Origin of the sequence: Bacillus sp. FSL R9-9530 (assembly GCF_038008145.1) — a bacterium.
Classification (GTDB): Bacteria; Bacillota; Bacilli; order Bacillales; family Bacillaceae_G; genus Bacillus_A; species Bacillus_A mycoides.
The window spans coordinates 5,070,340-5,184,467 of sequence record NZ_JBBOYO010000001.1 but is presented as its reverse complement, the minus strand read 5'-3'; the positions used below and the strand labels follow the sequence as shown (position 1 = coordinate 5,184,467).

At 35.9% G+C, this 114,128-nt stretch carries 133 protein-coding genes, 1 tRNA gene, 3 pseudogenes and 2 riboswitches (2 of these 139 only partly in view); of the genes and pseudogenes, 32 read left to right on the top strand and 105 right to left on the bottom strand.

What is annotated here, in order from left to right; genetic code table 11:
• The 19 genes from MKX66_RS26380 to accB all read right to left on the bottom strand — a co-directional run.
• A protein-coding gene (locus MKX66_RS26380; RefSeq protein WP_002033951.1) for a YrhA family protein crosses the window boundary here: on the bottom strand, window positions 1-200 show its start. Its footprint begins 253 nt before the window's first position; 200 of the gene's 453 nt are visible here — the first part of the coding sequence; its start codon is at window positions 198-200; its stop codon lies beyond the left edge, outside the window.
• A gap of 205 nt (window positions 201-405) precedes the next feature.
• The gene (locus MKX66_RS26375) at window positions 406-864 is read right to left on the bottom strand and encodes an SMI1/KNR4 family protein (RefSeq protein WP_341087445.1); all 459 of its coding nucleotides are present in this window, start codon (window positions 862-864) and stop codon (window positions 406-408) included.
• A 21-nt stretch (window positions 865-885) separates the two neighbouring features.
• Window positions 886-2,109: a WXG100 family type VII secretion target gene (locus MKX66_RS26370; protein ID WP_341087443.1), complete on the bottom strand. Its 1,224-nt coding sequence runs from the start codon at window positions 2,107-2,109 to the stop codon at window positions 886-888.
• A gap of 164 nt (window positions 2,110-2,273) precedes the next feature.
• Window positions 2,274-2,951 carry a sigma-70 family RNA polymerase sigma factor gene (locus MKX66_RS26365; RefSeq protein ID WP_341087439.1) on the bottom strand — a complete coding sequence of 226 codons (678 nt, stop codon included), beginning with the start codon at window positions 2,949-2,951 and terminating at the stop codon, window positions 2,274-2,276.
• 293 nt (window positions 2,952-3,244) lie between these two features.
• Window positions 3,245-3,517: a site-specific integrase gene (locus tag MKX66_RS26360; RefSeq protein ID WP_227590929.1), complete on the bottom strand. Its 273-nt coding sequence runs from the start codon at window positions 3,515-3,517 to the stop codon at window positions 3,245-3,247.
• Window positions 3,518-3,703: 186 nt separating this feature from the next.
• Entirely contained in the window at window positions 3,704-4,498 is a 795-nt protein-coding gene (spo0A, locus tag MKX66_RS26355; RefSeq protein WP_002015081.1) for a sporulation transcription factor Spo0A, read from the bottom strand.
• A 286-nt stretch (window positions 4,499-4,784) separates the two neighbouring features.
• Window positions 4,785-6,077 carry a SpoIVB peptidase gene (gene spoIVB / locus MKX66_RS26350; RefSeq protein ID WP_002015079.1) on the bottom strand — a complete coding sequence of 431 codons (1,293 nt, stop codon included), beginning with the start codon at window positions 6,075-6,077 and terminating at the stop codon, window positions 4,785-4,787.
• A gap of 119 nt (window positions 6,078-6,196) precedes the next feature.
• The gene (gene recN, locus MKX66_RS26345) at window positions 6,197-7,936 is read right to left on the bottom strand and encodes a DNA repair protein RecN (RefSeq protein WP_002088564.1); all 1,740 of its coding nucleotides are present in this window, start codon (window positions 7,934-7,936) and stop codon (window positions 6,197-6,199) included.
• 270 nt (window positions 7,937-8,206) lie between these two features.
• Window positions 8,207-8,656: an arginine repressor ArgR gene (gene argR / locus MKX66_RS26340; RefSeq protein ID WP_002015076.1), complete on the bottom strand. Its 450-nt coding sequence runs from the start codon at window positions 8,654-8,656 to the stop codon at window positions 8,207-8,209.
• A gap of 142 nt (window positions 8,657-8,798) precedes the next feature.
• Window positions 8,799-9,638: a TlyA family RNA methyltransferase gene (locus MKX66_RS26335; RefSeq protein ID WP_002015074.1), complete on the bottom strand. Its 840-nt coding sequence runs from the start codon at window positions 9,636-9,638 to the stop codon at window positions 8,799-8,801.
• 3 nt (window positions 9,639-9,641) lie between these two features.
• Window positions 9,642-11,534 carry a 1-deoxy-D-xylulose-5-phosphate synthase gene (gene dxs / locus MKX66_RS26330; RefSeq protein WP_341087437.1) on the bottom strand — a complete coding sequence of 631 codons (1,893 nt, stop codon included), beginning with the start codon at window positions 11,532-11,534 and terminating at the stop codon, window positions 9,642-9,644.
• Window positions 11,535-11,841: 307 nt separating this feature from the next.
• Entirely contained in the window at window positions 11,842-12,735 is an 894-nt protein-coding gene (gene ispA / locus MKX66_RS26325; protein ID WP_002015072.1) for a (2E,6E)-farnesyl diphosphate synthase, read from the bottom strand.
• Entirely contained in the window at window positions 12,735-12,965 is a 231-nt protein-coding gene (xseB, locus tag MKX66_RS26320) for an exodeoxyribonuclease VII small subunit (protein ID WP_000428422.1), read from the bottom strand. The genes ispA and xseB overlap by 1 nt, the downstream gene beginning before the upstream one ends.
• Window positions 12,955-14,313 carry an exodeoxyribonuclease VII large subunit gene (gene xseA, locus MKX66_RS26315; RefSeq protein ID WP_341087435.1) on the bottom strand — a complete coding sequence of 453 codons (1,359 nt, stop codon included), beginning with the start codon at window positions 14,311-14,313 and terminating at the stop codon, window positions 12,955-12,957. The genes xseB and xseA overlap by 11 nt, the downstream gene beginning before the upstream one ends.
• A 26-nt stretch (window positions 14,314-14,339) precedes the next feature.
• The gene (gene folD / locus MKX66_RS26310) at window positions 14,340-15,200 is read right to left on the bottom strand and encodes a bifunctional methylenetetrahydrofolate dehydrogenase/methenyltetrahydrofolate cyclohydrolase FolD (RefSeq protein WP_002033943.1); all 861 of its coding nucleotides are present in this window, start codon (window positions 15,198-15,200) and stop codon (window positions 14,340-14,342) included.
• 23 nt (window positions 15,201-15,223) lie between these two features.
• Window positions 15,224-15,616, bottom strand: coding sequence for a N utilization substance protein NusB (nusB, locus tag MKX66_RS26305; protein WP_002067080.1), 393 nt, complete (start codon window positions 15,614-15,616; stop codon window positions 15,224-15,226).
• Between the two features lie 348 nt (window positions 15,617-15,964).
• Entirely contained in the window at window positions 15,965-16,357 is a 393-nt protein-coding gene (locus MKX66_RS26300) for an Asp23/Gls24 family envelope stress response protein (RefSeq protein WP_000807630.1), read from the bottom strand.
• Between the two features lie 22 nt (window positions 16,358-16,379).
• A complete protein-coding gene (gene accC / locus MKX66_RS26295) occupies window positions 16,380-17,732 on the bottom strand; it encodes an acetyl-CoA carboxylase biotin carboxylase subunit (RefSeq protein ID WP_341087432.1) in 1,353 nt (450 codons plus the stop codon).
• A gap of 16 nt (window positions 17,733-17,748) precedes the next feature.
• The gene (accB, locus tag MKX66_RS26290; protein ID WP_002033941.1) at window positions 17,749-18,237 is read right to left on the bottom strand and encodes an acetyl-CoA carboxylase biotin carboxyl carrier protein; all 489 of its coding nucleotides are present in this window, start codon (window positions 18,235-18,237) and stop codon (window positions 17,749-17,751) included.
• A gap of 471 nt (window positions 18,238-18,708) precedes the next feature.
• Here accB and MKX66_RS26285 point away from each other — a divergent pair, with 471 nt between their 5' ends.
• Window positions 18,709-18,906: a hypothetical protein gene (locus MKX66_RS26285; protein ID WP_012261697.1), complete on the top strand. Its 198-nt coding sequence runs from the start codon at window positions 18,709-18,711 to the stop codon at window positions 18,904-18,906.
• Between the two features lie 58 nt (window positions 18,907-18,964).
• On the opposite strand, the gene MKX66_RS26280 is transcribed toward MKX66_RS26285, so the two are convergent.
• The 9 genes from MKX66_RS26280 to MKX66_RS26240 are packed head-to-tail and all read right to left on the bottom strand — an operon-like array spanning window position 18,965 to window position 24,486.
• Window positions 18,965-19,621, bottom strand: coding sequence for a SpoIIIAH-like family protein (locus MKX66_RS26280; protein ID WP_002015062.1), 657 nt, complete (start codon window positions 19,619-19,621; stop codon window positions 18,965-18,967).
• A 15-nt stretch (window positions 19,622-19,636) separates the two neighbouring features.
• Window positions 19,637-20,299, bottom strand: a complete 663-nt coding sequence (gene spoIIIAG, locus MKX66_RS26275; protein WP_002088572.1) for a stage III sporulation protein AG — start codon at window positions 20,297-20,299, stop codon at window positions 19,637-19,639.
• Window positions 20,289-20,921 carry a stage III sporulation protein AF gene (gene spoIIIAF / locus MKX66_RS26270; RefSeq protein ID WP_002015059.1) on the bottom strand — a complete coding sequence of 211 codons (633 nt, stop codon included), beginning with the start codon at window positions 20,919-20,921 and terminating at the stop codon, window positions 20,289-20,291. Before spoIIIAF ends, spoIIIAG begins: the two co-directional genes overlap by 11 nt.
• Window positions 20,922-20,933: 12 nt before the next feature.
• On the bottom strand, window positions 20,934-22,106 hold the full coding sequence (spoIIIAE, locus tag MKX66_RS26265; RefSeq protein ID WP_002067101.1) for a stage III sporulation protein AE: 1,173 nt from the start codon (window positions 22,104-22,106) through the stop codon (window positions 20,934-20,936).
• A 10-nt stretch (window positions 22,107-22,116) separates the two neighbouring features.
• Window positions 22,117-22,500: a stage III sporulation protein AD gene (gene spoIIIAD, locus MKX66_RS26260; RefSeq protein WP_078172833.1), complete on the bottom strand. Its 384-nt coding sequence runs from the start codon at window positions 22,498-22,500 to the stop codon at window positions 22,117-22,119.
• Between the two features lie 23 nt (window positions 22,501-22,523).
• Complete coding sequence (gene spoIIIAC, locus MKX66_RS26255; RefSeq protein ID WP_000020914.1) at window positions 22,524-22,727, bottom strand: stage III sporulation protein AC; 204 nt, start codon at window positions 22,725-22,727, stop codon at window positions 22,524-22,526.
• Window positions 22,728-22,741: 14 nt separating this feature from the next.
• Entirely contained in the window at window positions 22,742-23,257 is a 516-nt protein-coding gene (gene spoIIIAB, locus MKX66_RS26250; protein ID WP_002088574.1) for a stage III sporulation protein SpoIIIAB, read from the bottom strand.
• Window positions 23,251-24,177, bottom strand: a complete 927-nt coding sequence (gene spoIIIAA, locus MKX66_RS26245) for a stage III sporulation protein AA (RefSeq protein ID WP_002143102.1) — start codon at window positions 24,175-24,177, stop codon at window positions 23,251-23,253. Before spoIIIAA ends, spoIIIAB begins: the two co-directional genes overlap by 7 nt.
• Window positions 24,178-24,204: 27 nt before the next feature.
• The gene (locus MKX66_RS26240; RefSeq protein ID WP_000816054.1) at window positions 24,205-24,486 is read right to left on the bottom strand and encodes a YqhV family protein; all 282 of its coding nucleotides are present in this window, start codon (window positions 24,484-24,486) and stop codon (window positions 24,205-24,207) included.
• A gap of 181 nt (window positions 24,487-24,667) precedes the next feature.
• On the opposite strand from MKX66_RS26240, the pseudogene MKX66_RS26235 reads away from it, so the two are divergent.
• Both MKX66_RS26235 and MKX66_RS26230 read left to right on the top strand, forming a co-directional pair.
• A pseudogene (locus MKX66_RS26235) lies at window positions 24,668-25,245 on the top strand (GNAT family N-acetyltransferase).
• Window positions 25,226-25,546 carry a hypothetical protein gene (locus MKX66_RS26230; RefSeq protein WP_016100630.1) on the top strand — a complete coding sequence of 107 codons (321 nt, stop codon included), beginning with the start codon at window positions 25,226-25,228 and terminating at the stop codon, window positions 25,544-25,546. The pseudogene MKX66_RS26235 and the gene MKX66_RS26230 overlap by 20 nt, the downstream one beginning before the upstream one ends.
• 35 nt (window positions 25,547-25,581) lie before the next feature.
• On the opposite strand, the gene efp is transcribed toward MKX66_RS26230, so the two are convergent.
• Genes efp through MKX66_RS26210 form a run of 4 tightly spaced genes read right to left on the bottom strand, consistent with a single transcriptional unit; the run spans window position 25,582 to window position 28,208 of the window.
• The gene (efp, locus tag MKX66_RS26225) at window positions 25,582-26,139 is read right to left on the bottom strand and encodes an elongation factor P (protein ID WP_002033989.1); all 558 of its coding nucleotides are present in this window, start codon (window positions 26,137-26,139) and stop codon (window positions 25,582-25,584) included.
• Between the two features lie 21 nt (window positions 26,140-26,160).
• Window positions 26,161-27,222: a Xaa-Pro dipeptidase gene (pepQ, locus tag MKX66_RS26220; RefSeq protein WP_002033991.1), complete on the bottom strand. Its 1,062-nt coding sequence runs from the start codon at window positions 27,220-27,222 to the stop codon at window positions 26,161-26,163.
• Between the two features lie 4 nt (window positions 27,223-27,226).
• Window positions 27,227-27,667: a type II 3-dehydroquinate dehydratase gene (aroQ, locus tag MKX66_RS26215; RefSeq protein ID WP_002015049.1), complete on the bottom strand. Its 441-nt coding sequence runs from the start codon at window positions 27,665-27,667 to the stop codon at window positions 27,227-27,229.
• A 55-nt stretch (window positions 27,668-27,722) separates the two neighbouring features.
• Window positions 27,723-28,208 (bottom strand): YqhR family membrane protein, encoded by a 486-nt coding sequence (locus tag MKX66_RS26210; RefSeq protein WP_002015048.1) that lies wholly within the window; start codon window positions 28,206-28,208, stop codon window positions 27,723-27,725.
• Between the two features lie 244 nt (window positions 28,209-28,452).
• Here MKX66_RS26210 and MKX66_RS26205 point away from each other — a divergent pair, with 244 nt between their 5' ends.
• Entirely contained in the window at window positions 28,453-29,373 is a 921-nt protein-coding gene (locus MKX66_RS26205; RefSeq protein ID WP_002015047.1) for a DUF1385 domain-containing protein, read from the top strand.
• Between the two features lie 79 nt (window positions 29,374-29,452).
• On the top strand, window positions 29,453-29,854 hold the full coding sequence (locus MKX66_RS26200; protein ID WP_002015046.1) for an SA1362 family protein: 402 nt from the start codon (window positions 29,453-29,455) through the stop codon (window positions 29,852-29,854).
• A gap of 80 nt (window positions 29,855-29,934) precedes the next feature.
• Here MKX66_RS26200 and MKX66_RS26195 read toward each other — a convergent pair whose 3' ends face one another.
• The 3 genes from MKX66_RS26195 to splB all read right to left on the bottom strand — a co-directional run bounded on the left by MKX66_RS26195 (window position 29,935) and on the right by splB (window position 32,223).
• On the bottom strand, window positions 29,935-30,582 hold the full coding sequence (locus MKX66_RS26195; protein WP_002111771.1) for an HAD family hydrolase: 648 nt from the start codon (window positions 30,580-30,582) through the stop codon (window positions 29,935-29,937).
• 53 nt (window positions 30,583-30,635) lie between these two features.
• Window positions 30,636-31,064, bottom strand: coding sequence for a transcriptional regulator MntR (gene mntR, locus MKX66_RS26190; RefSeq protein ID WP_002143106.1), 429 nt, complete (start codon window positions 31,062-31,064; stop codon window positions 30,636-30,638).
• Between the two features lie 133 nt (window positions 31,065-31,197).
• Window positions 31,198-32,223, bottom strand: coding sequence for a spore photoproduct lyase (gene splB, locus MKX66_RS26185; RefSeq protein WP_002015042.1), 1,026 nt, complete (start codon window positions 32,221-32,223; stop codon window positions 31,198-31,200).
• 156 nt (window positions 32,224-32,379) lie between these two features.
• Between splB and MKX66_RS26180 the strand changes: the two genes are divergently transcribed.
• The 3 genes from MKX66_RS26180 (at window position 32,380) to MKX66_RS26170 (ending at window position 34,414) form a co-directional block, all read left to right on the top strand.
• Window positions 32,380-32,697 (top strand): PadR family transcriptional regulator, encoded by a 318-nt coding sequence (locus MKX66_RS26180; protein ID WP_002143107.1) that lies wholly within the window; start codon window positions 32,380-32,382, stop codon window positions 32,695-32,697.
• A gap of 5 nt (window positions 32,698-32,702) precedes the next feature.
• Window positions 32,703-33,374, top strand: coding sequence for a DUF1129 family protein (locus MKX66_RS26175; RefSeq protein WP_002015041.1), 672 nt, complete (start codon window positions 32,703-32,705; stop codon window positions 33,372-33,374).
• Window positions 33,375-33,574: 200 nt separating this feature from the next.
• The gene (locus MKX66_RS26170) at window positions 33,575-34,414 is read left to right on the top strand and encodes a hypothetical protein (protein WP_061689629.1); all 840 of its coding nucleotides are present in this window, start codon (window positions 33,575-33,577) and stop codon (window positions 34,412-34,414) included.
• A 28-nt stretch (window positions 34,415-34,442) separates the two neighbouring features.
• Here the strand turns inward: MKX66_RS26170 and MKX66_RS26165 are convergent, their stop codons facing one another.
• A complete protein-coding gene (locus MKX66_RS26165) occupies window positions 34,443-35,279 on the bottom strand; it encodes a lipoate--protein ligase family protein (RefSeq protein ID WP_002033999.1) in 837 nt (278 codons plus the stop codon).
• Window positions 35,280-35,448: 169 nt separating this feature from the next.
• Between MKX66_RS26165 and MKX66_RS26160 the strand changes: the two genes are divergently transcribed.
• Window positions 35,449-35,832 (top strand): rhodanese-like domain-containing protein, encoded by a 384-nt coding sequence (locus MKX66_RS26160; protein WP_002034000.1) that lies wholly within the window; start codon window positions 35,449-35,451, stop codon window positions 35,830-35,832.
• 35 nt (window positions 35,833-35,867) lie between these two features.
• On the opposite strand, the gene MKX66_RS26155 is transcribed toward MKX66_RS26160, so the two are convergent.
• Entirely contained in the window at window positions 35,868-36,404 is a 537-nt protein-coding gene (locus MKX66_RS26155) for a hypothetical protein (RefSeq protein ID WP_016100627.1), read from the bottom strand.
• A gap of 317 nt (window positions 36,405-36,721) precedes the next feature.
• On the opposite strand from MKX66_RS26155, the gene MKX66_RS26150 reads away from it, so the two are divergent.
• The 5 genes from MKX66_RS26150 to MKX66_RS26130 all read left to right on the top strand — a co-directional run bounded on the left by MKX66_RS26150 (window position 36,722) and on the right by MKX66_RS26130 (window position 39,372).
• The gene (locus MKX66_RS26150) at window positions 36,722-37,699 is read left to right on the top strand and encodes a LacI family DNA-binding transcriptional regulator (protein WP_002034002.1); all 978 of its coding nucleotides are present in this window, start codon (window positions 36,722-36,724) and stop codon (window positions 37,697-37,699) included.
• A gap of 98 nt (window positions 37,700-37,797) precedes the next feature.
• Complete coding sequence (locus MKX66_RS26145; protein WP_002034003.1) at window positions 37,798-38,379, top strand: TetR/AcrR family transcriptional regulator; 582 nt, start codon at window positions 37,798-37,800, stop codon at window positions 38,377-38,379.
• Between the two features lie 71 nt (window positions 38,380-38,450).
• On the top strand, window positions 38,451-38,783 hold the full coding sequence (locus MKX66_RS26140) for a DMT family transporter (RefSeq protein ID WP_000312339.1): 333 nt from the start codon (window positions 38,451-38,453) through the stop codon (window positions 38,781-38,783).
• A gap of 1 nt (window position 38,784) precedes the next feature.
• Window positions 38,785-39,099 (top strand): DMT family transporter, encoded by a 315-nt coding sequence (locus MKX66_RS26135; protein WP_002015033.1) that lies wholly within the window; start codon window positions 38,785-38,787, stop codon window positions 39,097-39,099.
• 15 nt (window positions 39,100-39,114) lie between these two features.
• Window positions 39,115-39,372 carry a DUF3975 family protein gene (locus MKX66_RS26130; protein WP_215590177.1) on the top strand — a complete coding sequence of 86 codons (258 nt, stop codon included), beginning with the start codon at window positions 39,115-39,117 and terminating at the stop codon, window positions 39,370-39,372.
• A gap of 65 nt (window positions 39,373-39,437) precedes the next feature.
• Here the strand turns inward: MKX66_RS26130 and MKX66_RS26125 are convergent, their stop codons facing one another.
• From MKX66_RS26125 to gcvT, 11 genes are all read right to left on the bottom strand, one after another.
• Window positions 39,438-39,623: a hypothetical protein gene (locus MKX66_RS26125; protein ID WP_033709420.1), complete on the bottom strand. Its 186-nt coding sequence runs from the start codon at window positions 39,621-39,623 to the stop codon at window positions 39,438-39,440.
• A 247-nt stretch (window positions 39,624-39,870) separates the two neighbouring features.
• Window positions 39,871-40,467, bottom strand: coding sequence for an ABC-2 transporter permease (locus tag MKX66_RS26120; protein ID WP_002034005.1), 597 nt, complete (start codon window positions 40,465-40,467; stop codon window positions 39,871-39,873).
• A 33-nt stretch (window positions 40,468-40,500) separates the two neighbouring features.
• Complete coding sequence (locus tag MKX66_RS26115) at window positions 40,501-41,133, bottom strand: ABC-2 transporter permease (RefSeq protein WP_002034007.1); 633 nt, start codon at window positions 41,131-41,133, stop codon at window positions 40,501-40,503.
• Between the two features lie 14 nt (window positions 41,134-41,147).
• On the bottom strand, window positions 41,148-41,816 hold the full coding sequence (locus MKX66_RS26110; RefSeq protein WP_002143120.1) for an ABC-2 transporter permease: 669 nt from the start codon (window positions 41,814-41,816) through the stop codon (window positions 41,148-41,150).
• Entirely contained in the window at window positions 41,797-42,669 is an 873-nt protein-coding gene (locus MKX66_RS26105) for an ABC transporter ATP-binding protein (RefSeq protein ID WP_215590178.1), read from the bottom strand. The genes MKX66_RS26110 and MKX66_RS26105 overlap by 20 nt, the downstream gene beginning before the upstream one ends.
• 3 nt (window positions 42,670-42,672) lie before the next feature.
• Window positions 42,673-43,047, bottom strand: coding sequence for a GntR family transcriptional regulator (locus tag MKX66_RS26100; protein ID WP_002015024.1), 375 nt, complete (start codon window positions 43,045-43,047; stop codon window positions 42,673-42,675).
• A gap of 116 nt (window positions 43,048-43,163) precedes the next feature.
• A complete protein-coding gene (locus MKX66_RS26095) occupies window positions 43,164-43,355 on the bottom strand; it encodes a hypothetical protein (protein WP_002088608.1) in 192 nt (63 codons plus the stop codon).
• A 70-nt stretch (window positions 43,356-43,425) separates the two neighbouring features.
• Window positions 43,426-43,629 carry a DUF3929 family protein gene (locus tag MKX66_RS26090; protein ID WP_000262495.1) on the bottom strand — a complete coding sequence of 68 codons (204 nt, stop codon included), beginning with the start codon at window positions 43,627-43,629 and terminating at the stop codon, window positions 43,426-43,428.
• Between the two features lie 284 nt (window positions 43,630-43,913).
• Entirely contained in the window at window positions 43,914-45,389 is a 1,476-nt protein-coding gene (gene gcvPB, locus MKX66_RS26085; RefSeq protein ID WP_002122485.1) for an aminomethyl-transferring glycine dehydrogenase subunit 2, read from the bottom strand.
• The gene (gene gcvPA, locus MKX66_RS26080) at window positions 45,386-46,729 is read right to left on the bottom strand and encodes an aminomethyl-transferring glycine dehydrogenase subunit 1 (protein ID WP_002034012.1); all 1,344 of its coding nucleotides are present in this window, start codon (window positions 46,727-46,729) and stop codon (window positions 45,386-45,388) included. The genes gcvPB and gcvPA overlap by 4 nt, the downstream gene beginning before the upstream one ends.
• A 20-nt stretch (window positions 46,730-46,749) precedes the next feature.
• On the bottom strand, window positions 46,750-47,850 hold the full coding sequence (gene gcvT, locus MKX66_RS26075; protein WP_002034013.1) for a glycine cleavage system aminomethyltransferase GcvT: 1,101 nt from the start codon (window positions 47,848-47,850) through the stop codon (window positions 46,750-46,752).
• Window positions 47,851-48,241: 391 nt separating this feature from the next.
• Here gcvT and MKX66_RS26070 point away from each other — a divergent pair, with 391 nt between their 5' ends.
• Both MKX66_RS26070 and MKX66_RS26065 read left to right on the top strand, forming a co-directional pair.
• On the top strand, window positions 48,242-49,924 hold the full coding sequence (locus MKX66_RS26070; protein ID WP_002015016.1) for a DEAD/DEAH box helicase: 1,683 nt from the start codon (window positions 48,242-48,244) through the stop codon (window positions 49,922-49,924).
• Window positions 49,911-50,705: a YqhG family protein gene (locus tag MKX66_RS26065; protein WP_002138323.1), complete on the top strand. Its 795-nt coding sequence runs from the start codon at window positions 49,911-49,913 to the stop codon at window positions 50,703-50,705. Before MKX66_RS26070 ends, MKX66_RS26065 begins: the two co-directional genes overlap by 14 nt.
• 49 nt (window positions 50,706-50,754) lie before the next feature.
• Here MKX66_RS26065 and MKX66_RS26060 read toward each other — a convergent pair whose 3' ends face one another.
• Window positions 50,755-50,886, bottom strand: a complete 132-nt coding sequence (locus tag MKX66_RS26060; RefSeq protein WP_002088613.1) for a hypothetical protein — start codon at window positions 50,884-50,886, stop codon at window positions 50,755-50,757.
• A 98-nt stretch (window positions 50,887-50,984) separates the two neighbouring features.
• Window positions 50,985-51,212, bottom strand: coding sequence for a hypothetical protein (locus MKX66_RS26055; RefSeq protein ID WP_000032698.1), 228 nt, complete (start codon window positions 51,210-51,212; stop codon window positions 50,985-50,987).
• 71 nt (window positions 51,213-51,283) lie between these two features.
• Between MKX66_RS26055 and MKX66_RS26050 the strand changes: the two are divergent.
• A pseudogene (locus tag MKX66_RS26050) lies at window positions 51,284-51,401 on the top strand (GTP pyrophosphokinase).
• Between the two features lie 128 nt (window positions 51,402-51,529).
• On the top strand, window positions 51,530-52,165 hold the full coding sequence (locus tag MKX66_RS26045) for a VC0807 family protein (RefSeq protein ID WP_002015010.1): 636 nt from the start codon (window positions 51,530-51,532) through the stop codon (window positions 52,163-52,165).
• A gap of 66 nt (window positions 52,166-52,231) precedes the next feature.
• On the opposite strand, the gene MKX66_RS26040 is transcribed toward MKX66_RS26045, so the two are convergent.
• From MKX66_RS26040 to comGA, 10 genes are all read right to left on the bottom strand, one after another.
• Window positions 52,232-52,432 carry a YqzE family protein gene (locus MKX66_RS26040; protein ID WP_002015009.1) on the bottom strand — a complete coding sequence of 67 codons (201 nt, stop codon included), beginning with the start codon at window positions 52,430-52,432 and terminating at the stop codon, window positions 52,232-52,234.
• A 38-nt stretch (window positions 52,433-52,470) separates the two neighbouring features.
• Window positions 52,471-52,968 carry a shikimate kinase gene (locus MKX66_RS26035; protein ID WP_002129082.1) on the bottom strand — a complete coding sequence of 166 codons (498 nt, stop codon included), beginning with the start codon at window positions 52,966-52,968 and terminating at the stop codon, window positions 52,471-52,473.
• 151 nt (window positions 52,969-53,119) lie between these two features.
• Complete coding sequence (locus MKX66_RS26030; RefSeq protein WP_002138329.1) at window positions 53,120-53,770, bottom strand: 2OG-Fe(II) oxygenase; 651 nt, start codon at window positions 53,768-53,770, stop codon at window positions 53,120-53,122.
• A gap of 163 nt (window positions 53,771-53,933) precedes the next feature.
• Window positions 53,934-54,305: a competence type IV pilus minor pilin ComGG gene (gene comGG, locus MKX66_RS26025; RefSeq protein WP_002143127.1), complete on the bottom strand. Its 372-nt coding sequence runs from the start codon at window positions 54,303-54,305 to the stop codon at window positions 53,934-53,936.
• Entirely contained in the window at window positions 54,302-54,763 is a 462-nt protein-coding gene (gene comGF / locus MKX66_RS26020; protein WP_002165076.1) for a competence type IV pilus minor pilin ComGF, read from the bottom strand. The genes comGG and comGF overlap by 4 nt, the downstream gene beginning before the upstream one ends.
• A complete protein-coding gene (locus tag MKX66_RS26015; RefSeq protein WP_002190667.1) occupies window positions 54,747-55,043 on the bottom strand; it encodes a hypothetical protein in 297 nt (98 codons plus the stop codon). Before MKX66_RS26015 ends, comGF begins: the two co-directional genes overlap by 17 nt.
• Entirely contained in the window at window positions 55,036-55,491 is a 456-nt protein-coding gene (gene comGD, locus MKX66_RS26010) for a competence type IV pilus minor pilin ComGD (protein WP_002088622.1), read from the bottom strand. Before comGD ends, MKX66_RS26015 begins: the two co-directional genes overlap by 8 nt.
• Window positions 55,488-55,787, bottom strand: coding sequence for a competence type IV pilus major pilin ComGC (gene comGC / locus MKX66_RS26005; RefSeq protein ID WP_002088623.1), 300 nt, complete (start codon window positions 55,785-55,787; stop codon window positions 55,488-55,490). The genes comGD and comGC overlap by 4 nt, the downstream gene beginning before the upstream one ends.
• A gap of 11 nt (window positions 55,788-55,798) precedes the next feature.
• Window positions 55,799-56,836 (bottom strand): competence type IV pilus assembly protein ComGB, encoded by a 1,038-nt coding sequence (gene comGB / locus MKX66_RS26000; RefSeq protein WP_275900885.1) that lies wholly within the window; start codon window positions 56,834-56,836, stop codon window positions 55,799-55,801.
• The gene (comGA, locus tag MKX66_RS25995; RefSeq protein ID WP_341087420.1) at window positions 56,823-57,866 is read right to left on the bottom strand and encodes a competence type IV pilus ATPase ComGA; all 1,044 of its coding nucleotides are present in this window, start codon (window positions 57,864-57,866) and stop codon (window positions 56,823-56,825) included. The genes comGB and comGA overlap by 14 nt, the downstream gene beginning before the upstream one ends.
• A 205-nt stretch (window positions 57,867-58,071) precedes the next feature.
• Between comGA and MKX66_RS25990 the strand changes: the two genes are divergently transcribed.
• The 3 genes from MKX66_RS25990 (at window position 58,072) to MKX66_RS25980 (ending at window position 60,751) form a co-directional block, all read left to right on the top strand.
• Window positions 58,072-58,767, top strand: coding sequence for a helix-turn-helix transcriptional regulator (locus tag MKX66_RS25990; RefSeq protein ID WP_002014995.1), 696 nt, complete (start codon window positions 58,072-58,074; stop codon window positions 58,765-58,767).
• A gap of 239 nt (window positions 58,768-59,006) precedes the next feature.
• A complete protein-coding gene (locus tag MKX66_RS25985; protein WP_002015110.1) occupies window positions 59,007-59,249 on the top strand; it encodes a DUF2626 domain-containing protein in 243 nt (80 codons plus the stop codon).
• A 107-nt stretch (window positions 59,250-59,356) separates the two neighbouring features.
• Complete coding sequence (locus MKX66_RS25980; RefSeq protein WP_002138338.1) at window positions 59,357-60,751, top strand: L-cystine transporter; 1,395 nt, start codon at window positions 59,357-59,359, stop codon at window positions 60,749-60,751.
• A gap of 80 nt (window positions 60,752-60,831) precedes the next feature.
• On the opposite strand, the pseudogene MKX66_RS25975 reads toward MKX66_RS25980, so the two are convergent.
• A pseudogene (locus MKX66_RS25975) lies at window positions 60,832-61,224 on the bottom strand (hypothetical protein).
• An 87-nt stretch (window positions 61,225-61,311) separates the two neighbouring features.
• Window positions 61,312-61,527, bottom strand: coding sequence for a DUF3912 family protein (locus MKX66_RS25970; RefSeq protein ID WP_002034026.1), 216 nt, complete (start codon window positions 61,525-61,527; stop codon window positions 61,312-61,314).
• A gap of 252 nt (window positions 61,528-61,779) precedes the next feature.
• Here MKX66_RS25970 and MKX66_RS25965 point away from each other — a divergent pair, with 252 nt between their 5' ends.
• Window positions 61,780-62,091 carry a hypothetical protein gene (locus MKX66_RS25965; RefSeq protein ID WP_002165070.1) on the top strand — a complete coding sequence of 104 codons (312 nt, stop codon included), beginning with the start codon at window positions 61,780-61,782 and terminating at the stop codon, window positions 62,089-62,091.
• Between the two features lie 35 nt (window positions 62,092-62,126).
• On the opposite strand, the gene MKX66_RS25960 is transcribed toward MKX66_RS25965, so the two are convergent.
• From MKX66_RS25960 to MKX66_RS25935, 6 genes are all read right to left on the bottom strand, one after another.
• Window positions 62,127-62,615: a hypothetical protein gene (locus MKX66_RS25960; protein ID WP_002015119.1), complete on the bottom strand. Its 489-nt coding sequence runs from the start codon at window positions 62,613-62,615 to the stop codon at window positions 62,127-62,129.
• Between the two features lie 108 nt (window positions 62,616-62,723).
• Window positions 62,724-63,101 (bottom strand): nucleoside 2-deoxyribosyltransferase, encoded by a 378-nt coding sequence (locus MKX66_RS25955; RefSeq protein ID WP_002034029.1) that lies wholly within the window; start codon window positions 63,099-63,101, stop codon window positions 62,724-62,726.
• Window positions 63,102-63,198: 97 nt separating this feature from the next.
• Complete coding sequence (locus MKX66_RS25950) at window positions 63,199-63,441, bottom strand: DUF3966 domain-containing protein (protein ID WP_085960924.1); 243 nt, start codon at window positions 63,439-63,441, stop codon at window positions 63,199-63,201.
• Between the two features lie 242 nt (window positions 63,442-63,683).
• On the bottom strand, window positions 63,684-64,742 hold the full coding sequence (locus MKX66_RS25945) for an undecaprenyldiphospho-muramoylpentapeptide beta-N-acetylglucosaminyltransferase (RefSeq protein ID WP_002067149.1): 1,059 nt from the start codon (window positions 64,740-64,742) through the stop codon (window positions 63,684-63,686).
• A gap of 18 nt (window positions 64,743-64,760) precedes the next feature.
• Window positions 64,761-68,159 carry a methionine synthase gene (metH, locus tag MKX66_RS25940; protein ID WP_016100612.1) on the bottom strand — a complete coding sequence of 1,133 codons (3,399 nt, stop codon included), beginning with the start codon at window positions 68,157-68,159 and terminating at the stop codon, window positions 64,761-64,763.
• Window positions 68,159-69,991, bottom strand: a complete 1,833-nt coding sequence (locus MKX66_RS25935) for a bifunctional homocysteine S-methyltransferase/methylenetetrahydrofolate reductase (RefSeq protein ID WP_002034032.1) — start codon at window positions 69,989-69,991, stop codon at window positions 68,159-68,161. Before MKX66_RS25935 ends, metH begins: the two co-directional genes overlap by 1 nt.
• Before the next feature lie 70 nt (window positions 69,992-70,061).
• Window positions 70,062-70,171, bottom strand: a riboswitch (SAM riboswitch).
• Window positions 70,172-70,373: 202 nt separating this feature from the next.
• Window positions 70,374-70,487: riboswitch (SAM riboswitch) on the top strand.
• 89 nt (window positions 70,488-70,576) lie between these two features.
• Between MKX66_RS25935 and MKX66_RS25930 the strand changes: the two genes are divergently transcribed.
• From MKX66_RS25930 to MKX66_RS25920, 3 genes are all read left to right on the top strand, one after another.
• On the top strand, window positions 70,577-71,689 hold the full coding sequence (locus MKX66_RS25930; RefSeq protein ID WP_002015129.1) for a methionine biosynthesis PLP-dependent protein: 1,113 nt from the start codon (window positions 70,577-70,579) through the stop codon (window positions 71,687-71,689).
• Window positions 71,686-72,849 carry a cystathionine beta-lyase gene (gene metC / locus MKX66_RS25925; RefSeq protein ID WP_341087417.1) on the top strand — a complete coding sequence of 388 codons (1,164 nt, stop codon included), beginning with the start codon at window positions 71,686-71,688 and terminating at the stop codon, window positions 72,847-72,849. The genes MKX66_RS25930 and metC overlap by 4 nt, the downstream gene beginning before the upstream one ends.
• 510 nt (window positions 72,850-73,359) lie before the next feature.
• Entirely contained in the window at window positions 73,360-73,650 is a 291-nt protein-coding gene (locus MKX66_RS25920; RefSeq protein ID WP_000894375.1) for an ArsR/SmtB family transcription factor, read from the top strand.
• Between the two features lie 150 nt (window positions 73,651-73,800).
• Here the strand turns inward: MKX66_RS25920 and MKX66_RS25915 are convergent, their stop codons facing one another.
• Together MKX66_RS25915 and MKX66_RS25910 are read right to left on the bottom strand one after the other, a co-directional pair.
• On the bottom strand, window positions 73,801-74,913 hold the full coding sequence (locus MKX66_RS25915) for a class I SAM-dependent methyltransferase (protein WP_012261713.1): 1,113 nt from the start codon (window positions 74,911-74,913) through the stop codon (window positions 73,801-73,803).
• Between the two features lie 9 nt (window positions 74,914-74,922).
• Window positions 74,923-75,552: an MBL fold metallo-hydrolase gene (locus MKX66_RS25910; RefSeq protein WP_002034035.1), complete on the bottom strand. Its 630-nt coding sequence runs from the start codon at window positions 75,550-75,552 to the stop codon at window positions 74,923-74,925.
• 170 nt (window positions 75,553-75,722) lie between these two features.
• Here MKX66_RS25910 and MKX66_RS25905 point away from each other — a divergent pair, with 170 nt between their 5' ends.
• Window positions 75,723-75,893, top strand: a complete 171-nt coding sequence (locus MKX66_RS25905) for a DUF2759 domain-containing protein (protein ID WP_002034036.1) — start codon at window positions 75,723-75,725, stop codon at window positions 75,891-75,893.
• 80 nt (window positions 75,894-75,973) lie between these two features.
• On the opposite strand, the gene glcK is transcribed toward MKX66_RS25905, so the two are convergent.
• The 15 genes from glcK to MKX66_RS25830 form a co-directional block, all read right to left on the bottom strand.
• Window positions 75,974-76,957, bottom strand: coding sequence for a glucokinase (gene glcK, locus MKX66_RS25900; protein WP_002034037.1), 984 nt, complete (start codon window positions 76,955-76,957; stop codon window positions 75,974-75,976).
• Window positions 76,958-76,976: 19 nt separating this feature from the next.
• Entirely contained in the window at window positions 76,977-77,177 is a 201-nt protein-coding gene (locus MKX66_RS25895) for a YqgQ family protein (RefSeq protein ID WP_000253699.1), read from the bottom strand.
• A 103-nt stretch (window positions 77,178-77,280) separates the two neighbouring features.
• A complete protein-coding gene (locus MKX66_RS25890) occupies window positions 77,281-77,859 on the bottom strand; it encodes a 5-formyltetrahydrofolate cyclo-ligase (protein ID WP_002034038.1) in 579 nt (192 codons plus the stop codon).
• Between the two features lie 104 nt (window positions 77,860-77,963).
• Window positions 77,964-78,113: a 50S ribosomal protein L33 gene (rpmG, locus tag MKX66_RS25885; protein ID WP_001265616.1), complete on the bottom strand. Its 150-nt coding sequence runs from the start codon at window positions 78,111-78,113 to the stop codon at window positions 77,964-77,966.
• Window positions 78,114-78,182: 69 nt separating this feature from the next.
• A complete protein-coding gene (locus tag MKX66_RS25880; RefSeq protein ID WP_341087412.1) occupies window positions 78,183-80,537 on the bottom strand; it encodes a sugar phosphate nucleotidyltransferase in 2,355 nt (784 codons plus the stop codon).
• A gap of 345 nt (window positions 80,538-80,882) precedes the next feature.
• Window positions 80,883-81,539 (bottom strand): phosphate signaling complex protein PhoU, encoded by a 657-nt coding sequence (phoU, locus tag MKX66_RS25875; protein ID WP_033728155.1) that lies wholly within the window; start codon window positions 81,537-81,539, stop codon window positions 80,883-80,885.
• Between the two features lie 172 nt (window positions 81,540-81,711).
• Window positions 81,712-82,527 (bottom strand): phosphate ABC transporter ATP-binding protein, encoded by an 816-nt coding sequence (gene pstB / locus MKX66_RS25870; RefSeq protein WP_002088644.1) that lies wholly within the window; start codon window positions 82,525-82,527, stop codon window positions 81,712-81,714.
• Window positions 82,528-82,555: 28 nt separating this feature from the next.
• Complete coding sequence (pstA, locus tag MKX66_RS25865; RefSeq protein ID WP_002088645.1) at window positions 82,556-83,422, bottom strand: phosphate ABC transporter permease PstA; 867 nt, start codon at window positions 83,420-83,422, stop codon at window positions 82,556-82,558.
• Between the two features lies 1 nt (window position 83,423).
• Window positions 83,424-84,374: a phosphate ABC transporter permease subunit PstC gene (pstC, locus tag MKX66_RS25860; RefSeq protein WP_002088646.1), complete on the bottom strand. Its 951-nt coding sequence runs from the start codon at window positions 84,372-84,374 to the stop codon at window positions 83,424-83,426.
• A 27-nt stretch (window positions 84,375-84,401) separates the two neighbouring features.
• Complete coding sequence (locus MKX66_RS25855) at window positions 84,402-85,319, bottom strand: PstS family phosphate ABC transporter substrate-binding protein (RefSeq protein ID WP_002138359.1); 918 nt, start codon at window positions 85,317-85,319, stop codon at window positions 84,402-84,404.
• 522 nt (window positions 85,320-85,841) lie between these two features.
• Window positions 85,842-87,968, bottom strand: a complete 2,127-nt coding sequence (locus MKX66_RS25850; RefSeq protein ID WP_215590186.1) for a peptidoglycan D,D-transpeptidase FtsI family protein — start codon at window positions 87,966-87,968, stop codon at window positions 85,842-85,844.
• Between the two features lie 109 nt (window positions 87,969-88,077).
• Entirely contained in the window at window positions 88,078-89,355 is a 1,278-nt protein-coding gene (locus MKX66_RS25845) for an MFS transporter (protein WP_341087408.1), read from the bottom strand.
• A 122-nt stretch (window positions 89,356-89,477) separates the two neighbouring features.
• Window positions 89,478-90,089: a superoxide dismutase [Mn] gene (gene sodA, locus MKX66_RS25840; protein WP_001052029.1), complete on the bottom strand. Its 612-nt coding sequence runs from the start codon at window positions 90,087-90,089 to the stop codon at window positions 89,478-89,480.
• A gap of 220 nt (window positions 90,090-90,309) precedes the next feature.
• Window positions 90,310-90,383 (bottom strand) — tRNA-Ile (locus MKX66_RS25835).
• 28 nt (window positions 90,384-90,411) lie between these two features.
• Window positions 90,412-90,603 (bottom strand): hypothetical protein, encoded by a 192-nt coding sequence (locus MKX66_RS25830; RefSeq protein WP_033728250.1) that lies wholly within the window; start codon window positions 90,601-90,603, stop codon window positions 90,412-90,414.
• A gap of 19 nt (window positions 90,604-90,622) precedes the next feature.
• Here MKX66_RS25830 and yqgB point away from each other — a divergent pair, with 19 nt between their 5' ends.
• From yqgB to ispG, 3 genes are all read left to right on the top strand, one after another.
• Window positions 90,623-91,390, top strand: coding sequence for a protein YqgB (gene yqgB, locus MKX66_RS25825; RefSeq protein WP_002034056.1), 768 nt, complete (start codon window positions 90,623-90,625; stop codon window positions 91,388-91,390).
• A gap of 65 nt (window positions 91,391-91,455) precedes the next feature.
• Window positions 91,456-91,809, top strand: coding sequence for a hypothetical protein (locus MKX66_RS25820; protein WP_002145711.1), 354 nt, complete (start codon window positions 91,456-91,458; stop codon window positions 91,807-91,809).
• 165 nt (window positions 91,810-91,974) lie between these two features.
• Window positions 91,975-93,078 (top strand): flavodoxin-dependent (E)-4-hydroxy-3-methylbut-2-enyl-diphosphate synthase, encoded by a 1,104-nt coding sequence (gene ispG, locus MKX66_RS25815; protein WP_161793976.1) that lies wholly within the window; start codon window positions 91,975-91,977, stop codon window positions 93,076-93,078.
• Window positions 93,079-93,162: 84 nt separating this feature from the next.
• On the opposite strand, the gene MKX66_RS25810 is transcribed toward ispG, so the two are convergent.
• The 4 genes from MKX66_RS25810 to MKX66_RS25795 form a co-directional block, all read right to left on the bottom strand.
• Window positions 93,163-93,576, bottom strand: coding sequence for a Fur family transcriptional regulator (locus MKX66_RS25810; protein WP_002015164.1), 414 nt, complete (start codon window positions 93,574-93,576; stop codon window positions 93,163-93,165).
• Window positions 93,577-93,589: 13 nt separating this feature from the next.
• Window positions 93,590-94,423 carry a metal ABC transporter permease gene (locus tag MKX66_RS25805; RefSeq protein ID WP_002015165.1) on the bottom strand — a complete coding sequence of 278 codons (834 nt, stop codon included), beginning with the start codon at window positions 94,421-94,423 and terminating at the stop codon, window positions 93,590-93,592.
• Window positions 94,423-95,193, bottom strand: coding sequence for a metal ABC transporter ATP-binding protein (locus MKX66_RS25800; protein WP_002015167.1), 771 nt, complete (start codon window positions 95,191-95,193; stop codon window positions 94,423-94,425). Before MKX66_RS25800 ends, MKX66_RS25805 begins: the two co-directional genes overlap by 1 nt.
• A 180-nt stretch (window positions 95,194-95,373) precedes the next feature.
• On the bottom strand, window positions 95,374-96,252 hold the full coding sequence (locus MKX66_RS25795) for a YitT family protein (protein ID WP_002015168.1): 879 nt from the start codon (window positions 96,250-96,252) through the stop codon (window positions 95,374-95,376).
• A gap of 151 nt (window positions 96,253-96,403) precedes the next feature.
• On the opposite strand from MKX66_RS25795, the gene MKX66_RS25790 reads away from it, so the two are divergent.
• A complete protein-coding gene (locus MKX66_RS25790; protein WP_002088657.1) occupies window positions 96,404-96,658 on the top strand; it encodes a DUF2624 domain-containing protein in 255 nt (84 codons plus the stop codon).
• A 19-nt stretch (window positions 96,659-96,677) separates the two neighbouring features.
• Here the strand turns inward: MKX66_RS25790 and MKX66_RS25785 are convergent, their stop codons facing one another.
• Together MKX66_RS25785 and MKX66_RS25780 are read right to left on the bottom strand one after the other, a co-directional pair.
• Window positions 96,678-97,574 carry a deoxyribonuclease IV gene (locus MKX66_RS25785; protein ID WP_002088660.1) on the bottom strand — a complete coding sequence of 299 codons (897 nt, stop codon included), beginning with the start codon at window positions 97,572-97,574 and terminating at the stop codon, window positions 96,678-96,680.
• A 252-nt stretch (window positions 97,575-97,826) separates the two neighbouring features.
• Window positions 97,827-99,137, bottom strand: a complete 1,311-nt coding sequence (locus MKX66_RS25780) for a DEAD/DEAH box helicase (protein WP_002015172.1) — start codon at window positions 99,135-99,137, stop codon at window positions 97,827-97,829.
• Window positions 99,138-99,316: 179 nt separating this feature from the next.
• Here MKX66_RS25780 and vrrA point away from each other — a divergent pair, with 179 nt between their 5' ends.
• Window positions 99,317-100,030: a VrrA/YqfQ family protein gene (vrrA, locus tag MKX66_RS25775; RefSeq protein WP_002138368.1), complete on the top strand. Its 714-nt coding sequence runs from the start codon at window positions 99,317-99,319 to the stop codon at window positions 100,028-100,030.
• 89 nt (window positions 100,031-100,119) lie between these two features.
• Entirely contained in the window at window positions 100,120-101,070 is a 951-nt protein-coding gene (locus MKX66_RS25770) for a 4-hydroxy-3-methylbut-2-enyl diphosphate reductase (protein WP_002015175.1), read from the top strand.
• A 40-nt stretch (window positions 101,071-101,110) separates the two neighbouring features.
• Here the strand turns inward: MKX66_RS25770 and MKX66_RS25765 are convergent, their stop codons facing one another.
• From MKX66_RS25765 to MKX66_RS25700, 14 genes are all read right to left on the bottom strand, one after another.
• Window positions 101,111-102,232: a Nif3-like dinuclear metal center hexameric protein gene (locus MKX66_RS25765; RefSeq protein WP_033709430.1), complete on the bottom strand. Its 1,122-nt coding sequence runs from the start codon at window positions 102,230-102,232 to the stop codon at window positions 101,111-101,113.
• Window positions 102,229-102,936 carry a tRNA (adenine(22)-N(1))-methyltransferase gene (locus MKX66_RS25760; protein WP_002034049.1) on the bottom strand — a complete coding sequence of 236 codons (708 nt, stop codon included), beginning with the start codon at window positions 102,934-102,936 and terminating at the stop codon, window positions 102,229-102,231. The genes MKX66_RS25765 and MKX66_RS25760 overlap by 4 nt, the downstream gene beginning before the upstream one ends.
• A gap of 166 nt (window positions 102,937-103,102) precedes the next feature.
• Window positions 103,103-103,459 carry a cytochrome c550 gene (gene cccA / locus MKX66_RS25755; RefSeq protein ID WP_002015178.1) on the bottom strand — a complete coding sequence of 119 codons (357 nt, stop codon included), beginning with the start codon at window positions 103,457-103,459 and terminating at the stop codon, window positions 103,103-103,105.
• Window positions 103,460-103,844: 385 nt separating this feature from the next.
• Window positions 103,845-104,972, bottom strand: coding sequence for an RNA polymerase sigma factor RpoD (rpoD, locus tag MKX66_RS25750; RefSeq protein ID WP_000764062.1), 1,128 nt, complete (start codon window positions 104,970-104,972; stop codon window positions 103,845-103,847).
• A 59-nt stretch (window positions 104,973-105,031) separates the two neighbouring features.
• Window positions 105,032-106,834 carry a DNA primase gene (dnaG, locus tag MKX66_RS25745; RefSeq protein WP_002015179.1) on the bottom strand — a complete coding sequence of 601 codons (1,803 nt, stop codon included), beginning with the start codon at window positions 106,832-106,834 and terminating at the stop codon, window positions 105,032-105,034.
• A gap of 888 nt (window positions 106,835-107,722) precedes the next feature.
• On the bottom strand, window positions 107,723-108,535 hold the full coding sequence (locus tag MKX66_RS25740) for a pyruvate, water dikinase regulatory protein (RefSeq protein WP_070144890.1): 813 nt from the start codon (window positions 108,533-108,535) through the stop codon (window positions 107,723-107,725).
• A 29-nt stretch (window positions 108,536-108,564) separates the two neighbouring features.
• Window positions 108,565-109,197, bottom strand: a complete 633-nt coding sequence (locus tag MKX66_RS25735; protein ID WP_002015181.1) for a helix-turn-helix transcriptional regulator — start codon at window positions 109,195-109,197, stop codon at window positions 108,565-108,567.
• A gap of 106 nt (window positions 109,198-109,303) precedes the next feature.
• Window positions 109,304-110,050 carry a DNA repair protein RecO gene (gene recO, locus MKX66_RS25730; RefSeq protein ID WP_002129136.1) on the bottom strand — a complete coding sequence of 249 codons (747 nt, stop codon included), beginning with the start codon at window positions 110,048-110,050 and terminating at the stop codon, window positions 109,304-109,306.
• Between the two features lie 33 nt (window positions 110,051-110,083).
• Complete coding sequence (locus MKX66_RS25725) at window positions 110,084-110,227, bottom strand: YqzL family protein (protein WP_000883924.1); 144 nt, start codon at window positions 110,225-110,227, stop codon at window positions 110,084-110,086.
• Window positions 110,228-110,403: 176 nt separating this feature from the next.
• Window positions 110,404-111,309: a GTPase Era gene (gene era, locus MKX66_RS25720; RefSeq protein ID WP_002088672.1), complete on the bottom strand. Its 906-nt coding sequence runs from the start codon at window positions 111,307-111,309 to the stop codon at window positions 110,404-110,406.
• Complete coding sequence (locus MKX66_RS25715; RefSeq protein WP_002015184.1) at window positions 111,302-111,700, bottom strand: cytidine deaminase; 399 nt, start codon at window positions 111,698-111,700, stop codon at window positions 111,302-111,304. Before MKX66_RS25715 ends, era begins: the two co-directional genes overlap by 8 nt.
• Before the next feature lie 99 nt (window positions 111,701-111,799).
• Window positions 111,800-112,153, bottom strand: a complete 354-nt coding sequence (locus MKX66_RS25710; protein ID WP_002143170.1) for a diacylglycerol kinase family protein — start codon at window positions 112,151-112,153, stop codon at window positions 111,800-111,802.
• Window positions 112,150-112,620: an rRNA maturation RNase YbeY gene (gene ybeY, locus MKX66_RS25705; RefSeq protein ID WP_002088675.1), complete on the bottom strand. Its 471-nt coding sequence runs from the start codon at window positions 112,618-112,620 to the stop codon at window positions 112,150-112,152. The genes MKX66_RS25710 and ybeY overlap by 4 nt, the downstream gene beginning before the upstream one ends.
• Window positions 112,617-114,128, bottom strand: partial view of an HD family phosphohydrolase gene (locus tag MKX66_RS25700; protein ID WP_088040160.1) — the 3' portion only. It continues 633 nt past the right edge of the window; the window shows 1,512 of its 2,145 coding nt (coding positions 634-2,145); its start codon lies beyond the right edge, outside the window; the stop codon is at window positions 112,617-112,619. Before MKX66_RS25700 ends, ybeY begins: the two co-directional genes overlap by 4 nt.

Here is a 114,128-nt window from a genome sequence, read left to right as displayed (position 1 = left end):
CCATAAAGTACTAGCCCGCTAAAATCTAATCCATTTACAGTTTTAAGAAACTCCTCATATTCACTCGGTAAGTCAACATTAAAATTCTCTTTCACACGTTCTCTTAATTTACCAATTTCAGTATCCGTTGCGGGTGTATTCAGTTTATCATTAAAACTTCTCTCTACCTTTTCAATTTCTAAAATCAGATTTTTCCACATATAAAAACCTCTTTCTAAATTTATTTATTCTCCTTTAGGATAGATGTTGTATTTTGGTATAGGCCAGCTTATGTCTGCACTATCTCCATCTTGTAAGTGTCTAGTTCATGTACATTAAAAAAGCTTATGTAAGTTATACATAAGCTTTTTTATTCATGATTAGATATTTTTCAAATCCTACGCCTTAAAGCAAGTCTTAAAAAGATTAAATATAATAGTCAGGATTTTCATCCATTTTAATTAAAAATTCTTCTAAAGAACCAGCTATTTTCATTGAACCAGAATATATAGGGCATTGACCTAATTCATTTGCTTGCTTACATTTAATTGTTAAAAAGCTAAGTTCTGTCACTTCAAAAAACACTAATGATTCTTCATCGTCTACACCATCTATATTAGGGTTATATTCATAGATATCTTGTCTCAAACGAAAATCTACAACAGAAAAGGGGTCCATAAATCTGTTAAAAAAGAACTTACTTGATGCCTCTAAAAAACCATAACCAATTTCTTTATAAAAATTTTTCAATTCTTTAGGGAATTTCATTTTTAATAAATCTTCTGCTTCCTCTATCTCTTCACTTTTTAAAGGATAGAAAATAGGTGTTTGGTCAGATTTTATACTTTCATCAGCTACAACACACTTTTTCAAAAAATCAAACATAACTTTTACTACCTCCGTTAATTACTTTTTAAAAATTTCTCTTGAAATACTTTCCTTAGCATGTATACCACCTTGATGTTCATCAGGGTATTTAGCTGGGTGCATATTCCACCATTCATGTTCTCCACCATGTGCATTTTCAATAAGGTGATGTGCATCAAATGGCTTATCAATTCTCCGTGTTACTTTACCTCTTTTCGAAATAACTTCCTCAGCATATGTAGGCCATGTTTGGTTTGTTTCTTTTTCCCAATCAGCTATCAGCTTATTTTTTTCAGAACGGAACTCGTTCCTTCTTGTATCTACTTCTTCTTTGCTTAATCGTTCATAACCATTATTCTCCAAGTGTTCTTGTAGTAATTCCCTCTGGTTTTCAGGAATCTTTCTATTTGTTATTTCTTCTACTTGGCCAAGATATTCTTGGAATCTAGGTGTATTTAAATTACCAGTGTCAGCAAACATAAATGTATTACGTGCTTCTTCTAAAGAATTAAAAGAAGTTTTCGGAATATCTCTAAACTCACCAACGCCAGCATATGCAAAGCGGTCTCCCATTTGCAATTTATTTGTATAATGCGAGATACCTTCTGATACCTTTGCTAAATTCGTACCCTTTGCAAGTGTAGTGACTTTGCTTATTCCTTTATCACCAATAAGTCCTAAACCAACTTGAGTTAAAGCATAACTTCCCCATTTTGCACGACTTTCTGCGTCACCATTTATTACATCTTTAATAAATGAATCCGACAATACATTATACATGGTACTAAGTGTATCAATAGGATGCAAGGCTGCGTTCCCCATATTTTGCCACGTTTCCCATTTACCAAGTGCCTTAAATCCTTCTATAGTATCTTCAATGGCTTCCCCTGCACCTTCTACAATACCATCCCGAATTTTTTCGAAAGTAGATTTTTCAGGTAACTTACCACACATTGCCCCTTCTTCTATGTTTCCATCAACTAGATTACCATCATAACGTTCATCAGCATTACGAAACTTTTCAGCAGCGTGCATTAGTTCTTCTGCAATCTTATCAAATTCCCGAAACACATTAAACATTTGAGGTTTTGTTTCATTAAACATCTGATAAAACCTTTGACTCGTTGCACCATTCCACATTGAAGCTACGTATTCCGTTTGGTTATATAAATCTTTATGTATCTGTTCTAATCTATTTTTAGTTTCAAGAACTAGCTTTGCTGACTGTTCTAGCCGTTCTGGCGTAACCTTTATTTGCGTCATGCTACCCCTTCTCCATACAATATTTTACAAACGAATTATATCACGTGAAACTATTTTACTGTACTAAATATTCGGATTTTCTAGTAAAAAATTTAATCCATTCCTTTTAAAGAAGTTGAAATGAAGCTGTCTGCTATATAAAGCAAATAAATACGAGAACCCTATCAAAATATAAATTCACTTAACTTCCTCTTTGCTGAATCAAGTATCCGTCTCACTCTTTCAGGATGATTTATCCCATGTAAACACCCTAAGTCTCTATATGATAAATGGGGACTTTCTATATACGTTGTTATTAACTCCTCTTCAATATCATTACAATACTGTTCGATTAATAGTTTAATTTCTACATCGTCCTCAATTCGAAACGGCGAATCAATTTTTTCTAAGTCTTCAACAAGGTCAATGTTTTGATGATTTACTTTCCTTTTATCTGTCCTTAAATTTGATTTTACTAAGTTGTAGCCCGTACACTCCAACGATTTTCTGCCTTTTTCATATAAGTAATACTCATCGTTCCATGAATGTTCTCGACACACATGCCATAACTTCTCCCAAAATACACTTTCAAAATCATCTCGATAAATCCGCTTATTTTTCCATGCATTTTCAAATTTATTGAGAGTTGTTTGAATGAACCATCCTATTAAATAATCATTAAAAATGATATGGAAGGCATCCTCTCCTTCTTCCAATCGAAGTAAAGCATACTTATTCCATGTCTTTTCTACTGCAAGCACCTGCTTTACTTTTTTATCATCATAAATTTGCTTTATTCGTTCTAGCTTATCTTCCTGCTGTATTTGAATGTGTGTTTTCTTTTCTCTTTTGTATAATTTCATGTTGCCGTCCCTCACTGATTTTATAATTTTAAAAGTTTACTGTGACAAAATCATAAAAAATGTTGTATTTATGAATGTCTAAGAGGAGAAAGGAACTACCTCTTCCCTTTCTATTGGTCTCTACACACATAAAACGTGACACTAAACCTTAAAAAATCATTATTTATATGGACGGACGGCACTGAAATAAAAAAAGACAACGAACAATGTCCTCGTCTTTTTACCTTCCTCTATTCTGTTCTTCTAATTCTAACCAACATTTTATAAATTCTCTTAGCTTATTTGAAAATGCATCAATTGTTAGCAATCGTTGTATCGCTTAGTGGCTTTTTGTAATCCGTCCGATTATGCGGGCGATTAATATCATTAGCTATTGTTTTAGCAGCCACAGTGCACTTTCCACGTTCCTTTAAATACTTAATATACTGCCGAATGTGTACGGCCTTTACCTTCCCCGCTTCCTCCACTTGATACGTCTCTCTCATGTACAATAAAAATAAATTTAGCGTCTGGTCATAGCTTTTCAGCGTTTTAGTCGATAAGTTTTTACTTGAACAATACAACATAAAATTATCTAGCTGTAATTCAAATTCAGTCAAAACAAAAAACACCGCCTCTCATTAGTTTGATTTACAAACCAATAAAAGACGGTGTTTATTAAAATGCATTAACATTATTTGTTGGTACGAAAAGAAGTTTGTTGGTAACTTTACATTACCGCTAAACAATCAAAAACACTATTATATCAACATTTACGAAGCCTTATGTTCAAGTCTTAGCTTATCCGCAACCATTGCGATGAACTCGGAATTCGTAGGTTTTGCTTTTGACATGGATACAGTATAACCAAATAAGGACGAAATAGAATCAATATTCCCACGGCTCCAAGCTACTTCAATTGCGTGACGGATTGCGCGCTCGACACGGCTTGCTGTTGTATTATATTTCTTTGCAATATCTGGATATAATACTTTCGTAATAGATCCTAGTAATTCGATATCATTGTACACCATAGAGATTGCTTCTCGTAAGTACATGTACCCTTTAATATGAGCGGGTACACCAATTTCATGAATGATACTTGTAATACTCGCATCTAAGTTTTTCGGTTTTCCATCTATCGTTGTTGCTGATCGGAAAGATGGTAATGGACGTTTAATAGTAGCACTTTCCTTACCACTAACTTGACGAATATGACTTGTTAAATTCTCCATATCAAATGGTTTTAATATGAAATATGATGCCCCTAAATCAACCGCTTTTTTCGTCACATCTTCTTGTCCGAATGCTGTCAACATAATAACGCTAGGTTGTCTTAACCTTTCAATATGTCGCATTTTCTCTAGCACAGCTAGACCATCTAAATGTGGCATAATAATGTCTAAAACGAGTATATCAGGCTGCTTTTCTTTCAATAAGTTTAAACATTCTTGACCATTGTAAGCAATTCCGATAACTTCCATATCATCTTGGGCAGCAACATAACTCTCTAGCATCGATACCAATTCTTTATTATCATCCACAAGACATACTTTAATTTTCTCCACAGTTTTTCCTCCCTTACCGAATCGATTCTTCCGACATGTGTAAGCTTCTAGGCTACATGAATTGTTCGACAATTGTGTGAAAATTCCCTTTAAAGTTTCTTACTTTCCGATAAAATCACAAAAAAATATGTTTATCGTTCATTTTTTTACTTTCGCAACACATTCCATCATAGAATTACAGCGAAACGTTCAACCCTTTGCTTATATCTTACAACAAAAAACAGCTCTTGCGGAGCTTTTACAAAATTTCAACGAATTTTTCAAAAGAAAAGCGAGCTAATATGTATTAGCTCGCTTTTTTCTCTTGATCATAAATATTAATTCCAGCCTCATGTAACATCCATTCAATATGAACACCGTATCCTGACGTTGGATCATTTACAAATACATGTGTAACCGCACCAATTACTTTCCCATTTTGTACAATCGGACTTCCACTCATTCCTTGTACAATACCACCCGTTTTTGCTAGTAAACGTTTATCTGTCACTTTTATAACCATACCTTTTGTAGCCGGGAACTTTTGTGGTACCGTACTAACAACTTCAATATCAAACGCTTCCACCTTATCTTGATCAATAACTGTTAATATTTTCGCTGGCCCTTCTTTTACTTGATGGGATAATGCGATAGGCATTGCTTTATCCATTATGCCGTTTGTCATATCTGTGTTTAATTTCCCAAAAATACCATACGGGCTATTTATTGTAATATTACCAATCACTTCACGATCCGGTGAAAATCTTGCTAATTTTTCTCCCGGGTTCCCGTGACTTCCTCTTTCAATAGACGTTACTGTCGAACGCATAATTTGTCCATCTTCTACTTGAATTGGCTTTTTTGTATCATTATCGGAAATTACATGACCAAGCGCTCCATATTTCATAGAATCTGGATGTACAAATGTCATCGTTCCGATACCAGCTGCTGAATCACGAATATACAGTCCAATTCGGTAAGAGGATTCACCATTGTCTTTTTGTGGTGTTAGCTTAGCACGAATATATTTTCCATCTCTTAATAAAACAAGATTAAGCGGTTCACCTGTTTCTCCACTATTATGAATAAATGGTGCTACATCACTCATTCTTTCAATTGTTTTACCATTGATTTCAGTAATCATATCTCCAATCTGTACACCAGCTGTTTCACCAGGAGATACTTTACCCTTTTCAGTTTGAATTAAATGATGGCCTACAACAAGTACACCTTTTGTGTTCAATTTTACACCAATCGATTGTCCACCTGGAATAACTTTAAAATCTTTTAATACTTTCACATTTACTTTTTTCACTGGAAATCCAGCAAGTTGAAACACCATATCAGCTTCACCATTTTGGTGAGAATTTACCATAAGTTCTTGTTCATTTGAACTTACAGTAAACACATTACGATTTGTAGATGCAGCCTTAAAAACTGGTAATGATGCTATTTCTGATTGTTGTCCTTCAAAAACAACAAGTTGCTTCGGAGATGAAATAAACGTTCGAAGCGGTTTAAAACATCCAATAAAAACTAGAGAAACAAGGAGACAAAGACCTATTATTTTTCGAAATCTTTCTAATTTCAATTTGTTCACTCTCCTCGCTCCTACCCCACATTCAGCCTCTTGGCTTCACTTTTTAATCTCTCCTTGCAGCGCTTTATTTATAACCGGAAGAATTAAGAAATCGTCATTTGAGAAAAAAAAGCTATCCATTACTGGATAGCCTCTGCTGTCTGTTTGAAATGATGCGCTTGCGTAAGTAACTCTTTCGCATGCTCTGTCGTTAAATCTGTAATTTCAACACCAGAAATCATTCGAGCAATTTCTGTTACTTTTTCATCCGTACTTAACACAGTAACCGATGTAATCGTACGATCATTCGCCACTTGTTTTCTAATAAATAAATGAGAGTCCGCCATTGAAGCTACTTGAGGTAAGTGCGTAATACAAAGTACTTGCGAGTTTACTGATACACGATAAATTTTTTCCGCAATAGCCTGTGCAACCCGACCACTCACACCCGTATCCACTTCATCAAAAATAACAGATGCAACACCTTGATGCTTAGAAAAAATGCTTTTTAAAGCTAAAATAATACGAGATAACTCTCCGCCAGAAGCGACCTTTGAAAGTGGCTTTAACGGTTCACCCGGATTCGTTGAAATATAAAATTCCACATGATCGTAGCCATCCGCCGTAAGTTTTACCGGTGTTCCTTCCACGAGAGGTTCTTCTACATTTCCTACCCTCTTCATAATTCTCACTTCAAATTTCGTTTTTTCCATATATAGTTCTTTTAATTCTTGATGAATAGCGCTTGTAAGATGATCTGCAAGCTCATGACGCATAGTACTTAACAACGTTGCTTCTTTTACAATAACACCTTCTAATTTCGTTAACTGCTTTCTCGTCGTTTCAATATGTACGTCTTTATTTTCAATCGTAAAAATTTCTTGTTCAATTTTATCAGCATACGCTAAAATCTCTTCTACAGTATTTCCATACTTTCTCTTTAACATACGGATTTCATTCAAACGTGTTTCAATTTCATCTAGACGTTTCGGATCATATTCCATCATATCTAATTTTTCTCTAAGCTGGTATGCAACTTCTTCTAATAAGTAATAACTATTCGCAATAGAATCATGATTTTCTTGATACGCTTCATCTAAGTGCGTAATACTCTCCATTTGTCCCATTGCATTTCTTACGTGATCCAATCCCTGTCCGTCTCCACTTAACGAACGATACGCATCTCCTAATGCTTTATAAATCTTTTCAAAATTGGAGATTTTTAATCGTTCCTCAGTCAATTCATATTCTTCATCCATTTTTAAATCCGCCTTACGAATTTCTTCATGTTGGAATTGAATTAAATCTAGACGATGGGCCATTTGTTGTTCATTTTCACTTAAAGATTTCAGCTGTTTTTTTAACTTCTCATAGTCTGTATATACATTTTGATATATGCCCAATTGTTTAACAATGCGATTTCCATCAAAATGATCAAGCATAAACATATGACGCTCTTCATTCATTAAATCTTGTGTTTCATGCTGTCCATGAATATCAACTAGCGTTTTTCCAATCTCTTTTAATATGCTGAGTGTAACAAGTTTCCCATTTACACGACAGACACTTTTTCCGTTCGCAGCGATGTCACGCTTCAAAATAATCATGCCATCTTCTATTTCTATATCTAACTCTTCTGCCTTTGCGATACATGGATGCTTGTCATCTTCTACATAGAATAAGCCTTCTATCTCAGCCTTTTCTGTTCCATATCGAACAAATTCTGCTGAACCACGGCCACCAACAAGCAAACTAATTGCATCAATAATAATGGATTTTCCAGCTCCTGTTTCACCACTTAAAACGGTTAAACCTTTTTGAAAAGAAATATTTAATGCCTCAATAATAGCAAAGTTTCTGATCGATAATTCCGATAACAATGCCCCATTCACCTCGTTATAAACTAATCCCCTATTAAGGGCTTTTCTCAGTATTCTTCATTCAAATAGTTATACTATATGTTTGTATGTATAAATTACTCTTCTAACCCGCTCCATTGTACCAAACATTCGTTTTACGGGTCAATCCACCTATTTTCTAACTTCATTCAAAAAAAATAATGTATTGTATTTGAAAATCCGTATTTTTCGCCAATAAAAATATCTTGTTTACTTTCCACTTTACAGAGGAAAGTAAACAAGATTTTTCTGTTAAAGCATATTTAAGAAACGATCAGAGACAACACCTGTATCTTCAGGTGTACGGCAAATAATTAAGCAAGTATCATCACCACAAATGGTTCCGACGATCTCATCCCACTCTAAATGATCAATGAGTGCCCCAAGTGAATGAGCGTTACCAGGCAATGTTTTTAGCACAAGCATATGTCCTGCCGTGTCTAATTTTACAAATGAATCCACTAGATTTCGTTTTAATTTTTGCAACGGATTAAATCGTTGATCTGCTGGCAAGCTATATTTATAGCGGCCATCATGTAATGGCACCTTCACTAAGTGCAGTTCTTTAATATCGCGCGATACTGTTGCTTGCGTTACATTAAACCCCACATTACGTAAAATATCAACTAGTTCATCTTGTGTTTCAATTTCTTTGTTAGCAATAATTTCCCTGATTTTAATATGGCGCTGACCTTTATTCATACATTTGCACCTCACACTATCTCTTACCATAGTTTAAACATTGGTATACTTCATTTATTTATGTTACCGTATAATCCATTACTTGTACACAATTGTTTTTACAATCATTATACGATTACAACAAAAAGAGGAACAACATATGTTATTCCCCTTTCCCTTTTTGTTTTAAAACATCATGTGCTTCTGTAACAACTTGCTCAATAGAAACCGGAGAATGATTTTCGCCATTCTCACGCTCACCGTGCCACTTTAGATGAATTAAAAATTCAATATTTCCATCCCCGCCTGTAATTGGTGAGAATGTTAAACCTTCGATATTATAGCCTTCCTTAAGAGCAAAATCGACAATCATTTCCACGACAGCTTCATGTACTTTTCTATCACGAACAATGCCTTTTTTCCCGACTTGTTCTCGTCCAGCTTCAAACTGAGGTTTAATCAATGCAGCTACATCACCATTTGGCATAAGCATTGTTTTTAAAACCGGCAATATAAGCCTTAATGATATAAATGAAACATCAATACTTGCAAACTGCGGTAAACCACGCTCTAAATCTGCCGGTGTCACGTAACGGAAGTTCGTTCGTTCCATCACAACAACACGCTCATCTTGACGCAATTTCCACGCAAGTTGATTATATCCTACATCTAATGCGTAGGATAACTTCGCCCCATTTTGAAGCGCACAGTCTGTAAAACCACCAGTTGATGAACCAATATCTATCATAACCTTATCTTGTAAATCAAGTTGAAATGTTTCTAATGCCTTTTCAAGCTTATAACCACCACGGCTTACATACGGCATGACTTGCCCTTTCACCGTAATCTCCGTATCTTGTGAGATTTTCTCCCCTGGCTTATCGAGTCTCATTTCATTCGCATATACAAGACCTGCCATAACAGCACGTTTAGCCTTCTCACGCGTTTCTATAAGTCCTCGCTCTACTAATAGTACATCTACTCTTTCTTTTTTTACGCTCATTTGTTACGCCCTTTTTTGTTTTGATGGAATCATTGTATGAATACGGTCTACAACAGCATCTGTTGTTAAACCAATTTCTTCTAACAGTTTTTTTACACTACCATGCTCTATGAAGCGATCAGGAATACCCATTCGTTCAATTAAAGCACTATGGTATCCGTTCTCAGAAGCAAATTCAACTACTCCCGTTCCAAAGCCACCGATTAAACAAGCCTCTTCAATCGTTAAAATCGGTATATTTTTCCCTAAAAGATCATGTAAATATGCTTCGTCCATCGGCTTAATAAAGCGAGCATTCACTACTTTCACTGATACTCCAGCTTGTTCAAGACGCTCAGCTGCTTCCATTGCCATCGGGATTGTCGTACCAAACGTTAAAATTGCTGCTTGTGTGCCTTCTTTTAACGTTTCCCATGTACCGATTGGAATCGCCTTTAATTCTTCATCCATTTGAACGCCAAGTCCATTTCCGCGTGCATAACGTAAAGCAATCGGTCCATCTTCGTATTGCATCGCTGTATATACTAAATGTTGACCTTCATTTTCATCTTTCGGCATCATAAGCACCATATTCGGCAAGTGACGTAAAAACGCGATGTCAAATACACCTTGATGCGTTTCACCGTCTGCTCCTACTAATCCAGAGCGATCTATTCCAATGAAAACATTTAAATTTTGGCGACAAATATCATGAACAACTTGGTCGTATGCTCTTTGTAAAAATGTTGAATAAATTGCTAAGAACGGCTTCATCCCTTGTGTTGCCATACCAGCTGCCATTGTTGTAGCATGCTGCTCTGCAATACCTACATCAATCATGCGATCCGGAAATTCTTTTTGGAATTTCTCAAGTTTCGATCCAACAGGCATTGCAGGCGTAATTGCAACGATACGTTCATCCGTTCTCGCTAGCTTAAGCACTGTTTCACTAACAACAGCACTCCATGCTGGTGCAACTTCTTTCGGTTTAACGAAGTCACCTGACTCAATTTTATACGATCCTGTTCCATGCCAAGTTCCAATAACGTCACTTTCAGCTGGTTTATAACCTTTTCCTTTTTTCGTAATAACATGAACAAGTACTGGGCCTTTTGTTTTCTTTGCATATTGCAACGTTTCGAATAACTTTTCATAATCATGCCCATCGACCGGACCTAAATATGTAAAGCCTAATTCTTCAAAAAAGACGCCTGATACTAGTAAATATTTTAGACTATCTTTTATTTTCTCTGCTGTCGCAGCAACTTTCCCGCCGACTGCTGGGATTTTCTTCAATATATACTCTAGTTCATCTTTTACCCAATGGTACTTCCCTGCGGTACGTAAACGACCAAGTACATTATGAAGTGCACCGACGTTTGGTGCAATTGACATTTCATTGTCATTCAAAATAACAATCATGTCCGTTTTTTCATGCCCAATGTGGTTCAATGCCTCTAAAGCCATTCCGCCTGTTAATGCACCATCGCCAATGATTGGTATAACGTATTCTTCCGTTTTCTTTAAATCACGTGCTAGAGCCATTCCCATTGCAGCAGATAACGATGTCGAACTATGACCAGTTTCCCAAACATCATGCTCACTCTCGCAGCGTTTTGGAAAACCACATAGACCTTGGTATTGCCTTAATGTGCCGAATTCTTTCGCACGCCCTGTTAAAATTTTATGTACATAGGATTGATGTCCTACGTCCCATAAAAACTTATCTTTCGGACTATCAAATAATTTATGCAGAGCAATTGTGAGTTCTACTACACCTAAATTAGGTGCAATATGTCCACCTGTTTGAGAGAGCTCTTCAATTAAAAACTTACGAATATCCTCACTCAACCCCTCTAGTTCACTGATAGACATATCTTTCAAAAAACTAGGGTTTTGAATTTGCGTTAGATCCACATGGATCACTCACTTTCATTTCATAATCTGTCAACATGTCAAATATTATAAGAAACATTTACACAACACAAGAAATTATCTTTTCTATTCTTTTTATCTTGTCCTGCTTTCAGAAAACACTTCCATTTTTTCACTTATCATATTATACATCATATTTCTTTACGTGATGAAAAAAATAGCCGCTAACACGAAGTGATAACGGCAATGTAATCTACATATATTTTTGCCAATAACAAGAAAAGAAAAACCTTTCCTACATTTATATCATAAAATGATGAATGACTCAACAAATGGAAACGCTGTTATATTAGTTATTACGTTTTGCGATTAAATCACAAATAGATAGTAAATACTCATCTTGTAATTGTAAGGAGCTAATAGAATCTTTTGCTTTTGCAATTTTCTCCTCTAAAATAGATTTTGCTCTATCTACAGTAAATAACGTCGTATATGTGCTCTTCTCGTTGGAAGCATCACTACCAATCGGTTTTCCAATCTCTTCTTCTGTTCCTTCTACATCCAAAATATCATCTCTAATTTGGAAAGCTAGACCGATATATTTCGCAAATGCAAGTAACTTCTCTTCTTGCTCTTCTGTAGCATCAGAAAGTATCGCGCCTGCAAGTACAGCAAACTCAAGCAGTTTACCTGTCTTATGATTATGAATGTACTCTAATTCATTAATTGTAAGTCGTTTTCCTTCAGCTTCCATATCTGCCACTTGTCCAGCAACCATTCCTTCAGGTCCTGCTGCTTTCGCAAGCTCAAGTACAAGTCTTACTTTTTTTTCAGCAGAGATTTCTTTTTGCTCATATGCCATAATAACTTGAAAAGCATATGTCAACAAACCATCTCCCGCTAAAACTGCCATTGCTTCACCAAATACTTTATGATTTGTAGGCTTTCCTCGTCTTAGATCATCATCATCCATACAAGGTAAATCATCATGAATTAACGAATATGTATGAATCATTTCAAGGGCACAAGCTGCACCCACTCCAAGATTTCTTTCTTTCCCAAACGCTTGTAACGTTGCAAATAAAAGTAACGGGCGGAGACGTTTCCCACCCGCTTCCAAAGAATATGCCATCGCTTCACGAAGCACATTTGGACATTGTAATTCATTTGCATAGCTTACAAGCTTTTCTTCTACGAAAGTTTTACTCTCTTTCAAAAAAGCATCAAAAGCTATATGTGTCACTATGCTTCATCTCCTAAAGCAGTAAACGGTTTAAGCTCTCCATCTTCCCCAAGGATAACTGCCATTTGTTCTTGTACATCTTTCAATTTCTCATCACAAAGCTTAGATAATTCCATGCCTTCCTTAAAATAAGAAATTGCTTCCTCTAAAGGTACATCACCTTGTTCAAGCTTAGAAACGAGATGCTCAAGCTGCGAAATTGCTTCTTCAAAGCTTAACTTATTTTCCATTATTCAATTCACGCTCCTCTATGCTTGATACGCTACAATCTAGTATTCCATCTTGTAATTGAACCGAAACAGCATCTCCAAGGCTAACATCTTTCACGCTTTTTAATACTTGTTTCTCTTCATCGTATACAAGCCCATACCCTCTCATCATTACTTTAAGCGGGCTTAATACCTCAAGCTTTTGAGCCGCTCTCACAAATACGAACTCCTTCGTTTGAAGTAATGTTTGCATTTCACGTTGCAACTGCTTTTGCAACGTTTCAATTGCCGTTTTCGTTTGTATAATTTTTTGAGATGGGTGGTGCTTTTCTAAATAAAATGAAAGTTGCTTTAATTGATTTACTTTTTTATCTATATAACGCTCTTTCGCTAAAACAAGTTGTTCAAGAGCCCTGTCTAACTGCTCTTCTTTTTGCTCGTACACTTGCCTTGGATAACGGAACGCATAAGATTTTTGTAACACTTGCAGTTTTTCTTCTTTTTTATGTACTCTCTCTCTCATTGCTCTTTGCAATCTCAGAGTTCTTTGTAATACCTTTTCTTGTAACTCTATAGTATTAGGTACCGCCAGCTCAGCTGCTGCAGTCGGTGTTGGTGCACGTAAATCCGCGACAAAATCTGCGATTGTAAAATCTGTTTCATGGCCTACAGCCGAAATAATCGGAATCTCACTTGTGAAAATTTCTCTTGCAACTACTTCCTCATTAAAGGCCCATAATTCTTCAATAGAGCCTCCACCACGTCCAACAATTAAAACATCAATATCTCCCATTTCATTCGCTGTACGAATTGCTTGTACAATCGAGGGAGCTGCTGACTCCCCTTGTACAAGTACAGGAAACACAATAACATTTCCAATTGGATAACGACGTTTAATTGTTGTTATAATATCGCGAATTGCTGCTCCTGTTGGCGACGTGATTACACCTATTGTTTTAGCATACGGAGCAATTATTTTTTTATAAACTTGAGAAAACAAGCCCTCTTCCTCTAAACGAACTTTTAATTGCTCATAAGCTAAATGCAAGTTTCCAATTCCGTCAGGCTGCATGTCTTGAATATAAATTTGATAAGAACCACTCGCCTCATAAACAGAAATCTTTCCTTTTACAAGTACTTTCATTCCATTTTCCGGTCTGAATTTAATGTTACGATTATGACCCGCAAACATAACCGCTGCAATTCTTGCATTTTCATCTTTCAATGTAAAATACATATGACCACGACTATGATATTTAAAGTTGGAAATTTCTCCTTTTAACCAAACAGACTGTAAATGCGGATCATACTCTATTTTTGTTTTAATATAGCGTGTTAATGCTGTAACGGTTAAATATTGTTTCTCCATTTCTCTCTCCTCATAGCCGATTCAAATTATTGACAAACAACACCTGCACGCTTTGCAGACTCCACAGTGTTGTGAAGAAGCATTGTAATAGTCATTGGGCCTACTCCTTTTGGCACAGGCGTAATGTAACCTGCAACGTCTAATACATTGTCAAAATCAACATCACCACAAAGTTTGCCTGTTTCTAAACGGTTAACACCAACATCAATTACAACCGCACCCTCTTTAATATAGTCAGCTGTTACCATTTTCGGTCGTCCAACGGCTACGATTAAAATATCAGCTAACTTCGATAATTCTTTTATATTTTGCGTCTTAGAATGACAATATGTGACAGTTGCATTTTCATTTAAAAACAGTTGCCCCACTGGTTTACCAACAATATTACTTCTTCCAATTACAACAACATGCTTTCCAGAAATATCAAGATTCGTTTCTTTTACTAATTCTAAAATGCCATGCGGTGTACATGGAAGGAATGTGTCTTGTCCCGTCATCATACGTCCTACGCTGATTGGGTGAAATCCATCTACATCCTTTTCCGGTGAAATTCTTTCAATGATAGCTTTTTCTTCAATATGTTTTGGTAAAGGTAATTGTACCAATATGCCATTAATGCGGTCGTCTCCATTTAAGCGATCGATTTCAACAAGCAAACGCTCCTCAGTAATCGTTTCAGGAAGTTCAATTAGCTCTGAATAGATTCCTACTTGCTCACAGCCTTTTTCTTTTCCTTTTACATAAGAACGAGATGCTGGATCTTCTCCAACTAAAATAACTGCTAATCCTGGTACAATCCCTTGCTCTTTTAACTTCACAACTTTTTCTTTTAATTGTGCTCGTTTTTTCTCCGCAACTTCATTTCCTTTGATGATTACTGCTACCATTTTAAGTTTCCCCCTTAAAGAAATTACAGTGTATCTTTTATATTAGATAAAACGCCGTTAATAAAACGACGAGATTCCTCATCCCCAAATGTTTTTGCGATTTCAATTGCTTCGTTAATTGTTACATTGTGCGGAATTTCTTCCATGTATTTCATCTCACACACAGCTACACGTAAAATACTGCGATCAACAATACTAATACGCTCAAGCTTCCACTTTTTTAAATTTTGACGAATTGCTGCGTCAATCTCTTCTTTGTTGTCTACAAATCCTACAACAAGTGATTCTAGAAACTCATTTGTTTCTTCGCCTTCATCTAGCGTATTTTCCACCGCTACTTTCGGTTCTAATTCACCTGTAATATCCATTTGGTATAATGCTTGCATTGCTCTTTCTCTAGCCGTCCTACGTTTCATTGTAACTCTCCTTTATACTTCAAGTCTTTCCTTATGTTTTGTTATATTATTATAATTTATAAGCCGTCAATTCACTTACTCTTGCAGTTTTCATTGATTTTCCAACCTTATAATACAATGATAATAACACAATTTATCGTTTCACACACGGGGTACAAGGCTGAAAAATAATAAAAAGATTAACTTCAAGTTCCATATCTTATCACAATGTACGTTTTTTGGAAAAATGAAACATACCGTTTTATTTTTCTTTTTTTTTGAAATAGTATAATAATTAGAGGGTTTTAATTTGTGAAGAAATGAAACGATAAAAAAGATGCCTATTTTACTAGGCACCTTTTTCCACTCTTACACTGGTTCGATTTCTGTTTTTTGTGTTTCGAATGTTACGCCAACGATGTGAACGTTCACTTCTTTTGGCTCAAGTCCTGTCATTGTAAAGAGTGCTTGGCGAATATTGTCTTGAATTTTTTGTGCAACAACCGGAATCGCTACACCAAAATACATCACAACATAAAGGTCAACAATAATATCTTCGTTTGCTAATTCAACCTTTACACCTTTACCATGATTTTTCTTACCTAACTTCTCAACAACATCTGTAGCAAAATTACCACGCATTGCCGCTACACCTTCTACTTCAGCAGCTGCAATACCTGCAATTACTTCGATTACTTCTGGTGCAATTTCTACTTTTCCAAGAGTTGTATCTTGACCCATATCTAACATATGTTCAGCCATGAAAAAAACCTCCTTTAATGTATCACTGCGTCACAAGTTCATGCTCTTCCAAAAATTTCGTGTTAAACTCACCTTTTACAAAATCAGGATGCTCTAGCAATTGCAAATGGAACGGGATTGTTGTATGTACGCCTTCAATGACAAACTCACTGAGCGCTCGCTTCATTTTTGCAATTGCCTCTTCACGTGTTTTTCCGTGAACAATTAATTTAGCAACCATCGAATCATAGAAAGGTGGTATTGAATATCCCGGATATACAGCTGAATCGACGCGAATACCAAATCCGCCTGGTGGTAAGTACATTTCTACTTTACCTGGAGATGGCATAAATTTTTTGGCAGGGTTTTCCGCATTAATTCGACATTCCATTGCCCAACCATTAAATTGTACTTCTTCTTGCTGTAACGATAACTTTTCTCCAGAAGCAACAAGAATTTGTTCTTTAATTAAATCCATCCCTGTTACCATTTCAGTAACTGGATGTTCAACTTGGATTCTCGTATTCATCTCCATGAAATAAAAGCTTTTCGTTTTATATTCATAAATAAACTCAACCGTACCAGCACCTGTATAATCAACCGCTACCGCCGCTTTAACTGCTGCCTCACCCATTTGCTTGCGAATATTCTCATCAAGTGCAGGTGATGGACTTTCTTCTAATAGTTTTTGCAGACGGCGCTGAATTGTACAATCACGCTCTCCTAAATGAATGGCATTTCCATGTGTATCTGCCATTATTTGAATCTCAACATGGCGGAAATCTTCAACGTACTTCTCCAAGTATACACCAGGGTTCCCAAAAGCGGTACTGGCTTCTTGCTGTGTAATTTGAATTCCTTTTACAAGCTCTTCTTCATGGCGCGCAACACGAATACCTTTTCCGCCGCCACCTGCAGTCGCTTTAATGATAACTGGATATCCAAGTTGATTAGCAAGCTCGATCGCTTCTTCGGTATTTTTAATAATCCCTTGTGAACCTGGTACAATCGGAACCCCTGCTTCTTTCATTGTATCACGTGCAACGTCTTTTGTGCCCATCTTTGAAATGGCTTCTGGGCTTGGACCGATAAAAATCAAGTTACACTCACAGCATAATTCTGCAAAATCTGCATTCTCTGCTAAAAATCCATATCCCGGATGAATTGCATCACAACCTGTTAATTTCGCAACACTAATAATGTTCGTCAAATTTAAATAGCTTTCTTTTGAAATCGTTGGTCCAACACAATACGCTTCATCTGCAATTTGCACATGAAGTGACTCTTTGTCTGCTTCTGAATAAATTGCAACTGTTTCAATATCCATTTCTTTACAAGCACGAATAATTCGTACAGCAATTTCCCCACGATTGGCTATTAATACTTTTTTTATCATCACAAAGACTCCCTTATTACGCTTTTACAAGAAATAGCGGTTGTCCATACTCAACAAGCTGTCCGTTATTAACAAGAATCTCAACAATTTCGCCCTCTACATCTGCGTCAATTTCGTTAAATAATTTCATAGCTTCAACAATACATACGATAGAATCTTTCGATACTCTGTCCCCAACACTTACATATTGAGGTGTATCAGGCGAAGAAGAGGAATAAAATGTCCCTACCATCGGTGATGTGATTTTATGTAGGTTTTCATCTTGAACAACTTTCTTCTCTTCTTGTTTTGGCGCTTCTACTTGCGCTGCCGCTACTGCTGTTTCTACTTCGACAGATGCTGCTGGCTGTACTACCTGTTTCGTTACCGGTGCTTGCACAGTAACTACTTCATTACCACGTTTTTTCATTTTGATTGTTGTACCGTCTTTTTTGTATTCAAATTCATCAATATTAGAGCTATCAATTAATTTAATTAATTCACGAACTTCTTGAATTTTAAACATGTAAAATCCACTCCCATACTCTTGTTTGTCCCGTTTTTACAGATTGGCATCAAACTGATTTACTGTAAAAATACGATGTATTCTATTAGAAAATTTATTCCTATGACATTTACTAATAGAAATATTTACTATTCCCATCTTACGCTAAATTTTTTAAACATTCCAATTTATATTTCTTTATTATAAATCGAAACTCCTGTAAAAATATTATTCCACCAAAAAATTATTACCTAGTAATAATACCAAGTTTCACACAAAATTGGCAAGACCACTTCCTAAAAAACATTCTTTACTTTTTCAAAACTGCAAAGTGTAAAAACGTAATTCCCTCAGCATTCTTCATTTTATCCACGGTAAAAAAACATATTTTTACCAAATATTATTTTTTTGTTTACGCGCCGTTCATTCTTCCTTCATAAAAGAATAGTATGTTCAAAGTGTAGCAAATTTATTGTAGTGAGGTGCGGACATATGATATGGCTCATCCTGTTCTTGCCTGCCGTAGTGATTTGGACATTGGTCCTCTTCATTCACGTCAAATCTGGAAAAACTAATCACCATCATCACGAACCATTAATCTTTTACTCACAGCGTATTTCCCCGTTTCCAATTGAAAATACTAAATACAACTGCAAAGATGAAATAGAAAAAAGCTATCGAAAACGATAGCTTTTTTCTATTATTCTTTTATCTAATTTGAAGCAGCAACACCTATTATAATTTCAATTTATTTTACTGATGGATCAAATTTCACACCTACATCTTTTGAACCACCTTCACTTCTTACGAGCTGAATAATTTTATTCGCTTCTTTTTGTGAATGCTTTGCCGATTTAACTGTTACTTTAATGTCTGTTCCATCAGCTCTTACAAGAGCATCCTTATATCCGCCTTGAGATTTAATCACTGTCTCAAGTAATTGTTGCTTCGTTTCCATCGTAGTGATTGCATCAAGATTATCTTTCGCTTTACTCTTTTCTTCTGCTGAAGATTTTGATGACTTCATTACATTTTGTAACTTTTCTTTCTCTACACTACGCTGATCTTCCATTTGCATACGTAGCGCTGTAAAATTCTCATCGCTTGATTGAACTGTTACGCTAGCCTCTTTTTTACTTGTTTCTTTTTTGTCATTCTCTTTCTTGTCTGTTTCTTTATTTGTAGTTTCCTTGCTTGTATTTTCTTTTGTTGTCTCTTTATTTGTAGTTTCTTTCGTTGTTTCTTTTGTAACTGCTTTATCAACACCTTGCTTTTCTTGTCCCATCTTTTCACCCGTTGCCGGTGCTGCTGTATTCATTTTATCAGGAGTTGTTACGTAATAAACAGATAGTACAACCACTAAACTTAACATCGTTAATAGCCAAACCGTTTGTTTTTTTAACACTTTATTTCCTCCCTATCAATTTTTCGGTGATACTGAAACGCGATGAGCTGGTACATCTAATAATCGCGTCACAGCTTCTTTTACCATTGCTTTTATTTGTATATTATCCACTCCCTTTGCTACGACCAGAACACCTCGTACTTTCGGTTTCTCTGTTCGCAAAACAATTGGAGTTTCTTTATCACCTTCACGTATAATGACTGTCTTTTCATCAAGAGACTCGTCTTCTACTTCCCTTTTCCCGCCTGCTTTATCAGTTTCACCTGTCGTTTGTGAACGTTTTACTGTATTTTTCTCGAGTATTTTTTCTTCAGATGAATCTAAGTTCACTTTAATAGTTACATCTTTTACTCCGGCTATCTCTTCTAAAGAAGCTTTCAATTCTTGTTCATACGCTTTTTCGTATTTTTCTACATTTGACATATTATCATTGTTTTTTTGACCGAAAGTTGGTACATCTTTATCTTGGCTTTGACTTGTCTTTTCTTTAAACACAGGCACTTCTTCTTTTTTAGGTGATAAGAAATTACTAGAAAACATAAGCGCAATCCCAAGTATGAGTAGGACAAGCAAAAACTTAGGTGTTACCTTTTTCCCCTTCTCATTACTTTCTTTTCCATCCCCATTTAATAGGTTTCGAAAAAATGAGAACCTCGAATTTTTATCTTTATTGTCCATTTACGCTACCTGTCCTCCCTTCCATCTGAACTTGGATTTGTTTATCCTCTAGTTGCCACCTGCTTGAAAAGAAATCTTTCATTTCTACATTCGTTTCTTCTATTTTTTTTGGAGGTTCTTTCATATTAATTTCAATTGGCTTTACTGTTTCGATTGCATCATTTTTACTACGTTCTTTTTCTTTCAACGTCACAACAACAGATTGAATATCTTTCGCTGACTTTACTTCTTCTGCATGTTCCACTGCTACTATTTGTATTTCAGAGACTGTCATACCATACTTTTTCTCAAACTCTTTTCCTACGTCTTTTTTCATTTTGGTAGCCATCTCTTCTAAACTATATGCACGTGTTAGAGCTTGTATTTCTTTTTTCTTCGAATCTATCGAATTTTTTACAGATCCATCTGCTACGTACTTTTCCTCATTGAAATTTGCGATAACTTCATTTACATCTGTTTGTAACAACTTAAATAGAGGCGTTAAAATTAATACGACTAACAATAGACTTACAACGAATTTAACGTACTTTTGCAAATTTGAATTTGGAAGAATAAGATGAAGCATTGTCGCTAAGAGTAAAAAAACGATAATATTTCTAATCCACTCTGTAACAAATTGCATACTCTTCACCTCCTACCGCATCATGAGAGTAATGTTCCCGGCAGCAATAATAATTGTGATACTTAAAAAGAACATAAATGATACGATAGCTAAGCAAGCAAATACGTAAATGATACTTCGTCCAATGATATCTAAACATTGAATAATTGCTCCTCCGCCTACTGGTTGCAATACTGCTGCTGCGAATTTATAAATAAACGCGATACAAAAAATTTGAATCGCTGGGAAAGCGACAATTAAGCATAAAATAACGAGCCCGATAATTCCGACTGTGTTTTTTAATAATCCAGATGCACTAATAACAGTATCCGCCGCCTCAGTAAACATCCTTCCTACTACAGGAATGAAATTTCCTGTTACAAATTTAGCCGTTTTCACAGCTATACCATCAGCAACGGCTGACGCTGTTCCCTGTACAGATAATACGCCTAAAAAAACCGTCAAAAAGATACCAATAATCCCAACACTAACGTTTTGCAAAAGCTTGGACAATTTCGTAACTTTATATTGATCACTCATCGTGCTTACAATACTTAATATAGTTGCAAGTAATAAAAGTGGTAGAACGATATAGTTCATAAGAAGCCCACTCGTATTCATTAAGAAAATGATGATTGGATGAAAAAATGATACAGAAACAACACCGCCGCCTGTTGCTACGAGTGCAAGTAAAATTGGTAATAACGCTAGTATAAAATCTACCATTGTTTGTATCGTCTCTCTTGCATATGTCATAACGACATAAAAACTATTTAAAGCGAAAATAATAAGTACCATGTATACGACTGCATCAGCGATTTTACTCACGCTACTCTTTGAAAAAGCAGATTGCAACGATTGCAACAATGCACTGAAAATCGTGAGCATAATGAGCGTTCCGAGTAACTTTCCATTTGCAACAAGCTCATGAAATAAATATTTTAGTAGACCTATCATCCACTCTTTTATGGAGAACTCTTTTTCTCCCTTTACAAACTCCATAAAGCTTCCTTTTTGACTCTCTGGTAAATAGCCTCCATACTTTGTAACAAGCCCGTCCCAAAATTGCTTCACATCTTCAATTCCGAGCTTATCCAATTGTTGATCAACGACGTTTGTTTCTATAGGAGAAGCTTGTACAACAATCGGTAAAGAAAAGAAAAGGAAGCAAGCAAATAATAGCTTAGCTCCAAACTTCCTCAACATTCACTCCCCCTTATCCCGTAGGTAAAAAACCGAGAATTGTTTCAATTACAACCGTCAAAATAGGAATTGCCATGACGAGAATTAAGATTTTCCCAGCTAATTCAATTTTCGAAGCGATTGCACCTTGACCAGCATCCTTTGTAATTTGCGCACCAAACTCAGCGATATAAGCAATCCCTATAATTTTCAATAACGTTTCTACATATACGTTGCTAACCTTCGCTTCACTCGCCACTCTCTCAATCATTTGTAAAATAGAATGAATTTGATCGATTAAGAGAAGAAACATCATGCTACCAATGAACACAATAAATAACGATGTAATACTAGACTTATGCTGATTTAAAACAGCAGCTAAAAATGTAGCAACGAGGCCTAATCCGACAATTTGTATAATTTCGATTCGAACCGCCTCCTTTACTGGAAGAGAAAGACACTTTTAATCTTGTCGAATAGAGTATTAATTAAAAATGCAACATGAAACAAAATAACGACAAAACCGACAAGGATAACCCAATTTGCAATATCCTCTCGCTTTAATTCTTTTAGTACAGTATGAATGAAAGCTAAAACAATGCCGATTCCGGCGATTTGAAATATTAATCCAACATCAATGGACATCGCCTTTCTCCCCCCTATAGCAGTAAAATTACGATAAGTAGCCCTGCTAGTACCCCTAAACTCTTTATCATTTTTTCATATTGTAGTTGTAATGCTTTCGCTTCTCCTTCTTCTCTCTCCAAATGTGTAATACATAAGCGAATATGTTTTTGCTGTGATTCACGATCATGTTGTCCAAGTGTTTCACCAAATTGTTGTAAGATTTCATACTCGGTTTGTTTAAACGCCGTTAACGTCCAGTTCTCCTTCAAACTATCAATCCAAGCTTCTCTAACTGTTTGCTCCCCGTCCTCTAGCCGTTTCGAAAAGCTTTGAAATATCCAATTTAACGGCTTCGGCATTTGTTTGACTAAACGCTCTGCAGCCTCAGATAAAGGCGTGTGTCCATACATAATTTCAGCTTCTAATGATTGCAATGCTGCCTTCAATAACCTAAGTTGCCGCGGTCTCTCACTGTACCTTTTAGCGTATGAAAATCCGAAAAAAGTGCTAACAGCAACTATTAATACCGCACCAAATATTTTCACCATACGCCTTGAACCTTTCTATGGGATAATACTGGTTTTCCATCTCTATCTTTCACTTGCATAACTGTTCCTGGCCCTCTCGCTTTTGATAATTCCACAAACCTATCAAATACACCAAGTTCCAGCACCGCCTGTAACGATGGACGTTTCACAACATCATCATAAGAAAATCCATGTGCACTTATAAAAAGCTGAACACCTGCATGTACCGCCTCCATAATCGCTTCACTATCTTCTTTACGTCCAATTTCATCTACGATTAATATGTCTGGGCTCATAGAACGAATCATCATCATCATTCCTTCAGCTTTTGGACAAGCGTCTAATACATCTACTCGCACGCCAAAGTCATATTGCGGGATTCCTTTCACACAGCCCGCAATTTCTGATCGTTCATCAACAATCCCCACTTTACATGAAGGAATTTTCGAAGCACTTACACCTTGACTCATACAGCGTGCTACATCTCTTAAAAGTGTTGTTTTCCCCGTTTGCGGTGGGCCAATTACCATCGTGTTTAACCATCGCGATTCATAAAGATATGGCAGAAGCGGCTCAGCAATCCCTATTTTTTGACGGGCAATACGAATATTAAAAGAAGAGACATCTCGAATCATTTTCACTGCGCTTTTTTCTGTAATGACTTTTCCAGCTAGGCCAATTCTATGTCCTCCTCGTAGTGTCACATATCCACGTTTCAATTCCTCTTCCATCGTATAAATTGAGAATTGACTTAATTTATTCAATAAATGGATTGCATCTTCCGCTGTAGCGATATAGTCATAGAAAAACACTTCTCCATGTGCAATACACTCTAGTGGCCTTCCAATTCGAACGCGAATTTCCTCTAGAGTATCGTATTGTTTACAGCCTTCAACTAACTGTCTCATCGCTTTCGGTAAAACTTCTAATACTTCTTTCATAAGCTTCTCCCCACTATACTCGACTTACTATTTCAACAACGCGATAAAAATGCAGCCAATTCCAAGCGCTAGAAAAAAGAGTTTCAAGAAAGAAATCTCACTTGCTACACTCGCTATGCCAATTGTCATTGTTAAAATTAATACGGTCGGTCCAACAAACGCCAACATACCATTTATAAACAATGCTTTCTTCGCATCATTCACGTAAAGCATAAGCAGAGCGGCGAATATTTCCGCGCTTCCTGAAAACAACCGAAGTAATCCCATAACAAGCACGGATGTTTCCATTGCCGCTAGCCACTGTTTCATTCTCCCACCTTCTCCCATAACAGTTACTACTTCCTTATTCTGAAAAAGAATATATTTGTACAACCATATGCAGAGGTTGTCTATTTCAGAAGTAAAAACATAATTTTTCTCTATCGACTTAACCTAAAACTGAATATTCTAATTAATTTATGGTATATTTAATAGAAAAGGAGCATAGATGATGAAGCAAGTTACTTTATTACCGCTCGATTTACGATATGCAAATGTGCTTTTTGAGCTATCAAGCAATCCACATGTAAAAAATGCATTAGGGCTAAAAGTAGAATCAGTGGAAGATACAAAAACATTCATTCTTTTTGCAATTGAAGAGGAACGAAAAAAGCACTCCTTATCAAGAGTGATTGTAAATGAAGAAAATGAAATAATTGGCCTCACCACACTTAAACATATTAATTATGAGAAAAAGCAATCTCACATTGGCAGTTGGATCGGCTATCCATACTGGGGAAAAGGATATAACGAGGCCGCTAAAAAAGAAATCTTTAAAGTTGCTTTCTTAGACTTACAACTCACATACGTATTCGCTGGTGCCAAAACGACTAACATTCGCTCTTTAAGGCGCAAGAGAAACTACCTTATATTTCATTGCATGTGGAAAACAAGTTTCCAGGCGAACATGCTGCACTTGAGAAAGAAGTAAAGTCACCTTGCTCACTACATGTCGTATCACGCAAGAATTTTTCAAATTGGCTGGACGTACAAAATGAGGGGGGAAAATATGAAAGCATTAAAAATTAGTTTAACAATTGTAGTAGAATTAGCTATTATTTATCTTTTTTCAAAAATGGTCGGCTGGTCATTTTTGGAGAGCTTTTTCCTTGGCAGTCTAGCAATATTTGCAATTACGTGGTTAATTATTATGAGTAACTTTAGAAATAACAATATGGATCATGTAACGAATAAAACTTTTACCGGTATTGAAACTGGTGAAATACGCCCGTTTCAAATTGTTTTGACTCCATATATTATGGGTACCCTTTCACTCGTCACAGTTAGTTTTGTTATAACTGCAATTTACTATCTGCCCTATTTCCTATAAAAAAAGCACTCGTGATAATCACGAGTGCTTTTCTACTATGCACGAGAAACGTATTTACCTTCACCAGTGTTGATGATAAGCATTTCGCCTTCGTTAATGAAGATTGGTACTTGTACAACAAGACCAGTTTCTAATTTAGCTGGTTTTGTTACGTTAGAAGCTGTGTCACCTTTAATACCAGGTTCTGTTTCTGACACTGTTAATTCAACTGTGTTCGGAAGCTCAACACCAAGTACTTCATCTTGGTATGTCATAATAGATACTCCCATGTTTTCTTTTAAGAATTTTAATTCGCGCTCGATTTGGTTTTCGCCAAGTTCGATTTGCTCATAAGTTTCGTTATCCATAAATACGTGAGACTCACCGCTCGCGTATAAGTATTGCATACGACGGTTTTCGATGTGTGCTTTTTCTACTTTTTCACCTGCACGGAATGTTTTCTCTTGAACAGATCCTGTGCGAAGGTTACGTAGTTTAGAGCGAACGAATGCAGCACCTTTACCTGGCTTTACGTGTTGGAAATCCATTACTTGCCAAAGGGCATTGTCCACTGAAATTGTTAAACCTGTACGAAAATCGTTTACTGAAATCATGTAAAAAAATCCTCCTGTGTATTACAAAATAATAAGTTCTTTTGGTGATTTCGTTATTACTTCATTGCCTTCACTTGTTACAATGATATCATCTTCAATACGTACCCCGCCAACACCTGGAATATAAATACCTGGTTCTACTGTTACAGCCATACCTGGTTCAAGTACTGTATCAGAACGGAACGCTAAACCTGGTGCTTCATGGATTTCAAGACCGATTCCATGACCAGTAGAGTGTCCGAAGTATTCACCATATCCTTTTTCCGTTATGTAATCACGCGTTAATGCATCAGCCTCACGACCCGTTAAACCAGCTTTAATACCGTTCACACCACGTAGTTGTGCTTCTAAAACGATATTATAAATTTCTTTTAATTTATCAGATGGTTCACCGACTGCAATCGTACGAGTAATATCAGAGCAATACCCTTTGTAATAAGCGCCGAAGTCTAATGTAACGAAATCTCCTTTTTCTATCACTTTTTCAGATGCCACGCCGTGCGGTAATGCCGAACGAAGACCTGAAGCAACGATAATATCAAACGAAGAAGATGTTGCTCCTTGTTTTCTCATGAAAAATTCAAGTTCATTTGACACTTCAATTTCAGATACTCCCGGGCGAATGAATGATAGAATATGCTCAAAGGCAGCATCTGCAATCTGTGCAGCTTCCTTTAATATCTTAATCTCTGAATCAGTCTTTATCAAGCGTAACTTTTCTACAAGCCCAGAAGTTGGGATGAATTCAGCTTCGATCGCTTCATTATGCGTTACGTAAGAGCTATATGTAAGAGTATCTTGCTCAAATCCTAGCTTTTGAATTCCAAGTTCTTTAACTTGTTTCGCAACTTCATCAAGAATTAATCCTGGATGCTGCACTATTTCGTATCCAACCGCTTGCTTACTAGCTTGCTCTACATAACGGAAATCTGTAATAAATAGAGCACGCTCTTTTGAAATTAGTACAACACCAGCTGTTCCTGTGAAATTCGCCATATATCTACGGCTATGTTCATTCGTTAATACGATACCGTCAATACCAGCCTCATCAAACGCACTTCTTAATCTCTCGATCTTTTCCATTACTTTATGCCTCCCTCAATTTCTCCATTAATGCAAATAACGCTAACTTATAGCCATAAAAACCAAATCCAACAATTTGTCCCGCACAAACAGCCGCCGTCACAGATTCGTGACGGAACGATTCACGCTGGTGAATGTTAGAAATATGTACTTCAATAACAGGAATCGAAATGCTCGCAATTGCATCTCGAATCGCATAGCTATAATGCGTAAATGCTCCAGGATTTAAAATGATCCCTTCATATATATCTTCAGCCTCATGAAGACGATCGATAATAGCACCTTCATGATTCGATTGGAAACATTCTAACTCCACTCCCATTTTCTCTGCTTCGTGTTTCATATCTGTTTCAAGCGTCGCTAACGTTCCTTTTCCGTATACATTTACTTCCCTAACGCCAAGGCGATTTAGGTTAGGACCATTTACGAGGAGTAACTTTTTCATTTTCTTAAAACTCCTTAATATTAAAAAATGTCTATACGACATTTTAACATAGGAATCACTTATTTGAATAGTTTGTCTTCTCGACCCCTTCTCCTCTATTTGTATTATTCGATTCGAATGCTACAGAATACGAAATAAAAACACCATATAATATAAAGATACATATTGTCGTTACAATTGTTTCTTTCGGTAAATGGAGTGCACTTTTAATAACAGGTGCCATTAGCCCCATCCCCAAAAATAATAATGCCCACCAAAACAAACCGTATAGTACGCCAGGGAATACTCCTTCAAACTTTTTAAAAAGGGCTTTATAGAGAAATGCCACTAAAATTGAAAGAAGTCCCATACAAACGATACCTAGTACATTTCCCCAAACCCCTTCTTTCCAATCTCCAAATGCAAACGGTAAAAGTAAATAGTTAGGTCCAGCTTCTGTAAATGAGAATATATGAAGGAAATACCATATACCTCCCCAAAATAAGCCACCAAATAAACCAATTTGTACAAAGTTTCTTATTGTTGATTGTTCTTGATTCACATTGACACCTCCGCTCACTAGTATGCCCGAAACTATTTTGAGGCATGTTTAAATCCTGCAAAATTTGTCTATAAAAAGAATAAGAAATGTCCGACTCTCGTAACATTTTCCCTTGTCATCTGCCTGTATTTGTCGATAAAATAAAGGAAACTCGGTGATTGTCTTATTTCAAGATGACAAAACCAAGTATGACAATTGCCTCTTTTTCTACATAAGAGAGAAACAAATACAGGTTGGTGTTAACATGGCAGAAGAGTCAAAACAAATATATGGCGGGCAGGCAGTCATAGAAGGAGTTATGTTTGGCGGTAGAGAATATACTGTTACAGCGGTTCGTCGTAAAGATAAATCGATTGAATTTTATCGTTTACCACGCGTTCGTAATAAAGCATTATCTCTACTAAAGAAAATTCCATTTTTACGAGGTATTGCCGCTATTGTGGATGCAAGTGCGAATGGAGCGAAACATTTAAACTTTGCTTCAGAACGATTTGATGTCCACCCAGAAGAAGATGAACAACTTGCAAATAAAAAAGAAGAACAATCAAAATTAACGATGGTATTAGGAGTTGCAGCAGTTGGCGTTTTATCGTTCATATTCGGTAAAGTAATTTTCACAGCAGTTCCTGCACTTTTAGCTGAATTAACGAGACCGATTTTCCCATCTCATACAGGGCAAATCATTGTCGAAAGTGTCATTAAGCTCATGCTATTATTGAGCTATATATACTTCATTTCTTTAACCCCACTTATTAAGCGGGTATTTCAGTACCACGGTGCGGAACATAAAGTAATCAATGCTTATGAGAATAATCTTCCACTGACTGTAGAAAATGTTCAAAAGCAAACTCGCCTCCATTATCGCTGTGGCAGTAGCTTTATTATATTTACAGTCATTATTGGAATGTTTGTCTATTTCCTCGTCCCTACAGATCCACTTTGGGCAAGGGTAGTAAACCGAATTTTATTAATTCCAGTTGTTCTCGGTATTTCTTTTGAAGTATTACAATTTACCAATCGATTACGAGATGTCCCTGTTTTACGAGTACTTGGATATCCAGGATTATGGCTGCAACTATTAACAACGAAAGAACCAACAGATGATCAAGCGGAAGTTGCAATCGCATCGTTTGAAGAATTATTACGTTTAGAAAACAAACAATAATTATTTAAAAATGGTGTTCAACTCCTTTCCTCATCGTTAATATACTAATTTTAATATATGTTTTTAGGAGGTGTCCCTTATGAACGGTCGTTCGTTTACATTCGCTATATTTGTGCTTATTATCGGATTGGCAATATTCGGCCTTGTTTCATCTGTTATTACAAATCCAATGGAAGTATTGAAAAACATTGGTATCATGTTAGCTGTCGTCGGTATCTTTTACTTACTCTACAAAATGTTTACAAACTCTAGTGGTTCTGCAAATTCGCAAAGCTCATATAAGCGTGCAGCGAAACAATCGAACCGCAAACACGGGAAACAAAATGTAGCACCCCTAAGCAATTCTTTCTTGAAACGAAATGCTTCTGATGACAAGGGGAAAAAGGGTAATTCTCCATCGTTGAAAAGAAAAAGAAAACAATCTCATTTAACTGTCATTGAAGGTAAAAAAAACAAAAAGAAAGACCGTGCTTCCTTTTAGGAAATACGGTCTTTTTTTATCCCGGTTGGTGCGGGGCTAATAATCAGTGGAAGATGCGAAAAACCCTACTGATTAAAGTTTCACTTTATATGTTGAAGCACTTCTTTCAAACTTTTCTCTTTCATACTTTCGATACGAAGGTGATGGTTTTCAAATTGCAAATTTCTTGTCACATCATTAGGTACGACGACACACTTTAATCCTGCTGCCACCGCTGCTTTCAATCCATTTAATGAATCTTCAAATACAACAGCTTCTGATGGTTCAATTCCTAATTCTTCTATCGTAACTTTATAAAGAGCTGGATCTGGTTTTACCTTCTCTACATCTTCTCGCGTTTTAATCACTTCAAAATAATCTCTAATTTGTAGCTCTTCTAAAAAACGAACGACCCACTCCCTAGATGAACTAGAGGCCAATGCGATTTTCAATCCAAGTTCTTTCGCTTCTTCTAAATATTCTTTTACCCCGTCACGCGCTTTTGGTATTTTCATTTTCTCTTTATGTAAAGTTGTTACTTTTCCCTTTAATGCATGCTCGTTAAATTTTTCTTTTAATTGCTCTTTTAAATATGCATAAAGCACTTCATCTGTCGTTCCAATACATTTTGCAAATTCCTCTAAAGGTAACTCACCGCCGTATTCACGAACAGCATCTCTGAAAGAGTGAAACCATATTGTTTCTGTGTCCACAATTAATCCATCAAAATCAAAAATAATTGCTTTCATTATTCTCCCGTCCTTTTCGATTGAAATAAAAAAGGAAACGCCACACGTTCCCCTTAATTACTTTTCTCTTCATTTGCTTTTTGAACACCACGAAGTGTTTTTACTCGAACTTCATCTTGTTCAAAGTATTGTACTAAATCACCGATACGGTCAATTGATTCCCAACTTAAATGATGTTCAATTCCTTCTACATCATTATAAATTTTGCTTTCATCCACACCGATAATGCGCATAAACTGTTCTAACAATTCATGACGATATACGAGACGTTCTCCGATTTTTTTACCTTTTGATGTTAATACAAGCCCTCTATATTTTTCATAAATTAGATATTCGTCTTTGTCTAATTTTTGTACCATTTTTGTTACAGAGGATGGATGTACACTAAGCGCTTCAGCAATATCAGATACACGGGCATAACCCTTTTCATCAATCAACAAATAAATTTGTTCAATATAATCTTCCATACTAGGGGTAGGCATCGGTTTCCTCCATCCAATTTCATTTTGCTTATTCCGTACGAAGCAATCAATAAAATGATACACCAGAAAGAATAACGTGACAAGGTGGAAACGAGCCTAAATATATAAAACAAAAAAAGAATCTAGATTCCCCTTATGTAAAATATTGAATTTCTGCATCGGGAAAATACTCATATATATAACCTCGTATTGTTTCTTCTAATACTTCCACATCATCCTTTTGATATACATATTTCCCAATACCGTATCGTCCCCATTTATATTTCCGCTTCTCTTCATCCATTTCAAGTTTCGTATTCGGATAACGTTCTTGAATGACTTTTTTGGCTGGTTTCGTAAAACGATGTTGAATTAATTCGAACGTTAAATTTGGTATCGTCATGTCTTTTAACGCATTGTACAATCGTTCAAACAATTCACGGTACCCTTCTTCCCACCCTTCATGCATATAAATTGGCGCAACAATAAAACCAAGAGGATAATTAGCCCCCGCTACTTTACGAGCAGCCTCAATTCGCTCTTCAAATGGCGATGTCCCTGGTTCAAAGTTTTTAATAACATAACGTGAATTAATACTAAATCGAAAACGCGTTTTCCCATTATGCTTTGCATCTAATAAATGATCAACATGCGAATATTTCGTAACGAAACGCAAACGTCCATGTTCACTTTCTCCGATAAACTCTATCGCCCGTTTTAATGCATGTGTCAAATGATCAATTCCAACGATGTCTGATGTACACGCCGCTTCAAATCTTGTTATTTCAGGGGCCCTTTCATCCATATATTGCTTTGCCTTCTCAAAGATTTCATCTAGATTCACATACACCCTTACGTAAGGTTTACTCCCAAGTGTCGTTTGCAAATAACAATAATGACAATGTCCCATACACCCTGTTGCAAGCGGAATTGCATATTCAGCTGAAGGTTTTGATGTATCGAACTTTAACGTCTTCCTCACCCCAACGACAAGTGTTGCTTTTGCATTACGATACTTTTGCAATTCATTTTCCCCTGGAAAATTTCTAATTTGATTGTGTGATGTCGTTTCACGGATTTCTAATCCCATCTTCGTAAACTTCTCATAAAGCTCTTTTCCAAGCGGATATTCGAGTGCCCTCGGTTCAAAGTAAACGAGTTTTGGCATAAATGGTTTCATGTACTTCCCTCCTCTCATTAGTATGGGAAGCACATGAAAATTAACACAGATTAAAGTTTTCCACTTCAGTAACTTGCGTTGCAAGTTACTGACTGTTATAATTTGGATAACAGCTACCTTGCAAGGCAAGTTACCTGGATAAAAGGTGGTGAAATCATGCACAGCCAAATGTTAAAAGGTGTACTAGAAGGTTGCATTCTATATATCATTTCACAAGAAGAAGTGTACGGATATGAACTAAGTACAAAATTAAATAAACACGGCTTTACATTCGTAAGTGAAGGAAGCATCTATCCTTTATTGTTACGCATGCAAAAAGAGAAACTTATTGAAGGTACATTAAAGACTTCCTCTCTTGGACCGAAGCGAAAATATTATCACGTAACTGATAAGGGATTAGAACAACTTGAAGAATTTAAAAAAAGTTGGGGAATGGTTTCAACGACGGTAAACAACTTATTACAAGGGGAGTGATAGGGATGAAAGCGAAAGACATGGTTGAATTGAACAATAAAAAACGCGAACTTCTAACACCTGAAAACGAAGCTGCTTACGGTGATATGCTAGTATATCTTCGGTTATCTAACGTACCCGAACAAAAATTAGAAGAACTTTTATTAGAAATATTAGATCATCTCATCGAAGCACAAGCAGAAAATAAAAATGCTTATGATATTTTCGGAAATGATTTACGATCTTACTGCGATGAACTTATATCAGCTTTACCAACCCAAACAAAGCTAGAACAAACTTCTTTAATCGGTTTTGTTATTAGCTTACTTCTTGCTATACAGTTTGGAATAGATGCACTTGTTTCGACTTTCATTTTAATCTTCGGGAAGAATATCGAACAATTAAGCCCAGCTTTTAGCATCCCTGGAACCACTTTGTTCGTTTCACTTATTATACTAGGTATACTTTTCATTTTATATTTATTAAAGCGCTATTCCTTTAATCAAAAGATGAATTGGAAAAGAAGGATTCTATTTGGATTCGCATTTGCTACTCCATTTTGTTCAGCTGTATTTTTAAATGTCTATTTTAAAAAACAACCTTATCTCATTTATCATCTAACCTTTTGGCAAAACGCCTTAATCGCTATCCTATTTTTTATTTTATATAAATTACTATACAAAAAATCAAATTTTTAACAGCCCTTCAAACGGCTGTTTTTCTTCTGTATAATTTTACAAATTGAAAAATTTCATAAAGAAAATAAGAAAAATGCAAAATAATTAAAGTTAATTGTTGACGTGATGCTTTTATTATCGGTATCATAAATCTTCGTGAGCAATTATTTTTCGTTATACGATTTTTTTATTATTACTGAATTTTTGAGAGGAGAAATTTGATGTCAGTTAAGAAGAAAACGCAAGTACGCACCGGCAAAATGGTACGTGAACTAATGTTAGCAGACGAAGATGTAAATGCTTCGCTAATTATGGTATACAGTGAAAACGGTGTAAACGCAGAAATTAAAATCGAGGGCTTAACGCCGAAATGTAACGAAGAATTATTTTTGAGCGGAAACGTGGATTGGAACAAGAGTGTTATTTATAAAATTGTTGATTTCACTGGGAACGCTGAGGTTGGTAAAGTTACATTAACAGCGATGAACAAAAATAATGTTTCTCTAGAAGTTGAACGCGTTATGTGGAGCAAAGAAAATAAAGAAGCTGCTGAGCAAGAAGAAACAGTTGTAGAAGCTACTCCGAAAAAAGAAGTAGTTGTAGAAGCTCCAAAAGCAGTTACACCTGCTCCAAAGCCTATTACGCGAGTAGAAACACCTGCTGCATCTAAACCTACTCCGGTACCAACGCCGAAGTCAGTAAGTGTTGAAGCAGCTATAGAACTATCTACTCCAGCACCTGTGAAAAAAGCAGTACCTACTCCAGTTACAAAGCAAGAGACAGCACCGGTTACTCCTATAAAACCGAAGCAACCTGCTTTGACTGAAACAAATACAAAACTACAAGAAAATTATGTTAAACTTGTGAAAAAGACAATTGAAGTTTGTCAAGATTACGAGCTTGGCATCGACATAGATGATTCTATTGAAGGATTAAAAAAAGAGCTACAAAGCCAAGGTATTAGCGTTACATTCGACAAAGAAATTATGGACGTTGTAAATCGCCTTCGTTCTTTACAAGATAAAGGAATCAAAGTAGAAAAAGTACTTAATTTACTATAAAAATAAGGAGATGGCGGTCGCCATCTCCTTATTTTTTATAATTCCATTCATTACTTTCATACTTCTCTTTTGCTAAAGTTTGAACTTCATGAAGCTGTTCTTCTGTTAGTTCATACGGCACAAGCTCTATATCTAAACCTTTTTCAAATCCAGTTTCAAACGCTTTAATTAACTGTTCAATCGTAAATGTGCGGTCTGTTAATTCATTAATCGCTACCGCTTTAGAAGAAAACATGTTTTTCATACGCTCTTTTACTCGCTCATTTGGGAATAAAAATAGGTCGTATAACTCATCTAAATCTATTTCTAACGGAATAGAACCGTGTTGTAAGATAACACCTTTTTGACGTGTTTGGGCACTACCCGCGATTTTTCTTCCTTCAACTACAATCTCATACCAAGATGGCGCATCAAAACATACTCCTGAACGCGGATTTTTTAAATTCTCACGATCCGCTTCTGTTTTCGGAACTGCATAATACGCTTCTAATCCTAATGCCTTAAAACCGTCCAATAAGCCTTGCGAAATAATTCGGTATGCTTCTGTAACTGTTTTTGGCATATTCGGATGATCTTCAGACACAATAACACTGTACGTTAATTCTTTGTCATGTAGTACACCCCTGCCGCCTGTTTGACGACGAACGAATCCATATTTTTTTTCGTTAACTACATCCATATTTATATCTTTTTCAACACGCTGGAAATACCCGACTGTTAATGTTGGTACTTCCCATTCATAAAAACGAATTGTTGGTGGCATTTTCTTTTCACTTTGCCAATTTAATAAACATTCATCTAACGCCATATTAAATGCTGGTGAACATTGACCAGAGTTAATATAACACCATTTTTCTTTTCCCATCCTGCACCTCATATAACCAATTATTTTTCACATTCTCTAGTCTACCAAATTCGACAAAATTTGTGAAAGAATACGAAATTTCTTCTTATATACAAATGAATCTGTTGCATAAATACATACGGGCATTATAATATTGAAAGTAGGATAAGAAAAAAGGAGCGATAGAATCGTGTCAACAAACTTGATTATTATACTAGCCGCAATTGCAGCATTCATCGGCTACACTGTATGGATGTATTTCTATCAGAAAAAATTAATTAAAACACTTTCAGAAGAAGAATTTCGCGCTGGCTACCGTAAAGCACAGCTTATCGATATTCGCGAAGCAGATGAATTTAACGCGGGACATATTTTAGGTGCGCGTAACATTCCATTATCACAAATTCGCCTTCGCCACAAAGAACTTCGCCAAGATCAACCGGTTTATTTATATTGCCAAAGCGGATTCCGTACAGGTCGTGCAGCTCAATACTTAAAAAAACAAGGCTACACAGATTTCTACCAATTAAAAGGTGGATTTAAATCTTGGTCAGGCAAAATTAAAAAGAAATAACATACAAAAACTAGCTGCACGATACAGCTAGTTTTTTATTCCATATTGTTCGCAATGTACAGTAGATTTTGTTTAATCACATCTTCATCTTTCTCATCTACATTACGATATAATAGCTGATATTCAATCCCCTTCTCTTTCCATATAAGCGTAGCAAATTCGTCCCCTCGCTCGTAATCATCCTTATTTTTAAAATAAGCAGGTGCTCCATTATTCAATTTCATTTGTTCTTGAAATCGATTCTCTTCTACGAGGTATGGAAAACTGTAAGAAAAGTTGGCCACTGTTAATTCTATATAATCGTGCCTTCCTTTCTCTTGTTGCTTATATTTAATCGTTAAGACAGCATTCTTCTTTCCCATCGTTCTTACCTCTCCCTGCACATCACTCGTAATGTCATAAGGTAAAAACGTTGGAACTTTAAACTTTGCCGGAAAATATTTTGGAAGTTCCTTTAGCGGAATCGGATCAGTAACACGGTCCTTAGCCCCTCCTGTTGTTCCTACAAATGTTTTTTCTTCTTGCATCGTTTGCTGAAATGAACATGAGCTAAGTATTACACTAGAAAACACGAAACAAATGATTCTTTTTTTCAATTTGTTTCCGCCCTTTCATACCGCTCTCTTAACGAGTGAAGCGTTTATACTCTCTACTATTCGCTTCGTTATCAAACGCCTCCTCCGAAAACTTTCCACGTTATTCTCACACATTCTGACAAAAATTATTTGCAGACATACAAAAAAGACCCCACTATTCTTACGCCCAAATAAAAAGGTTACGCGAACAACAGAAGTCATGCTTATAACATAGATTGTGAAAAGCTTTTCAGGTCAAGATTTTTTTCATTCTTATTATTTTCCCCTTATAATTAAGGAAAGAGGTGATACATATGGCCAATATAAAACAAATTGCAAAAACTGCTGGTGTATCTATATCAACTGTTTCTCGTGTCCTTAATAATCATCCTTACGTAAAAGAGGAAAAACGTAAGCGTGTTTTAGATGCAGTTGAAGAATTGAACTATGCAAAAAATATAAATGCTATCCATTTAATAAAGGGTAAAACATATACAATTGGCGTTATGCTACCTTTTATTAATCTTCCGTACTTTAGCACGATCATTGAAGGAATCGGAAACGAAGCGTTAGCAGCTGGATATCATATTAATTTATGCCAAACGAATTACGATAGTATTGAAGAAATTCGCGTTCTTGAAATGATGAAAATGAAACAATTTGACGGGATGATTATTTGCTCTCGCACGAGTTCATGGGAACAAATTGAACCGTTCGCAAAATTTGCCCCTATTATTTCATGTGAAAAAATGAACCATCCCCTCATTTCATCTGTCTATGTAGATCATTACGAAGGATTCCGCCTTGGTACTTCCTATTTACTCAGTAAAGGTCATGAAAAAATCGGCATTTGTTTAGCAAGAAAAACAAGTGTTAATTCAATCGAGCGTGAAAAAGCTTTCGCCGACACTCTCCGTCACGAAGGAAAAACAGTACACCCTGATTGGATTTTCCATCAATGTTATACGATGCAGGACGGGGCAAAAATACTTCATCGTATTTTAAACATGAAAAATCGTCCAACCGCTATTTTCACAGCGAACGATCAAGTAGCCGCTGGTTTATTAACAGAGGCAAAAAAACATGGCATTCGCATACCTGAAGACCTCGCTATCCTGGGATTTGATAACCATGAAATTTCAAAAGCATTAGAAATTACAACTATTGAGCATCCCGGGCTCACAATGGGATCACGTGCTTTTTCTTTATTTCATAAACAGATACAAAACGAACACATTATTGGAAACTCAGAAGAACTTTCATTCCATTTAATTGAGCGAAAAACAGTCTAGAAAAGAGTGCCAACCATAGCACTCTTTTTTCAGTTCTTCACCTATTGACTTTATATTTTTTATCTCATATAATGAACCTAACGAACGGTAGGTAGGGGATGAAAATGACAGCAAACCGCATTAAAGCTGTAGCACTTTCTCATTTCGCGCGCTACGGCTACGAAGGAACTTCATTAGCAAATATTGCTCAAGAAGTTGGGATTAAAAAACCATCGATTTACGCACACTTTAAAGGAAAAGAAGAGCTATATTTTACATGCTTAGAATCCGCTCTTCAAAAAGATTTACAAAGCTTCACTGACGATATCGAAAATTTTTCAAAATCGTCTACTGAAGAATTGCTAGTAAATCTGTTAAAAGGTTATGCAAAACGATTTGGTGAAAGTGAAGAATCAATGTTTTGGTTACGAACTTCTTATTTTCCGCCGGATGCATTTCGCGAACAAATTATTGATAAAGCGAATGTACACATTGAAAATGTCGGAAAACTTTTATTCCCTGTGTTTAAAAGAGCAAGCGAACAAGATGAACTGCATAACATTGAAGTAAAAGATGCTTTGGAGGCTTTTTTATGCTTACTTGACGGCCTTATGGTTGAACTACTATACGCAGGTTTAAATCGTTTTGAGACACGTTTAGAAGCTTCTTGGAAAGTATTTTGGCGCGGACTTTCAAACTGACGGATTGCTCCTTTGCAATGCGTCGTTTTTAAGCCCTTTACCTAACGACTGGTAGGAAGGAGAGATGACATATGGCATGGATTTATGTAATCATAGCTGGTATTATTGAAATCTTTTGGGTTATTGGACTTAAAAAAGCGGAGGCACCACTTGAATGGGCTGGTGTTGCTCTATTAATTACAATTAGTTTCGTCTTATTATTTAGAGCATATAAAGATTTACCTGTCGGCACTGTATACGCAGTCTTTACAGGAATTGGAGCTGGTGGAATCGTTCTTACAGAGATTTTCATCTTCGGAGAACCTTTCTCTATCGTAAAAGTATTATTAATCGGTTTAATCTTCTTCGGAGTAATCGGTTTAAAACGAGTAACAGAAGAAAAAGAAGCGAAGGAGGCCGCATAAAATGGCTTGGGTATTTTTAATTCTAGCTGGTATTTGTGAAATTGTTGGTGTACTCTTTATGAAAGTAGCCACTGAAAAGAAAGGCTGGGCACCAAAAGTTATTTTAATCGCTAACTTTGGCGTAAGTTTCTTCTTCTTATCTCTTGCAATGAATACATTACCGATGGGAACTGCTTACGCAATTTGGACTGGAATCGGAACTGCCGGAAGTGCACTTCTCGGTATTCTTATTTTCCGCGAGTCAGCGGATTGGCGTCGCCTTGCCTTCTTAAGCTGCATTCTGTGCGGCGCTGTTGGCTTAAAATTATTAGGCTAACGTGAGGTGAATGTCATGTGGAAAGAAGAAGGAAAACAAATGTTAGCATGGATTACACTCGGGATCGTCATTCTATTACAAATAAGTTTTCATATAATAGAATGGCTGTTTCATAAAGTATTATCCATTCTTACATTCCTTCCTAACATGGCACTTGAAATTGCATCTATCGCTTGGTCAATTATTGCCTCCATTACAATCGTGATTATATGGAGTATCGCCAAGCTATGGAACAAGTTATTTAAAAAGGACAGTTCTTCTGAAAAGAAGTAACTGTCCTTTTTTATCCCGCATTAACGGGCAGTAAGACCCCCACTGATTAAAGTTTCACTTTATATTCATTCTGATTTTCTATAGAAATTTGATGCGATCAGACAAAGCAGACCAGCTATGACAATACTTATACCAATCCCTTTATGCAAATTAGGAAATGGCGGTGGTATATCCGAGTAAAAATTTGCTATTATGAGACCAATTGAAAATAAAAATACCCCAATTCTATATAACCACTTTCTTTTGTTCATCATTCTCCCTCCTAAAATTTTTCATATCCTTCTTTCTTTTGGACATACTACCTAAAAAAGGAGTGGGTTATATGCAAAATTCTATACATAAGCAGATCCTATTTTTATTTTTCCTCTTTCTCATTTTCGTTATCGTTTTCAGCTTTATATTACATACTCCGAAAGATGTGCCTAATAGCCTTTCTGTTTATAAACTTTTGCTCTCGTATTGCCGTTATTGAAGAAGGTGCCTTTTACGAGGCACCTTTTAAAATTCTCTCTTCTCATACAATTTCACTGAAACGAAGATAGATACTATGAACATGCAAATTGAACTAACGAATAACACGCTGTTGTATAGTTGAATTTGTTCCAGGTTGATTTGAAACAAAGTTTCTAAAATAACAATCGGCGCCATGACTATTACTATCGTAATAAAAATAGTTTTTTTATACCCTAGCCAAAACGATATCGGTAAAACAAAGCTTAAATACACTAAAATAAAGCTAATACTAGCAACCATTGTCGTTTCAATAAATTCGAATAGGTTAACCCCATTCTTCATTCCCATCGTGAAACAACCGACCGTTACGCTTATAAAGAGAATAATAATTGCTACTATATATTTCGCATACACAATTTGTTTTCTGAATATTGGCAAACTACTTACTATAACTTCACTCTCATTTTTACTATCTGCTTCAAATGTTTTTACTGTTGCCCCAATTGTAATAATTACTGACATAATTATGAACAGATTTTCCGTATCTGTTAAAGCCATATAAAAGAAAACAGGATACAATATGTACCAAATTAAAAATTTCCATTGAATGATGAAATCTTTTAAAATTAATTGCTTGATCATGTTTTACACCTCCTAGTATGAAAAGAGCCTCTTCTATAACTCTGCCTCCTGAAACATTTTCATTGAGAGAAACATTGATATGACTATACTTACTAACACTCCGATACCAAGAACACTCATTGCTAGTGTAGCCTCTTGAGAGTGGAGTACTTTTAACATAATTATTTCATCACCAAAAATATTGCACATAAGGCCAATCATACCCATTAAAGGAAAAATCATAATCACATTCAAGACAGTAATAGCTTTATATCCTCCAATGTAATTAGTAGGTATCGTTACTACACAATAAATCAAAGTTGCTACTATTGCTGAAAATATTGCATATCCAGGAATAACTATATCTCTGTTCAACAAAATATTTCCTAATATTACGACTATAGAAGTTATGCTCAAACCGACTATAATAAATAATGTGCTTGAAATATATTTAGCTATAACTATCTCTTTTCTCATTATCGGCAAACTCACTAATACTTTTTCTATTTTACTTTTCTCGTCATAATAAAAAGAAATATATATAATCGTACTACATGTTATAAATAATCCTATTGCAATCCCCATCGGTTCTACGGAATTTCTAAAAACAGATAAAATAGGTATTAAAAAATAGAAAGGAAACATCTTCTTCTGTAAGAAAAACTCCTTCAAAATCAACTGTTGCATATGAATTCCCCTCTCTATAAATCACGCGTTTCATAAATTTTAATTGTAAGAAACATAGAAGCGATATAGACACTAGCTAATATAATTCCTCCAACTATAAATACACCGATATGCACTGGATTCATAATCCACTCAATGAATGAAGGTGTTGTTTCATCCAATCCATCTCCTATGAATATCCAAGCAATTCCACCAACTACCATTGATGCTCCTGACACTATACTTCGTGCTATCTTTGACCTTGTAACATAATAACTAGGAAAGAATGTTACAACAAAAAATACGGCGTAAACAGCTCCATTTATTACTTCATACCATGGAATTTCAATGTATAGATTCGGATGATAGGTACCGATATCACCAATGACCACAATGCCTCTTACAAGAAAAACAACTAACATCGTAGAGAGTATGCCACCAACAATAAATATTGCACTGGAAACATATCTAGCAATTATGATATCCTTTCGGCTTACCGGTAAACTATTTATAATAATGTCACTGTTATTCCTTTCATCCATAAAAGTTAACGTCATAACGGAAGAAAGAGTTATAAATAGACAACTCATCGAAAATAACAATTCACCACTTGGATCTAACATAAATAATACAAGAGGCACAATTAGATTCACTAACCACGTTACCCTAAAAAAGAACAAATCTTTATATATGAGCTGACGCATAGGCACCTCTCCCTTTCGCAGTGTAAACGATGATATCATCTAATGTAGGTTTTTCTAGTACAACCTCATTTCCAAACCAATCTATAATTGCTTGTTTTTCCTTTGCGAGTCCTTCAAATCCGAATTTATTTTTGCGTAAGCCAACGAATAACTCTTTTCCTTCTCGATCCAATAAATCATTGCTCCCCTTTACGATTACGTAATTCTCCATTAATTCATCTTTCTCACCAGTAAATATAATTTCTCCATCGTTAATGAACGTAATATAATCTGCGATGCGCTCTAAGTCTGTTGTAATGTGCGTTGAGAATAATACGGATACTTCATCTTCCATTACAATTTCTTGCAAAATATCAAGTAATTCACTTCGAACAACTGGATCTAATCCTGCTGTCGGTTCATCCATAATGATAAACTCCGCGTGATGTGAAAGTGCAATGGCAATCGCAAATTTCATTTTCATCCCTTTTGAGAGTTCTTTAATTTTTTTATACTTCGGAACTTGTAATCTGTGCATATACGATTTGTATTGCTCTTCGTCCCACTTTTTATATAATGGTGCAATAATACGCTTCATTTGTTCACACGTTAAATCTTCGTAATAATGATTTTCATCATATACAAAACCGATATTTTGTTTTATTTCCTTTTCGGCTTTCTTATTGTCCTTGCCAAAAACTTTTATATCGCCGCTATCTTTTCTAATTAAATTCATAATCATTTTGATCGTCGTACTTTTCCCAGCTCCATTCGGTCCAACAAATCCCATAATATATCCTCGTGGTAATGTAAAACTTACATTTTTCACTGAGAAATCTTGATAACTTTTACAAACGTTTTTTAGCTCTAACATCCCTTATTCCCCCTCATATAAACACGCAATCATCTGCTGTAAATCTTCAAGTGAAAGCTGCAACGCTTTACTTTCATTTACAACCTCTTCCACTTTACTTTCCAATAAACGAAGCCTTTGTTCTTTTAGTAGTTCATTATTTTTACGTGAAACATAAGTCCCTTTCCCAGCAACAGTTTCTATATATCCTTCTTTTTCAAGCTCCTCGTACGCACGCTTCGTTGTAATTACACTAATTTGTAATTCCTTCGCTAAGCTACGAATAGACGGTAATTGGTCTCCACCCTTTAAACCACCATTTAAAATAAGCTGGCTTAATTGTTTTCTTATTTGCACATAAATAGGGTCTTGGGAAGAATTCGAAATAATAATATTCATGTTTTCCTCCAGTGTGTATATACTGTATATACCTTATATACACAGTATATACACACCATCCTATTTTCGGCAAGAAAAAAAGACCAACATTTTCCTGTTGGTCTTTCGTATATGTATCACTTTTCAAAGCGATCTAACATTTCGTCTCTCATTCCGAAACTAACAACCGCAATTCCTACATACATAAAAAGAAGGAATGCTGGATGAACTGTATTGTACCAGCTGCTATCAACAATTAAATAAATCGTTAACGCCACAACAAGAACAAACGCTAAAATAAACATATAAAAGTGTCGTGTATTACCCATGATAAACTCCTCTCTTCTCTCTTCACCATTCAACAGTATATTGTATCGAATAATTCGATATGACTCAAGGTTAACTTTCTGTTATGTAATCAAGTTCTACCTTTACAATGTCCTCACACGCTATTGAAATGATTGTTCCTTGTTTATCAATCGCTGTCACTTCTCTATTATCCATTACACGGTGCGCTACTCTTTCTAACACTTTCCCTTGGTCTCGGTAACAAAATTCTTTTACATCTTTAATTGTTTCTCCATTTTCTAAATGGTATACCATTCTATAACATCGATATCCCACGCTTCCACCCCCGTCTTGCTCGTTTTTTCACATATACATAAAAATGAGTAATTTCTACCTCATCACATCTTCTTAATTTCAATAAAATTCTAACAAAAATAAATACTTTTATCAAACCGACTTTTTCAACAAAATCACCTATAAAACCGCATCTTTACAGCAATATGAAACAAAAAATATAAATTTTTAACATTTTTTTCATTCTAGCCACACCAATTTTGCAAAAAAAAGAACCCGCATGTAGCGAGTTCTTTTTTTTCCAATCACACTTGTACAGGTGCTAGCTTTTCATAACGTAAAACTGGTTTACGAGCAGCCAATGTTTCATCTAAACGTTTTATTACTGTTGTATGTGGTGCTTCTTGTACAACTTCTGGATTTTCTTCTACCTCTTTAGCAATTTGAATCATCTTATCAATGAAACCATCTAATGTTTCTTTTGATTCTGTTTCTGTTGGCTCAATCATAATACATTCTTCCACATTTAATGGGAAGTAAATTGTTGGTGGATGGTAACCGAAATCAAGCAGACGTTTTGCAATATCTAATGTACGTACACCAAGTTTCTTTTGACGACGACCTGACAATACGAATTCATGCTTGCAATGTCTATCGAACGGAAGATCATAGAATGGTGCTAATCTTCTCATCATATAGTTCGCATTTAATACAGCATACTCAGTTACTGCACGCAAGCCATCTGGGCCCATAGAACGAATATATGTGTATGCACGAACGTTAATTCCGAAGTTACCATAGAATGGTTTCACACGCCCAATTGCTTCTGGACGATCATAGTTAAAGTGATAGCCATTTTCCGTTTTCTCTAAAATCGGCTTTGGTAAGTACGGAATTAAATCAGCTTTCACACCTACTGGACCAGAACCTGGACCACCGCCGCCATGCGGACCTGTAAATGTTTTATGAAGGTTTAAATGCACAACGTCAAATCCCATATCTCCTGGGCGTGCTTGGCTTAATACCGCATTTAAGTTTGCACCATCATAGTATAATTTACCGCCTGCGTTATGGACGATTTCTGCCATTTCTAAAATATTTTCTTCGAATAGGCCTAATGTATTTGGATTTGTTAACATAAGTGCTGCTGTTTCTTCGTTTACAACACGTTTTAAATCATCTAAGTCAACAAGACCATGTTCATTTGATTTCACCGTAATTGTTTCAAAACCAGCTACTGTTGCAGACGCCGGGTTTGTTCCGTGAGCAGAGTCAGGAACAATTACTTTCGTACGGTTAAAGTCACCGTTCGCTTCATGATATGCACGAATCAACATTAATCCTGTCCATTCTCCGTGTGCACCAGCTGCTGGTTGTAACGTAACAGTATCCATACCTGTAATTTCAATTAAATGTTCTTGTAAGTCATACATTAATTCCATTGCACCTTGCACTGTTTTTTCATCTTGAAGTGGATGAATATTTGCAAAGCCTGCGAAACGAGCTACGTTTTCATTAATTTTCGGATTATATTTCATCGTACAAGACCCAAGTGGATAGAATCCAGAATCCACACCGTGGTTACGGTTTGAAAGCGCTGTGTAATGGCGCATAATATCAAGTTCAGATACTTCTGGAAGCTCTGCATCTTCTACTCGAATATAATCACTCTCAAACACATCTTCTAATTTTACTTCTTCTACATCTAATTTGGGTAAGCTATATCCTACGCGTCCTTCTTTAGTCACTTCAAAAATAAGTGCTTGGTCTTGGTTCTTCATTGGATAGCCCCCATTTCGTTTACAAGTGTGTCAATTTCCTCTTTTGTACGAAGCTCTGTTACCGCTACAAGCATATGGTCTTCATGCTCTTTATAATCACGGCCTAGGTCGTAACCACCGATAATATTCTTTTGTATTAATACATCATTTATTTCTTTAACTGGACGTTTACAATCTACAACAAATTCATTAAAGAATGGTCCAGCGAACGTTACTGTGAAACCTTTCGCTTCAAATTGACGTTTCGCATATTGTGCTTTAGAAATGTTTTGACGTGCCATTTCTTTTACACCTTGTTTGCCAAGTGCCGTCATTGCAACAGAAGCTGCTAATGCATTTAACGCTTGGTTTGAACAAATGTTAGACGTCGCTTTATCACGACGAATATGCTGTTCACGTGCTTGTAACGTTAATACAAATCCACGTTTACCATCTGAATCTACAGTTTGTCCGACAAGACGTCCTGGAATTTTACGCATAAATGCTTTCGTTGTTGCAAAGTAACCACAGTGCGGTCCACCAAACTGCGTTGGGATACCGAATGGTTGTGCATCACCGATTACAACATCAGCACCGAATTTTCCTGGCGGTGTTAATGCGCCTAATGATAATGGATTTGAAGAAACGATAAATAATGATTTTTGTTGATGAACGATTTTTTCGATATCAGCTAACTTTTCCACTTGTCCGAAGAAGTTTGGATATTGAACGATTACACAAGCAACTGTATCATCTACTTCACTTTGTAATACTTCTAAATCTGTTACACCGTTTTTATGATCAATTTCAACAACTTCAAGATTTTGACCTTTTGCATATGTTTCAAGTACTGCTCTTGATTCTGGATGAACTGCCTTAGATACAAGAATTTTCTTTTTACGAGTATGACCAGCTGCTAGCATTGCCGCTTCAGCTAAAGCTGTACCTCCGTCATACATAGAAGAGTTTGCTACATCCATTCCTGTTAATTCACAAATCATTGTTTGGAATTCAAAAATTGCTTGTAATTCCCCTTGTGAAATTTCTGGTTGGTATGGTGTGTAAGCTGTATAAAACTCTGAACGAGAAATAACATGATCAACAATTACTGGAGCGTAATGATCGTATACACCTGCTCCTAAGAAAGAAGCATATTCTTTTAAGTTCGCATTTTTGCTAGCCATTTGAGATAGCTCTTTTAAAAGCTCTGGCTCTGATTTTGCTTCTTTAATTTTTAAATCCCCTTTAAAACGAACACTCTCTGGAATATCAGAGAATAACTCATCAATCGTTTGAACGCCGATTGTTTGTAACATTTCTTTTTTGTCTTCTTCTGTCATTGGAAGATAACGATGCAACATGAAATCTACCCCTCTCCCCGTTACTTTGAACGTTTATAAAATGGTGTTGGAACAACTACTGCTTTGACGCGTTTATTACGAATTTCAATTTCTACTTCTGTATCAACTGCTGCGTATTTTACATCAATTAGTGCTAAACCAATGCTTTTCTTTAACGTTGGAGATTGTGTACCACTCGTTACTTCCCCGATTTTTTCTTCTCCTATAAATACAGGGTAATGCGTACGAGGAATACCGCGTTCGATTACTTCGATGCCGACTAATTTACGAGATGCACCGTTTTCTTTTTGCTCTTTTAACGTTTCTTTTCCAAAGAAATCTGCTTCTTTATTTGGTTTTACCGCAAAGCCAATTCCCGCTTCAATCGGTGTAATATCTTTTGATAACTCTTGTCCGTATAACGGAAGTGTTGCTTCGAAGCGAAGTGTATCACGAGCACCTAAGCCACATGGTTTTAAGCCCTCTTCTGCTCCCACTTCAAGAAGTTTCTCCCAAAGTTTTGCTGCATCTTCACTCTTACAGTAAATTTCGAATCCATCTTCACCTGTGTAACCTGTACGAGATACAAGTGCAGGAATTCCATCTACAAGAATATTATTTTTAAATTTAAAGAACTTAATTTCTTTTAAATCTTCTGACACAACTTTTTGTAAAATGCCTTCTGCTTTTGGTCCTTGAATTGCAAGCTGCGCAACTTCACTAGAAACATTGACTACTTTCGCATCGCCAATTACATGGCTAGCTAACCATTCGTAATCTTTCTCGATATTTGATGCATTGATTACTAATAAATAGTCTTCTTCACCACGTTTGTAGATTAATAAATCATCTACTGTGCCACCATTTTCATAGCACATAGCTGTATATTGTGCGCCCCCTACCTTTAAGGTAGATACGTCATTTGTAACAACACGTTGTAAAAATGCTAAACTATCTACACCTTTTACCTCTACTTCTCCCATATGAGATACATCGAACAAACCTGCTCCTGTACGTACAGCTTCATGTTCCTCTTTAATGCTTGAAAATTGAACTGGTAATTCCCAACCACCGAAGTCGACTGTTTTCCCACCATACTTCGCGTATACATCAAATAACGGTGTACGTTGTAATGTAATCATGCTCTTTCCCCCTTATGCTCTGACAAATCAATAAAAGTTGCTTCCCATATCTAAACATTTTCATTCTGAAAAGATAAGGTTATACGGAATCTCAGTATATTTTTTTATGAAAGCGTAAATAAAAAGTTACTTTCTTGGATAAAATACGAAAGATTCCACACATTTCACACCATTATCCTAACATTATTCGCTATATTTCATCAATATTCTAGCATAAAAAATAATTTAGAATTTTTCATTCTTAATCTTATTAAATACAAATTTTGAAATTTAGCCCTTTATCATTGCCTATTCTTTAACTTTTAGTAATTGTGATAGCGCCTTATTACGAGGCTTATAATAAAGATTTTTTAAATAATCACTTTAGTTTATAAAAGGTGGGAGAGTCTTAATGAATGTCGATATTTCCGTAGATCGAACGTGGCAAAACAATTTTTTAAAAAGAATTGATGAAGATGGTCCTTGGACAAATTGGGATTTATATCATTTAGCTTATAAAACAGAGAAATCGTTACTCGTCCCTACTTTTGATGGATTGCAAGCACCGAAACATTTATCACATTTCACGCCGCTTCCACATCAATTAGAGGTCGCTCAAAATGTCATTGAACAAATGAATGGTAAAGCGATTCTAGCAGACGAAGTCGGACTTGGAAAAACGATTGAAGCTGGACTTATTTTAAAAGAATATATGGTTCGAGGACTTGTAAAAAAGGTACTCATTCTCGTTCCAGCTTCTCTCGTATCTCAGTGGGCGTATGAACTAAACACAAAATTTTTTATTCCTGCGGTCGCTCAAAAGAAAAGTTATTCTTGGGAACAAGCTGATGTCATCGTTTCATCAATCGATACTGCGAAACGTTCACCGCATCGCGATATCGTTTTAAACCTAGAGTATGACCTTATTATTATCGATGAAGCACATAAACTAAAAAATAATAAAACAAAAAACTATGAATTTGCACAGCGATTAAAAAAGAAGTTTTGTTTATTACTAACTGCAACTCCTGTTCAAAATAAAATCGATGAAATCTTCAACCTCGTTTCTTTATTAAAACCAGGTCATTTAGGCAATCAATCTAATTTTGAAGAATATTACGCTTCCAAAAATCGTTCCACTGAATCCGATGAAGATTTAAAAGCTCTTATCAATAAAGTAATGGTTCGAAATAGACGCAATAACACTGGCATTGATTGGCCGAAGAGGCATGTACGAACAATCTTCGTTGAATTCAATGAAGAAGAACAAGCTTTGTATAATGAAATTGAAAATTGGCGTGGACAAGATGCCGTCACATCTGCTTTCTCATCCTTAACTTTAAAACGGGAAGCATGTAGTAGTCGTGAAGCTGTTTACTATTCATTAAAAAAACATGTAGAAAAAAGACAGAAAGAAAATGAGCACTACATAAAGGACCCACATATTGATGTGCTGATGGACAAAATTAATCATATTCCGTTCAACTCCAAAGCAAATAAAGCACTAGAGCTTATAAAAGAAGTTGACGATAAAGTCATTATCTTCACTGAATATAGAGCTTCACAAATGTATTTACAATGGTTCTTACAACAACATGGCATTTCCTCTGTTCCATTTCGCGGTGGATTTAAGCGCGGGAAGAAAGATTGGATGAAGGAGCTTTTCCAAAATCATGCCCAAGTATTAATTGCGACCGAAGCTGGTGGTGAAGGAATTAACTTACAATTTTGTAGCCATATGATTAATTACGACTTACCGTGGAATCCAATGCGACTCGAGCAAAGGATTGGACGTATTCACCGTCTGGGACAAAAAAATGATGTTCACATTTATAACTTAGCAACAAAGCACACTGTTGAAGAGCACATTTTAAAACTACTATATGAAAAAATTAATTTATTTGAACGTGTAATCGGTGAACTCGATGAAATTTTAACGAGAATCAACATGAAAAATATTGATGCGCATATTCAAGAAATTTTCGCGCAGTCAAAAAGCGAAGGTGAAATTCGAATCAAGATGGAAAATTTAACATCTATTATCGATTTTGCGAAGCGCAATGAAGCAGAGGTGCAGGACTATGCAGCAAAATGAAATTCATAATTACTTATATAATTTTTTTGAGGCGAATAACTGCGAAATTTTAGAACGTTCCCCTCACCTATTAGACGTACAGTTAACAATTGAAATGGATAAATTATTAATGAACCGCCCTTTCTATTGGCACTATCTTGAAAAAACAGGAGGCGTTCCGAACCCGATGCGCCTTACTCTTATTACAAATCCAGAAAACGAAGAAAACGACGGTGAACTTATTCATTACGGTTCACCCCGTTTGCATCAAATATTTGAAACAACAAAAGAACTAGGTTCATACATACGTTTATATGAGGAAGTGAAACATAGCGGTGCAACTCATACCCCCCTTCATCCTTGGCTTGGTGTAAATATAAAAGTATCTTATCAATGCGACCGAAAAAAAGACATACTTCATTCCATCGGTATTCATCTTATTTCCGGGACAATGATTGCAAACTTTCATGACACTTTAGCAGAGATCAAACTCACACCGAAAATACCTGACTTTTGTTTTACCCTCTCACCTATCATTAAGCCACAAAGTGGCTTACAACGTATAGAGGATGCTTTAAAAAATATAATCGCAGAAGATGACCATACGTGGGCAAAAGAAGCGAGAGTGCGTTGGAATCACGATTTAGACCTTTTAAATCGATTTTACGAAGATAGCGATGAACTTCCAGAAAGCTATGAAATTGAAAAGCAAGCATTACAAGAACAATACGAACCACGCATTACAATACAAATTATAAACGGTGGTCTCTTTTATGTTACCGCAAATCATTTTCTATCTTAAAGAAAGCTCCTTCAGATTGAAGGAGCTTCTTTTAAGATATGTTCCCAGCCTATTCTCTATCTTCATTACGCTCTTGCTGTTTTTTCTCTGTCATACGTTTCTGATATGCACGATCCTTTGCACTTACATGGTTTGCATCAGTTGGAAGATTCTCTTTTGAACGACCAATTCCATTACTCATCTTTTTCGCCTCCTTTTTGCATGTTTCAAAATGCATCTTTATTTTCAGCTAGAGGCACAATCCTTATACAAAAAAATAAGAGCAGCCAGTAGCTGCTCTTACTCATTCACGTATTTTTGAAACATATCATGGATGCCTTGATTTACGAGGTTCGAGATCTGTTCGTCAGATTTATTCGGATAACGATCACGTAATCTGATAGATGCCTTCACCATTAAATTTTCTAATACAGAACGGCCACCTTCTCCATAAATAATTTCAGCATACTTAACCAGTCTTCCATCCTCTAATGTTGCTGGATTATGATTGAAGAAAAATTTACTCATTGTCTCCACCTCTCTTTTGATAACGTTTACATTTATATAGATTATTTATGTTATTTATTTCACAATATTGTATGCATGTATATTTAATTAGTTTCATTATAAAGTAACATATCAATAGTAAATATGTGATTTTCCATCCATTTTGTGAACAAATCAAAAAATGAAAGCGTTTCCTTTATTATATACTAAAAAAACTTACTACGCTAGGGACAATTTTTTTAATCTACTAATCATCTACTTTTCTTTTTTTTATTAAACCTTATACAATTTTCAGAAATTATATTATAAAATATATGTATGACTTAAGGAGGATTTGTATGAATCAAAATAAAAAAGCTATATTAGATCTTGTCTTTTATCTCGTATTCCCATTCCTCATTTGGAAATTTGCAAAACCTTATATCGATCCTTATTACGCAATGTTAATTTCCTCTGTTCCGGGGATTATTTATACACTGTATACCTTTAAAAAAGAAAAACAGTTTAACGTTACAGGGTTCTTTATTTTAATTACACTCATTTCTAATACAACGGTAGACTTAATATCTGGATCAGCGGAACGAATGCTATGGAATGATGCATATTATCATATCGTACTTGGCTGCATCGTTATATGTACAATCTTTATAAAAAAACCACTTATGTTATATTTCGCAGCGGATATTTCAGCACTGCAAGGTCATGATCGTGATAAAAGTCGTGAGCTTTATCGTGATAGTCGTATATATCCAGCACTGCAATATTTAACACTATTTTTCGGCCTTCAATTTATATTAAAAAGCTTCTTGAAAATCTATTTCATCTCTGTTTTCGGTGTAGATGGATATGGTGAAATGAGAGCTATTATGACCGCTGTTGGCTGGGGTATTTCTATTTGCATCGGAATAGGATTTGTATGGGTAAATAATAAGATACATGCGGTTACTGAAGAAAAAGAATCTGTGCAACAATAAATAAAGATCCCCTAGCAGCTTGTTGCACTAGGGGATCTTTATTTTGCCAGACATATTACGAAAAAGTTAGCTTGATTTTTTTCTTTTATTTTTTACATTTCGATAAAACAAAGCAGCGCTCAGTGGCATAACACCAAACCATTTATTTAAGAATGGCTCTTTCTCCGCACGACGTTGTTGTTTCTGTTGTTTTCGATCCTCTTTTGGAGCATCCATATATGACACAAATTGCTGTGTCACAAAGCGTACATAATCATTAGTAGACATATTATCATCACCTCTACTTGATTAGTATGTCCACTTTTTTATTCATTAATCTTTTGCTTTAATTCATTCATAATTTGCTTTACCGACTTATTTGTCGTATCGATATGAATATCAGCCTCTTCATAATAAGCTCGGCGCGATTCAAATTTCGTTATAAATGCATCTATATCTTTCTTCTGAAATAGTGGACGTGTCGTATCTTCACGAAGCCTTTCTGCAATTACATGTGGATCGCAATATAAATACACAACAGTTCCATTTTCCTTCATCCACTTTCGATTTTCCGCTCGTTCAATAATCCCTCCACCCGTTGTAATAATTACATTCTGAACCGGTAGTGAACGTAACATTTCACTTTCATATTCCCGAAAAGCCATTTCGCCTTCTTCGGCAAAAATATCACGAATTGCCTTCTCTTGCTTCTCTTCAATTTTTTGGTCTGTATCTACAACATCCATATGAAGTTCTTTACTTAACACTTTTCCAATTGTTGTTTTCCCGGCTCCCATATAGCCAGTTATGTATATAGATTTCATTTTCGTTCCTCTCAATCATCCGTTATTATTTGTTATTATAACGAAAGATGTTACTTTATTTAATAAAAAAACGTTTTGTTCTTCTTATGCTATGAAGAACAAAACGTAACATACTCACTATTTTCTCGTAATCAAACAAGCTGGCTCACTTTTACTTATAAGTACCTCTTCTCACCCACTGCGTTGCAATCCATTTCTCACCTTTCGTTACAGGTGCTCCTCCATGTAACGTAAGCTCATTTAGTAATTGATCTTGATAAAAATACTCAAAGTATACTGCCATTCCCTTTCTAGGGTGTACAGAAAGATTTAATTTCGGAAAGAATGTTTCCCCGCCTTCTTCTACATCATTTAAGTACATCACAAGAGTACTTATACGATTATTAGCAGCTGACCTGCTATGTTCTGCAAAATAATCATAGTGCGCTTTATATTCTTGATCCACTTCATAATTTAAAATGTGCAATCCTTCTCCATGCGCTACAGGAACATTCGTGATAGATGAAATTCGTTTTTCAATCTTCGAAGTAAGTTCATTCTCTTCCAAAAATGCACCACTACTCGTTCGAATATCATTTACATCACGTGATGAACCAACTTTAGAACGTTTCATATTACTTTTAGACAATTCAATCAATTCAGCGCACTCTTCATCACTTAATACATTTGCTAATACGACAATAAGAGGTTCTTCGAATTTTGAAATAATTTGTATTTCCCTATCCTCTGTCATAATCGTATTTCCTTTATGATCAAAAATAGTTTGTTCCTTATTTTCACCTATTTGATTGTTGTTTGTCATTTCCTTATCTCCCTAGAAAAAAATGATTGGATAGCATGAATATATCATATTCTTTCTACCTTTCTCTTTTTTGAGAAAATTTAAACTTTTGACCATCATTCTTATCCCTTTCCTCAAAGAAATTGACTCCCTCCACAATAGAAACTCATGGTTCTTTTACATATTATCCTTCTACCCAATCAAATATTTTATTATCCTTTTCCCTATACCGAAAGCTCACTGTATAGAAAACTCTCTGTTTTGTAACACATTGCAACGAAATGATAATAACATCATTTTCAAAGACGTACTTTCCACTCACTTCTCCTCTTTCATACTGAAATAAAAAAACATCCTCTTTTTCTTTTTGATGTAAGTCTCTTTTTATATCTGAAATAGCTCGATCAACAAGTTCCTCCATGAAAAAACTTTGTTCTATTTCAGAATAAAATTTTTTATCCGAAAGTAACATATTCGTTTCGTACATCAAAAATGAAATGAATAAAATAAGAAAAATAATTGTTCCTGGCATTACAAATCCATCTTGTTTTCTCATGTTTCTATCTCAATTTCACTATAGCGCACAGCCACGCCTTCATATATTTCACCACTTATATCTTTCACATATATATATAACAAATGAGGTGTTAATTTATACGAAATCGCTTCAATCCTTTGTAATATAAATTCCCTTCCGCGCATATTTACTTTTCTTATTAAATTACTATTCAACTTTTCATACGTCACCTGATCACCATTACGAAGTTGGAAGCGTAAAATATTCCCACCGTTTTCTAGCTCTATCTTCCTCCCACTTGATACTTCACGAAACTCTAATTGCATTTGTCCTAAAAACACATCCCACTCCCAGTCATTTAATCCTTTTGAATGTGTATTTTCTATCCCCATAATATGAAGACGCGGTAAAAGTAAAAAGAACATTGATAAAAGCAACAAACATGCAATCATTTCTATTAATGTAAATCCCGCTTCTTTTTTATTTTTCCTTTGCATAAAGGCATTGCTCCATCGCTTTTCCTCTCCTATCTTTCCACATCGTACAAACTTCATCTCCTCTCCAATATGTGTAATATACAATTCCTTTTATGACTTGCTCTTTTACTCGCTTTTCCTCATTCTCATACTTAAATAAGGCCGCTTCTTTTTTTAATAATATTAATGCTTTATAGCTCATTTTTATATTTTTTCTTTCTTGCATAATTAATAATGTTTGCGGGAGCAATAACGATACCGCCATCATTATTAAACTTAACGCTACAACCATTTCAACCATTACTGATCCTTTTTGACACTTCACGATACGTAAATCTCCCTCTTCCAAGCTGAAATACAATCTCATATTTATACCCTCGATAGGAAAGTAAAATCGTACCACCCCTATTAATATTCCCGCTCGGATTATATGTCATTGGATTTGGAAAGGTATGCAAATCCATTTGGACATCTTTATCATATTCTCTCTTAACAATTAAAAGGTCTGTCTCCGATTCCGAAATATAATACATATGTTTCTCTTTAAACCAGCGTAACGTATAATGTTTTTGACGCTTAATCGCTAACTGCTGCATATACAAAATATCATTTGAAAACTGTTTCAAAAACTGCTCAACTTTTTGTTTTTCATGTAATGAAGTAACGTTAAAATGCGTAACAACACTCAGTACAGAAATAGCAAATAAGACAAGTAGCATTTCTAAAAGAGTAAAACCTTTTTGCTTCACGATTTCCCAGCTGATACCGTACCATCATCGGAAATATGGATTGGTTCACCTTTCGGGCAAGTTTTTGAAGTAATATACTTTCCTGTTTCAAGTTCCTCTATTGATGGAATCTTATTATGTTGCAAGTGATATGCTTGTATTTGTGCTTCTATAGATTTCACATAGGCTGCACATCCTTTTCCTTGGACGGATGAGCGCTGTGTAACTACATTTGGAATAATTAATAGTAATAATACAGTTATGACAACCATAACTAATAACATTTCTAAAAGAGTAAAACCCTCCTCATTCTGCATGTAAATGCCCCCTATATAGAATTCATCATTTGAAACATCGGCATAATCATCGCTAAGTACATCAAAATGACTATAACCCCAAGACATGTAAATAAAATGGGTTGAATCACAAATAACATACGTTTAATTTTTTGTTCTACCTTTTCAATAATGAGCTCACTGTAATCACCAAGCTCATTTGCTAAATTACCGTTTGCTTGTCCATGCGTAATGATATAAGAAAGTTCTTTCTCGTAATAACCGCTTTTATCAATAATAGATTGTAACGGTTCTCCTGCAATTAATTGCCGCTCAATTCGGTCTGCTTCATACTGAAAGAACGGATGATACTTTTGCTTCATCATTATTGTTAATGCTTCGTGTACGGACAATCCACCGTGTAATAAACCACTTAATTGAGTGGAAAAATAATGCGAATGATTTAAAATAAGAAATGTTTTCATAAGGGGAATACGGATCATAATCTTTACCTTTTGAGTAGGCGGAAGTTTTCGGAAATAAAATATATATATACTAAATCCCTTTATAACGATAAGAACAATCATATAAATGAAGTAGGGTAATAATTTAATTGCAACTAAAATTTGCTCCGTAAGTGGTGGTGCTGTAGAACGTAAAGAACTATACATCATTTCAAACTGAGGCAATAAAATGAGGTTAAAAACAGAAAGCATAATCATTAAAAAAAATGATAAAAACATAGGATATCGCATTACTTTCATCATATCTTTCCTATATTTATCTTTCTTGTAAAGAAGTACGCTTCCTTGTTGCAAAGCAAAAGAAATGTCACCATGTCGCTCTGCATAAAACAAATAACTTAACATCTCAGAGTGAAACATTAATTGGTGAAAAGAAGCGTGCAAACTTTGTCCATTTTTCAATCCCTCGATCATACGCTGTAACTGTAATTTCTTTCCTAATGGTAGTTGCAACTGCAAAAATTCTAACGCCTGCAAAAGTGAGTAACCTTTCTCTAATAAATCACTTAATCTTTTACATAATAATGCTTGATCACTTAAACTCCATTTTCTCTTAAACATATACATCTTCTTCTAAAAAGCCTAAAGCATACCCTTTTCGAACCGACGATTCCAACGTTTTATAGTGATACGTAACATGTTCTCCACTTGCTTCTTTAATCGCTTGTTTTAATTCATATCCATATAACAGTTCATAAATGCTTGCCTGTCTCACTTTCCTCATTGATTTACATAAAGTTGCACACTTCCCTCTGCAAAATGGACATTTTAATTCGACGAGCCGCTGAGCAGCTACTGCTAATAATGATTGTTCAATTTCTTGCCTTGTAATACCATAATCCATAAATCGTAGTATCGCTCCTTTCGCATCATTTGTATGCAAGGTTGTCATTACTAAATGTCCCGTCAAACTGGCCCTTACAGCTACTTTTGCTGTTTCTTCATCACGAATTTCGCCAACTAAAATAATATCTGGATCATGACGCAAAATAGCCTTTAATCCCGTTTTATATGTGATACCAGCTTTTTCATTTATTTGAATTTGTAATAAACCGTCTTTTCTTTGCTCAACTGGATCTTCCAGTGTAATGATGCGACGTGTTTGCCATTTTCTAGCTACTTCTAATAACGCATACATTGTTGTTGTTTTTCCAGAACCAGTTGGCCCAGTAAATACGAGTAACCCATGAGAATGCTTTAAAAAAGAGAGTAATTTTTCCGCTGAACTTGGAAATAACGAAAGATGAGACAGTGGCTGTACAAATGCTTGTAAATGGAGGCGAATAACGAGACTTTCTTGATATACTGTTGGAAGTGTTGAAAGGCGTAAATACACTTCTTGTCCATCAATTTGTAAGTACAACGAACCATTTTGAGGTTTTCTCCTCTCTCCTATATCCATTGATGCTAAAAATTTAAAGTGTGAAACAAGCTTTTCTCCAAATTCTTTCTCAATACACCGTTTCGTAATTAAATCTTTTCCAATACGTAATTGAATCGCCACATCCTTCTGCCTGGGCACAATATGTAAGTCCGATGCTTGCACCCTACAAGCTTCTTTCATAATCATATTTGCAAAAAGCTCGACACTATTCATCAAGTTTCCCTCCTCACTATGTATATATCATAAAAAAATGCACAAGAAAAATTAGAGATTTTGTATTTTCACTAAGAGAAAAAGGAAAAATATGTTTGTGAAATTATGAACAATTTCTGAACTATTGTCTGAAATTACCTATATAGAAGTTTATCTGTATTATAATGTTAATATCTTGGATAAAGTGATAAAGGTGGAGATCCTCATGGAACAAGCTTTAAAAATTACAGGTGTGTTATCTGACCCTACTCGTTATTACATTTATAAATATATTTCGCAAAAACATAATTACGTAACTGTACAAGAAATTGCAGATGAGTTTAACATTCATCCAAACGTGGCGCGTTTACATTTATCAAAATTAGAAGATGTTAATATGCTCAAATCAGAAACAAAAAAAACTGGGAAAGGCGGCAGACCAAGCAGACTATACGTCCTGTCTCAAGATGTCATCCAGTTACAATTCCCATTTCGCGATTATCAATTATTAGCACAGATAGCATTTAATTCACTACTAAGCTTAGGTAGCGCCGGTGAAAAAGCGCTATATGAAACAGGAAAACAATTCGGCAAAGAATTAATGCAACAACATATGCATCGCTTAAATGTAAGTGCAGAAGCATTGACGATAGAACAAAAAATGCTAATCGCAAAAGAAGCATTCTCAACAGCTGGCTTATCCCCTGCTTTTGAATTAAGTACAGATGGCACAAAAATTTTCTATGATGTACACAATTGCCCATTTAAAGAAGTTGCTGCGCATCATCCGACTGAAATTTGTAATATGCACGGAGATATGATGAAGGGGATTTTTGAAATCCTATTCCCGAACGTGGAATTAACACGAAACGATAGTCTACTAGATGGATGCAAATCTTGTAACTATAAAGTGAAACTTTAATCAGTGGGGGTTTACGGGCAGTTGATCTCCCACCTAACTTCTTTGCTCAAGCCGAATTTTGAGGTGGGAGTTTTACTGCCCACAAATAGCGGGATAAAGTTCAAATTTAGTTTTTCAACTAAGAAGAAGTCAATATTATAATTGGCTTCTTTTTTATATAAATGAATATTTACAATAGTTAGAAAAATAAACTATAATGAAAAGAGGTTTTACTTTTTTTAGAAAAGGAGGGAGATGGCATGGAGCGCATGTTTCGCGTTCTCGGCTTTTGGACTGGAATTTTCTCGGTTATGTTTTACGTAGGGGATATGCATTCGACCGCACTACTATTTTTAGGACAAACAGGATTCTTCGTACTTTTAAGTTATTTAAAATTAACAGAGCGTATGTATATATACGTATTCGGGGCATATTTAACCGTTTTCTTCATCGGATTTACATGGTACACAACATTTTTACTTGTCCCTGGAGCTGGGCATTAAGAGATGGCAAATTGCCATCTTTTTTTTAATTCCGTAATTCCCTAGTTGACTTATAGGTTTTATTACCTTATATTCTATATAACACATTGGAATTAGGGGGAATCAACATGAATACACTGCTTGTCGGGATTAACATCACAGTCATGCTCATTTTAGTTGGCGTATTGTATTATATGCAACGTAAGCATGTATCTTTTAATAAACGTGTATTTACTGCTTTAGGAGTCGGAATTATCTTTGGTCTTATATTACAATTTATTTATGAACCTACTTCTAAAGTAATTATCGAATCAAATACCTGGTTTAGTTTAATTGGTAACGGTTATGTGAAATTACTTCAAATGATCGTTATGCCACTTATTTTAGTATCTATTATTTCAGCATTTACAAAATTACAATTAACGAAAAACCTTGGTAAAATCAGTGGTCTTATTATCGGAATTTTAATTCTTACTACAGGAATTGCCGCAGCTGTCGGTATAGCTGCAAGCGCAGGATTTGATGTATCAGCAACAGGTTTACAACAAGGTGATGCAGAATCTGCTCGTCTGAAATTAGTAGAAGAAAGATTTACTTCTATTGAAAAGACAACAATTCCAGACAAATTGTTAGAACTGTTGCCTACGAATCCTTTTCTTGATTTAACAGGTGCTCGTCCAACATCAACAATTTCTGTTGTAATATTTGCAGCCTTTATCGGGATTGCCTTTATAGGTGTAAAACGAAAATATCCAGAACAAGCAGAGCTATTTAAGAAAATGCTTGATGCTGTATATGCAATCGTAATGCGTATGGTAACATTAATTTTACGTCTTACTCCATACGGCGTATTAGCTCTTATGGCAAAGACAGTTGCTGGTAGCGATATTAACGCTATTTTAAAACTTGGTAACTTCGTGTTAGCATCTTACGTAGCTCTTATCGTAATGTTTATCATTCACTTATTATTAATCGCATTATCTGGTTTAAATCCAATTCAATATTTGAAAAAAGTGTTCCCTGTATTAACATTTGCATTCACATCTCGCTCTAGTGCTGGTGCAATGCCATTAAATATTGAAGCTCAAAAAGAAAAGCTTGGTATTTCTGAAGGAATCGCTAACTTCGCTGCATCCTTTGGGGTATCTATCGGTCAAAACGGTTGCGCAGGTATTTATCCAGCAATGCTTGCTATGATGGTCGCTCCAACTGTAGGAATTGATCCATTACAACCACAATTCATTTTAACTTTAATCGCTGTCGTTGCTATTAGCTCATTCGGTGTTGCCGGTGTTGGTGGCGGTGCAACATTCGCAGCGTTAATCGTACTATCTACAATGAACTTACCAATCGGCATTGTCGCTCTTGTTATCTCAGTTGAACCATTAATCGATATGGGTCGTACAGCTCTTAACGTAAGTGGTTCTATGACAGCTGGTCTTATTTCTAGTAAATGGCTTGGTGAATTAGATCAGGATACGTACAATCAAGATGATGTAAAAACTGGTGAGATTGCTTCATAATAAAAAAGGACGCTAACAATTTATACTGTTAGCGTCTTTTTTATTATGTTCCATCTCTATACATCTTCTCTTGAAAGTTATCACTCCAAGTATTCTTCTAGTTGCTCTTTTAACTCTTCCTCAATCTCATAACAAGATTCATCAACAAGTTCCCCTACTTTCTTACTCCCCCAAACTCTCGACTGAGTTGGCATCCCTAAAAAAGTATTTTCGCATCTCCAAATTGGAATAATGTAAAATTCAATCATCTCTCCTTCTTCATCTAATACCGCTATAGAAACTGATGAATAATATCCTATTTCAAAGGGATTCTCTTTTTCTCATTCAAATCCCATATCTAATTTCATATTTTCCCCTATGTATAAATGCGAATACGCTTTAAAAAATCCAAGTGATATTCGCTCTATTCCATTCTCCATACATTGAATCTTCTCTTTCAACTCCAATGTAAGCTCCTGTGCTTTATATTTCATTTCCGCCTCCTTAAACATAGAAAAAGAGAATACAATAACATATTCTCTTTTCTCAAATATATTTCATTATCTCACAGCCCGTCCCTTTCACAAATAACCATTTTGCTCGCACCATGTATGAAATTGTCCTACATCTACTCCAACTAACACGATATCCTTTAGCTCTACATCAATACTTTGTTCTCCAATTACAATAGCAAAATGGGATTCTAATTGTTTTTCATTTTTCTTTACAGTTCCAATTCGGTTCCGATGCGGCCCATTTTTTATATATGCTTTTTGTCCTACAATATCAAAGTTCAAGATTCTCACCTCTTTTACTGCGCTCAAATTGGAAATACAATCTCCACCTCGGAAAATTTCCTTTCATTGCACTATTTCTCTATATATATGACGAAACAATAAAAGAGTCCTTCCTTCTTTACAATTATTTTTTCTTTGTTTCATTTTTATGATTGAAACGTAAAGTTTATAATAAAATACACTTGGAAGCGCTTTCTACGTAATTTTTTATGTTATAATATAAAAGTAGAACTTCGTAAAGAGGGTTAAAAAATGAATATAAACATGATTAACAAAGTAATTGAAGCATTAAAAGTATATGGCTTTCAGGATGTATCATTCTGTGAAGAAACGAAGCAATTTTTATTTCATAACGAAACCGATATTATGAGCGGCTATGCAGAAATAACATATAGTAGTCAATTCGAAAAATTTAACGTACAAATTCATCCAATTGAAACGCATCACCAAGCAGAGTTACAAGAGGTTGAAAGACATATACAAGCTTGCATACGAAAAGTAGAGTATTTAAATGCACTTCTTACTGGACAAACAAAGCTAGATGATAAAATTATTATTATGTAAAAAAAAAGAACGTGAAGCTATCACGTTCTTTTTCATTATACGTTCATTTTCCCCTTCAGCTGTAATCCTGTAACAGATTCTAATACATCCATCGCTTCTTCAAACGTCATATCAAAAATTGTCTTCTCTTCTATATAGGGAAACTGTCTAAAGCGCTTTTCTAACATTTTCACTGCATCCGATGTGAAGTTTGCGCTATCAATGCCAAATTCTGTTTCAAGAAGCACAATCCAATCTAACACATGAAAACCTAATCCATTTACGAATGAAATAAGTTTTTCTTCTGGCTGTGGAGATAAGAATACGTTTCGCTCCAGCTCACTGAAAAGTTCTTCTCCTAAAATTCCTGCTAACTCATCATCATGTTCGCGTTCAATAATCTCTTCATAACCGTAATCATCAACAAGCTCTTCTACTTCTTCACTATCCGCAAAAAGCAATTGACTAAGAATTGCATCTTTCTTAAATTCACTGTTTTGTACAACCTCTAAAAAACTTGTTTCCCATCCATTTTCTAATTTCATATTTATAACTCCTTTATATGCTTTACTTATAATAACTGTGCCCAAAATAGCCTAATGGTAACCTTCACTCTTTTTTTGCAAGAAATATTTCTCGCTGCATTCCCACGTCTAACATTCCACTTTATTCAATATATATGAGACAAGCCCCTCAATTTCTCCTTCGAAAATATCAACTTCTCGTAAATGGTAGAATGTCGTTTGCAACTCATTGCCCTTGTGATATATATAAATTTTCTTTTCTAAAGCAATTGCCATCCCTAATTCTGTATGACTTCCATTCCCACCCTCTAGTATGAGTAAGAAAACATCAGCTTCTCGTATCGCTTCTTGTTCTTCTTCACCAATCTTTTGCAATTGTTCTCTATTGGTTGCTCTTTCATTTTTCGTCCAATCATATGTATGCTGCCATCCCACTTCTTTCAACTGGCTTGATACGAAACGAACAAGATGTTTATTTTGAAATCCTGAAGCAATATAAAATTTCATTTATATTCACTCCTTAAATATGTATGGGGAAACTCCTTTTTTAGCGTTAATGGGATTTTTTCAAAAAAAATCCCCATCCTTAGAACTTATTTGCGTTTCAATGATGGGGTGCCTCATGATCTTCTTTTATTTTTTGTTTTTTATAACTTTCATCAGCTAACATTTCTAGTTCAGCTGTTATTTCTGATTTTTCAAGCTCTCGTTCTTGTGAAAATTTCCGTGAAATATAAACAATAACACTACCAACGTACAACACAAAGCATATAATAAGTGCAGTATTTTCATAGAGACTTAGCTCCAACACAGTCACTCCTAATCCATTCGTATTTTCACGCTTAATCAATTGGAATTTCCCTATTAACCATTTGTTACCCCGCATTAACGGGCAGTAAGACCCCCACCTCAAAATTCAGCGAAAACAAAGAAGTTAGGTGTGGGATTAACTGCCCGTAAAAGCCCGATTGGTTCAACTAATAATCAGTGGGGATGAACCCCCCACTGATTAAAGTTTCACTTTATTGTAACATAAAAATATCAATTCTTGGAATCTTTCATCCTACTAAAAAAGACATGATTGTTTAATCATGCCTCTGAAATATGTTGAATGATAGTTTTAATCGCTTCTTTTCCATTATATTTTTTTAATGCTGTTTTATACGTCTCATTATTATGAGATAGCTCTTCTATATGCTTTATAAGTGAGTTCACCGTTACATCCTCTTCATATAATACCGATGCATACCCTTGTCTTTTAAAGGATTCAGCATTTAAAATTTGATCTCCACGGCTTGCAAATTTCGATAACGGAATTAAAACCATCGGCTTTTGCATTGTTAAAAATTCAAAAATCGCGTTGGATCCCGCACGTGAAATAACAAAATCTGTTGCTGCTAATATATCCGGCAACTCTTCATGTACATATTCAAATTGTCTATATCCTTCTTTATTTTGTAAGGATTCATCAAGATTTCCTTTTCCGCAAAGATGCACAATTTGATAATTTTTCAGAAGATCTGGAAGTGCCGATCGAACCGTTTCATTAATTTTCTTTGCGCCTAAACTTCCTCCCATAACAGTAATAACTGATTTCTTCCGGGAAAACCCTAGAAACTTTAAACCTTTTTCAAGATTTCCTCTTAGTACGTCTTCACGTACAGGCGATCCTGTATATATTACTTTTTCTTTCGGTAAATGTTTCGCTGCTTCTTCAAATGTAACAAATATTTTCGAGGCAAAACGGAGCGCAATTTTATTTGCTAGTCCAGGTGTCATATCAGATTCATGTAATAAAACTGGCACTCTATTTAGCCACCCTCCTATTACGACTGGTACGGATACGAAACCACCTTTTGAAAAAATAACATCCGGTTTTAGTTTACGAATTGTTACGTACGCATCCATAACACCCTTCATCACGAGAAAAGGATCTTTTATATTTTTCAAATCAAAATAACGACGTAGCTTCCCGCTTGCAATACTATGGTATGGGATTCCTTCTTTTTCTATAATCGTTTTCTCAATCCCTTGATGAGAACCAATATAAGAGATATCCCAGTTCTGCTTTTGTAAATGTGGAATAATTGCTAAATTAGGTGTTACATGCCCGGCCGAACCGCCACCTGTAAAGACTATTTTTTTCATACGTCTCCCCCTTCTACACTATAGTACACTAAAATACCTTGCCTCAGGGTGAGAAAATACCATAGCCGTTACAGACGCTTCTGGCTCCATCATAAATCCTTCTGTTAATGAAATACCTATTTCTTCTGGATGAATTAAGCGAAATAATTTTTCTTGATCAGCAAGTTCTGGGCATGCTGGATAACCAAATGATACGCGTATTCCTCTATATTTTGTACGGAATCTCTCTTCCATCGTCAGTTCAGGTGAATCTGGAATTCCCCAACGATCACGAATGAGCATATGTGTTTTTTCAGCAAGTCCTTCTGCTAATTCAAGTGCTAACGACTGAATCGCATGACTGCGTAAATAATCTCCCTTCGCCTTCCACTCCTCTGCAATATCTCGAACCCCTTCTCCAACGGTAACAGATAAGAAAGCGACATAATCCATCTCATCTCCAATCGGGCGTATATAATCTCCTAAAGTACGGTATGGTGCTTTCCCTTGTCTCGGAAATTCAAATCGCTCTATAATACGTGTGTGATCTTCCGGATCGTATATAATTATATTTTGTCCATCACTTTGCGCCGGGAAAAATTGATACACCGCTTTTGGGCGTAACCAAGATTGTCCTTCTTGTAATAATTCATCAATTAAATCATTTAGCTCATGTGCTCTTTTATCCCCTTCTTGCAAGAGTTTTTTTACGTTTCCTTTTAACCCAAGATGGTGTCCAATTAACATTTGTCTATTTAAAAACGGTGCAAGATGAAGGGCAGGAATATCCCGTAATACAACTCGTTTCGTCGAATCTGGCACTATAACAGTTGCTTTTGGCAACGGCTCAATAACTGCGGGAATTTCTATTTTTTTCTCCTCTTGTTTCACAATATGAAGATGGCGTTCCTTTTTATCTCGCTTCATCTTTTCACGTTCTTCTTCTTTTTGTAATTTGTTAATAATATCAAGACCTGTCATTGCATCACTTGCATAACATACGAGCCCTTTATAAGATGGAGAAATACGATTATCTGTAAATTTCCTCGTTAGTGCTGCACCACCTACAACAATTGGAATATCAATATTCGCTGCTTTTAAATCTTCAGCAGTCGTTACCATTTGTTGCGCTGATTTTACTAACAAACCAGAAAGGCCAATAATATCAGGTTTCTTTTCTTGTACTTCTTGAACAATTCGATCCGAACGAACATTAATTCCTAAATTAATAATTTCATATCCGTTATTTGATAAAATAATTTCAACAAGGTTTTTCCCAATATCATGTACGTCTCCTTTAACAGTCGCTAATAATACTTTCCCTTTTTTTGCACTCTCACTAGATTCCATATGTGGCTCTAAGTAACTTACGGCAGCTTTCATACTTTCAGCACTTTGCAATACTTCAGCAACGATAAGCTCATTACCATTAAATAATCGCCCCACCTCATCCATTCCTGTCATAAGCGGCCCGTTAATAATATCCAGAGGTTTTCGTCCTTCTGTAAGCGCGAGACTTAGATCTTCTTGTAGTCCTTGCTTCGTACCTTCTACAATATAATTTGCCAGTCGTTCATCAAGTGTTAGCGTTTCTTGTATAACGACATCTTTCTTTTTGGCAACACGATAAAAGTTTGTAAATTTTTCTAACGTCTCTTTCGTCGTTTCAAATAATAATGCATCCGCAAGACGTTTTTCTTCCTCTGGAATTAACGCATAGCGTTCTAATTTTTCCGTATTAACAATCGCATAATCTAATCCTGCTTTCGTTGCATGATATAGAAAGACAGAGTTTAATACTTCACGTCCAGCTGGTGGTAAACCAAAAGATATATTACTCACACCTAGAATCGTTAAACATTCTGGTAACGCTTCTTTAATAAGACGAATTCCTTCTATAGTCGCTGCCGCTGAACCTATATATTCTTCATCACCTGTTCCTACAGGAAACACAAGCGCATCAAAAATAATATCAGATGGGCGTATACCATACTTTTTCGTTAGTAATTCATAGCTTCTTTTAGCAATCTCTATCTTTCTTTCTGCACTAACTGCCATACCATCTTCATCAATTGTCCCTACAACTATCGCAGCACCGTATTTCCGAAGAAGGGGTGTCACTTTTTCAAAACGTTCTTCTCCATCCTCTAAATTAATAGAATTGATAACACCTTTTCCTTGAATATAAGTAAGAGCTTTCGCCATAACATTTTCATCTGTTGAATCAATCATAATCGGTACTTTTAACACTTTCGTAACTTCTGCCAAGAATCTTTCCATATCTTCTATTTCATCACGATCAGGGTCTGCCATACAAATATCAATAATATGAGCATTTTTCTTCACTTGCGCTCTCGCCACTTCAGCAGCCTCTTCAAATTTCCCTTCTGCTACTAATCTTTTAAACTTACGCGATCCAATTACATTCGTCCTTTCTCCAACAAATAAAGGCCTCATAGAATCATCATATTGCAACGCTTCTAGTCCACTAATTCCATGTCCAACCCTTTCATGATGCTCACGAGGATTAATCGAGGCAAGCGCCGATTTCATTACACGTATATGTTCTGGTGTTGTGCCACAACAACCACCAATAATATTAATCCATCCTTCTTCAGCAAAACGTTTTACTTTTTCAGCAAGTGACGCTGGAGATTCGTGATAATGCCCATCTTCATCAGGAAGACCAGCGTTTGGATAACACGAAATATAACACTCCGATAAATCAGATAGGGAACGTATATGTTCCCTCATAAATTCTGGACCAGTAGCACAGTTTAATCCAACCGATAATGGCTTCATATGCTCTACCGATAAATAAAAGGCTTCGATCGTTTGACCCGCTAAAGTCGTTCCCATCGGTTCAATTGTTCCAGAAATCATAATAGGTACTATTTTGTTTAGTTCTTCAAACGCCGATTGAATTCCAATGTACGCAGCTTTCACATTACGCATATCTTGACTCGTTTCAACGAGTAATACATCAACTTCTCCTCTTAATAGTCCTCGCGCTTGCCTTGTATAGGCTTCAATTAACTCTTCAAAAGTCACACCACCTGTAACACTAATCGCTTTCGTCGTTGGTCCCATCGCTCCCGCAACATACACTTCTTTCCCACTTTCTTTAACCGCTTGCTTCGCCAAAAGCGCTGCCCTTTCGTTTAACTCTTCATCTAAATGAGACAATGCATAATCACTTAATACAATATTTGTTGCACCAAACGTATTCGTTTCAATAATATCTGCTCCAGCTTCAATGTAGACTTTATGAATATTTAAAATAACATCCGGTCTTGTTTTTACTAAATATTCATTACAACCTTCGTATTCTTCTCCTCCAAAATCTTCCGCTGTTAAGTCTTCTTGCTGGATCATCGTTCCCATTGCACCATCTAATATTAAAATTTCATGTTGTAATCTCTCTTCTATTCGTTTCATCAATTAATACCTTCTTTCACTTCTTGCTTTTCTCTCACATATTTCACGAGATGTTCTGTAATTTCATATTTTAAAAACGGTGTAATAAGATAAATACCGTTAAAGTATTTCATCGCCGCATCGATCAACTCTTGTGAAATACGAATCCCTTCCTCTATGGCTGCATCTTTCGTTTCATGTCCATCCATTCTTTGTCTTATCTCTTCAGGGAGAGTAATACCCGGCACTTCAAAATGAAGAAAATCTGCGTTCCGCTTACTTACTAACGGCATAATTCCAATAAAGATAGGTTGTTCCAAATGCTTTGTCGCTTCATATACTTCTTCTATTAAAGCAACATCATATATCGGCTGCGTTAAGAAATATTCAGCACCAGCATCAATTTTTCGTTCCATTCGCTTGACCGCTGCTTTTAAATGCCTTACATGAGGATTGAATGCACCTCCAACAGAAAATCTTGTTGCCGGACCAATTGATTTCCCTAAAATAGAGCGTCCGTCGTTCATCTCTTTAATCATTTTAATGAGCTCTATCGATGACAAATCATATACAGAAGTTGCACCTGGGAAATCACCAACGCGCGCTGGATCACCAGTTAAAGCTAGCACTTCCTCCATACCTAATGCTGATAATCCAAGTAAGTGAGACTGTAGTCCAATGACGTTATGGTCTCTACACGTTAAATGCGTCAATACTGGAATATCATGCTTCGTTAATAATGCACCCATAGCCATATTCGAAACACGAGGAGATGCTAATGAATTATCTGCTAGAGTAATAGCATCCGCTCCAGCCCTTTTCAGTGCTCTTGCCCCTTCAAAAAAACGCTGCGTGTCTAACGTTTTCGGTGGATCTAATTCCACTACAACTGTCGTTTGTTTCTTTGCCTTTTCTGCTAGAGTAACATGAGCTCTCGAACGCTTCTCATGTGTATGGACCACTTTAGGCCTTTGAATCGTCTCCTTTGCTATTACAGGTGCAACATTTGCAATAGCACGTTTCATTCCTTCAATATGTTCCGGGGTAGTACCACAACAACCACCTAATAAACGAATACCTTGTTCAATAAATTTCGGTGTCATTTCTTCAAAATACGCTGGACTTCCCTCATATACGTAACGCCCTTCCACATAATTCGGGAGACCTGCATTCGGATATGCTGATAAATAGCCATTTTGAGGAATCGATATCATTTTGAAAGCTTCCGTCATGTGAAGCGGGCCTAGTTGACAGTTCAACCCAACAACATTGGCACCGTAATCTAAAAGCTGTTTTAATATTTCATTGACATCATTCCCATTTTGAGTCGTACCTGCCTCATGTAACGCTAACTGAGCAACAATCGGAATATTCGTTTGTTTACGCAATACTTTAACCGCATGCAATAATTCAAATTCATCATAAAAAGTTTCTAATAGTAATCCATCAACCTGTTCTTCTAGTAAAGCACCTGCCTGCTCAAGTAACATAAATTCTCGCTCTATATCAGTCGTTGTAACAGCACCAATATGTTTCATACCTCCAATTGTCCCTAAAATTGCATTCCGATCTGTTACTGATGCTTTCGCAATATTCACTGCCGCTTTATTAATTTGGACAACTTGATTTTCTAGACCATACATGCGGAGTTTCGCTTCATTCGCACCATACGTATTCGTTTGAATAACATCCGCTCCAGCAGCTACATATTGTTTATGGATCGATATAATTAAGTCCGGGTCAGACAAATTCAATTCTTCAAAACTACTTTGTAAACCATGCGAATGTAATAACGTTCCAACCGCACCATCACCTATTACAATTCCTTTTGATAATAAATCTAGTAATTTCACGAATCTCCCTCATTTCTATCAATATAAAAACCCCCTCTTCACTTTGAAGAGGGGGACATAATTGTTCCTCCTCTTATTATGCAAAACACACGTTTTGCAGGTTTTAGCACCGTTTCAAACATTTAGTTTGAAGGTTGCCGGGTTTCACAGGGCCTTTCCCTCCACCGCTCTCAATAAGAGTTTGTCTTTATTATTTTATTTATGTAGCTAAAAGGAAATACGTTCCCCTTTTAACAATGTTTGTTAATTTTTTATAAATTTAGCACGCACTAAAATAAAAGTCAATGACACTTGCGGAAAAATAAAAATTATTTAAAATAAAGTTGCAATTCAATTATCTTTTGTTGTAAAGTTAAAACCATAATAAAATTTCATACGAACATTCTTATCTAGAGAGGTAGAGGGACTGGCCCTTTGACGCCTCAGCAACCATTAACATTCATTCGTTAATAAGGTGCTAATTCCAGCAAATTGTGAAAGATTTGACAGATGGGAAGAAGACTCTATTCAATCCGAAAGCCTTCTTCTTAGAAGGCTTTTTTTATTTTCACTTAGTCGTTCACTTTAAAAAGGGGGAATTTTCACATGTCAACAATCGAAACAAAACTAGCACAAATCGGGAACCGTAGCGAAGCTACAACAGGAACGGTTAATCCACCTGTTTATTTCTCAACTGCTTATCGTCACGAAGGAATTGGTAAATCTACTGGATTTGACTATTCAAGAACTGGAAATCCAACTCGCGGCCTTTTAGAACAGGCAATTGCAGACTTAGAAAGCGGTGAGCAAGGGTATGCCTGTAGTTCAGGAATGGCGGCTGTTCTCCTTGTCCTTTCACTATTCCGTTCCGGAGATGAGCTTATCGTATCTGAAGACTTATACGGGGGAACATATCGTCTATTTTCCGAACATGAAGACAAGTGGAATATTCGATGTAGATACGTAGATACACAATCTATTAAACAAATTGAGCAAGCAATCACATCTCAAACGAAGGCTATTTTCATAGAAACACCGACTAATCCATTAATGCAAGTAACTGATATCGTAAGTGTAGCAAGTGTAGCGAAAAGGCACGGACTACTTCTTATTGTAGATAACACGTTCTATACGCCTTATATACAGCAACCATTAACAGAAGGTGCAAACATCGTCCTTCATAGCGCAACTAAATATTTAGGCGGTCATAACGATGTACTAAGCGGACTTGTCGTTGCGAAAGGGAAATCTCTTTGCGAGGAGCTTGCTCATTATCATAATGCCTCTGGTGCTGTCTTAAGCCCGTTTGATTCATGGCTATTAATTCGAGGCATGAAGACTTTAGCACTTCGCATGAAACAGCATGAAGAAAACGCTCATGCAATTGTTGCTTATTTAAATGATGAAGATGGTGTGACAGATGTATTTTATCCAGGAAGAGGTGGTATGATTTCATTTCGCCTTCAAGATGAAACTTGGATTAATCCTTTCTTACAATCTTTATCCTTAATTACATTTGCTGAAAGTCTTGGCGGTGTCGAAAGTTTAATGACTTATCCAGCAACGCAAACTCATGCCGATATTCCAGAAGATGTTCGAACAGCACGTGGTGTGTGTAATCGTCTTCTCCGTTTTTCAGTCGGCATCGAAAATAGCAACGACTTAATTCGAGACTTAAAGCAAGCAATTAAACTTGTAAAAGAAGGTGTAAGAATATGAGTTATTCCATAGATACGCTTTTACTGCATAATCAATACAAGCATGACTCACACACAGGAGCTGTTAACGTTCCCATCTATAACACATCAACATTCCATCAGTTTGATGTAGATGCTTTCGGAAAGTATGACTATAGTAGATCTGGAAATCCAACACGTGAAGCTCTTGAAGATATCATTGCTTTATTAGAAGGCGGGACAAAAGGATTTGCCTTTGCATCAGGCATTGCAGCCATTTCTACTGCATTTCTCCTTCTTTCACAAGGTGACCATGTTCTTATTTCAGAAGATGTATATGGAGGTACTTATCGAATTGTTACTGAAGTTCTCTCCCGTTATGGTGTTTCACATACATTTGTTGATATGACCAATGTGGAAGAAGTAAAAGAAAACATTAAACCAAATACGAAGCTCTTTTATGTAGAAACACCTTCTAACCCACTTTTAAAAGTGACAGATATTCGTGCTGTTTCTAATCTTGCAAAATCTATTGGTGCTCTTACTTTTGTTGATAATACATTTTTGACACCACTATTTCAAAAACCGCTTGATCTTGGCGCTGATGTCGTTCTTCATAGCGCTACAAAGTTTATTGCTGGTCATAGCGATGTCACCGCCGGATTAGCTGTCGTAAAAGATGAAGAACTCGCTCAAAAGCTCGGCTTTCTACAAAACGCTTTTGGTGCTATTTTAGGACCGCAAGATTGTTCTCTCGTGCTTCGCGGCATTAAAACATTGCATGTACGTCTCGAACATTCAGCTGCAGGTGCCAACAAAATCGCAAATTTTTTACAAGAGCACACTAAAGTTCAAAATGTCTATTATCCTGGCTTACAAATACATCTTGGATTTGACATTCAACAATCTCAAGCTACATCAGCCGGAGCTGTCCTATCTTTCACTTTACAATCAGAAGACGCACTCCGCCAATTTTTATCAAAAGTAAAATTACCTGTCTTCGCAGTTAGTTTAGGTGCTGTCGAATCGATTCTTTCCTACCCAGCTAAAATGTCACATGCAGCATTGTCGCAAGAAGCTCGTGATGAAAGAGGTATTTCTAATTCATTACTTCGGTTATCCGTTGGCCTTGAAAATGTTGACGATTTAATATCCGATTTTGAAAATGCCCTTTCTTATGTAGAAGAACCTGTAAATGCATAAAGGGAAGAAACGAAGCTGTGTACGAATAATAAAACTCTTCAAGAAATAAAATAGTTGTTTAAAAAGATGAACTCTAGAATAAATGACTGATGACTTGATTATTCTAAGATGTATCAGTTACATCCAAACATTTCATTATCATCATAATGAAGCTGATCATAATCAGCTTCTTTTCTTTTAACCTGTTATATATTCTATATATAACATTATAATTCCTTTGTCATATTATTTTAAAAATTTTGTATATTCATTTGAAAGAATAAGAAAATCATGATAAAATTGTGTTACGAATATATCTATATCTTTCAATTTTTGAAACGCATCAAAATTTCCACTCAAAAATGTCATTTTACAAAACTGTGCAAATTTATCTATTTTATTTACATCAGGGTCTCTTTTCTTACAATTTCTTTACTTTAGGACTTTTTTTCTGCAACAACTGTTTTCTTTTCTTTGATTTTTTGGTATGTATAGTATGGTATAACAGCTCACACGGAGGTGGAAAAGAACATGTTAGAAACCTTTCAAAAAGAAATAGAACTATATGAAAGCAATGCAGAATTATTGAAAGTGCTTGCTCATCCTGTTCGCTTATGTATTGTAAAGGGATTAATTGAACGTGGCCCAAGCAACGTTTCTACAATGTACACAGGCTTAAACATGCCACAATCTACAATTTCACAGCATTTAGCAAAGTTAAAAAGTGCTAAAATCGTTTCTAGTGAAAGAAAAGGATTGGAAATTTACTACAAAGTAGAAAACGAAACAATTATTCAACTCGTTCGCGTATTATTAGGTTAGGGACCTATAGACAGAGAAAAAGAGTGTATTCTATATTTTTCATCTCATATCTTTAATATAAATATATATCATGAGAGAAAATATATAATGCTACATAATTAAAAGTCGTATTAAAAAACAAGACACAGAAAATACTGTGTCTTGTTTTTTTCATATCGTTAAATATTGATTCAAAAGTAAATTCTTCATATCTTTTGTGTGTATAACAACATCGAAAGCATTACCTAATCCTCCGTTCAAAATCATAGAGCGAATAGCTCTATTTAGTTTTTGAGTTTCAGAAAAAGGGTTGGTATCTTGATGGCTAGCAAGCTGATCTAATATTCCTGCTGCTAACAAAAACTCTGATTGCTTCCTATGCCATATCGTATTAATTCCTTGCAGCTCAAAATTCATCTTCAACTCATCCCAATGAACATGTGTAGTAAGGTCCATTTCTCCTGGATATGCAAGAGGATTACGAATTAGCTTGTGCTTATAATATCCTCTTAAACTTCCTTCACGATGTGCAGGATGCATCCATTCTTCTTTTGTATATCCATAATCAACTGTAATACATATACCTTTCTGAAACCATTTCGCAATCTCTTCTATATACTCTTCCATTGCAATAGGCACTTCAAAGCGCTGTCCCTCAGCAATATGAATGTTATATTTCAATAAGTAACGACCGACTCTTTTCTCTATCGGTCTAAATACTTCTGTAAGGTTTCCCTCATCTGTATACGTGATACGTACTTCATACAAAATTCCATTTCTTTTCTCAACTATCTCAACAGGAAACGCATCAAATAATTCATTCGAAAAAATAATTCCTTCGAAAGACTCTCCCATTTCAATATAAGATGTATAATACGACACATTATCAAATAAGCAAAGCCTCTCCTGTTGTAGCCTTCTATGAAAAGGGCTCACTTCAATAATTGAATAGTTTAAATTGATAAAGGTTTCCGGAGATAATTGTTTCCATTCTTGTAAAACATCATAGGCAAACTTTCCTGTTCCCCCACCAATCTCACAAATATTTGGAAAAACTTCTCCCTTTTCAACAAGCCGAATAAAAAACTTAGCAAAAGTCTTCGCAAATACAGAAGATACATTGCTACTCGTAAAAAAATCTCCCTGTCTTCCAATTTTTTCACGTTCTCTCATATAATACCCATGTTCCTCTGCATATAATACGAGGTTCATATACGTACTATATGAAATCGAATGATCCTTTTCTTTTCCCATCCATTCTCTTAAATTGAGCTCCATCCCCATAATGACTCCTTATTGTAAAAATGGATTATTTTCTTTTTCAAATCCAATACTTGTTTCTGGACCGTGTCCACATAGCACTGCTGTTTCATCTGGTAATACAAATAATTTCTCTTCAATACTTCCAATTAATTCAGCAAAACTTCCACCAGGTAAATCCGTTCTTCCAATACTCATTTGGAACAATACATCTCCAGAAAATACAGCATTCGCTTCTTTACTATAATAAGAGATACTTCCTGGAGAATGTCCTGGTGTCTCAAAAATTTCAAAACTAAAAGAACTGATTGTTAATGTACCCTCTTCGTCAATAATATGATCTGCTGGTTTTGCTGTAATACTGCGGTTCATCATAAAAATTTGCGAGCCATTCACAGTTGCATCGCCTAACCAATTCGCTTCTTCTTTATGTACGTATACTGGAATATGAAAAGCGTCTCTCACGGCATCAACAGCACCAATATGATCGAAATGAGCATGTGTTAATAAAACCGCAAGTGGCTTTAACTGCGCTTCCTGTAAATATGTAACAAGTTTCTCTCCTTCATGACCAGGATCAAAAATAATACACTCATTTTGATCATTCGTTAAAATATAAGCATTTGTTTGTAATGGGCCTAAAGGCATTTGTATCCATTTCATATGAAAATCTCCTCCAGTTATTTAATTTACTTTTAATGATACAACATTTCTTTCTCTTAGGAAAAGAAGGCGTGTTATCTCGACAATCATTTTTAAAACATGTACAATATAAAAGAGTAAATATTCTAAAAACTCATTCTAAGGAATGAGTAGACAGAGGAGGATATTGTATGGGCCTTGTTATTATTTTTACGCTAGTCACTCTGTTAGCTGTATTTGCTACGCTTAGAACACTTCGCGAAAAAAACTTATTCGCGGGCGGCTTCGCTATTGCAACCGTACTTGTTTTCGGATGGTTTACAATCATGACTGTTCTATATAATGGGTACCCACCAGCTTAATCCATTTACATTTTTATTCTCCAACAAGATCTTGCATAAAAAGAGGAAGGGGGCCCCTTCCTCTTTTCATTATTCACAACTTATATCATCTTCGCCTCGTATTTGTGCTTTTTTACAAGCCACGCTCCTCCAATTACACCTGCATCATTACCAAGTATTGCAATTGCTAACTTTGTGCTCTTTACAGCACGAGAGAAAGCATATTGCTCGAAATAACGTTGAATTGGCTCTAATAGTGCGTCTCCAGCTTTAGATACGCCACCACCAATTACGATTTTCTCTGGGTTCAACGTACTAGCAAGGTTCGCTACAGCTAATCCTAAATAAGAAGCTACTTTTTCCACTACTTCACCTGCTAGTTCGTCACCTTGTCCAAGTGCTTCAAATACATCTTTTGATGTAATAAGCCCTTCTTCTGCTAACATAGAACGTAAAACACTTTCTTTATCTGTCTCTTGTATTTGTTGCATAGCAACACGTACAATACCTGTTGCAGAGGCTACCGTTTCTAAACAACCCGACTTCCCGCAATTACATGGAAAAGCGTTCTCTGTAACAACTGTAATATGTCCAATCTCACCAGCAGCACCGCTTATACCATGTACAATCTCACCATTGGCGATAACACCACCACCAACACCAGTGCCAAGTGTCATACAAATTAAATCTTTTGCTCCTTCACCAGCACCTTTCCACATTTCACCAAGCGCCGCTAAGTTTGCATCATTATCAATAACAACAGGTAATCCCGTTTCTACTTCTAGTAAATCTTTTAACGGATAGTTTTTCCATCCTAAATTAACCGCTTCATAAATCATTCCAGATGCCACATGTACAGGACCAGGAGCTCCCATACCAATACCAATTAGCTTACTTTTTAATTCACCTAATTCTTCTAACTTTTTATCAATAGCTTTCGCTACATCAAGTGTAATATGTTTTCCTTGTTCATTTGTATTCGTAGGGATTTCCCACTTATGTAAAATTTCACCGTACACATTAATAAATGCTAATTTAATCGTTGTACCACCAAGGTCAACACCAACTAACCATTTCTCTTCCATGTTACTTACCTACCTTTATCTAATTCTTATTTAGCTCTTTTTGAATTTCTTGCTTCAATAAAAATAAAGCTGTTTGATAGTCTTGTGGGTCGATTAGCTGTGATTGATTTAATTCACGCAATTCATCTTGCATTAATTGTAAATCTGCAATTCGATCACCCGTATAAATAATCGTACCAAATTTCTTTAGCAATTGCTGAATATCATAAATAGATACCATTTCATCACCCTCTATGCTCACTTACTATAAAAAATTATAATAAGAAAACGTTCACATATTTTATTATAATCACGAAGAAAAAGTCTCGTCAATTTTTATTTGTCTATACAAGCCCATTTTTAACCATTGTTCCTTTTTCTGTAATAATTTTTTCTACATTTTTATCAAATGGCTCTACTGGAATATGTTCTACCATTTGAAAACTATAAGCTAATGATAGCGCTTTCCCTTTATAATGCACGAGATAACGATCATAATAGCCACCGCCATATCCAATCCGTTCTCCTCGCTCTGTATAAGCTACGCCTGGCACGATTTGAAGATCAATTTCATCTGCATTCACTTCTTCCGTAAGCGCTGGAATTGGTTCACGTAAATTCATATACACTGTTTCTAATTGATCAAAATTACTAATTTTCCGGAAAGACATCGTTCGTGTTCCTTTATTACACTTCGGAACAACAACTTTCTTTCCTTCTTCCCAAGCTTTTTCGATAATAGGATATGTATTCACTTCATTTTCCATTGAGAGGGTGATTCCAATTGTTTTAGCTTCAACCCACTCTTTTTGCGCATACAACGAAGCTGCAATTTGCTCTGATAAAGTTGTATACCGTTCTTCTGATAAAGAATTCATGTGTTCTATTATTTGTTTACGTAAACGTAGTTTCTCTTCTCTCACACATTTTCCCCCTCACAGTGACACTTTGCTCTACGATGATAGTGTATCACTTTTAACAGAGGAACCGAATAAAAAAAGAAACAGTAGGAAAATATTCCTACTGCTTACTTTGTTTCACGGTGTAACGTAGACTTCTTGTCACGCTTGCAATACTTTTTAAGCTCGATACGCTCAGCGTTGTTACGTTTGTTTTTCTTTGAGATATAGTTACGATCTCCGCATTCTGTACATGCTAGAGTAATATTCACACGCATTCTTATTTCCCTCCAGTACTAATAACTTAAATCAGACTATACTATAATACCACTTTTAAAATAAAAATTCTACACCTTTTGATATTGTCTAATTTTTTCTATAAGATTTTTCATGTTTTCCCTTGCTATTACTGGGTTTCTAGCATGCGAATACACTAAAAATTTCGGTTGTTTTGTGTCAGAAACGATATAAGACCACTCTTTTTCGGTATATTTGAACTGTACTCCTTCAAATATACCTTCTTCCTTTCTTTCCATATCAGCCAATAATTTCCTCATTACTTTCCCTTTTTCATTCCATGAACATACAACTTCATCACAAAGTAGATAGAGCGGAGGTGATTGCTCTACTATGCTGAGAAATGTTTTTCCCTGCAATGCTATTAGCTCGAATAATTTTCCAATTCGATATAAAATATCTCGCTTCCATCTCGCTTGAAACGACTTTTTTTCATCCTGCGTATAAAATAGAAGGTAACATTCTCCTAATTTCAAAGACATCGGGTAAATATTTCCTGCCGATTCAAGTAATAAATCTGGAATATCTACCTCTTCAAAATCTGTTCCCTGGTAAATATTACTATAATTATCATATAACTCGAAATAATTTCCTTGCTCTGAAAACATAAGTGCCATATTTGCTTTACTTGATTTCATCAAGGCTTTCACATGATGCTTTTGTTCGCCCGCATAAATCCATGTAACTGTGCACCCGAGCCTTTGCAAAAAAATCATAAGTAAATGTTGTAACATATCATTTCTCTTATTAATAAGAAGATGAAACTTCTGTTTTTGTATCGTTTCAATATCAATACGCTCTAACACAGCTTCTACATAATTATTTGCAGAAACGTGAACTAGCTTATTTCGCCCCAGTTCTTTCTCAGAAGCGTAATAAAACGACTCAGACATATATACTTGTTCTATCTCTTTTTGCTGCTTATACGTTAAAAACGAGCCCTCCTTGCCATACAGTTGTATAACAATCCCTCTTTCGCTTTCCACTTGAACGAAAACTCCACCTGCACATTGCAAATTATGAATGGCATACTGAAAAAGCGACTCATTCATTTCTTTACATTCCATCGTATGAATCCCGCTGCCATGAATGGCATGGAGGAATAAATTTTTAAAGGAAGTTGTTTCTATATTTTCCTGACTTCCAATCAATATACTCTCCCCTTTGGCAAAAAGAGATCCATAAGCCATTGCAACTTTCACAATAAATTGAGGAGTAATTTCAACATTACCCCTTCCTACAATTCGGCTTTTTTGTAACCATCCTGCACTCTTTTCACTCTCTTTAACACCGGCAGAACCTACTATCGAATGACTATCTACCTCCTTATATGGCCATATTTTTCCTTTTTGCTTAATTACTGTACTTTTCCCTATATGACAATGATCCGCTACAATACTTTTTTGAAAAAGTGTAACATCATCTTCGACCATTGTATGATCTCCTATTGTTGTTTCTAACAACTCACAATTTTTTCCTATATGAGAATTTGCAAAAATGATGCTTTTTTGAAGATGAGAATAACTTGAAACGATACTATTTTTCCCGATAATAGAGTACGGTTCAATTACAGCCCCTGCACCAATCATTGCTCCTTCTCCAATAAAAGAAGGGCCATGAATTTTCGTCCCTTTTCCTATCGTTACACCTTCTCCCATCCACACCATCGGTAATACTTCTGTATATGGAATAGGCACCTTCAATTTTTTCGTCAACAAATCGAATTGAGCTTGCCGATATTGATCAAATGTACCAATATCTAGCCAATAGTCTTCTGATAAATATGCAAATAAAGCATTTTTATTTGCCAATAAAGGAAACACATCATGACTGAAATCCGAAAATTCCATGGATGGTATGTAAGAAAAGATTTCTGGCTCCATTATATAAATACCTGTATTCACAATATTAGAAACTACCTCATTCCAGCTCGGCTTTTCTATATATCGTATAATTTCTTGTTCTTTATTCATTACAACTAAGCCAAATGAGAGTGGGTTTTCTACTTCTTTCACAAACATCGTTACCATTCTCTTCTTCTGTTCATGAAATGCAATTCCTTCTGATAATTGAAAGTCAGTTAGTGCATCCCCACTAATAACAACAAATGTTTCATCTAAAAAACTTTCGGCTTGCTTAATACTCCCTGCTGTTCCAAGCGGAGGAGAATCTTCAAAATAATACAAGTTAACTCCCCACTTACTACCATCACCAAAGTATTTCTTAATAGCGGTACTCATATATTGAACTGTAATTGCAATTTCACGAATACCATGCTGACGTAATAATTCAATATTATATTCAAGAACTGGTTTTTCTAACAATGGTAACATCGGTTTTGGAGTATTACATGTTAATGGTCTAAGGCGTCTCCCTTTTCCTCCAGCTAAAATAACCCCCTTCATATACTTCAGCCTCCACTTATATAATGTTCAAGAACTCCGTATATCATTTACCCCACATTAACTGCAGTAAAAGTCCGGTTTGGTATGATCTAACAATCAGCGAGAGACAGCCCCACTAATTAAAGCCTCACTTTATAAATAAATGTACCTTTTAACTCCCACCAAAAAGAAAGCGCTTACCATTAACTTGGTAAAATAATTAATAAGACGTAACTAACATATATGTACTTATTTTTCCATTAATTATGATACATCTTATCATCATAGACTAAAGGAAACAATGAGCTTTTTTTGTCATGTTTTGACTAAAAAAAGCAGGTGATTTCTCATCACCTACTTTTCCCCCTACTCATTCAATAAATAATGCTTTCCTTTTACTACATAAAATACATTCTCGGCAATATTTGTAACATGGTCTGCTACACGCTCAATATATCTTGCAACAAAGGATAGTTGTGTAATTTGTGTAATCGCTTCTGGTTGTCCAGGGATAGATGAAATAAATTCACGAATCGCCTTCCCATAAATTTCATCAACTGAATCATCCATTTCAGCAATTTGTTTAGCAAAAGTTAAATTTTCTTGCTCATATGCTTCTAATGCTAAATTTAACATCTTATGAGCAATCTCAAACATTTCCTCAATATTATGTAAACTAACAACCACTTCTTTTTCACCAAGACGAATTGTTGATTTCGCAATATTAACAGCATGGTCTGCAATACGTTCTAAATCTGTCGCTGTTTTAATTGAAATGAAAATTCTTCTTAAATCACTCGCTACAGGCTGCTGCTTTGTAATAAGCATAAGCGCAAGGTCATTTATTTCCTCTTCTAAATTATCCATGCGATAATCCCCATCAATGACTTCTAACGCTTTCTCTACATCCCTGTTGTGAAGACCTTCCATAGCAATCAATAAAGCTCCACTTGCTAACTCACCAAGCTCGATCACCTTTTGCTGTAACGTTTTTAAATCACATTGAAACTGTTCTCTTACCATCATTTCTTCCCCCTCAATATTATGTGCCATTTTATATAAATCCCCTACCCAGCCTCTTGTATGTTTATTAAGCCTTGAGAAAAGAGAAATATTACTCCCCTATTTAAAATGAGGTAAAAATGAGAAATGCCCTCTGTTAAGAGGGCATTTACTCTTAGCCTTGCTAGCGATATCAACCAAATCGTCCTGTAATGTAGTCTTCTGTACGCTTATCTGCAGGTGTTGTAAATAATTTGTTCGTATCTGTATATTCCACAACTTCTCCACTTAAGAAGAAAGCAGTTTTATCTGAAATTCGTGCTGCTTGTTGCATGTTGTGCGTTACGATAACAATACTAAAATCTTTCTTTAACTCCTGAATTAATTCTTCTACTTTTGATGTTGAAATTGGATCTAGCGCCGATGTTGGCTCATCCATTAAAATTACGTCTGGCTCAATCGCTAAGCAGCGTGCAATGCATAGACGTTGTTGCTGACCACCAGATAAACCGTATGCATTATCATGCAAACGATCTTTTAACTCATCCCAAATAGCTGCGCCGCGCAAGCTATTTTCAACAATTTCATCAAGTGTTTTTTTGTCACGAACACCATGGATTTTCGGACCATATGCTACATTTTCATAAATAGATTTTGGGAATGGATTTGGCTTTTGGAACACCATACCCACATGCGTACGTAATTCTTCAACTGGATATGATTTATCAAATATGTTTCGTTCTCTATATTCGATAACGCCCGTAGTTCGAACGATAGGCACTAACTCTACCATACGATTTAGCGTTTTTAAGTATGTTGATTTCCCACAACCACTTGGACCGATAATCGCTGTTACTTCATTCTCATGAATACTTAAGTTGATATCTTTTAAAGCATGGTCTTCTCCGTACCATAAATTTAAATTTTTCGTATCAAATACTATTTTTTTTGGTGCTGTCTCAATCTTTTTTTCATTTTTCACCTGTACATTTACTACTGTTGCTACCATTTGAATTCCCCTTTCATCCACTTCCAACTTATTTTCGATTTCGTAACCATAAGACAAATATATTTATAAAGAGCAACAATCCTAGCAAAACAATCATCCCAGCTGCTGCTACATACTGAAATTCTTCTTGTGGTCTACTCATCCAATTAAAAATTTGAATTGGTAAAACCGTAAATCTATCAAACATACTGAACGGAACATAATTTGCAAAGGCAAGGGCCCCAATAACTAATAATGGTGCTGCCTCACCAATTGCTCTCGATACCGCTAACGTACATCCCGTTACAATCCCTGGCAAAGCGACTGGCAATACAATTTGATACATCGTTTGCCATTTCGTAGCACCTAATCCGTAAGAAGCCTCTAGTAATGAGCTCGGCACAGTTCTAATCGCTTCTTGACTAGCTACAACAACAGTTGGTAAGACGAGTAAACTCATCGTCAGTGCCGCTGCCATTATGCTCTCTCCCAAATGGAGAGCGTATACGAAAATAGTTAACCCGAGTAAACCAAACACAACGGAAGGTACCCCTGCTAATGTTTGATTATTTAATTCAATTAACTTTTTAAAAACGGACTCCTTCGCATAATGCTCTAAATAAAGAGCTGTTCCGACTCCGAATATAAAAGAGACTGGTATAACAATGCTCATAAATAGTATTGTTCCTGACAAAGCAGCGACAATCCCAGCTTCTCTCGGATTACGTGAGGCGAAGTTTGTAAAGAAATCTATTGAAAGATAACTTATACCTTTTTCAAAAATTTGAAAAAGCAATATAAAAAGTATTACTACTGAAAACAAAATTGCTATATAAAACAAACACTTGTAAATCCGATCCTTTAAAAAACGCGATGCCATATTTTCTTGTATGTTCTTATGGTTTAACATTCGCATATTATGTCAACCTCCTAAAACGGCGCATAATATATTGCGAAATGATATTCATAATAAAAGTAAACATAAATAACGTTGCACCTACAGCATACATGCTGTAATAAGTAATCGTTCCGTGCGGAGCATCACCTAAACTCACTTGTACAATATAGGCTGTTAATGTTTGAATAGAATGAGTCGGATCTATCGATACATTAGGTGTTGATCCAGCTGCAATAACAACAATCATCGTTTCACCAATTGCCCTGGAAGCTGCTAATATAATCGCTGCCATTATGCCCGTAAAAGCCGATGGAAACACCACTTGTTTTACCATCTCAAAACGAGTTGCTCCTAGCGCTAATGAGGCTTCTTTAATTCCTTTCGCTACAGCTCTCATCGCATCTTCAGAGAGAGACGCAATCGTCGGGATCATCATAAACCCTATAACAATACCTGGACTAATAGCATTAAAAAACTGCAAATCTGGTATAACCCGTTGTAAAAGTGGTGTGACAACTGTTAACGCGAAAAAACCATATACAATTGTCGGGATGCCTGCTAGTAGCTCTAACAACGGTTTTAATATTTTCCGAGCGCCATTCGAAGCGTATTCGCTTAAAAACACGGCACAACCTAAACCAATAGGAATTGCTACGAACATGGCAATTGCTGTTACAAGGATTGTTCCACATATAAGTGGTAATATACCGAATTTGGGATCTTCAAAAAAAGGTAACCATTCCTTCTCTGTCAAAAAAGAATACAATGATATCTTTTGAAAAAACATGATTGTTTCATTTGCCAACGTAATAATAATTCCAAGTGTCGTTACAATGGACACGCTAGCAATGGCTTTTAGTATTAACGGAACAATTCGATTGATTCGCTGCGTTTTTTTTCTTCTATTTGTATTTCTCTCAATCAAATGTTGTACAGAAAATGTAATTTGACTTTTGTCATTATGAGCCAAAGATGAAAACCCCTTTCCACCCTGACATTACCTTTTTATTTCTGTTAACATTCGCAGCTGTTCATTATATTTTTCTTTTGGTAATTTTACATATCCGACCTCTTCAGCAAGGCTTCCAACATGCTTAATCATAAACTCAACATAATTTGCTACATTAATTTTATTTCTGATAGATGCATGATTCACATACGTAAATAGCGGCCTAGATAATGGCTTATACGTACCCGACTGAATGGTCTCTTTCGTTGGAAATACACCATCCACCTGTATTGCTTTTACCTTATCTCGATTGGCCATATAATAAGCATATCCTACAAAAGCAATGGCATTTTTATCATTCATTACCCCTTGCATAATAACTTGATCGTCTTCAGACAAAGAAACCGTTTTTACAAGGCGATTATTTTGTAAGACAACATTTTGGAAATAATCATAAGTACCAGAGTCTACGCCTGGCGCATAAAATTTAACTTGTTCACGAGGCCATGATGAATGAATTTGTGACCATCGTTTCAATCTTCCATTTTCACTCCATAATAGACGTAACTCGTCTATCGTCATATTGTTTACCCACGTATTTTGACGATTCACAACAATCGTTAGACCGTCATAAGCAACCTCAAATGGTGTAAATTGAATGGATTTTTTCTGCATTGCATTTTCTTCTACCGGTTTCATCAATCTCGAAGCATTGTTTATATCTACTTCTCCTTTACTGAAACGATTAAATCCTCCCCCTGTCCCAGAAATACTAATAGAAATTTTCACGTTTGGATGGGCCTTTGTATATTCCTCTGCTACTGCCTCTATAATAGGGAAAACCGTTGAGGATCCATCAACTCTCACTTCTCCCATTTCATTTGTAGCGAATGCAGTAGACATATTAAAACAAAGGAAACATGTCGATAATGTCAAAACTTTAATCGATGCGCTCATCCATTTCACGTGTTCTTCCTCCTAGAAGTAACCGGAAATAACAGGATTACAGATATAAGAATACTGCTAAACTATTAATTCGGTTTTAATTATTTGTAAAAGTTTTGTAAAGTCCCACAAAAACAACTGTATACACAAACTTTATTTTCACTTTTGTACTTTAGATGCAGGAAATTTTCTAATCATCCATAAAGCGAAACTTTAATCAGTGGGGGTTTTGTTCATTCCCCCACTGATTATTAGCCCTCACCAATCGGGCGTTTACGGGCAGCAGGGCTCCCACCTAACTTCTTTGCTCCAGCTGAATTTTGAGGTGGGAATTTTACCGCCCTCAAACGCGGGATAAAACTGCTATCGCCTATCACACACAACAAACTTAGAGCGTATGCACTAATCTTGTTGTGTTCATCGTTTTTGAAACTACATGTTTTTTCAATATTTTATGCTTGTCCACATTTACTAAACCATATGCGTAAGGCATAAAAAAAAGCACACTATCTTTTCAGATAGTGTGCTTTTTTTACAACTTTTTTATTCATCATCTTGATTTTTATTTTTTTTCGCTTTTTCATCTTGCGGAGCTTCACCAGTTAATGCTTGTTTTTTCAACTCAAAGTAAGCGTCCATTATTTCACGACTGATATATCCATTAATCCCTGTTTTATCATCGTGTACCCATGGCACAACAACAGAAAATGCTACTTCTGGATCTTCGAGCGGGGCATAACCTACTAATGTTAAGTTATATGTTTCAACACGCTCACCTTTTGCATTTCTACCAATCTCTTTATCTCCGCCATATACAGTTTGAGCTGTACCTGTTTTCCCAGCGGCTTTATACGGTGCACCTGCAAAGTATTTTGTAGCTGTACCACCTGTATCGTTAAACACTTGTCTAAATCCTTCTTGAACACGTTTAATTTGTGATTCAGGCATATCAACACGATTTAATACTTTCGGTTCCATGGATTGAACAACTTTTCCAACTTCCTCTGGCTTCGCCGATGGCTGACGAATTTCCTTTACAACTTGGGGTTGCATACGATATCCACCATTTGCAATCGTCGAAATATATTGCGCTAATTGAAGCGGTGTATACGTATCATACTGCCCGATTGATAAATCTAATAAGAAACCTGGTTGATTTCCTTTACCTATTTGACCAGCAGTTTCATTTGGCAAATCAATTCCTGTTTTCACACCAAGTCCAAACTGACCAAAATAGTAACGCATAGTATCGAACGCACTTTTCGGAATATCTAACGTACCGCCTCGTACATATGGAACCCCAGCGATATTCATCGCTGTTTTAAACATATAAACGTTAGAAGACATTTTTAACGCTGTCAGGTCATTAATATACCCCATCGTTTTCCAAGATGACTTCGTAGGTGTCCCTTTTAATTTAATCGGTTCATCATACTGTACAGCTCCAGGTTGAATCGCACCAGTTTGATATCCCGTAAGTACTGTCGCACCTTTTACAGTTGAACCCATCGGATAAGAACTTGTCATCGTTCCTAATGCAAAATCATCTACTTTCGTTTCCCCGTCTTTATTCACTAATTGTTTCCCCGCCATAGATAAAACTTCACCATTTTTCGGGTTCATCATTACAACGAATGCACGGTCTAAAAGAGGTTCGCTCCCTTTAAATCTCATTAAGTTTTTTGTAAGAATTTCTTCTACGCGCTTTTGTAATTTCATATCGATCGTTAAATTTAGATCGTTACCTCGTTGTCCTTGTGACACATTAATAGTTTCTAAAATATTACCCTCTTTATCTGTAACATTTCTAACTTCAGCTTTTGTGCCGTGTAAACTATCTTCGTACTGTTGCTCAAGGTAACTTTTTCCTACGCGATCGTTACGATTATAATCACGAACAAGATAGTGATCTAATCTTTCTCTCGGTAACCCTTCATCAGAAGAAGTTACACCACCAAGTACACTTCGGAACATATCGTCATACTTATATTTTCGCTCCCAGTCAACATTTGTATCTACACCTGGTAATTTCGCTAAATTTTCACTAATAATCGCGTATTCTTCCGGTGTTGCATTTTTTTTAACGATTTGCGGCGTCATTGCATATCCGCTTTCCATCTTACTTTTGATCGCCAATATTTCTAAATCTTTTGCTGACAGTTGATTAATCTCTTCTTCTGTTACACGATTTCGTTGACGTTCATCTAGTTCTTTATCGTCAATTTTATTCGCTTTAAACTCTTCACGATCTTTTTTTGTGATTTTTGCTTCTGCTTCTTCTTTATGTAAAGCAAGCCAATAATCTTTCTTATCGCGATCTGTTAACTTATCTGTTGGGACTTCAATTAAATCTGCTAACTTTTTCGCCGTCTCTAAGCGGTCTGCTGCAGTTGATCCCTTCATTTTTGTAAATGTAATTGTACGAATAGGCTCATTATCTACGACCGCTTCTCCATTACGATCAAATATTTTCCCGCGTGGTACAGGATTACTTATCGTTGAGTTTTCTTTTTTCTCAACTTCATTTTTATATTCCTCACCACGAACAATTTGTACGTATCCAAGCCTTACAATAACCGCGGAGAACATTAAAAACACGCAAAAAAACAACACGTTTAACCGAAAAGGAACGTGGGTCTTTTTCTTTTGTTGTTTCTGCTTCTTGCTCATACAAACCCCCTCTACCAACAGCTATGTAATGTGAAAGGGACACCTTCATACAGGTGCCCTCACTGCTGTCTTACATCTTTTTCTATTCTAGCATAAAACACGCGATAAGTTAACCTTCTGGTTCAGTTTGATTCTGCGTGCTTCCTTGCGCTACAACACTGGTTTTGTTCACATTCCCCTCATCATATTTGACATTTTTAACTGCAAAATAAATAAGGAAATGTCCAGCTCCTAAAATACATAGTAAGAAAGGTAAACTTTTTTCAGGCGGAAAAAATATGACAGCACATAAAAAACTTAAAATGGAACAGATTCTTCCGGCATTTAACCATAATTCCCTGACCACTATATATTCTACACGCCATTCTCTCGCCTGTTTTGCTCTACCAATTACATCGTATGTCATTGAGCCGTACGGAACGAGTAAAATCGGATATGCAACTGCAATACATGCTGCATAAATAAGTAATTTCGTATATGTAACATTAAAAATAACTAAAAATACGACCGCATATAAAATAATGCCACCAAGTAAAATTGCTTTTTTTCGCCATTCTTTCTTTAACATACGAGCAACTAAATAATAGCATACAAATGATACTGCAGAATTCACTAAACTATATTTCCCTAGTGCTAACTCGCTACCAGATGCTAAATAGACATATACCGAAATAACGAAAATAAACGTTCCCTCTCTCAAACCTTGGAAGAAATGAGCGCGCGTAATTCTTCCCCAGTTTTCATCAACTTGCCGCTCTTTCAATACTTGCACAATTTCATAGCTTCCTTCACATTCCCTCTTCGATAAAAAAAAGCTTAGAACAACTGCAACCGCAAATAGCATTAACGAGAGGAAGAAAACGACAGTATAACCACTCCATTTTTCCATACATGAAATTGTATATCCTGCTGCTATCGGTCCAATCATTCCAGAAAACGATGTAAGAAGTCCTAGAAAACCGTTAAAAAAATCTCTTGTTTCTGGTTCTGTAATCTCAAATGTCAACAAGTTAAAAGCGAGCCAATAAAAACCATAACCAACTCCTAAAAGGGCTCCCATTAACAAAATATAGTGAGATGCACTTTTTCCCGCTACTAAAACGACGATAAAAAAAACAGCTAACGTGCCTACACCGATTCTCAATAAAATCGAGCGATCAATACGTTTCGCTAATTTCCCGCCCACAAGAAATGTTAGAGGCTGCAATACAACGCTGGCCAAATTATACAAGCCCAGATTCACATAATTTTGTGTTTGCTTCCATAAATAAATGTTTACAAACGTATTCGATAAAGAAATTGCGAGCGTGTATAAACCTCCTATAACGAGCAATAATACTAAATCCCGATTCACTTCAACATCACCGATTACATGTTTCCACTTCATACACAACTCTCCTTTACTTCATGTTCTAGTCTTCCAAAGAAAAGCTCAATTATGTAAAAGGAGAACATAGAAAAAAGCTAGGAGAAAACCCCCTAGCTTTTTTCTAGCTGTATTAGCTTTAATTATTTTGCTTCTTGGTAAAGTTTTTCAGCAACGTTCCAATCTACAACGTTCCAGAATGCACCGATGTAGTCAGGACGACGGTTTTGGTAATTTAAGTAGTAAGCATGCTCCCAAACATCTAAACCGATAACTGGAGTCTTACCTTCAGTTAGAGGAGAATCTTGGTTTGGAGTGCTTGTTACTTCTAACTCACCATTATTTACTACTAACCAAGCCCAACCAGAACCGAAGCGAGTTGCGCCAGCTTTTGCGAATTCTGCTTTGAATGCATCGAAGCTACCGAATTTCGCTTCAATCGCAGTTGCAAGTTCGCCTACTGGTTGTCCCCCGCCGTTTGGAGATAGGATTGTCCAGAAGAATGTATGGTTAGCATGTCCGCCACCATTGTTACGTACTGCTGTACGGATTGCTTCAGGTACTTCGTTTAAGTTTGCAACTAATTCTTCAACGCTTTTGTCAGCTAATTCTGCATGACCTTCTAAAGCAGCGTTTAAGTTTGTAATATACGTGTTGTGATGTTTTGTATGATGGATATTCATTGTTTCTTTATCAAAGTGAGGTTCTAAAGCATCATACGCATAAGGTAAATTTGGTAATTCGTGTTTTGCCATTGTTATATTCCTCCCGGTTTATGTATTGTCACTTAAGTGACATACAACTTCATTCTACCCTAATTGCCATAGGGTGCAAACAAATAAATCGCTTTGTCTTGCTATCATTAAAGTAGCAAAATTCCCACTTCTTTTCAATTAAAATGCTCATATATTCCGAAAAAAAGCTTCCTTCTACAAGGAAGCTTCCTGCTGACATAATAAACATATGAAATGGATATGGACCCTGTAGGACTCGAACCTACGACCGGACGGTTATGAGCCGTCTGCTCTAACCAACTGAGCTAAGGGTCCACGATTATGTATGTACCATTAAAAACAACTAAATTCCAATCGGATATATCGTTTGAAAAATGTAAGATAAATTTACCATATACGAAAGAAAAGTGTCAATTGTATTTTTCTCTACTAAAAGAAGTAAATTAATAAGAAGGAATTTAGTCTTCTCTACTATATGTAAATATAATATATCTTGAGCTTCTCTAGATTCGTACGTTACAATGATTTTATACATACATAAAGGAAGTGAATCTATGTCCATTTTTACACAGCTAGCAAAAAGCGTATATTCGCCTAAAGATATGGCGCTTTTCCGTTTTCAAAAAATCGGTAAAACCATTTTGTATATTATGCTTCTTTGCCTAATCACTACTATTCCAAGAACTTTCTTGTACGGTAGCGTTATTCAAGATGGTGTTAACATGGTAAATAAAGTAATCGAAAAAGATTTACCTGATTTTAAAATTGAAAATGGCGAGCTAACAGCTGATATTGATCAACCTATCGAAAAAGAAGATGGAAATGCCCTTTTCGTATTTGATCCAAATTCAACAGACTTAGAAAAATATCAAAATAAAACAGGTTTATTTGTTTTAAAAGATAAAGTAGTCTCCATGGGGAATGGTCAAACACAAACATACTCCTATAATGACTTATTAGGCGCATCTCTTGAGAAAAAAGATTTACAAGATTTCATTTCGTTATTTGACAGTATTTATCCAATCTTATTATTCGTTATTGGGTTCTTACTGTACTTGTTCCAATTATTTATTACCTTTGTAGGAGTTACATTGCTTGCCTTCATCGGTTCTGCGATGAGCGGTCAACGCAAATTATCTTATAAACAAGTTTGGACATTAACTGCTTACAGCTACACAATTCCAACAATCTTCTTTATGATTATGGATTTATTCAAAATAAACGTACCTGGCGCAACATTCATTTACATTGCAGTTGTTTTAATCGTTCTATACTTAACAATTAAAGAAGTTCCAAAGCCGAAAGAAAAACAAGAACTATAAAAAAATGCCTAAATAGGCATTTTTTTTTTGGACAAGCATATATTCCTAGCAAAGGAGTGAAGGATATGAAGAGATTAGGTGTACTCTTATTCGTGCTTGTCCTCGGTTATATATTTTATTACGACATAAAAATCGGTACTTTACCGATGTTAAGTTCATACAAAAAAACATCTGCTGCCCAAACGATAAAAAAAGAAAATACAGATACAAAACAAAATAAAGAGAAAGAAACGGATACAGCTTATAAAGCAATCGAAGTAAAAACTGGCGATACCGTTCTTTCTATTACAGAAGCGATTAATAAGAAAAAAATTCCTTCTATTGAAAAAGTAATTGATGATTTTAAGCAATTAAATAAAAATACATCTGCTACAAAAATCCAAGTTGGAAAGTCTTATAAATTCCCCTTATATCAATAAGCAATCACTTAATCCTTGTCAATTACATAAAGGCGCTGATACAATAGTAAAAGTGAAACCGAGTACTTTGGTTTCTATAGCCCTTTCTCACACATACTATCATTGATGTAAGGGACTAAAATAAGAAACTTCTTTTATAAGGAGAGCGATCAATTCGTGAATGAAATGACTCAACGCACAAAAACACGTCCAGTTAAAGTCGGTAATTTAACAATTGGCGGTAACAATGAATTAATTATACAAAGTATGACGACAACAAAAACGCATGATGTTGAGGCTACAGTTGCTGAAATTAAACGTTTAGAAGAAGCTGGCTGTCAAGTTGTTCGTGTTGCTGTTCCAGACGAACGCGCAGCAAATGCTATTGCTGATATTAAAAAACAAATCAACATTCCACTTGTTGCTGATATTCATTTTGATTACCGCCTTGCTTTAAAAGCAATCGAAGGCGGCATTGATAAAGTACGTATCAATCCAGGTAACATTGGACGTCGCCATAAAGTAGAAGCTGTTGTAAATGCAGCGAAAGAGCGTGGCATTCCAATCCGTATCGGTGTAAATGCCGGCTCATTAGAACGTCATATTTTAGAAAAGTATGGATATCCAACTGCTGATGGTATGGTCGAGAGCGCACTGCACCATATTAAAATTTTAGAGGACTTAGATTTCCACGATATTATCGTATCAATGAAAGCCTCTGATGTTAACTTAGCAATTGAAGCATACGAAAAAGCTGCTCGCGCTTTTGATTATCCATTACATTTAGGTATTACAGAATCAGGAACATTGTTTGCTGGGACTGTAAAAAGCGCCGCCGGTCTTGGAGCAATTTTAAGTAAAGGCATCGGAAATACACTTCGTATCTCTTTAAGCGCTGATCCAGTTGAAGAAGTAAAAGTTGCACGTGAACTATTAAAATCATTCGGTCTTGCATCTAATGCCGCAACACTTATTTCTTGTCCAACTTGTGGTCGTATTGAAATCGACCTAATTAGCATTGCTAATGAAGTCGAAGAATACATCTCCACACTTAAAGTTCCAATTAAGGTTGCAGTACTCGGCTGTGCCGTAAACGGTCCTGGTGAAGCTCGTGAAGCTGACATCGGTATTGCCGGTGCACGCGGAGAAGGTTTATTATTCCGTAAAGGGCAAGTCGTTCGTAAAGTACCAGAAGAAACAATGGTAGAAGAACTGAAAAAAGAAATTGATGTAATCGCTGCTGAAATGGCTGCTGAACGAGAAAAAGAAAAAGAAAAACAAGAACAATAAAAAGAAGGTTGCCACAATTTTTGTGAGCAACCTTTTTTTACATTCAAATTAAAAACTCGTCAGTTATATAACTGACGAGCCCTCTCATTTTGCACATTTTGGGCAACGACCATATATTTCAAACTTATGCCCCGTTACCTCATAACCTTTAAAATCTTTATTCATAAAATCCATCGGGCAGGAATTAATCTCTTTCGTACCACCACAATCTAAACAAATGAAATGATGATGATGTTCCATAATGGAGCATGTAAAACGGAAATGCTTTTCACCATTTAATTCCGTTTGCTCTAAAACACCGACTTCAGCAAAAACCGTTAAGTTACGATAAATCGTATCAAAACTAAGTCCTGGATAATCACCCTTCATATGCTCTAAAACATCTTTCGCAGTTAAATAACGATTATGAGCTGCGAATAATCTCAGCATCTCTTCCCTTTTCCCTGTATGTTTGTATCCCTTTTCCTTCATTAGGCGTAAAGCTTCTGTTAGATTCATACCTATCCCTACTTTATGCAGTTTTTTTCTTTTTCCATAAAATTGCACCAATTAAAATAAGAACCGCTATCATAACAATTGTACCACCTGGAGCTAAATCAAGTTGATACGAAGCAAACATTCCACCAATTACTGCAATTTCACCAAATAAAATGGAAAAGAAAATTGTTTGTTTAAATCCTTTTGCAATACGAATACTTGCTGCAACTGGTAACGTCATTAAAGATGATACGAGAAGAACACCTACAACACGCATTGATACCGCAATTACAAGAGCAACTAATATAATGAAGATAAAGTGAATCCACTTTGCACTTAAACCGGTTGATACAGCGTATTCCTCATCAAATGATAGTAAAAACAACTCTTTGTATAATAAAACAATCGTCGCAATAACAACAATTGCTACTATACCAATAATAATTAAATCCGCACTTGTTACAGCACTTACACTACCAAATAAATAACTAAATAAATCCGTATTGAATCCATTAGCAAGTGAGATGAAGATAACTCCAATCCCCATCCCTGCTGAAAGTATAATCGGGATTGCTAACTCTTGATAATGTTTATATACAGTACGTAATTTTTCAATTAGCAATGCTCCACCGATTGAAAAAAACATCCCCATATATAAAGGGTTTAAAAACCCACCGGTAAAGATTGTCTTTTCAAGTAATAAACTTGCTGCAATTCCTGATAACGTCACATGACTTAATGCATCCGCAATAAGCGACATGCGGCGAATTACAACGAACACGCCGATAAGTGGTGCGACAAGCCCTATTAAAATACCAGCGTATAAGGAATTACGTAAAAAATCATATTGTAAAAAATCCTGTATCATTATATCCTCCCGTGATGCCCATGTTCATGTTCTAAGCGATGAACATGATGTCCATATAAAATCGACATTTCTGCATCTTCTAACTCTCGGAATTTCTCTACATTCCCATGGAAATGTAAATGCTGATTCAAACATGCAACATGCGTCACCTTCTCTGTTACAGCACCCATATCGTGCGTAACAAGAATTAACGTAATTCCCAATCTTTTGTTTAAATCCTCTAGTATCTCATAAAAACTTGCCACATTTTTCACATCAATCCCAACAGTAGGCTCGTCCAAAATAAGCAATTCCGGATCACTTACAAGTGCACGAGCAATAAATACACGCTGTTGTTGTCCACCAGAAAGTTCTCCAATGTTGCGACCTCGAAACTCGCTCATACCTACATCAGCAATCGCTTTTTCTACTTTCGCATTATCGTCTTTCGTAAAAAAGCGAAAAAGCCCTTTTTTCGAAACGAGCCCCATTGAAACAACCTCGAAAACAGTTGCCGGGAAACCTGAGTTAAAGCTACTTGCCTTTTGGGATACATAACCAACTTTATTCCACTCTTTAAATTTCTTACTATCAATGCCAAACAATCTAATACTTCCTTGCTTTGGTTTTAAAACACCCAATAAGCATTTAAGTAAAGTCGATTTCCCTGAACCATTCGGTCCAACTAAACCTAAAAAAGCTCCCTTCGGAACTTGCAAATTAATATCTTCTAACACGTTGCGATCTTCATACCGAAACGTTAATCCTTCTATTTCCAATATATTATTCATAGCATCTCACCTATTTTAATTCAGAATGATTCCGATTTATCTCTATTTGAATTATAGTACAGCTTATTATAGTTGTAAACCAATCTGCCTAAAATATATTCTTTATTTCAAGAAACCTTATTATTATAACAAAAAGCAGAGAAGAATTCTCTGCTTTCAAAAGATATTACAATTAACTTTTTAGTGAATTGCTGATTTAAACTTACCACCATTTGTCTCTTGTGTATTCATAATCGTAACAAATGCGTTTTCATCAATTTCATGCACAATTGATTTTAACTTCGTCACTTCCAGACGTGTTACAACTGCATAAATAACTTCTTTTTCTTTATCTGTATAGCCACCTTTAGCAACAAGTTTTGTTGTTCCACGACCAAGGCGGTGTAAAATCGCATTTGATACTTCCTCATATTGATCCGATACTATTAAAACTGCTTTCGTTTCGTCTAATCCTTGAATTACCGTATCAATTGTTTTGAATGCGATATAGTACGTCATAACAGAATACATCGCTTGTTCAACACCAAAAACAAATGCTGCCCATGCAAAAATGAATAAGTTCACAAACATTACGAATTCACCAACAGAAAACGGTAATTTCTTCGTTAATAGAATCCCCATAATCTCGGTCCCGTCTAACGATCCACCATGACGAATAACAAGTCCTACACCAATCCCTAAAATAAGACCGCCGAAAACTGTTGCTAAAATCGGCTCTGTTGTAAATGGCGGAATAGCATGCAACGTTGATTCAATAAATGCTAAAGCTACAATTCCAAATGCTGAAGATAACATGAATGTTTTTCCAATTTGCTTATACCCGGAGTACATAAAAGGAATGTTGAGGATAACAACTAAAGTAGAAAAGCTTAACCACCAAATATTAGGAGTAAGATAATCTAATATAAGAGAAATACCAATAATTCCACCATCAATAATTTTATTTGGCATTAAAAACAGTTCAATCGCTACCGCCGCACACGCTGCCCCAAAGACAATCATAACTAAACGATATACAAGATGAATAACACTTTCTTTTCGATGTTGCTTTTTTTCCATAAGTCCTCCTTATACTCTTTATCTATAGTTTTGTTCTTATATTATAACATAAGCTTCTTTTCCCCATTGAAAAAATGCACCTTGATACGAATATGTACAAGCTATGCGTACATATATTTCGATAGAAGAACGTGTGAAGGAGGACAACACGATGAACCTCATTAAACAAATTGTGAACAAAAAATTAAATCATATTTCTACAAAAGAACTATTGAAATATAGTAAAGAATACGAAGTTCCAATCACAACTGCACAAGCTGATAAAATCGTTTTACTTATGAAAGGGAAAAACATTAACATTTACGATAATACCGAGCGACTAGATTTGTTAAAACAAATCGCTAAAGTAACTACTCCTGCCACTGCCCAACAAGTAAATATTTTATTTCAGCAGCTATTAAAATAAGGAGGGGAAAATCCCCTCCTTATTGCGCTTTAATTTTTTCAAGAATCCCTTCATCAAAAGTACCATTTTTCAGCATTTCGATTTCTAATTTATATGGTGGCTTCTTATCTTTTTTATCTTCACCTACATACGGCGTTTCAAGAATTTTTGGTACGTGCGTAAGTTGTGGGTGATGCACAATGTGATGCAATGCCTTATAGCCAATATGACCAAAACCAATATTTTCATGACGGTCTTTTCCAGCTCCGCGTACATTTTTGCTATCGTTAATATGAAGTACTTGTAAACGATTTATCCCAACAATTTTATCAAATTCGTTTAACACACCGTCAAAATCATTTACAAGGTCATAACCTGCATCATGCGTATGACACGTATCAAAACATACAGATAGTTTTTCATTATATTTCACACCATCAATAATTTTCGCAATTTCTTCAAAGCTACGACCGCATTCCGTTCCCTTTCCTGCCATCGTTTCTAACGCAATGTTAACCGTCTGCTCTGGCGTTAATACTTCATTAAGCCCTTTAATAATTTGTTGAATACCAGCATCCGCTCCTGCACCAACGTGCGCACCTGGGTGAAGAACGATTTGTTTCGCTACACCTAATGCCGATGTTCTTTCAATTTCCATGCGAAGGAAGTCTACACCTAATTGGAATGTTTCTGGCTTCGTCGTATTCCCAAGATTAATAATGTATGGCGCATGTACGATAATTTCTTCAATACCGTTTAGTTCCATATGTTTTCTTCCTGCTTCTATGTTCAATTCTTCAATTGGTTTTCTTCGTGTATTTTGCGGTGCACCTGTATAAATCATAAACGTCGTTGCACCGTATGAAACAGCCTCTTCACTTGCTGCTAATAACATTTTCTTACCACTCATAGAAACATGAGATCCAATCTTTAACATACAATCACCTCTTCAATATACAATAGATATAATGATAGCATAATTTGTAGAAATATGTAGCGAATTGTTTGTTCACACAAAAGGCACTACATAAATAAAACAGACTATTCAAACAATCTGAACTCTATACTTAAATTAACCCAATAAAGCGAAACTTTAGTCAACGTTTTTTCTACCCCGCACTAATTATTAGTCTACATTAATCGACTTTCTCTCAAGCAGTGAGATAAAAAAAAAAATAAGGGAAATCCCTTATCTTTTTTTATTGCTATATTTTTTCTTCACTTTGTCACGTTCTGTTGCAAGTTTTCGTTTATAGTTTGGTTTTACTTTTTTCGGCTTCTTAACAACTTTTGTTGCCATAACATCTAGTCCATCACTTGGTTTTTTACGGCTCTTACGACGACGACGGTCACCTAAATCCGCCCATTCATCTCCGCGTAAATCTACATGTTTAAACTCGATATGACGTTGTTTTTCCAAACTATCTAACGCTTCTTCATTTGCTGGATCATAAATCGTCACTGCAATACCTGAATGACCCGCACGTGCAGTTCTTCCAACACGGTGAACGAAGAAATCTAAATCTGGTGGAAGTTCATAGTTAATAACATGGCTAATTCCTTCAATATCAATACCGCGTGCCGCCAAATCTGTTGCGACAATGTATTGGAACTCTAAATCACGAACTTGTTTCATCATTTTTCTACGATCACGTGGTGATAAATCACCGTGTATACGCCCTACTTTTAATCCACGTTCTGCTAATCCATCGGCTACTTCGTCAGCCTTCTTCTTTGTGTTTGTAAAGACAATTGCTAAATATGGTTTAAATTGAAGTAGCATATTTTTCACTAATTCAGTTTTATTACGGTGTCTTGAAGGCACAAGGTAATGATCAATATTTCCTGCTGCAACTTGCTTCGGATTAATATGAATATGTTCTGGATTCTCCATATATTTCTTCAAAAATGGTTTTAATTTTTGAGGAATTGTTGCAGAGAAAACTAACATTTGCAGATTTTTAGGCATACGTGCCGCAATTTTATCTACATCTTGAATGAATCCCATATCAAGCATTAAGTCCGCTTCATCGACAATAATAGTATCCGCTTTATAAACAAATAGCGCCTTTTCTTCTACTAAATCTTTAATACGTCCTGGCGTTCCAACTACAATATGAGGTTGTTTTTTCAACTTTTCAATTGATCGTTGTTTATCAGTTCCACCAATTAAACAGCGTGCTGTAATCATTTGATCTTCTGCACAGAACTTTGTTAGTTTCACAATTTCTTCGTAAATTTGTTGTGCTAACTCACGAGTAGGCGCTGTAATAACAAGTTGTACCTCTTCACGACTTGCATCAATTCTGTTTAATGTAGGAAGTAAGTATGCATGTGTTTTCCCAGAACCAGTTTGGGATTGTCCAATTATACTCACACCTTTTTTCACGACCGGGAAAATTTTCTTTTGAATTCCTGTTGGCTCTGTAAAGCGTAGTTCACGAACTGCATCTATTAAAAATGGTTTAAAATCATACTGTGTAAAAGTTTGTAGTGTCATAAGTTACACCTTCTTTCTAAAATTTCTACTGCGCACAAATCAGTCAAGTCTACATTATATCGAAATCTACAAGTAAAATCCATCTTTAGTTTAGGTTTTTATCTCAAAAACTAACCTTCTTTCCTTCCATTGCATATTGTATGTGTATATACCTAACTGAAGAAAGGAGGATTTCCCACATGTTTCCGAAATCCCCTATAAGACAAATGTATCCGAATCGAGGACAACAATCTTACACACCATATCCGATTCCACAACTACCACCGATGGCTCAAAAAAAGAAAGGTTTCCTTGCTAAACTCTTTAAAAAACACGATCCAACCGAACCTTTCATGCAAATGGTCCCTCCTTATCGACAAATGGAAGGGCCACCGATGATGCACCAACAACCGCCGCCCCAATATCAACAACAACAGCCATACCAACAACAATATACACAACAATATCAGCCATACATGCAGCAATATCCAGAGCAGATGATACCACCTCAAATGTATGAATCAAATGATACACGTGGTGCTGCGTCAGCTACAACTGCAGCGGCATCTAGCAGCGGCATCGGTAGTTTTTTTTCAAATTTAATTTCGAACCCAACTAATATGATAAATAATATCGAAAAAGTATCTCAAGTCGTGCAATCTGTCGGTCCTGTTGTCGAACAGTACGGTCCCATTATGCGTAGTCTACCAAGCATTGTTAAAATCCTCACCTCTGGAAAAAGTACGGAAGAAAATCAAACTGAAGATGCAACAGAACAGGTTGAGGTAGCAACTCCACCTCCTCCACCTCCAAAAAGGAAACGAAAAAAAATAGTGCTTGAACCGGTAATAGAAAAAGAGGTTCCGAAAGAACCCGTTCAACAATCAGCAACAAAACCAAAACTATATGTGTAACAATCCTTTGTTTTCTATCCACTCCTCCTTTATAATGTAATGGACTATGCACAAAAGTATCCCTTGTTTAGAAGGAGAGGATTACTCACATGAAGATTGTTAAAATTTCCCCTCGTGGTTATTGCTACGGTGTTGTTGACGCAATGGTTATTGCACGTAACGCCGCATTAGATAAATCATTACCGAGACCCATTTATATTTTAGGTATGATTGTTCACAATAAGCATGTCACAGATGCTTTCGAAGAGGATGGCATCATTACATTAGACGGTCCAAGTCGATTAGAAATTTTAGATAAAATCGATTCTGGTACTGTTATTTTCACTGCACACGGTGTTTCTCCAGAAGTTAAACAACGTGCAAAAGAAAAAGGTTTAACGACAATTGATGCAACTTGTCCAGATGTTACAAAAACACATGACCTTATCGAAGCAAAGAAAGCTGAAGGATACCATGTCATTTATATCGGCAAAAAAAATCATCCAGAACCAGAAGGCGCAGTTGGTATCGCACCTGATATCGTTCATCTTATCGAAAAAGCTGATGATTTAAAAACACTAGAAATTCCAACGGATAAAATTTTAGTTACGAATCAAACAACAATGAGTCAATGGGATGTTCAACATTTAATGGAGGACATTCAGAAAAAATTCCCAACAGCAGAATTCCACAAGGAAATTTGTTTAGCAACTCAAGTTCGCCAAGAAGCTGTCGCTAAACAAGCTGATGTTGCAGATTTAACAATTGTTGTCGGTGATCCGAAAAGTAACAACTCAAACCGTTTAGCACAAGTATCACAAGAAATAGCTGGTACGACAGCATACCGCGTTGCAGACGTAAGTGAAATCCAATTAGAATGGCTACAAGGTGTAGAAAACGTAGCTGTTACAGCAGGTGCTTCTACTCCAACGCCAATTACAAAAGAAGTTATTGCTTTCTTAGATCAATATGACCCAATGAATCCAGCTACATGGGACAGAATTCGAAAAGTACCACTTCAAAAGATACTACCTCGTGTAAAAGTGAAAAAAGAACAATAATAAAAACCGTTGCCTACATGAGCAACGGTTTTTATTTTTCTTATACAAATGTGAATGGATCTGTATGTAACTGCGAAGCGTGAATGTGTACATTGAATTTCTTCACATCTACTTTTTCTTGCAATTGTTTTTGTACACCTTGCTTCATTACTTTTTCAACGTTATGTCCTGGATCAACTATATTTAAACCAATCATCATCGCATCGTGAGCAACATGATAATACATATCACCTGTTACATATACATCTGCTCCCTTAAATTTCGCTTGGTTTATATATTTATTACCGTCACCACCAAGTACAGCTACTTTACGCACCTTATCATCTAACTTTCCAACAACTCTTGCACCCTTTACATGTAATGATTGTTTCACATGTAAAGCAAACTGCTCAAGCGTCATTTCTTCTTGTAAATACCCTATTTTACCAAGACCTAATGTTTCACCTTTATTATCAAGCGGATATACATCATATGCCACTTCTTCATATGGATGGGCTGCCAACATCGCTTTAATAACTTTTCTTTGTAATGAAGCTGGAACAATCGTTTCGACACGTATCTCTTCCACACGTTCTAACTGCCCAGTTTCTCCGATATAAGGATTTGTACCTTCTTGAGGGATAAACGTACCTACCCCTTCGCTACCGAACGTACAGTGGCTATAATTACCGATATGACCTGCATCCGCATCTCCAAGAGCTTTGCGCACTTCTTCTGCATGGGTTACTGGAACAAATACAACAATTTTTTTCATTTCTTCTGCATATGTAGGAGCTAATACTTCTGTATTTTGTAACCCTAACGCATCAGCAAGTAAATCATTTACCCCGCCCTTAGCAATATCTACATTTGTATGTGCGGCATAAATTGCAATATCATTTTTAATACACGTTTCAATAATTCTTCCGTACGCCTTATCTGTATGAATCGCTTTTAATGGATTAAAGATTAAAGGATGGTGCGCTATAATGATATTCGCTCCTAATTGGATCGCCTCGTCCACAACTTCCTCAGTTACATCTAACGCGATTAATACGTGCTGGACAGGTTTATTAAGCGCTCCAATCTGTAAGCCAATCTTATCCCCTTCCATCGCTAAATGCTTCGGATACATACCTTCAAACAAAGAAATAATTTCATGACCATTCGGAATTTTACTCATGATAAAACCTCTCCTATCATTTTCATTTTCGCTTCTACTTCTGCACGCTTCGCTTTTGTCTCTTCAGACTCTGCTGCACGTTCTAACTGTTTTAAAATATTTTGGAAGTTTTTCAATTCCCCTTCCCACTTTTCAATAAAAGCTTCACTTTTTTCTTTTATTAAAAATGGACCCATAAACAATTCAGCTTGTTTATTTCCAGAGTAAGGTACTGCTGTATCTCCTCGCTCTCCGACTAAAATCTCGTAAATCTTTCCGTCTTCTATTACAATTTTCTCACGGATAAGCTCCCATCCATTTTCAATAAACCATTCACGGATATGGTGTGCTGCAATATTCGGCTGTAAGATTAAACGTGTTACACCTTCTAATTTTTCTTTACCACTTTCTAAAATGTCACGAATTAACGCTCCACCCATACCAGCAATCGTAATAACATCTACTTCTCCTGGCACTATAACAGCTAATCCATTCCCTTTACGAACGTCTACTTTATCTTGTAAGCCACTTTCAGCTACAGTTGCTTGTGCAGAGCGAAACGGTCCATCTACAACCTCTCCTGCAACTGCTTTTGTAGCAATATTATTTATAATTGTATAACACGGTAAATACGCATGATCCGATCCAATATCAGCTACTGTAGAGCCTACCGGAATCTCCCTCACAACTTCTTCTAATCGTTTCGAAAGCTTTACTTCATTCATGTATTTCCATTACTCCTTCTCTTCTCAGTCTGTCTCCATGATAATGAATTTATAGTAGTTGTTGCAAGTCCATAACAATACTTCAATTCTCTATTACTAATCGTATTTTAGAAAGTATAGAAAAACAAGCCTTTTGCAAAAAGCAAAAGGCTTGTTTTTCTATACTTTATTTTTTCTTCGATAACCAATCAGCTACTTTCGTTGCTTGATCAGCTGGAATTAAATTAGCTGGCATATTTCCTTTTCCTTTTGACAGAACTTCTTTAATTTCATCTTTTGAAAGTTTCCCACCAATTTTTTGTAGATTAGGGCCTACCGCTCCTTGTAACTGATCACCATGACAGCTCGTACAGCTTTGCTTTACAATATCCTCTGGCTTTGATGCTGTTTGTGCTGGTTTCCCACCATTTTTTGCATCAGCTAACTCTTTAGATTTATTTAGCCCCTGAAATGAAAATACAAACATAACGATAATACCTAATGCTGCAATAAGAGCGAACGGAATCAACGGATTACGTTTCATATCTCTTCTCCCCCCTCTATACCGCTAAATAGTTAGATGATTCAGTCATTTATATTGTACTTGAAAACGCCCTATCAGAAAAGAGCAAACTACTACTTGTTAAAAATATTCCGTAAATTCATTTTATTGATTTTCACTATTATATCGCATATTATTTCGATAATTACTAACGTTTCTCATCATATTTTTTACTTTTCTACATATTATTTTGTATATAATAAACAAAATAAATCGAAAAATCGAAAAATGAGCATTTGCAAATCAAAAGACAATTCTGTAAAATAAATTACAAGAAATTGTAATCGTTGCCGATAGATAAATTTTAACAAAAATTAACAAAACAAAAAAGTTTACTTCACAAAAGTGAAGTAAACTTAAAGGTAGTCTATTCTAAGAAATCCTTAAGACGCTTACTACGGCTTGGATGTCTTAATTTGCGAAGTGCTTTCGCTTCAATTTGACGAATACGTTCTCTCGTTACGCCGAATACTTTCCCAACTTCTTCAAGCGTACGAGTTCGTCCATCATCTAAACCAAAACGAAGACGCAGAACATTTTCTTCACGATCTGTTAGTGTATCTAACACATCTTCTAATTGTTCTTTTAGCAATTCATACGCTGCATGGTCCGCAGGCGATGTTGCTTCTTGGTCTTCGATAAAGTCACCTAAATGGGAGTCGTCTTCTTCACCAATTGGTGTTTCAAGAGAAACTGGCTCCTGTGCAATCTTTAAGATTTCGCGTACTTTTTCTGGAGCAAGATCCATTTCTTCACCAATCTCTTCAGGAGATGGTTCGCGTCCTAAATCTTGTAATAATTGACGTTGTACACGGATTAACTTATTAATTGTTTCAACCATATGAACTGGAATACGAATTGTTCGCGCTTGGTCTGCAATCGCACGTGTAATAGCTTGGCGAATCCACCAAGTTGCATACGTACTAAATTTAAAACCTTTACGGTAGTCGAACTTTTCAACTGCCTTAATTAGACCCATATTTCCTTCTTGGATTAAGTCTAAGAAAAGCATACCACGGCCCACGTAGCGCTTTGCAATACTTACTACAAGACGTAAGTTTGCTTCTGCAAGACGGCGTTTTGCTTCTTCATCGCCTTCTTCAATACGTGTCGCAAGTCGAATTTCTTCTTCAGCAGATAGTAAGTCTACACGACCAATTTCTTTTAAGTACATACGAACAGGGTCATTGATTTTCACACCTGGCGGCACACTTAAATCATTAAGGTCAAATTCTTCTTCCGTTTTTGTAATTTGACGATTATTAGGACCTTCGTCGTTGTCATTGTCACCAACTAAGTCAATCCCTTGTTCACCTAAATATTCATAGTATTCATCCATTTGATCGGATTCAATTTCAAATCCATTCATGCGTTCTGCAATCTCTTCATATGTAAGAACGCCACGTTTTTTTCCGAGCTCAGTGAGTTGTTCTTTCACTTGCTCAAGGGTCATTTCAGTTTCAATTTGTTTAGAACGAGCTGGTTTATCAGCCATCTGTTCCCCTCCTTACGCGAGATACAAACATTCATTATACTAAAACTTTATCGAAAAAGCTATTTTCTTGCTTTTTGACTTTGTAAATATGCCACATAATATTTAGCAGCCTCTACAGGATCTGTTTTTTCCATTTGTTTTACTTTAAAGATAATTTCCATCTTTTCAAGTTTTTCTTTATGGCGTCTTAGCGCCTCCAAATGACCTTGTAACGCTTCTTCTGTGTACTCTGGATTAATAAATTCATCCGTCGAAATATCAGTAATAATATTTTTCAACTTTTCATCAGAGAGCCAACTTAAAAATGTTCCGACTGAAGGTTCATTTCCCTTTTCATAATATGCGTATAGTTCATATAAAATCCCTTTATGTTCTTCTGTATAAAAATCTTCTATATGAGGTTCCATACGCACTGTCACTTCTGCACTTTGCAACATATGGTAAATAATTTCTCTTTCTGCCCTTTCAAAACCTGTTAATTTCGGTTTCGTTTGAACAATTTGAGATGGCTTAGAAACCTGCTTTATTTGTTTTTGCTGTACCTTTTGTTCTTTGCGATATTGGTGCAATTGATTCAAAAGTGTTTCCATTGAATACGAAAATTCTTGCGATAATGATTTTAAATATGATTCCGCCTGCATCGCATCCTGTAGCAATGATAACTCTTTTAAAACACTTTTTACATATTCTTCTTTGCCAGACTCATCTTGCAAATTTTTCCCTAAACGCAAATAATTTATTTTGAAACCAACAAAACTTATACTTGATTTCACAAGATTTTCAAAAGCGGTTGTCCCATATTGTTGCACATATTCATCAGGGTCAAGCTTATCTGGCAAGGATGTAACTTTCACTTGGCAACCAACTTGCAATAGTAATTGCCCTGCTTTCATCGTCGCTTCTCGCCCTGCTTTATCACCATCATAGCAAAGAACAACAGTTTCAACGTTACGTCGCAGAAGTTTCGCTTGTTCTTCGGTTAAAGCTGTTCCCATTGTCGCAACAGCTTCTTCCACACCACTTTTCACCGCGGCTAGTACATCGGCATAACCTTCAAAAAGGACAACCTGCCCACGTTTTCTAATAAACGGCCTTGCTTGGTGGAAATTATACAACAGCTTACTTTTGTAAAAAATCGGTGTTTCAGGACTATTCAAATATTTCGGAGTGTCATCTCCTAATGCCCTTCCACTAAACGCTATCACCTTACCTTGTAAAGTATAAATCGGAAACATAACTCTTCCGCGGAAGCGGTCATAATGACTGCCATCCTTCTCACTTCTTACAAGAAGGCCAGCCTGTTCCATACTAGATAGCGACAAACCTCTTTTTTGTAAAATTTTCGTTGCTGCATCCCAAGCTTGTGATGCATAACCAATTTCAAATTTCTCAATCATCTCTTTTGTAATACCACGTTTTAATAAATATGAAAGTGCTTCATTTCCTTCTTCTGTATTTACTAATAAATGATGATAATACTTTTTCAAAAGTTCATGAGCCTGTTGCATGATGACAGTGTCATCAGATATGTCTTCTTGTTGTTGTTGTCCTTGCCCTGATGTATATTCTGCAACTGCAATTCCATTTCTTTCGCCAAGCTTTTGAACAGCCTCTGTGAAAGCAAGTCCTTCCATTTTCATAAGAAAAGAAAATACATTTCCACCTTCTCCACATCCGAAACAATGAAAAATTTGCTTATCAGATGAAACAGAGAATGAAGGAGAATTCTCCCCATGAAATGGACAAAGGCCGAAATAGTTACGCCCCTGCTTTCTAAGTTGAACATACTCACCAATCACTTCTACAATATCGGATGATGTCCGAATCTGTTCAACAACTTCTTCAGGAATTCTGTTCCCCATAACTCCATCTCCGTGTCGTATTTTGTATTCGATATAAATTAAAAGATTCCTTTATAATTCGACAATATTTTTCTAAATTTGTTAGAAAGTACTGTCGATCACATTGTGTAAACGATTTTGGACCTTTCGTATAAGTCCCCAGTCTGCGTAAATTCGCAGATCATACTACTATATAAAATTGTATACATTTGCTCATCTGTTACAAATGTATCTCTTGGAGACAATACATATACTCCTTTTTCACAAGAAGACTAGCAAGAAGCACTATAGCCTGTATGATCATGAGATCTGTAGCTTTTGCATGTTAATAAATATAACAGTCAACTTCATCTTGCTCAGAATCTACATAGACCCAATTACCTTGCTGTTTTCTTGAACGATGAGCATAGGATACGACAAACAAAATTTCGACATAAAATTTTGTTCCAACTTGCACAATTGCATTCTTCACGGGATACGCATCTGCATCAAATAATATCTTATCTGATGTTTTGCATATTTCTGTATTCTACATCCCTTCTGTGAATCCTTCCATAATGTGCGTTTTCTTGTCTAGATTTTGTCGATTTAACGTAAATACATGTCTTTTTCGAAAATCCTATCCCTAGTTTATTCTGAAAAATTAAAGTCTAAACGTAAAATATAGGTTTTTATCACAATTTTTTATTATAATATATTTTCTTCAACTACGCTACATATCCCTTTAATTTTCATCTTACACTTAAAGATAACGAAATCGTTCCTTTAGCATAATTAAAAAACAGAAGAATATAAGTATAACCATTCCGCTATATTCTATTACTAAGCCGAAAGTTCATGCTCTACTTCGCATCTTCCTCTAACGCCTTCTCACGAGCGAAAAAAGCACATTCACCTTTGGTAAATGTGCTAAAACATTTTTTGGTTTTGCACTGCATTCACAATAATATTTGCTGTTTCTTCAATTGCCTTATTTGATACATCAATCACTTGACAATTTATTTTACTAATTACTTCCTCAAAATGATCAATTTCTTCTTGAATACGATTAATATTTGCATATGTTGCTCCATCACTTAATCCAAGTGATTTCAATCGTTCTTTTCGAATATGATTTAACTTATCTGGTATAATTTTCAAACCGAAACATTTCTCTTTTGCCACTTGATATAATTCCTCAGGCGGATCCACTTCCGGTACAAGTGGTACATTAGCAACTTTCAAACGTTTGTTATGCGCTAAATATTGTGAAAGTGGTGTTTTTGATGTACGTGAAATTCCAATCAACACGATATCAGCTTTTAAAATACCACGTGCATCTCTACCATCATCATACTTAACTGCAAATTCAATCGCTTCTATTTTTTTAAAGTACTCTTCATCTAATCTTCGAACGACACCCGGCTCATACCTTGGTACTTGCCCTGTAATTCCTTCAATTTGATCGATAAGAGGTCCGATAATATCGTATGCCTCTACTCCTTCTTTTGCCGCTTCTGTCAATAAATATTGACGCATATCAGGCTTTACTAACGTAAAACAAATAAGCGCTTGATTGCTCTTGGCAATCGAGATTACTTCTTTTAATGTCCCTGTATCTTCTACATACGGTACACGCCTAATATCAGGAGCGAATGGGAACTGTCCCATTGCCGCTCTAACAACCAAATCAGCCGTTTCTCCTACAGAGTCAGATACGACATATACGATTTTATTATCCATTACATTACCTCACTTTAAACAAATTACACTTATTCGTTATTTACTAAATTTACAAACGCACGTGTAATATTTGTTTTTGTAATTCGTCCAATCACTTCTAAACCTTGTTTCGTATCCTTCACAACCGGCATCGCATCAATCTGTCTTTCTATTAATTCCATCGCAATATCATATAAAGAATCCTCCCTGCGACACATCGCAATGTTTGGCATCCTTGTCATGATAATATTAACCGGAAGAGAGGTTAAATCCTGCTTTCCTAAGCTAGCTCGTAATAAATCTTTACGAGATACAACGCCAACTAATAAAGTAGCTTGATCTACAACAAATAATGTACCAACGTCCTCTAGAAACATAGTACAGATTGCATCGTATACTGATACATTTTTATCAATTACAGCCGGTCTAGATTGATAATCTTGCACTTTAATTTTCTTAACAGCTTCAGATAATAGCTGTCCCCCGGTTTTACCCGTATAAAAATAACCTACACGTGGACGCGCTTCTAAATAACCAGCCATCGTTAAAATTGCTAAGTCTGGTCTTAGCGTTGCACGTGTTAAACCCAATTGCCCAGCAATTGACTCCCCTGTAATAGGACCGTGATCTTTTACAATCTGAATGATATGCTCTTGCCGTTTATTCAGCTCTATGATAATCACCACCTTTAATGCACAACGAAAAAAGTTATACTATCTCTTAAATATTATATACTAAATATGCTATTCGAAAAAGAAAGTATGTAAAAAGGACCGTATACGGCCCTTTTTATATTTGAAACTTATCAAGTTGTTCCAAGAAACGCCTTGTTTTCAAATAAATCCCACAATATTCGTCATAATATGTATTCAATACTGTGCGCATTTGTTTTTTTGTACTATCCTTCACCGATACATTACCGAGCCGGTGTAAATCAAAGTGAAAAAAGAGACGTAATAATTTATGAACAGCCTCTCCCACCGGAATACGATACGGATCTTGCTCCGCATGACGCGAGCACAGAAAACCGCCTTCCCGGACAGAGAAGGCGACAAAATCTGTTTCTTGATGACAAATAGCACATGTATCAAAGTACGGGCGCATCCCTAATACCGGAAGCATTTTCGTTTGATAAATTAATGATAATACTTCTGGATCAACACCCTCACACATATAATGCAACGTTTGATATAACATTTCAAATAAATACGGATTATGCTTCTTATCTTCTGTTGCTTTATCGGTTAATTCAATAATAAATGATGCATAAGCAGTTAAAAATATATCCTCGCGAATTTCTTTCATAGATGAAATAATCTCGCCTTGTTGCAAAGTTCCAAGTCCAGATCCCATTTGAATAAGAAAATGACCATGTGTCATAAGTTGCGAAATAGCTGCTAACCGACTCTTCGGCTTTTTCGCCCCTCTTGCCATTGCACTTACCTTACCAAATTCCCGTGAGTATATTGTAACAATCTTATTTGTTTCTCCGTAATCTGTCGTACGGATAACAATGCCCTCAACTTTTTGAAACATGTTCGTCACCATCCAAGGTTTGAACAAAACGGGTCAAGAAATTGGAGAGTCTAGATGCGCTAACTCCTCTTCATGTTGATCCATCTCATCGTTTACGTCTTTTTCCATTTCTTTCAAAAGCAAATACGTTTCAATGCTTCCTGTTTTGGAGAAAAACTTCCAGGTAAAATCTAGCATAAGAATCCACCTTTCTCAATAAGCGTAGCCTATAAACCAATTTCTTTTGTTGTTATTAAGTTGACCCATTTTGTTCATTTTCATGTGAGAAAAATTTTTCCTAATTTATCAAGGTTCATAAAAACCAATAATCAGCGGATGAACAAAACATCCACTGATCACAACTTTACTTCATATTAATACTCGTCTTCACGGAAACCAAGGTCACGAAGCTGTGACATCTTATTACGCCAATCTTTTTGCACTTTCACCCATACTTCTAAAAATACTTTAGAACCAAGAAGTGCTTCAATGTCAAAACGAGCTCTCTTACCGACTTCTTTTAACATCTTCCCTTGCTTACCTATAATAATTCCTTTTTGTGATGCACGTTCAACAACAATCGTTGCGTTTATATAAACCGCTCCGCCCTCACGCTTTTGAATTGCATCAATAACAACCGCTACAGAATGTGGTACTTCTTCACGTGTTAAATGTAATACTTTTTCACGAATAAGCTCTGAAATAATAAATCGCTCTGGATGATCCGTTACTTGATTATCCGGGTAATATTGCGGTCCTTCTGGTAAATACTTTTTAATTGCTCCGATTAACGCTTCAACGTTATTACCGTCCAATGCAGAAATTGGCACAATCTCCGCGAACTCATATAATTTACGATATTGATCAATCAACTCCAGCAATTGCTCTGGATGAAGTTGGTCAATTTTATTAATTACCAAAAATACCGGTTGTTTCGTTTCTTGTAATTTCTCAATAATAAATTCCTCACCACGACCATATCCTTCAGTTGCATTGACCATAAACAAAACAATATCAACTTCTTTTAATGTCGTTTGAGCCATCTTCACCATGAAATCGCCTAGTTTATGTTTAGGTTTATGTATTCCTGGTGTATCAATGAAAACTACTTGTGAATCATTTTCTGTATATACACCTTGAATTTTATTACGAGTTGTTTGTGGCTTATCGCTCATAATAGCAATTTTTTGGCCAATAATACGATTTAAAAATGTAGATTTCCCAACATTCGGTCTGCCAATAATAGAGACAAAACCTGATTTATAACCTTTTCTATTCATGTAAATCCTCCGCTAAAAATGCTCCTGGTAACAATTCTCCGACTGTTGTCTCTTGAACATCACCATGTAAGTTTGATAGGTATACTTTCGTATCCTGTTTACATAATTCTATCATAACTTGTCGACATGCTCCACAAGGAGGTACTGGACGCTTTGTATCCGCTACGACTGCAATAGCTACAAACTCGTTATCCCCTTCAGAAATTGCCTTAAATAACGCTGTTCGTTCTGCACAGTTACATAAACCATATGATGCATTTTCAACATTACATCCACGATATATTTTTCCATCCTGAGTTAGTAAAGCTGCACCTACTTGAAATTTAGAATATGGTACGTACGCTCGTTTACGCGCTTCGGTTGCTTCTTGAATTAATTGTTTGCTATTCATATTCCCGCATCCTTTCCGTTCATAGATGTGAATAGATACACTCTTTCATTAAAGGCCTTCACGGCGCTCCCAAAGCTTAATAAAAGCTTCGGAATGCAACTATACCATATACGGTAAAAAGATAATAGCACCAATTACAGCAGCTATAATTGCAAATAATAAAACTGCCCCTGCTGCAACATCCTTTGCAATTTTTGCAACCGGATGAATATCGACGGTTGCTAAGTCTACTGTTTTTTCAATAGCCGTATTCACCATCTCTAAACTCATTACAATCCCTATCACAATAAGTACAACAATCCATTCCATTGTTGTAATATGGAAATAAAAGCCGCAGCATATAACGATGACTGCGGCTAAATAATGAATTTTCATATTTCGTTCATGACGAAGACAAAAGTATATACCAGCTATAGCATATCCAAAACTATCTAAAAGTTTTCCTGTTTTCATCGTCCTAATCCAAAGGCCTCTAAAATTTCTTTTTGTCTTCCAAACATTTCTTTCTCATCTTCTTCTGTCATATGATCATAACCAAGCAAATGCAAAAAGCCATGTAGTGCTAAAAACCCAAGTTCTCGATCAAAAGAATGTCCATATTCTTCAGCTTGTTCTTTTGCTCTTGGAATAGAAATAATAAGATCTCCTAACATACGCGGCATCTCTGCACCGACAATTTCCATTTCGCCTTCTCCCATTTCTTCCATAGCAAAAGAAATAACGTCCGTAGGCTGATCCTTATCTCGGTAATCACGGTTTATTTCACGAATACGTTCATTATCTACAAATGTAACCGATAATTCTGCGCCTTCTTCTATGTTCTCCATTTGGGCTGCTTTCTCTACTAAACCTCGAATCAAACTTATATATTCGTCTTTCACTTCTTCTGTTTCATCAATAAAATCAATTAATAAACTCATTCTTTCTCCTTTTCTTCCGGCGGTTCCGGATATGTAATACGGGAATGGAAAATACCATTTAACGTTTCACATAACGTTTTTCCAACGATTTGTAGTTCCTTAAATGTCAAATCACATTCACTAAATTGACCATCTTGCAGGCGATCTTTAATAATATTTTGCACTAAATTATTAATCTGATCTGGTGTTGGATGGTTCATCGAACGTACCGCCGCTTCCACACTATCAGCAATACCAACGATCGCCGACTCTTTAGAAGTTGCTTTTGATCCTGGATAGCGGAACATTTCCTCCGTATATTTCTCTTTATCTTCTTTAATCGCATTATAATAAAAATATTTAAGTAACGTTGTACCATGATGCTGTCCAGCAATATCGATAATTTCTTGAGGTATATGGTGTTCTTCTAACATTCTCACCCCATCGGTTACATGAGCAATTATAATATCTTTGCTCGTTACAGGGTCTAATCTATCATGCGGGTTTTCAATACCCATTTGGTTTTCAATAAAAAACTGTGGTTGTACCGTTTTCCCTACATCATGATAATACGCCCCTACACGCGCTAATACTCCATTTGCTCCAACTGCTTCACAAGCAGCTTCTGAGAGATTAGCTACCATTACACTATGGTGATATGTACCTGGTGCTTCTAATAAAATTTTACGCAAAAGCGGGTGATTCGGACTTGAAAGTTCCATCAATTTCATACTCGATACAATCCCAAGACCACTTTCTAAATACGGTAAAATCCCCATAGCTAGAACAGAAGAGATAATACCTGAAACAGCAGCCATTAATAATTGCACCCCAATTTCAAGAGGCGAAAAATTCCCGTTACGTAATAATAGCAAAGCCGCTAATACGACTACATTTAATACAGAAACGAGTATACCAGCTTGTAAAATCATCGTACGACGATTTTTTTCTCTCAAGAAAATACTAACTGATAATGAACTTAATAAAACATAAATCCCCACACTATAATTCAGTGTACTCGTTACACCTTCATTAAACATAATACTTCCGCATACAGAAAAGATCATACTCGTTAAAAATACAAATCGATCACCAATCATTAATTTTACAAGTATTGTTCCCATTGCAACTGGAACAACATACGCGATTCCTGCATACTCAAGCTTTTGAAACAAACTAATGATTTTCATTAAAACAATCGTGATAGACAAAATTGTAATATACGCTAAGACATACGGCCTATCTTCTCTTTTCCGCTGTAAAAACACTTCAAACTGCTTATGCATAAAGTACAATAGCACACCAATGAGTACCGCTAACCCAACATAGGGTTGAAAACTGTTCCCTTTTTCTAACAGGCCAACTAATTTCAACTGATTGTACATATCACTTGAAATCGTTTCACCTTCTCTAACAAGGACTTGCCCTTGAAGAATATAAACAGGTGGAACTAAATCTTCTTCCGCTTTTCTCTTCTCTTTTGTTAAGGTCGGATCATAAAAATAGTTTGCAGAAATCGCATATTTCCC

Excerpts from the sequence above, each read along its gene's own strand:
- MKX66_RS26375 (WP_341087445.1), bottom strand. The coding sequence starts at position 864 with ATGTTTGATTTTTTGAAAAAGTGTGTTGTAGCTGATGAAAGTATAAAA.
- MKX66_RS26370 (WP_341087443.1), bottom strand. The coding sequence starts at position 2,109 with ATGACGCAAATAAAGGTTACGCCAGAACGGCTAGAACAGTCAGCAAAG.
- MKX66_RS26365 (WP_341087439.1), bottom strand. The coding sequence starts at position 2,951 with ATGAAATTATACAAAAGAGAAAAGAAAACACACATTCAAATACAGCAG.
- MKX66_RS26360 (WP_227590929.1), bottom strand. The coding sequence starts at position 3,517 with ATGTTGTATTGTTCAAGTAAAAACTTATCGACTAAAACGCTGAAAAGC.
- argR (WP_002015076.1), bottom strand. The coding sequence starts at position 8,656 with ATGAATAAAGGTCAGCGCCATATTAAAATCAGGGAAATTATTGCTAAC.
- MKX66_RS26335 (WP_002015074.1), bottom strand. The coding sequence starts at position 9,638 with ATGAGCGTAAAAAAAGAAAGAGTAGATGTACTATTAGTAGAGCGAGGA.
- xseB (WP_000428422.1), bottom strand. The coding sequence starts at position 12,965 with ATGGAAAATAAGTTAAGCTTTGAAGAAGCAATTTCGCAGCTTGAGCAT.
- xseA (WP_341087435.1), bottom strand. The coding sequence starts at position 14,313 with ATGGAGAAACAATATTTAACCGTTACAGCATTAACACGCTATATTAAA.
- folD (WP_002033943.1), bottom strand. The coding sequence starts at position 15,200 with ATGGTAGCAGTAATCATCAAAGGAAATGAAGTTGCGGAGAAAAAACGA.
- nusB (WP_002067080.1), bottom strand. The coding sequence starts at position 15,616 with ATGAAACGTAGGACGGCTAGAGAAAGAGCAATGCAAGCATTATACCAA.
- MKX66_RS26300 (WP_000807630.1), bottom strand. The coding sequence starts at position 16,357 with ATGGCTGAACATATGTTAGATATGGGTCAAGATACAACTCTTGGAAAA.
- accC (WP_341087432.1), bottom strand. The coding sequence starts at position 17,732 with ATGATAAAAAAAGTATTAATAGCCAATCGTGGGGAAATTGCTGTACGA.
- accB (WP_002033941.1), bottom strand. The coding sequence starts at position 18,237 with ATGTTTAAAATTCAAGAAGTTCGTGAATTAATTAAATTAATTGATAGC.
- MKX66_RS26285 (WP_012261697.1), top strand. The coding sequence starts at position 18,709 with ATGATATGGCTCATCCTGTTCTTGCCTGCCGTAGTGATTTGGACATTG.
- spoIIIAG (WP_002088572.1), bottom strand. The coding sequence starts at position 20,299 with ATGGACAATAAAGATAAAAATTCGAGGTTCTCATTTTTTCGAAACCTA.
- spoIIIAF (WP_002015059.1), bottom strand. The coding sequence starts at position 20,921 with ATGCAATTTGTTACAGAGTGGATTAGAAATATTATCGTTTTTTTACTC.
- spoIIIAE (WP_002067101.1), bottom strand. The coding sequence starts at position 22,106 with ATGTTGAGGAAGTTTGGAGCTAAGCTATTATTTGCTTGCTTCCTTTTC.
- spoIIIAC (WP_000020914.1), bottom strand. The coding sequence starts at position 22,727 with ATGTCCATTGATGTTGGATTAATATTTCAAATCGCCGGAATCGGCATT.
- spoIIIAB (WP_002088574.1), bottom strand. The coding sequence starts at position 23,257 with ATGGTGAAAATATTTGGTGCGGTATTAATAGTTGCTGTTAGCACTTTT.
- spoIIIAA (WP_002143102.1), bottom strand. The coding sequence starts at position 24,177 with ATGAAAGAAGTATTAGAAGTTTTACCGAAAGCGATGAGACAGTTAGTT.
- MKX66_RS26240 (WP_000816054.1), bottom strand. The coding sequence starts at position 24,486 with ATGAAACAGTGGCTAGCGGCAATGGAAACATCCGTGCTTGTTATGGGA.
- MKX66_RS26230 (WP_016100630.1), top strand. The coding sequence starts at position 25,226 with ATGAAAGCATTAAAAATTAGTTTAACAATTGTAGTAGAATTAGCTATT.
- efp (WP_002033989.1), bottom strand. The coding sequence starts at position 26,139 with ATGATTTCAGTAAACGATTTTCGTACAGGTTTAACAATTTCAGTGGAC.
- pepQ (WP_002033991.1), bottom strand. The coding sequence starts at position 27,222 with ATGGAAAAGATCGAGAGATTAAGAAGTGCGTTTGATGAGGCTGGTATT.
- aroQ (WP_002015049.1), bottom strand. The coding sequence starts at position 27,667 with ATGAAAAAGTTACTCCTCGTAAATGGTCCTAACCTAAATCGCCTTGGC.
- MKX66_RS26205 (WP_002015047.1), top strand. The coding sequence starts at position 28,453 with ATGGCAGAAGAGTCAAAACAAATATATGGCGGGCAGGCAGTCATAGAA.
- MKX66_RS26200 (WP_002015046.1), top strand. The coding sequence starts at position 29,453 with ATGAACGGTCGTTCGTTTACATTCGCTATATTTGTGCTTATTATCGGA.
- MKX66_RS26195 (WP_002111771.1), bottom strand. The coding sequence starts at position 30,582 with ATGAAAGCAATTATTTTTGATTTTGATGGATTAATTGTGGACACAGAA.
- mntR (WP_002143106.1), bottom strand. The coding sequence starts at position 31,064 with ATGCCTACCCCTAGTATGGAAGATTATATTGAACAAATTTATTTGTTG.
- splB (WP_002015042.1), bottom strand. The coding sequence starts at position 32,223 with ATGAAACCATTTATGCCAAAACTCGTTTACTTTGAACCGAGGGCACTC.
- MKX66_RS26180 (WP_002143107.1), top strand. The coding sequence starts at position 32,380 with ATGCACAGCCAAATGTTAAAAGGTGTACTAGAAGGTTGCATTCTATAT.
- MKX66_RS26175 (WP_002015041.1), top strand. The coding sequence starts at position 32,703 with ATGAAAGCGAAAGACATGGTTGAATTGAACAATAAAAAACGCGAACTT.
- MKX66_RS26170 (WP_061689629.1), top strand. The coding sequence starts at position 33,575 with ATGTCAGTTAAGAAGAAAACGCAAGTACGCACCGGCAAAATGGTACGT.
- MKX66_RS26165 (WP_002033999.1), bottom strand. The coding sequence starts at position 35,279 with ATGGGAAAAGAAAAATGGTGTTATATTAACTCTGGTCAATGTTCACCA.
- MKX66_RS26150 (WP_002034002.1), top strand. The coding sequence starts at position 36,722 with ATGGCCAATATAAAACAAATTGCAAAAACTGCTGGTGTATCTATATCA.
- MKX66_RS26145 (WP_002034003.1), top strand. The coding sequence starts at position 37,798 with ATGAAAATGACAGCAAACCGCATTAAAGCTGTAGCACTTTCTCATTTC.
- MKX66_RS26140 (WP_000312339.1), top strand. The coding sequence starts at position 38,451 with ATGGCATGGATTTATGTAATCATAGCTGGTATTATTGAAATCTTTTGG.
- MKX66_RS26135 (WP_002015033.1), top strand. The coding sequence starts at position 38,785 with ATGGCTTGGGTATTTTTAATTCTAGCTGGTATTTGTGAAATTGTTGGT.
- MKX66_RS26130 (WP_215590177.1), top strand. The coding sequence starts at position 39,115 with ATGTGGAAAGAAGAAGGAAAACAAATGTTAGCATGGATTACACTCGGG.
- MKX66_RS26125 (WP_033709420.1), bottom strand. The coding sequence starts at position 39,623 with ATGAACAAAAGAAAGTGGTTATATAGAATTGGGGTATTTTTATTTTCA.
- MKX66_RS26120 (WP_002034005.1), bottom strand. The coding sequence starts at position 40,467 with ATGATCAAGCAATTAATTTTAAAAGATTTCATCATTCAATGGAAATTT.
- MKX66_RS26115 (WP_002034007.1), bottom strand. The coding sequence starts at position 41,133 with ATGCAACAGTTGATTTTGAAGGAGTTTTTCTTACAGAAGAAGATGTTT.
- MKX66_RS26110 (WP_002143120.1), bottom strand. The coding sequence starts at position 41,816 with ATGCGTCAGCTCATATATAAAGATTTGTTCTTTTTTAGGGTAACGTGG.
- MKX66_RS26105 (WP_215590178.1), bottom strand. The coding sequence starts at position 42,669 with ATGTTAGAGCTAAAAAACGTTTGTAAAAGTTATCAAGATTTCTCAGTG.
- MKX66_RS26100 (WP_002015024.1), bottom strand. The coding sequence starts at position 43,047 with ATGAATATTATTATTTCGAATTCTTCCCAAGACCCTATTTATGTGCAA.
- MKX66_RS26095 (WP_002088608.1), bottom strand. The coding sequence starts at position 43,355 with ATGGGTAATACACGACACTTTTATATGTTTATTTTAGCGTTTGTTCTT.
- MKX66_RS26090 (WP_000262495.1), bottom strand. The coding sequence starts at position 43,629 with ATGGTATACCATTTAGAAAATGGAGAAACAATTAAAGATGTAAAAGAA.
- gcvPB (WP_002122485.1), bottom strand. The coding sequence starts at position 45,389 with ATGAAGAACCAAGACCAAGCACTTATTTTTGAAGTGACTAAAGAAGGA.
- gcvPA (WP_002034012.1), bottom strand. The coding sequence starts at position 46,729 with ATGTTGCATCGTTATCTTCCAATGACAGAAGAAGACAAAAAAGAAATG.
- gcvT (WP_002034013.1), bottom strand. The coding sequence starts at position 47,850 with ATGATTACATTACAACGTACACCGTTATTTGATGTATACGCGAAGTAT.
- MKX66_RS26070 (WP_002015016.1), top strand. The coding sequence starts at position 48,242 with ATGAATGTCGATATTTCCGTAGATCGAACGTGGCAAAACAATTTTTTA.
- MKX66_RS26065 (WP_002138323.1), top strand. The coding sequence starts at position 49,911 with ATGCAGCAAAATGAAATTCATAATTACTTATATAATTTTTTTGAGGCG.
- MKX66_RS26060 (WP_002088613.1), bottom strand. The coding sequence starts at position 50,886 with ATGAGTAATGGAATTGGTCGTTCAAAAGAGAATCTTCCAACTGATGCA.
- MKX66_RS26055 (WP_000032698.1), bottom strand. The coding sequence starts at position 51,212 with ATGAGTAAATTTTTCTTCAATCATAATCCAGCAACATTAGAGGATGGA.
- MKX66_RS26045 (WP_002015010.1), top strand. The coding sequence starts at position 51,530 with ATGAATCAAAATAAAAAAGCTATATTAGATCTTGTCTTTTATCTCGTA.
- MKX66_RS26040 (WP_002015009.1), bottom strand. The coding sequence starts at position 52,432 with ATGTCTACTAATGATTATGTACGCTTTGTGACACAGCAATTTGTGTCA.
- MKX66_RS26035 (WP_002129082.1), bottom strand. The coding sequence starts at position 52,968 with ATGAAATCTATATACATAACTGGCTATATGGGAGCCGGGAAAACAACA.
- MKX66_RS26030 (WP_002138329.1), bottom strand. The coding sequence starts at position 53,770 with ATGACAAACAACAATCAAATAGGTGAAAATAAGGAACAAACTATTTTT.
- comGG (WP_002143127.1), bottom strand. The coding sequence starts at position 54,305 with ATGAGAAAACAAGATGGATTTGTAATGCCAGGAACAATTATTTTTCTT.
- comGF (WP_002165076.1), bottom strand. The coding sequence starts at position 54,763 with ATGCAAAGGAAAAATAAAAAAGAAGCGGGATTTACATTAATAGAAATG.
- MKX66_RS26015 (WP_002190667.1), bottom strand. The coding sequence starts at position 55,043 with ATGGTTGAAATGGTTGTAGCGTTAAGTTTAATAATGATGGCGGTATCG.
- comGC (WP_002088623.1), bottom strand. The coding sequence starts at position 55,787 with ATGCAGAATGAGGAGGGTTTTACTCTTTTAGAAATGTTATTAGTTATG.
- comGB (WP_275900885.1), bottom strand. The coding sequence starts at position 56,836 with ATGTATATGTTTAAGAGAAAATGGAGTTTAAGTGATCAAGCATTATTA.
- comGA (WP_341087420.1), bottom strand. The coding sequence starts at position 57,866 with ATGAATAGTGTCGAGCTTTTTGCAAATATGATTATGAAAGAAGCTTGT.
- MKX66_RS25990 (WP_002014995.1), top strand. The coding sequence starts at position 58,072 with ATGGAACAAGCTTTAAAAATTACAGGTGTGTTATCTGACCCTACTCGT.
- MKX66_RS25985 (WP_002015110.1), top strand. The coding sequence starts at position 59,007 with ATGGAGCGCATGTTTCGCGTTCTCGGCTTTTGGACTGGAATTTTCTCG.
- MKX66_RS25980 (WP_002138338.1), top strand. The coding sequence starts at position 59,357 with ATGAATACACTGCTTGTCGGGATTAACATCACAGTCATGCTCATTTTA.
- MKX66_RS25965 (WP_002165070.1), top strand. The coding sequence starts at position 61,780 with ATGAATATAAACATGATTAACAAAGTAATTGAAGCATTAAAAGTATAT.
- MKX66_RS25960 (WP_002015119.1), bottom strand. The coding sequence starts at position 62,615 with ATGAAATTAGAAAATGGATGGGAAACAAGTTTTTTAGAGGTTGTACAA.
- MKX66_RS25955 (WP_002034029.1), bottom strand. The coding sequence starts at position 63,101 with ATGAAATTTTATATTGCTTCAGGATTTCAAAATAAACATCTTGTTCGT.
- MKX66_RS25945 (WP_002067149.1), bottom strand. The coding sequence starts at position 64,742 with ATGAAAAAAATAGTCTTTACAGGTGGCGGTTCGGCCGGGCATGTAACA.
- metH (WP_016100612.1), bottom strand. The coding sequence starts at position 68,159 with ATGAAACGAATAGAAGAGAGATTACAACATGAAATTTTAATATTAGAT.
- MKX66_RS25930 (WP_002015129.1), top strand. The coding sequence starts at position 70,577 with ATGTCAACAATCGAAACAAAACTAGCACAAATCGGGAACCGTAGCGAA.
- metC (WP_341087417.1), top strand. The coding sequence starts at position 71,686 with ATGAGTTATTCCATAGATACGCTTTTACTGCATAATCAATACAAGCAT.
- MKX66_RS25920 (WP_000894375.1), top strand. The coding sequence starts at position 73,360 with ATGTTAGAAACCTTTCAAAAAGAAATAGAACTATATGAAAGCAATGCA.
- MKX66_RS25915 (WP_012261713.1), bottom strand. The coding sequence starts at position 74,913 with ATGGGGATGGAGCTCAATTTAAGAGAATGGATGGGAAAAGAAAAGGAT.
- MKX66_RS25910 (WP_002034035.1), bottom strand. The coding sequence starts at position 75,552 with ATGAAATGGATACAAATGCCTTTAGGCCCATTACAAACAAATGCTTAT.
- MKX66_RS25905 (WP_002034036.1), top strand. The coding sequence starts at position 75,723 with ATGGGCCTTGTTATTATTTTTACGCTAGTCACTCTGTTAGCTGTATTT.
- glcK (WP_002034037.1), bottom strand. The coding sequence starts at position 76,957 with ATGGAAGAGAAATGGTTAGTTGGTGTTGACCTTGGTGGTACAACGATT.
- MKX66_RS25895 (WP_000253699.1), bottom strand. The coding sequence starts at position 77,177 with ATGGTATCTATTTATGATATTCAGCAATTGCTAAAGAAATTTGGTACG.
- rpmG (WP_001265616.1), bottom strand. The coding sequence starts at position 78,113 with ATGCGTGTGAATATTACTCTAGCATGTACAGAATGCGGAGATCGTAAC.
- MKX66_RS25880 (WP_341087412.1), bottom strand. The coding sequence starts at position 80,537 with ATGAAGGGGGTTATTTTAGCTGGAGGAAAAGGGAGACGCCTTAGACCA.
- phoU (WP_033728155.1), bottom strand. The coding sequence starts at position 81,539 with ATGGTAAGAGAACAGTTTCAATGTGATTTAAAAACGTTACAGCAAAAG.
- pstB (WP_002088644.1), bottom strand. The coding sequence starts at position 82,527 with ATGGTAGCAACAGTAGTAAATGTACAGGTGAAAAATGAAAAAAAGATT.
- pstA (WP_002088645.1), bottom strand. The coding sequence starts at position 83,422 with ATGCGAATGTTAAACCATAAGAACATACAAGAAAATATGGCATCGCGT.
- MKX66_RS25850 (WP_215590186.1), bottom strand. The coding sequence starts at position 87,968 with ATGAGCAAGAAGCAGAAACAACAAAAGAAAAAGACCCACGTTCCTTTT.
- MKX66_RS25845 (WP_341087408.1), bottom strand. The coding sequence starts at position 89,355 with ATGAAGTGGAAACATGTAATCGGTGATGTTGAAGTGAATCGGGATTTA.
- sodA (WP_001052029.1), bottom strand. The coding sequence starts at position 90,089 with ATGGCAAAACACGAATTACCAAATTTACCTTATGCGTATGATGCTTTA.
- MKX66_RS25830 (WP_033728250.1), bottom strand. The coding sequence starts at position 90,603 with ATGTATAAAATCATTGTAACGTACGAATCTAGAGAAGCTCAAGATATA.
- yqgB (WP_002034056.1), top strand. The coding sequence starts at position 90,623 with ATGTCCATTTTTACACAGCTAGCAAAAAGCGTATATTCGCCTAAAGAT.
- MKX66_RS25820 (WP_002145711.1), top strand. The coding sequence starts at position 91,456 with ATGAAGAGATTAGGTGTACTCTTATTCGTGCTTGTCCTCGGTTATATA.
- ispG (WP_161793976.1), top strand. The coding sequence starts at position 91,975 with ATGACTCAACGCACAAAAACACGTCCAGTTAAAGTCGGTAATTTAACA.
- MKX66_RS25810 (WP_002015164.1), bottom strand. The coding sequence starts at position 93,576 with ATGAATCTAACAGAAGCTTTACGCCTAATGAAGGAAAAGGGATACAAA.
- MKX66_RS25805 (WP_002015165.1), bottom strand. The coding sequence starts at position 94,423 with ATGATACAGGATTTTTTACAATATGATTTTTTACGTAATTCCTTATAC.
- MKX66_RS25800 (WP_002015167.1), bottom strand. The coding sequence starts at position 95,193 with ATGAATAATATATTGGAAATAGAAGGATTAACGTTTCGGTATGAAGAT.
- MKX66_RS25795 (WP_002015168.1), bottom strand. The coding sequence starts at position 96,252 with ATGGAAAAAAAGCAACATCGAAAAGAAAGTGTTATTCATCTTGTATAT.
- MKX66_RS25790 (WP_002088657.1), top strand. The coding sequence starts at position 96,404 with ATGAACCTCATTAAACAAATTGTGAACAAAAAATTAAATCATATTTCT.
- MKX66_RS25785 (WP_002088660.1), bottom strand. The coding sequence starts at position 97,574 with ATGTTAAAGATTGGATCTCATGTTTCTATGAGTGGTAAGAAAATGTTA.
- MKX66_RS25780 (WP_002015172.1), bottom strand. The coding sequence starts at position 99,137 with ATGACACTACAAACTTTTACACAGTATGATTTTAAACCATTTTTAATA.
- vrrA (WP_002138368.1), top strand. The coding sequence starts at position 99,317 with ATGTTTCCGAAATCCCCTATAAGACAAATGTATCCGAATCGAGGACAA.
- MKX66_RS25770 (WP_002015175.1), top strand. The coding sequence starts at position 100,120 with ATGAAGATTGTTAAAATTTCCCCTCGTGGTTATTGCTACGGTGTTGTT.
- MKX66_RS25765 (WP_033709430.1), bottom strand. The coding sequence starts at position 102,232 with ATGAGTAAAATTCCGAATGGTCATGAAATTATTTCTTTGTTTGAAGGT.
- MKX66_RS25760 (WP_002034049.1), bottom strand. The coding sequence starts at position 102,936 with ATGAATGAAGTAAAGCTTTCGAAACGATTAGAAGAAGTTGTGAGGGAG.
- cccA (WP_002015178.1), bottom strand. The coding sequence starts at position 103,459 with ATGAAACGTAATCCGTTGATTCCGTTCGCTCTTATTGCAGCATTAGGT.
- rpoD (WP_000764062.1), bottom strand. The coding sequence starts at position 104,972 with ATGGCTGATAAACCAGCTCGTTCTAAACAAATTGAAACTGAAATGACC.
- dnaG (WP_002015179.1), bottom strand. The coding sequence starts at position 106,834 with ATGGGGAACAGAATTCCTGAAGAAGTTGTTGAACAGATTCGGACATCA.
- MKX66_RS25740 (WP_070144890.1), bottom strand. The coding sequence starts at position 108,535 with ATGGATAATAAAATCGTATATGTCGTATCTGACTCTGTAGGAGAAACG.
- recO (WP_002129136.1), bottom strand. The coding sequence starts at position 110,050 with ATGTTTCAAAAAGTTGAGGGCATTGTTATCCGTACGACAGATTACGGA.
- MKX66_RS25725 (WP_000883924.1), bottom strand. The coding sequence starts at position 110,227 with ATGCTAGATTTTACCTGGAAGTTTTTCTCCAAAACAGGAAGCATTGAA.
- era (WP_002088672.1), bottom strand. The coding sequence starts at position 111,309 with ATGAATAGAAAAGGTTATAAATCAGGTTTTGTCTCTATTATTGGCAGA.
- MKX66_RS25715 (WP_002015184.1), bottom strand. The coding sequence starts at position 111,700 with ATGAATAGCAAACAATTAATTCAAGAAGCAACCGAAGCGCGTAAACGA.
- MKX66_RS25710 (WP_002143170.1), bottom strand. The coding sequence starts at position 112,153 with ATGAAAACAGGAAAACTTTTAGATAGTTTTGGATATGCTATAGCTGGT.
- ybeY (WP_002088675.1), bottom strand. The coding sequence starts at position 112,620 with ATGAGTTTATTAATTGATTTTATTGATGAAACAGAAGAAGTGAAAGAC.